The organism is Caballeronia zhejiangensis (assembly GCF_000698575.1).
GTDB classification, from domain to species: domain Bacteria; phylum Pseudomonadota; class Gammaproteobacteria; order Burkholderiales; family Burkholderiaceae; genus Caballeronia; species Caballeronia zhejiangensis.
Genome location: NZ_JFHD01000008.1, coordinates 113,548 through 203,968 on the forward strand (window position 1 = coordinate 113,548; position 90,421 = coordinate 203,968).

Sequence of the window (90,421 nt, forward strand, 5' to 3'; positions counted from 1 at the left end):
TATCTGCAAAAGCTGCGCGATATCTGCACGAAGTACGGCATTCTTCTGATCTTCGACGAAGTCATCACCGGCTTCGGACGTTTGGGTAAAGCGACGGCCAGTGAATACTTCGGCGTAACGCCCGACCTCATCACGATGGCCAAGGCCATCAACAACGCGACCATTCCGATGGGCGCCGTCGCCGCGCATCGCAACGTGCACGACACGGTCGTCAACGCGGGCGCGGCCAACGCCATCGAACTGTTCCATGGCTACACCTATTCGGCGCACCCGGTCGCGGCCGCAGCGGCCATCGCGACGCTCGATCTGTATCAGCGCGACAAGCTGTTCGAGCGCGCGGCATCGAAGGCCGCGAAGTTCGAAAGCGCCGCACACGCGCTGCGCGATGCGCCGTTCGTGAAGGACATTCGCAATCTTGGCCTCGTCGCGGGCATCGAGCTCGATCCGCGCGAAGGCGCACCCGGCGCGCGCGCGTATGAAGTGTTCGTCAAGTGCTTCGAGGCGGGCGTGCTCGTGCGCTACACCGGCGATATCCTCGCGTTCTCGCCGCCGCTCATCATCGAAGACGATCAGATCGATCAGATCTTCGCGACGGTGCGAAAGGCGCTGGAAAGCGTGAAATAAGCGGCTTTTGCGGTTGCTCGCGGCCCGGCTTCCTGCGATGGAAAGCCGGGCTTTTTATCGCTCCATGACAAGCAACGTAGATGTCGCCGATGCGAACAATCTGCCGCTCGCGTCCTTGAGCGTCGCTTCGGCGAACGCGGCGCGCCGTCCGATCGACAGCACGCGTCCTTCCGCGCGCAACACGCCCGAGTCGCGCGTGAGCGCCTTGTGATACGCGACCTTCAGTTCGAGCGTCGTGTACGCCTGCGTCGCGGTCAGGCATGAATGCACCGAGCAGCCGCACGCGGAATCGAGCAGCGTCGCCGCATAGCCGCCGTGCACGGTGCCGATCGGGTTATACGCGTGATCGCCGGGGACGCCCGCGAACACTGCCCTGCCCGCTTCCACTTCGATGAAATCGAAATCCAGCGATACCAGAATGCCCGGCTTGCGCCCGCTTGCGATCAACCTGCGCAATTGCGCGAGACCGTCGAGGCCGGCGGCGGTTTCTTCGATCAAACTCATTTCGGCGTCTCCGTTTTATCGCTGGCGGTCTTGATCGCATCGTCGTCGCCGGTCACGCTCCAACCGCCGCCGACCGAGCGATAAAGCGCCACCGCGGCAAGCGCGTGTTCGCGCTTCGATTGATTCAGCGCATCGGCATCGCGCAGATACGATTGTTGCGCGTCGAGCACATCGAGAAAGCTGGCCGCGCCGCCCTTGTACAACTGCGTCGACAGCGTGAGCGATTGACCGGATGCCGAGAGCGCTTCGGTGAGACGCGCGGTCGATTCGGTCGTGCTGACGAGATCGCTGCGCGTATCCTCGACATCCTTCAGCGCTTCGAGCATCGTCTGACGCAGATGCAGTTCCGACTCGCGCATCCGGCTCTCGTTCTGCTCGATCTCCGCCGTGATGCGTCCGGCGTTGAAGATCGGGCTCGTCGCGTTGAGCGCGGCGGAAAAGAGGTTATCGGTCAGCGTCGGCAAGCCGAGATACGACGAGGCGAGCAAGCCATCCGACAAGCGCAGCGAGAACTTCGGATAACGCTCGGCACGCGCGACGCCCACTTCCGCCGCGCGCTGCTGAACGGTCGCATACGCGACGAGCACATCGGGGCGGCGCAACAAGGCATCGGACGGCAACATCTGCGGCGCGCCGCTGGCGGGAACGGGAATCACGGGCGCGTCGCCCGCATCCGCGAGCATCAGCCTGTCGATGGATTCCGGCGTGCGGCCCGAATACACCGCGATCAGACTCAGCTGATGCTGGATCGTCGATTGCGTGCGCGGGATGCGCGATTGCAGGTCGCTCAACTGATTCTGCGCACGCGCGACATCGAGTTGAGTCGACAGACCGTATTGCAGGCGTCGTTGCGTGAGTTCCAACGCGCGTTCGCGAATCTGCAGATTGTCTTGCAGGATCTTCGATTCCGCCTGCGCCCAGCGAAGGTCGACATACGCAGCGGCCGTGTCCGCGGCGAGCGCGAGCCTGATCTGATCCGCGGCGTGTTCGCGGCCGACGAGCTGCGCCTGCGATGCCAGCAGTTCCAGCCGCTCGCCGCCGAACACGTCCGGCGTCCAGCTCAGCGCGAGGCCGAAGCCCGCCTGCTTCACATAGCCGAGCGGCGGCGGCGTGTTCTGCCGCGTGTACGCGCCGCCCGCGTTCGCATCCAGTTGCGGGAGCAAGGCCGCGCGGCGTTGCGTCGTGAGCGCTTGCGCCTGCTTCACGCGCTCGACGGCGGCTTGAACATCGAGGTTATCGTTCAGCACCGACGCGACGAGTTCATGCATCACCGGATCGTTGAACTGATTCCACCATGCAGCGGGATCGACGGCCTGTCTCGGCACATCGACGCTCCAGTCCGTGGGCGCGGTCGCGTTGACCGTCGCGGGAAGATCGGCGTGCGTGGCGGGCTGCACCGCGCACGCGGCGAGCGTCAGCGCGGTCACGCCGGAAAGTATTGCGACGAGAAGTTTCTTCATGATCGAAGGATCCAGATAAGGCCCGGTTCAATGCGCGTCGGACGAAGGCGGCGCGCTCGTGATCGGCTTGGCGAACATCACCGTCATCAGGCCGAAGAGGAAACACAGCGCGAGCACGTAGAAGCAATCGGCGAAGGTCAGCACGAGCGCCTCGCGCATCACGAGCGCGTGCAGCGATGCCAGCCCCGCTTGCGACGCGTTCAACGCATCGCCGGCGACGGAAGCGAGATGCGCCGAACTGCGCGCGATCATGTCGTCGACGATCGGCCGGCCAATCGTCACACTCTCGTTCAGATGCAGGTAATGCAGATTGAGGCGATCGTTGAGCATCGTCGCGCTCACCGCGATGCCGATTGCGCCGCCGAGATTGCGCATCAGATTGAACAGCCCGCTCGCCGATTTGAGCCGCGATGGCGGAAGCGAACCGAGCGCCATCGTCACGATGGGCGGTACCGCGAATTGCTGGCCGATGCCGCGCAGCGCCTGCGGCAGCAGGAACTGTTGCCAGCCCCAGTCGTGCGTCAGCGGCGTATAGAAGTAACAGCCCGCGCCGAAGCAGATCAGACCGAATGCGAGCAGCACGCGCATGTCGATGAAGCGCGACGCGAACCCGTACACGCCGATGGAAAGCAGTTGAAAACAGCCGACGGAAAGCAGCGCGAGACCCGTATGCAGCGAATCGAAGCCACGCACGCGCGCGAGGAACACGGGCGTCAGAAACACCGACACGAAGATGCCGATGCCCGTCACGAACGAAAGCAGACTGCCGATCGCGAAGTTGCGCACCGCGAGCGCACGCAGATCGACGATCGGATCCTTCGCCGTGAACGCATGCACGAGGAACAGGAAGCCGCAGATCCCCGAAATCCACGCACAGACGATGATGACGTCGTCGCCGAACCAGTTCTTGCGCGGCCCTTCTTCGAGCACGTATTCCAGACAGCCGAGAAAGCCCGACATCAGCACGATGCCGATGTAATCGCCCTTCTTCAGCAGCGAAACATTGGGCTCGTCGACGTGCACGTACTTCGGCACGAGCAACGCGACGACGAGACCCGGCACCACGTTCAGATAGAAGAGCCAGTGCCACGACCATTGATCGGTGATCCATCCGCCGATCACCGGTCCGACTGCGGGCGCGAGCGACGCCAGCGCGCCGATAGTTGTAGATGCAATCAATCGCTGCTTGCCGGGGAACAGCACGAAGGCGGTCGTGAAGACGGTCGGGATCATCGCGGCGCCGAGCGCGCCTTGCAGTCCGCGAAAGAGGATCATCGAATTGATGTCCCACGCCATGCCGCACAACATGCTCGTGAGCGTGAAGCCGATTGCCGATGCGACGAACAGCCAGCGCGTGGAGAACACTTTCGAGAGCCAGCCCGACATCGGAATGACGAGAATTTCGGCAATCAGATACGACGTCTGCACCCACGACAGCTCGTCCTGGCTCGCCGACAATCCGCCGCCGATATCCTTGAGCGACGACGCGACGATCTGAATATCGAGCGTCGCCATGAAGAAGCCGAGGCACATCAGCGCGAAGGCGAACACGCGTTGCCGTATCGGCTGGCTCGCGGGATCGGAAGGAATGGTGTGTGTCATCGCCGCGCTCCTCAGCCGTTCGACTGCTTCGCGAGATGCACCTTCACCGTCGCCGACAAGCCCGGACGCAGCACCGTTTCCATGCCCTTCGGCACATCGAGGCGGATGCGAACCGGCACCCGCTGCACGATCTTCGTGAAGTTGCCCGTCGCGTTCTCGGCGGGCAGCACGCTGAAGGTCGCGCCGGTCGCGGGCGCGAGACTTTCGACGTGACCGGTGAGCGGCACGCTCGATGCGTCGAGTTCGACGTCGGCTTCGTCGCCCGCGCGCATCTTCTTCAACTGATCTTCCTTGAAGTTCGCATCGACCCAAAGGCCCGTCGACGGAACGATGGTCAGCAGCGATGTGCCCACGTTCGCGAGCACGCCCACGCGCGCCGTGCGATTGCCGACATAGCCATCGACCGGCGAACGGATCGTCGTGTATTCGACGTTCAGCTCCGCGACACGACGTGCCGCTTCCGCTGTCGCGACGCGCGCCTGCGCATCGGCGATCTGCGCTTCGATCACGCTTAACTGACGCTTGGCCGCGACGAGCGACGCGCCGCTGCGATCCACCGCCGCCTGCGCCTTCGTGTAGTCCGCGTCCGCGCGCTCGACGATCTGGTTCGACACCGCATCGTCCTTCACGAGTTCGCGATAGCGGGAACGGTCCTGCCCGGTGCGCGTGAGTTCCGCCGACGACGCGCGCACTTCCGCCTGCTGCTGGTTGATGACGGCCGCCTGCAGCGCGTCCTTCGCCTGCAACTCGACCACCGCCGCGCGCGCGCCCGACAATTCGGCGTCGGCTTGAGCGAGGCGCGCATCGTAATCGCGGGCGTCGAGGCGGATCAGCACTTGCCCCGCCTTAACGGGCTGATTGTCCTGCACGAGCACGTCGGTGACGAAACCGTTCACCTTCGGCGCAAGCACGGTGACATCGCCGCCGACGTAGGCATCGTCGGTCGTCTGAATGAAGCGCAGCACGAGCGCCCAGTACGTGGCCGCCGCGATCAGCACGAGCCCGACCAGGCCAAGCGCGAGCAGCATCCAGGGAATCTTGCGCGCGGGCCGCGCGAGCGCCGGCGCCGCTACCGAAGGAATATTCGTCGTAGGAGTCGTCATCTGCGATGAGTGCATATGCACAATTAAGTTTGAAGGAAGGCTTGAATCCATTGCCCGTCATAGCCCGGAAGACTAGTTGTGCATATGCACCAAGTCAACCGTCACGGCGCGCATGAATGAATGACGCAGACGGAAAGAATCGCGCCGAGCCTGTGCTACAAGGCGCGAAGACGGTTTGCCGGCGCGTCGGGACGCAGGCTCCCGTCGGCGCAGAAGCGCACGGCATGCTCGACGAACGCGCGCACCTTGGCCGGCAACAGCGCGCGCGTGCTGTACGCGATCCGGATTTCGATCGCGGAATCGACGCGCTCGTAGGCGTCGAGCAGCGTGACGAGCCGCCCCGACGCGACCTCGTCGGCCACGAGCGCCGTCGGCAACACGCCGATGCCGAAGCCCTGCAAGGCCATCTCGCGATTGAACACCGCACTGTTCGACGTGATGTCGTGACTGAGCGGCACGCGCAGTTCCTCGCCGCCGATGCGGAACGTGAGCGCCGGCTTGCGGATCGACGGCGACATCGGCACGAAAACATGATCGGCGAGTTCGGACGGATGGCGCGGCGCGGGACGTTGCGCGAGATACGCGGGGCTCGCGACGAGCACGAGCGGAATGGTTTCCAGCAGGCGCGTGACGGCGGTATCGGTCGATAGCATGAAAGGCAGCACGATGGCGAGATCGTAGCCTTCGCCGACGAGATCGATGGGTCGCTCCGTCAGCGTCACGTCGAGGCGCACATGCGGATGCGCGCGCCTGAAGCTCGCGACGAGCGGCGCGTAGCGGCTCATCATCACGGTCGTGTGCGAGACGAGCCGCAACAGGCCGGTCGCTTCGCTCGCGCGGTTCGACGCGCGCTCTTCCATCGCCTGCAATTCGTCGAGCAGACGCGAGCAGTCGGCGAAGAAGCGCTCGGCGGTTTCCGTCAGCGAGATCTGCCGCGTCGTGCGATTGAAGAGCCGGCTGCCGAGGCGGTCTTCGAGGCCGGCGATGGCACGCGATACGACGGGCGGCGACAAGCCGAGTATGTCGGCCGCACGCGCGAAGCTCTTCGCTTCGACCACCGTGCAAAACACCTTCAGGCTCGTCAGATAGTCCATGTGCGCGTTCGCGATGCGTGCGGAAGCCCCGATCATGGCACGAAGCCGCCGCATTCGCACGATGAGACGATCGCGCGGTTTTACGAGCCGCGCGAGCATTCACGCGAAAGACGCACGCGCCTAAAGTTCAACCCATGCCATCCACATGGCCAACACCGAACGAAGGAGCACACCATGTCACGTCTTTCCCAAATCAACGTCAACGAAGCAACGGGCGTCACCGCCGATCTTTTCGCCGCGATCAAGAAGGCCGCGGGCAAGGTGCCGAACGCTTACGCGACCATCGGCACGCATAGCCCGGCCGCGCTCGGCGCAGCGCTCAACGGCGATGCGATTCTCGCGAAGAGCAGCCTCGACAAGGCCGATGTCGAAGCGATCAAGCTCGCCGTCAGCGAACTCGCGGGCTGTGATTACTGTGCCGCCGCGCATACGCTCGTCGGCAAGATGGTCGGGCTGTCGCAGAAGGAAACGCAGCAAATTCGCGCGGGCGAAGCGACCGGCAATGCAAAGCGCGATGCGCTCGTGCGCTTCGTGCGGCATGTCGCGGGCACGACCGGCACGATCGACGCGGCGCGTCTTACCGAAGTGCGCGAAGCGGGCTATTCGGAAGCGCAAGTCATCGACACGCTGTTTGCGATGAGCGTCATCAATTTCACGAACCTCGTGAACCGCGTGAACGACACGGTGATCGACTTCCCTGCTCTCGTCTAAGTTTGCGTCGAGCCTTTGGTCAGCCGGTCGATGACGGAACTCACGAGATCGACCGGCACCGGAAAGACGATCGTCGAGTTCTTGTCGCCGGCGATCGACGTGAGCGTTTGCAGATAGCGCAACTGCATCGCCTGCGGCTGCTGCGCGAGCATCTGCGCAGCTTGCAGCAGCTTCTCCGATGCCTGCAACTCGCCTTCCGCATGGATGATCTTCGCGCGCCGCTCGCGCTCCGCTTCGGCCTGGCGGGCGATCGCGCGGATCATCGTTTCGTTGATGTCGACGTCCTTGATCTCGACGTTCGATACCTTGATGCCCCATGCGTCCGTCTGCGAATCGAGCACGCGCTGGATGTCGGTATTGAGGCGCTCGCGCTCGGACAGCAACTCGTCGAGCTCGTGCTTGCCGAGAATCGCGCGCAACGTGGTTTGTGCGAGCTGGCTCGTCGCTTCGAGAAAACGCGCGACCTGAATCACCGCCTTCTCCGGATCGACGACGCGAAAGTACACGACCGCATTCACCTTCACCGACACGTTGTCGCGCGTGATGACGTCCTGCGGCGGCACGTCGAACACGACGGTGCGCAAGTCCATTCGCACGACCTGCTGCACGACCGGAATGATGAGCACGAGCCCCGGCCCTTTCACCTTCCAGAAGCGCCCGAGCATGAACACGACGCCGCGCTCGTACTCGCGAAAAATACGCACCGCCGACGCGACGATGAAGACGACGAACGCAATGACAATGCCGCTGAAACCGAAGGTAAGCCCCATTTTTCAAGCCTCGTTGTCGATGTGTTCAGGAATGGCCCGCCTCGCGTTCGCCTTCGAGCGGCTCGACGGTCAGCGTAAGACCGTGGCGCGACATCACCCGCACGCGCGCGCCTTCTTGCGGCAACGCTCGCGGCGCGTCCGCCTGCACGCGCCAGCGTTCGCCCTGCACGCGCGCCCAGCCGCTGCCGGATTCGTGCGCCAGCATCACGCCGATGGTGCCGAGCATCGCTTCCCCGCCGCTCACGACGGGCCGCTTGCGCGCTTTCAACGCGACGCCCGACACGGTGAACACGAAGAGCGCCGTGAAGAGCGCGAGCCCGGCAACGAGCCCGACGGGAATGCCGAAGCCGGGAACGTCGGTATCGATCAGCATGAGCGCGCCGATCGCGAACGCGATGATTCCGCCGATGCCGAGCGAGCCGAATGTCGGCAGAAACATTTCCGCGACGAGAAAGCCCATGCCGAGCACGATCAATCCGAGTCCGACGAAACTGATCGGCAATAGTTGCAAAGCGAACAATCCGACGAGCAGGCAGATCGCGCCCGCGACGCCCGGCAGCACCATGCCCGGATTCGCGAACTCGAAGAAGAGGCCGTACATGCCGATCATCATCAGGATGAGCGCGACGCTCGGGTCGGTGATCGTCGCGAGAAAGCGGCTGCGCCAGTCGGGTTGCAGCACGACGAGCGGCGCCTGTTTCGTCGCGAGAACGCGATCGCCGCTCGCGGTTTTGACATGACGGCCGTCGAGTTTCGCGAGCAGGTCGGGAACGTCGTTGGCGGTCACGTCGATGACCTTCTGCTCCAGCGCTTCCGTCGCCGATAACGCGACCGCCTCGCGCACCGCGCGCTCGGCCCATTGCACGTTGCGTCCGCGCAATTGCGCGAGGCCGCGGATGTAGGCGGCGGCGTCCTGCATCTGCTTGCGCGTTTCGGTCGATTGCGCGTCTGCGTTCGACGCCGCCTTGCCCTCGCGCTCCGATCCGCCGATGCCAAGCTGCACCGGCGACGCCGCGCCCAGATTCGTGCCGGGCGCCATCGCGGCGATATGGCTCGCGTACGTGATGTACGTGCCCGCGCTCGCAGCGCGCGCCCCGCTCGGCGCGATGAACGCGGCCACCGGCACCGGCGACGCGAGCATCGCCTGAATGATCGAGCGCATCGAGAGATCGAGGCCGCCGGGCGTGTCGAGTTCGAGCACGACGAGTTGCGCGTGCTCGTCTGCGGCGCGGGCGAGCGAGCGCACGACGTAATCCGCGCTCGCCGGCCCGATCGCGCCCTTCAGCGGAATCACGACGACGGGCGCCGCCACGGCGGCTACGGCGCTCATCGGCACGAGGGCGAACGCCATCAGCAGCAGCGCGTGGCGCACGCGTCTGCACAGCCAGTCAGCGAAGTTCGTTTTCATCGGCGAAAGCCGGACGCGCATATGCGCGGCGGTTCCTCGTGTTTGGTCTCTCTTTTAGCTTAGGTCAATTGCGAGATCACGGCCGGCGCGTCGTTCGGTCGATGACCTTTTCGACATCGGCCGTTTCGCCGAGCTCTTTCACGAAGCGCGCCGTGTCGAAGTCGCCCGACACGCAGCCGTCGAGATAGATGAAGCGGCGCTGCAACGTGAGCCACAAACTCGTTTTCTCGCGCCACTGCAGCGAGGCGTTGAGCGAATTCAGGCGCCGCGTCACGCTTTCGGCGATTTCCTTGTCGTAGTCGTAGCTGTTGGCGAGCCGGCAGCGCCCCGCGATCCAGCAGCTATTGCCGCGTTCGATGCGGTAATGCGCTTCGTCGAGCCATTCCTGATGCGTTTCGACCGGGCCGCGCGGAGCGGCGCAATCGGCGATGGCGCTCGAAACGTGCAGAAACGGATCGTTGCCGCGGTTCTCGCGCCTTTCTTCGGAGTGTGTCCCGTACGGGGCCGCGGCGAGCACAGCCGCCAGCGCGAGCGTTCCGTAAGCCGCGTTTCGTGTCATCGTGCGCGCCTTTCGTGGAGCCATCGTCCAGACAGCATAGTTCATCGCGTCGAATCGAACGCCACGCGGGAAGCCGGTAAACTCACGATGTGGCGCACCGCCCATTCCTCGCACCGAGACCGACATGAAACAGGCACTCCACCATCTGACGGTCGCGACAGGCTCGCGCGGCCTGCACGAAGTCACCCGCGACGTCGATCACTGGATCGACCTTCAGGACATCCGCACTGGCTTGCTCACGCTGTTTTGCCGGCATACGTCGGCATCGTTGCTGATTCAGGAGAACGCCGACCCCGACGTGCGCGTGGATCTCGAACGCTATTTCGAGTCGGTCGCGCCGGAAGCGCCCGGCCGCTACGTGCACGACACCGAAGGCCCCGACGACATGCCCGCGCATCTGCGCACCGCGCTGACCACGGTGCAGCTTTCGATTCCCGTCGAGGCTGGCCGGATGGTGCTCGGCACTTGGCAGGGCATCTACGTGTTCGAGCACCGGACGGCGCAGCATCAGCGCGAACTCGTCTTGCATCTGATCGGTGAGTGACCTAATATACGCACCGCGTATATTTCGGGAGCGGTGACGGTGACTCAGGAACTTCAGCAGCAGACGATTCTTCGCGATGCGATGCGGCGTCTGAACATGACGCGCGACGCGTTCGCATCGCGCATCGGCGTGTCGCGGCGTGCGTTGGACACATGGTTGCTGCCGGACGAATCGCCGGAGTCGCGCGCGATGCCGGAGATCGCCGCGCGCTATGTCGGCGAGATTCTCGGCGGTTTGCCGGAAGGTGGCCCATATACGCAAAGCGCACATTTGACCATCGACTTCGAAGGCCGGCCGCAATTGCTTTCGATCGACCAGTTTTCGCGCGACTCGGCTGAAGCGCTGTTCCGCACGGCCGACATGATGCAGCCCATCGCGCGGCGCAAAAAAATCACGCGCGTGCTCGAAGGCGCGGTGCTTGCAAATCTGTTCTTCGAGGCCAGCACGCGCACGCGCGTGAGTTTCGGCGCGGCGTTCGCGCGCCTCGGCGGCTCCGTGTGCGACACGACCGGCTTCACCTTTTCGTCGATGGCGAAAGGCGAGTCGATCTACGACACGAGCCGCGTCATCAGCGGATACGCCGACGCGATTGTCGTGCGGCATCCGGAGCAAGGCTCCGTCGCGGAATTCGCGCGCGCGACGAACATTCCCGTCATCAATGCCGGCGACGGCCCCGGCGAGCATCCGAGTCAGGCGCTGCTCGATCTGTATACGATCCAGCGCGAGTTTTCGCGTCTCGGCAAGATCGTCGATGGCGCGCATATCGCGATGGTCGGCGATCTCAAGTACGGCCGCACCGTGCATTCGCTCGCCAAGCTGCTCTCGCTTTACAAAGGACTGAAATTTACGCTCGTGTCGCCGGGTTCGCTGGAGATGCCGGCGCATATCATCGAGCGCATCGCGCGCGGCGATCATGTGATCGAACAAACGAGCGACTTGCGCGCGGGACTCGCGGGCGCCGACGTGGTCTACGCGACGCGCATCCAGAAAGAGCGTTTCGCCGATGAGTCCATCGAAGGCTATACGCCGGATTTCCAGATCAACCAGGCGCTCGTCGACGATGTATGCGGACGCGACACGCTCATCATGCATCCGCTGCCGCGCGACAGCCGCCCCGGTGCGAACGATCTCGCCACCGACCTGAATCACGACTCGCGCCTCGCGATCTTCCGTCAGACCGACAACGGCATTGCGGTTCGCATGGCGATTTTCGCGGTGCTGCTCGGCGTCGAGCATCAGGTGCGTCACTCGATGCGCGATGCGGCATGGAAGTCGCCTGCTTCCATCGGTCCGGACGATGCGGTCTTTCATGGCTTCGATTGATACGTTTTTTACACGCGGCGCACATGTCTTTGCGTGACGTTGACGCGAGCCGCCGTATCCTTCTACACAAGGGAAACGTGATGGAGCAACGGCCATGGATATGTCGCTTGCGTGGGCGGTCAGCCGTCGAAAATTGCAGGATGATGGGTTAGGTGCATGTCAACGTGTGCGGGTTCTGGCGCTTGCGCATTTCGCGGATAGCGAAGCGTCGCGGGAACGCATACGCGCGTTGTTTCATTCGCCGCTTGGCATCTACGTGAGTCAGGCGCAGCGTGAAGGTTGCGAACTGCGGCTCGAATTCGATACTGCTAGCGAAGACCTTGCGTTCACCTTGCGAACGTTGAAGCGCGTGTTGCCGGAAGCGCGTGTCGAAGGGATTGCGCCGCGTGTGTTTGCGCATCGGATGAACACGCGCGACGCGGGGTGAGGGTCATGCGGCCGGAAGCTCGCCAGACATCGACTGCCGACGATGATAAGCGGCGGATGATTCCAGTCGCTCAAACTCTTCGTAGGACAGATTCCACGTATCCGGATCGAGTTCGATGCCGCGCTGAATCGCCGCCTCTTCCTCGGGCGTAGGAAGGATGAATCCTTTATACGTTTGTTGCATACCGATTTATCTCTCTTCTGTTGGCGCGGCGCAAACTGATGATGCGCCGCGTTTCGCTTCTCTGCGTGAACACTACGCAAAACATGAAGCCTCGAATGGGCGCGAAATTGACTTCGCGTACCTCTCCATAGTCGCGACGACCATCAACCTTCGGCGCGACATCGTCCCACGCAATCTCCCTCGCAAGCTCCAGCGACACACCATGCTGAAGCCGATTGATCGCGTCCTTCAACGGGTCAAACGTGATGTCGAAGTGCATTCATTGTGGTTCCCAGAAGTAGAAGTGACAAGGCGCGAAAGTTCTGATTTGCGGATTGCGATTCATCCGAACTCCGAACGATTTGCGTCACTTCATTCTTCTGAAAACCTCACGGCTTTTCTATAGACCGATTGGCCAACGAGCACGTATGATCCTGCAGCTCTTCGGATGACGCCCAGTTGCCTGGCTGAACGTGATCGTTGAGAAGAAAGAACGCATGCACGCCATCGCCACGCACGGCGCCGACGAGCAGCAGCGTCTGTTCGCCCATGGTCTGGCCGCGGCTTGCGGCATAGGGCGCGACGAGCTTGAAGGGATCCGTATGCGCGAGATCAGCATCATCGATACGCATCGCGCTGTACACATGGCCGCGCAATCTCACCGGCAGCGGCTTCCACGCCGTGCCGATGCCCGGTCCCAGTTCGCGCAGCGTCTGGGCGACATCCGACGCGAGACAGTCGATATGAATGTGCAATTGATTCTGCGTGCGCCCGCTTGCCGAGTTGATCGCGAGCGAAATTTCGTCGCGCGGCAGCGTCCGGCGCAACGCGCGAAAGACATAGCCGCGCGCATTCCATGCGTCGCGAAAGTAATTCGGCGCGTGGGGCTCGAGCAGTTCGGGACTTTCGATGCCGCTCACGCGCGCGGTCGGAATCAGCAGATACTGCGCGGCGCCGACGATATCCTTCAGCACCGCATAGCCGCCCGCCAGATTCACGTCCGCGCATTTCTGCCGGACCTGCGCGCCCTCGGCGGCGGGCTCGCAGTAGTCGTGGACGATTTCCCACAGCGCGTTGGGATTTGCCGCGCACGCGAGCGGCAGACAGAGCAAACCTGGCGCGGCGAGGCGGCGTAGCTTCTTTGTGATTTTCATCGGCATGATCGGGCGGCGCAAAAAATCGATAGCCTGCCGGATTATGCTTGCAGGCGCGTGACCACGCCGCGAAACGTGACAAAACTCCGCGTCGAATGCAACGCGGAGCTTCGTCGACCGATGCGCAAATCAAGCCGATTCAGCGCGATTCACCGGATGCGGTTCCTTCAGCTTGTTGGCGACGCGCGCCGCCTCGAAGTACGACGCGTTCGGCGGACGCTTCAGATACTGTCCCGCGCCGCGTTCCGCGCGCAGATCGCCGCCGGTCCACGCGAGCGCGCCGCGCGTGAGCGTGTGCGTCGCGACGCCCTGCACTTGCATGCCTTCGAAGACGTTGAAATCGACCTTTTGATGATGCGCCTTTACGGAGATCGTGCGGGTCGCGTTCGGATCCCATACGACGAGATCTGCGTCCGCGCCTATCTGCACCGCCCCCTTTCGCGGATAGAGATTGAAGATTTGCGCCGCGTTCGTCGATGTCACGCGCACGAATTCGTTCGGCGTGAGACGTCCCATGTTGACGCCGTGATGCCACAGCACCGACATGCGATCTTCCACGCCGCCGCAACCGTTGGGGATCTTCGTGAAGTCCTCGCGGCCCATCGCCTTCTGCGATGCGCAGAACACGCAATGATCCGTCGCCGTCGTATGAAGCTGTCCCGATTGCAGCCCGCGCCACAATGCTTCGCGGTGCTCGCTCGTGCGAAACGGCGGGCTCATCACGTGCGCGGCGGCGCGCGTCCAGTCGGGATCGCGATACACCGATTCATCGATCACCAGATGGCCCGGCAACACTTCACCGAACACGCGCAGTCCTTCGTTGCGCGCCTTGGCGATGACATCGACTGCATCTTTCGCCGACACATGCACGATATAGAGCGGCACGCCGAGCACTTGCGCGATGCGGATCGCGCGATTGGCCGCCTCGCCTTCCACTTCGGGCGGACGCGACAACGGATGCGCCTCCGGTCCCCTGAAGCCTTTCGCAAGTAGTTGCTTCTGCAACTGAAAGACGAGCTCGCCGTTTTCCGCGTGCACGGTCGGCAGCGCGCCGAGTTCAAGGGAGCGCGTGAAGCTGTTCACGAGCACTTCGTCGTCGGCCATGATTGCGTTTTTGTAGGCCATGAAGTGCTTGAAGCTCGACACACCGTGTTCGTGAACGAGCAGGCCCATGTCGCGATGCACCGACTCGTCCCACCACGTCACCGCGACGTGAAAGCCGTAGTCCGCCGATGCTTTCTCAGCCCAGCCGCGCCATTCTTTGAACGCATCCATGAGTGGTTGCTTCGGGCTCGGAATCACGAAGTCGATGATGCTCGTCGTGCCGCCTGACAATCCCGCTGCGGTGCCGGTATAGAAATCGTCGCTCGCGGTGGTGCCCATGAAGGGCAGTTCCATGTGCGTGTGCGGATCGATGCCGCCCGGCATGACGTACTGACCGCCGGCGTCTACAGTGTGCGTATCGGACGGTGCCTCTATGTCGAGGCCTATCGCCAGGATCGTGCCACCGGCTTGCGGGTCTGCGCAGAGAACATCGGCGCGGTAGGTGCGGTCAGCGTCGATGATGGTGCCGCCGCGGATCAATGTTGGCATTGAAGTGTCCCTCCGGGGGGTTGTCGTTGCGTTGCGTTGCGTTGCGTTGCGTTGCGTTGCGTTGCGTTGCGTTGCGTTGCGTTGCTTGTTCGCTTCCGCTCTCGTGAAATCCTTTGTTCGTGTCGGTCTATTAGCACTGCCCCTGTGCGGGGCGGCACTCACTTTCTTTGCTGCTGCAAAGAAAGTAAGCAAAGAAAGCAGCTCCCGATACGCCCGCGGTCACACGCAATTTGGGTAGTCCTCTCGTCCATCGTGGGCTGCCTAAAGAGTGCCCTCATAGGCCCCATCGGGCTTGGCTCGCGCACGGTCCGTCTCATCGCACCACACACCAAACCGGTTCAGCACCAAATAGCTCCAGCCCGCTTCGCGGCCGAACGGCCAATCGGGTCCGCGAGTGCTTCTTTACTTCCCCTTCCCTCTGACCACGCCGCGTGTTCCTCACGTTGGTTTCCCTTGCAGACCCGGCGGCAGCGCGTAGCGCTGTGCCGAAGCTGTTTCGTGCTGATCCAGCGCCCTTGGAAAACTAGCTTGTCAGACCGTGCGCGATCCAAGCCCGGTTAGTCCTTCGATGGCACTCTTTAGGCGAGTGCCATCTGCGACGAGAGGACTACCCAAATTGCGTGTGACCGCGGGCCTTAACGAGCTGCTTTCTTTGGTTACTTTCTTTGCAGCAGCAAAGAAAGTGACTGCCGCCCCGCACAGGGGCAACGCTCATAGACCACAAAGAAAACGGGATCCGGCGAAGCAAAAGCAAAAGCAAAAGCAAAAGCAAAAGCGAAAGCGAAAGCGAAAGCAAAAAACTCAAGCACTCAAAACCCTGGCCCGCGCGCCACCGCGCAACTTCATCCACGATCCATACACAACGGCAGCCAGCACGAGACCAACGAACCACGCATACGTATAGAGCGTATTGAAAAACGCGGGCACGTTAGGAAAGGAACCCGGAAACGCAGTGTGCAAAAAACCCGGCAGATTCGGCAGCACGCCGACCAAAAGCGCCACCACCGCCGCCACATTCCATCCGCCGCTATACGAATACTCACCGTCTTCATCGAAGAGTTCGCGCTGATCGAGCCGCGTGCCGCGAACCAAAAAGTAATCGACCATCAGAATGCCCGCGACCGGACCGAGCAGCGCCGAATAGCCCACGAGCCACGTGAAGATGTAACCCTGCGTAGTCGCGAGAATCTTCCAAGGCATCATGACGATGGCTATCGTCGCCGTAATCATGCCGCCCGCGCGATACGAAATCCCCTTCGGCCAAAGGCTCGAAAAATCGTAAGCCGGTCCAACAAGATTGGCCGCCAGATTGCAGCACATCGTATCGAGCGTGAGGATGATCAGTGCCACGCCTACACCGATGCCCGTCATGCGGCTCGTGAGATCGATCGGATCCCAGATCGCCTTGCCGTAGATCACGACCGTCGCCGACGTGACGACAACCGAGATCACCGAGAGCAGCGCCATCGGCACAGGCAGGCCGATCGATTGCCCGATCACCTGATCGCGTTGCGTGCGCGCGAAGCGCGTGAAGTCGGGAATGTTCAGCGCGAGCGTCGCCCAGAAGCCGACCATCGCCGTGAGCCCCGGCCAGAACGTGGCCCAGAAAAGCCCCTCCTTCTTGCCGCCCGCGACGAACTGCGACGGCGCCGAAAGCATGGAACCGATGCCGCCCGCCTTGCTCGTCGCCCACCACACGAGCGCGATGCACATCACAACCTTGATCGGCGCAGACCAGCTTTCGAGCCAGCGAATCGAATCGGTGCCGTGCCAGATGAAGTAGAGCTGCAAGGCCCAGAACACGAGAAAGCACGCAAGTTGTCCGAGCGAGATATCGATGAGCGGCAGCGCCGCGCCATGCAATGCGTTTCCCGTCAGGATATTCAAGAGCGTATAGATGGCGCTGCCGCCCAGCCACGTCTGAATGCCGTACCAACCGCACGCGACGATCGCACGCAGCAGCGCCGGCAACTTCGCGCCTTGCGTGCCGAACGACGAGCGCACGAGTACCGCATACGGAATGCCGTGCTTCGCGCCCGCATGGCCGATCAGCAACATCGGCACGAGCACGATCATGTTGCCGAGCAGAACCGTCAACACCGCCTGCCACGGCGACATGCCCTGGTCCGTGAGACCCGCGGCCAGCATGTATGACGCAATGTTCATCACCATGCCGACCCACAACGCCGCGAAGTGATACCACTTCCACGTGCGCTGTGCGGGGCCGGTCGGTGCGAGGTCATCGTTATACAAGCTGCTCGTCTCGACGTCATGCGCTGTCTGATTCATCGGATGCACTCCGGTTGAGTGTGCGGTTGATCATGGGGATTCAACGACGACGAGCGCTACGTTATGTCTATGTTCATGCCGCTTTCGCGGGTTCTTCCGCATCGATGCGCGCGGGATTGTTCGGATGCGTGGTCCAGTTCGCATATTCGCCCGCATCGACGCGTTCCATCGTGATGCACTGCTCGACAGGACAAACGTGCATGCACAGATTGCAGCCGACGCATTCCGAATCGACCACTTCGAAATGACGCTTGCCGTCCTTCTCCTTCAGGATCGCCTGATGCGATGTGTCCTCGCAAGCGATATGACACAGCCCGCACTGGATGCACTTGTCCTGATCGATGCGCGCCTTGATGTCGTACTTGAGATTGAGATGCTTCCAGTCCGTGACGTTCGGCACGGCGCGCCCGCGAATGTCATCGAGCGTTGCGTAGCCTTTCTCGTCCATCCAGTTCGAGAGGCCATCGGCGAGATCGGACACGATGCGAAAGCCGTAGTGCATCGCGGCCGTGCACACCTGCACGCTGCCCGCGCCAAGCACCATGAATTCCGCCGCATCGCGCCACGATGAAATGCCGCCGATGCCGGAGATAGGCAGATTCGGCGTCTGCGGATCGCGCGCGATTTCGGCGACCATGTTCAGCGCGATCGGCTTCACGGCGGGACCACAATAGCCGCCGTGCGTGCCCTTGCCGTCGACGGTCGGCATCGGCGCCATCTGATCGAGATCGACCGCAACGATCGAGTTGATCGTGTTGATGAGCGACACGCCATCGGCGCCGCCTTTGAACGCGGCGCGCGAACCCATGCGAATATCGCTGATGTTCGGCGTGAGCTTCACGAGGCACGGCAGCTTCGTGCCTTCCTTCACCCAGCGCGTCACCATCTCGACGTATTCAGGCACTTGTCCGACGGCCGCGCCCATGCCGCGTTCGCTCATGCCATGCGGACAACCGAAGTTCAGTTCCACCGCATCTGCGCCCGTGTCTTCCACTTGCGTGAGAATCCACTTCCAGTCCTTCTCGTTGCACGGAACCATCAACGAGACGATAAGCGCGCGGTCGGGCCAGTCGCGCTTCACCTGTTCGATCTCGCGCAAGTTCACGTCGAGCGGTCTGTCCGTGATCAGTTCGATGTTATTCAGTCCTGCGATTCTTTGTCCGTTCCATTGCACCGCGCCGTAACGCGAACTCACGTTCACGACGTGCGGATCAAGCCCGAGCGTCTTCCACACGACGCCGCCCCAGCCCGCTTCGAAAGCGCGGTTGACGTTGTAGGCTTTGTCGGTCGGCGGCGCAGACGCGAGCCAGAAAGGATTCGGCGACGTGATGCCGGCGATGTTGCAAGTCAGATCAGCCATGTTCGTGGTTCTCCTTTTGGCTCAGGCGGCTTTGATCGCAGTCAGTTCGAACGACGCGTCGATGGACGCGGCCGCCAGCTTGCCGTCCTGTACGGCCTGCACGGTGAGATCGAGTCCTTCATGGGTCGCGCAATCGCCGCCGGCCCAGACTTTCGCGAGCGTCGTCTGACGGTTCTCGTCGGTGACGATGCGCCCGCCATCGAGCGTCAATAACTCGCGATCGATTCCGACGGGAACAAGCGTTTGCCCGATCGCCTTCAGCACCATGTCCGCTTCGATCACGAAGCGCTCGCCGCCGCGTTCGAACTCGACGCCCGTCACCTGCCCGTTATCGCCGACCAATCGCACCGGATTCGCGTGCGTGACGATGCTCACGCCGTTCGTCTGCGCGAACTCACGTTCGGCCCACGTCGCGCTCATGTTCTCGACGCCCCGTCGATACGCCATCGTCACGTTCGTCGCGCCAAGTTTGCGGCTTTGAACGCACGCATCGACCGCCGTGTTGCCGCCGCCGATCACGACGACGCGCCGCCCGACCGGCACGCTCGCGAGATCATCGGCCTCGCGCACTTGCTCGATGAAATCGACCGCGTTCATCACGCCTTCGAGCGCTTCGCCTTCGAGCGCCAGCTCGCGCACGCCAGCAAGGCCGAACGCGATGAACACTGCGTCGTATTGCTTGCGCAACCCGTCGAGCGTGAAGTCGCGGCCGAGCGACTGACCTATGTTGATCTCGATACCGCCGATCGAATACAGCCATTCGATTTCGCGCTGCGCATAATCCTCGACGGTCTTGTACGCAGCAATGCCGTATTCGTTGAGTCCGCCTGGCTTCTCGCGCGCATCGAAGATCACCGCGCGATGCCCCGCAAGCGCAAGCCGATACGCACACGCGAGTCCCGCCGGTCCCGCACCGACGATCGCAATGCGGCGCCCCGATTCCGGCGCGCGTTCGAATAACGCGACGCCTCTGGCCATCGCCCAATCGGTCGCATGACGCTGCAACGCGCCGATCTTCACCGGCTCGTCGCCCTGATGGTTGCGTACGCAACTACCCTCGCAAAGAATCTCCGTCGGGCACACGCGCGCGCACATTCCGCCGAGCGGATTGGCCGACAGGATATCGACGGCCGCGCCCTTCAGATTGCCGTTGCCGATCTTGCGGATGAAGCCTGGAATGTCGATGCTCGTCGGACATGCCTGGACGCACGGCGCGTCGTAGCAGTAGTGGCAGCGGCTCGCGGCGGCAGCGGCGGCGGTGGCGTCGAGGAGCGGCGCGACATCCGCGAATTCGCATGCGAGCTGTTCCTGCGTGAGGCGATGGCTCGCGATATCGCCGGTCGATTTCATGGTCATGCGCGTTCCTTGTGAGGACGTACGAGTGCCCGCCGTCCGCGTTCGATCGACGCGGACAGTGCTGAACGTAACAACAGAAAACGTCGCTTATGAAGCCGGTTCCGACGCGCGCTCCAGCATTGCGTGCAGCAGCACGTTCGCGCCTGCCTCGATCCATTCCTGCGTCGCGTCTTCGATCTCGTTGTGGCTGATGCCATCGACGCACGGCACGAACACCATCGACGTCGGCGCGACCTGCGCGAGATAGCACGCATCGTGGCCCGCGCCCGACACCATGTCGCGATGCGAATAGCCGAAGCGCTGCGCCGCCGCCCGCACGGAAGCGACGCACGCGGCGTCGAACTTGACGGGCTCGTAGTAGAAGATCTGTTCGAGCGCGGTCTCCAGACCGATCTCGCCCGCGATGCGTGCCACGCCCTCGCGCAACGCGGCATCCATGCGCGCGAGCACGGCATCGTCGGGATGACGGAAATCGACGGTGAAGAACACGCGGCCCGGAATCACGTTGCGCGAGTTCGGATGCACTTGCATCATGCCGACCGTCGCGCACCCGAGCGGCGCGTTGTCGAGGCCGATGCGGTTCACGAGATCGACCACGCGCGATGCGCCGAGGAGCGCATCCTTGCGGCGCGGCATCGGGGTCGGGCCTGCGTGGGCTTCCTGGCCCGTCAGCGTGATCTCGTACCAGCGCTGACCTTGCGCATCGGTGACGACGCCGATCGTCTTGTCTTCGGCCTCGAGTATCGGCCCTTGCTCGATATGCAGCTCGAACGCCGCGTGCAGCTTGCGGCCGCCGCACGGCACATCGCCCGCATAACCGATGCGCTCGAGTTCTTCGCCGATCGTCTTGCCATCGACGTCCTTGCGCGACAGACCGTAATCGAGCGAGAACACGCCCGCGAACACGCCCGACGCAACCATCGCGGGTGCGAAGCGCGAGCCTTCCTCGTTGGTCCAGATGACGACTTCGATCGGATGCTCGGTTTCGATGCCGCGATCGTTGAGCGAGCGGATCACTTCGAGTCCGCCAAGCACGCCGTAGATGCCGTCGAAGCGCCCGCCCGTAGGCTGTGAATCCGCGTGCGAGCCAGTAACCACCGGCAGCGCGTCGAGATTGCGTCCTGCGCGGCGCATGAACACGTTGCCCATCTGATCGACGCTCACCGTGCAGCCCGCTGCCTTCGCCCAGCTCACGATGAGATCGCGCCCTTCGCGATCGAGATCGGTCAGCGCGAGACGGCAGACACCGCCCTTCGGGGTCGCGCCGATTTTGGCCATCGTCATCAGGCTGTCCCATAGACGCTGACCGTTCACCTTGATGGACGTATCGAGACCAGCTTCTCTGATTGCATCCGTTACGACGTTCATTCGCCTCGCTCCTTACGATCGGACTTCGTATGTGAGTGACTTCGTTTCGTGCATGCCGGACGTTTGCGGTGCGATGCTGCACGCGCCCGGTGCACGTTTTTCTTATGCGATGAATGATGCGAACGACACGCCTCTTCGATAAATCGAGCGCTCTTCAAATCCTGTCCAGTTGGACAGGTTGTAGCCGATTAAAATAAGCAAATCAACGTCTTTCGTGTGCGGGCAAACACCGAGCAAATAAAGCGATAAGCGTGCCATTGCGATGCAGCATCGGCAGCTATTGGTTGCAATGGCTTTTTCGACGCGATGCAGCGCCAAACATGCGAATGGCACGAATGACGCGAATCAGGCACGATGCGGCACACGGCCCAAGAATTCGACGATGAAGAACTCGACGATGAGATACGACGACGCGGCGAACGGCATCGCCGGAAACGAAGACACTGCGCCGCCTTCACGGCGTAGCAAGGCGCAAATCCGCGAGAGCAACGAAGCGCAGCTTCTCGCTTGCGCCGAGGAAGTGTTCGCGGAGAAAGGACTCGAAGGCGCGAGCACGGCGATGATCGCCGAACGCGCCGGCTTGCCGAAGGCCAACCTGCATTACTACTTTCCGACAAAGCTCGCGCTCTATCGGCGCGTGCTCGAAGATCTGTTCGAGGACTGGCATCGCGCGGCGGATACCTTCGAATGCAGCGACGATCCCGTGGAAGCGATCGGCGGCTATGTGCGCGCAAAGATGGACCTGTCGCGACGCAGGCCGCTCGGCTCGAAGGTGTGGGCGAGCGAGATCATCCACGGCGCGCATCACATGCAGGACATTCTCAACGAACGCGTGAAGCCCTGGCTCGATACACGCGTCATCGTCATCGAAAGCTGGATCGCGCGCGGCTTGCTCGCGCCGGTCGAGCCGGACACGTTCATGTTCATGATCTGGGCGATCACGCAGCACTATGCCGACTTCGATGCGCAGATACGCGCGTTGAAAGGCAAGCGCGCGCTCACACGCAAGGCCTTCGATGAACAGACGGAAGAAGTCGTGCGACTCGTGATTCGCGCGTGCGGGGCGGTGTCGCCGCGCATGGAAGAGAAAGACGACGCGCAATAAAAAACGCCGGCCGCTCGATGGCGGCCGGCGTTCACTGCTTGCTTCTTGCTTCTTGCTGCTGTACTGCTTTACTACGCACTACTACTGCATTCTCGCAAGTACTGCACTTTCTGATGCTTGCTGCTACTTCAACCGCTACTGCTCACCACATCTACTGCCCTGCTGCATCAACCTTCGATTAGTGACCGAAGTAGACCGAGTTGCGATCCGACATCGACACGTTGGCGCGTGCGGCCGGAGCAGCTACGCCCGATTGCGAAGTGCCAGCGGTCGAAGGACCATAAGCGTTCGCGCCATTTTCAGCGTTCACGCGTGCTTGAGCGGCCTGCAGATTCTGCGGATAGTTCACGCGGTCTTCCGACGGGTTGTAGCCAGCCTTTTCCAGTTGAACCAGTTCAGCGCGGACTTGAGCGCGAGTCACCGGCGCATTGCTTTGTGCCGAAGCGAAAGTCGGGGCAGCCAAAGCAGCAGCGACGACGAGTGCGGGAACGAATGCCTTGATCATGATGAACCTCCAGTAGTCTTGTTTTGAAATCGAAACCGAATCGGAAGCTTTTTAAGCGTTTTCTGATTTCGTTTCGCTTGAAGACAGTGTAGGAGGCCGCGGACTTAGGGGAAACCCCAATTTCAAGGAAACATAATTGTCCGGACCGCAACAATGCGTTTCGCTCCGGTGTTGCGCGGCGTGCGCGGGACGTGTGGCGGACCCTGCTTAAGTTACTGTTTTTCCAGCGTAATTTTCACGTCCGCCGCGCGCACGCGAGATCGCTGCGAATCCGGCCATTGCGCCGACGCCAGCAATTCGTCATCCGGCTGACAGTCAGCAAGCCGCGGTCGCATAGGCAAGCGCGGCCGATACGAGCTCGCGCAACAGCGGTTCGATCGCGTTCGCCTTGGCTTCGTCGTAAGCGAATGGCGGCGCTTCTTCCATGTAGCTGACCTGCGTAAGCTCCAGTTGAACCGCGTGAACGCCCTCTTCGGGCCGCCCGTAACGCCGGGTGATATAGCCGCCCTTGAAGCGCCCGTTGGCCACCGTCGTGTACCGGCCGTCGCGCTCGACGATGCTCGCAAGCCGTTCCGCCAGCCCCGGCGCCGCCGACGCGCCATCCGCCGTGCCGAAGTTGAAATCGGTCAGGCGGCCATCGAAAAAGCGCGGCACGACCGAGCGGATCGAATGCGCTTCCCATAGCAGCACGCGGCCGTGCGTCCGCCGCAGCGCATCGAGCTCGCCGGCGAGCGCATCGTGATACGGCTGCCAGTACATCGCGCGGCGCGCATCGATCTGATCGCGCGACGGCTCGTGGCCCGGCTTGTAGAGCGGCGCCTTGTCGAAGGTATCGACCGGACAGAGCCCCGTCGTGTCGCGGCCGGGATAGAGATTCGCGTCGTCGGGCGGGCGGTTCAGATCGACGACATAGCGCGCGTAGTGCGGCGTCAGGATCGATGCGCCCAGATCGCGCGCAAACGCATAGAGGCGTTCGAGATGCCAATCGCAATCCTCGGTGAGCTTGGCGACGGGCGTCATCTCGTCGGCGAGGGCGCAGGGAATCTGCGTGCCGCGGTGCGGAATCGAAATCAGGAGCGGCGCGTTGCCGCGTTCCAGCGTGAAGATCGAAGAGCCGTTCATGTGAGACCTCAATCCAGCAAGCCGCGCAAGGCGGCGCGATAACGCGCGAGCGCTTCGTCTTCGTCGGCGTGACGGCGCGCGTTGATCACCTTGCGGCCGGAGACGAAGACATCGCGGATCGGCGTCTCGCCATGCTCGCAAAACACCGCGCTCGACATCCACGCGTCGCTCGCATGTCCGCCGATGCCCGGATGCGCGTCGTCGAGCACGAGCCAGTCGGCGCGCAAGCCTTGCGCGAGCGCACCGACAGCGCGTCCCGTCGCGTGCGCGCCGCCATCGAGCGCGGCATCGAAAAGACGATCGGCCGGACGGCTTTGCGTCGGCGACGCCAGCACGTTGCGTTGCTGGCGGCAAAGGCGCTGCCCGTATTCCAGCAGACGCAGCTCCGAGCGCCAGTCGACGCCGACATGACTGTCGGACCCGACGCCGATGCGCCCGCCCGCGTCGAGATAATCGCGCGACGGGAACACGCCGTCGCCGAGATTCGCTTCGGTCGTGAGACACAGACCCGCGACCGCGCCGCTCGCCGCGAGACGCGCGCATTCGTGGGCATCGACGTGCGTCGCGTGCACGAGGCACCAGCGCTCATCGACGTTGAAATGTTCGAGCAGCCAGTCCACCGGACGATGCCCCGTAGCCGCGACGCAGGCGTCCACTTCGGCCATCTGTTCGGCGATATGGATATGCACCGGCGCGCGCTCAAAGCGCGCATCGATTCCCTCGATGAGCGCCGCGAGCGATTCGCCCGACACCGCGCGCAACGAATGCGGCGCGACGCCGTAACGCCGCGCGCCGTTTTCGGGCCGCGAGCGCGCGAGGGCGTCGATGAGCCCGAGCAGCGAATCGGGCGTATTGAGAAAGCGCCGCTGATCGTCGCGCGGCACGCTCTTGCCGAAGCCGCTGTATTCGTAGAGCACCGGCAGCATCGTCATGCCGATGCCCGCGCGCTCCGCCGCATCGACGACGCGCTCCGCGAGTTCCGCGCGATTCGCGTACGGCGCGCCATCGGGCGCGTGATGCACGTAGTGAAACTCGCACACCGACGTGTAGCCCGCCTTCAGCATCTCGATGTAAAGCCAGTGCGCGATATCCGCGATCGATTCCGGGCCGATCCGCGCGGCGAAGCGATACATGAGATCGCGCCAGCTCCAGAACGTATCGGCGACGCTCGCGCGATACTCGGTGAGGCCCGCCATCGCACGCTGGAACGCGTGCGAGTGCAGATTCGGCATGCCGGGCAGGATCGGTCCTTTCGCGCGCTCGACGCCCGCGGGCGCCGCGCTGTCCGGCGTGACGCGCACGAGCGTGCCGGCGTCGTCCCATTCGAGCAGCACGTCGCGACGCCAGCCATCGGCGAGGCGCGCGTGCTCCGCGAAGAATGCGTTCATCGCTTGTCTCCGTTGTTATGTCGATGCGCGTCTACATCATGTCGATGCCGATATGCAGCCACGATGCGCCATCCTGAACCGCGCATTCGAGCGCGCTCGCGCCATCGATGCGCGAGGTGTCGCCTGCTTCGAGCGTATGGCATGTGTCGTCGGCGAACTTGATGTCGAGCCGCCCTTGCACGCAGAACAGAAACGTCACGTCGTGTTCGAACGCGAGCGAGCATGACGCGCGCCCGGCGTTCACCGTTGCGCGCGCGCGATCGCGGCGCACCATCACGTTGAAATCGCGCGTCGGGCCGGCGAGGAGCGTGGCGTGAATCGGCGTCTCGCCGGCAAAGCGCGCGATTGCGAGCGGCGCATCGAGAACATGCACGTCGCCGTGCGCTTCCGTCAGACGCATGCCCGCGCCGTCGAGCAGCACGAGCACGCGATCGACGCCCTCGAACTTCGAGAACGCACCGTCGGATGCGACGTCGGCGAGCGACAGACGCCACGCGAACGCATCGAGCGACACGCCCTGCGGCCCCGCCGCGATCTCGCGCGTGATGCCGCCGCCGTTCTTCCACGGCGTGGGCGTCAGCGAATCGGCACGAATGATCGTCACGTTCAGAAGTGTCCGGTGAATTGGTAGCGGTCGCCGGGATGCCAGAGATTCGCAACCGACGCCACCGCATCGCGCGACCACGTGCGCCGATGCAGCAGCAGACACGGCTCGTGCTCGGCCATCGCGAGCGCGAGCCGAATTTCCGCCGACGGCACCGATGCCTCGATCCGATACTCGACGCGCTGCAGCGGCGCGGCGGTCATCAGATACTGGTTCGGCGTGATCGTCGTGAAATCCTGGCGCGCGTATTCCGGCGCCAGCGCGGGATTCACGTAACGTTCTTCCATCTGTACCGGCTCGTCGTTTTCGAAATGCAGCACGCGCGAATGAAACACCGGGCTGCCGAGCGCGAGATGCATTTCGGCGGCGAGCGCTTCGTCGACGATCGACGCGCCCAAATGCAGCACCTGCGCGCGATACGTGTGACCGCGCGCGACGATTTCATCCGAAATGCTGCGAATCTCGACGAGCGTCGACGCGTATTTCGGCTGCGCGACGAAGGTGCCCGCGCCTTGCACGCGCGTCAGCACCTGTTCGGCGGTCAGTTCGCGCAGCGCGCGGTTCACGGTCATGCGCGCGACCTTGAATTCGCGCGCAAGCTCGTTTTCGGAAGGCACCTGGTCGCCCTCCTTCCACTCGCCGATATGAATGCGCTGGAGAATGTAGTCCTTGATCTCCTGATACGCGGGCGTGCTCATTCAGCTTGTTCCGACGCGAACGAGAACGGGCTGTGCCGCGCGATCGCGCCTTGCTGCACGAGCGTCGCGATCGCGGCGATGTCGGGCGCGAAGTAATGGTCGAGGTCGTAGTGCGGCACGTGCGCGCGCAGCGTCTTCATCACTTCGGCGAGCGGCGCGCTCGTCTGATGCGGCGCGCGCAGATCGACGCCTTGCGCCGCCGCGAGCAGTTCGATCGCGAGGATGTTCGCGGTGTTGCTGGCGATGTCGCCGAGCTTGCGCGCGGCGAACGTCGCCATCGAGACGTGATCTTCCTGATTCGCGGACGTCGGCAGCGAATCGACCGACGCCGGATGCGCGAGCGTCTTGTTCTCCGATGCGAGCGCGGCCGCCGTCACGTGCGCGATCATGAAGCCGGAGTTGACGCCGCCATCGCGCACCAGGAACGGCGGCAGGCCCGAGAGCGTCGCGTCGATCAAAAGCGCGATGCGGCGTTCCGCGAGCGCGCCGATTTCGGCTGCGGCGAGCGCGAGATTGTCGGCCGCGAACGCGACCGGCTCCGCGTGGAAGTTGCCGCCCGAGAGCACTTCGCCCGTATCGGGGAAGATCAGCGGGTTGTCGGAGACGGCGTTCGATTCGATCAGCAGGACATCCGCCGCGTGGCGCATCTGGTCGAGGCACGCGCCCATCACCTGCGGCTGGCAGCGCAGGCTGTACGGGTCCTGCACCTTGTCGCAATCCGCGTGCGACAGATTGATGCCGGAGCCCTTCAGCAGCGTGCGATACGCCGATGCGGCTTCCATCTGCCCGCGATGACCGCGCAGTTCATGGATGCGCGCATCGAACGGAACGACCGAGCCGGCGGCTGCATCGACGGACAGCGCGCCCGCGACGAGCGCGGTGCGGAACAGATCTTCGATCGCGAAAAGGTTGTAAAGCGCGAGCGCCGCCGACGCCTGCGTGCCGTTCAGCAGCGCGAGTCCTTCCTTCGCCTGCAGCGTGAGCGGCTTGAGGCCCGCGACCGCCAGACCGTCGAGCGCACTGGCGCGCTCACCGCGAATCGTGACTTCGCCGATGCCGAGCAGCACCGTCGACATATGCGCGAGCGGCGCGAGGTCGCCCGATGCGCCGACCGAACCCTTGATCGGGATGATCGGCAGGACGTCGGCGTTGAAGAGCGTGATGAGCGCGTCGATGACTTCGCGGCGGATGCCCGAATGGCCGCGCCCGAGACTCGACAGCTTGAGCGCCATCAAAAGCCGCACGACCGGACGCGACATCGGCTCGCCCACGCCCACCGCATGCGACAGCACGAGATTCTTTTGCAGCAGTTCCAGCTGATCGGCCGGAATGTGCGTATTGGCGAGCCGCCCGAAGCCCGTATTGATGCCGTAAGCCGGATCGCCCTTCGCGGCGATCGCGGCGACTGCGCGCGCGCTGGCATCGATCGCGTCGAAGCTGGCCGGATCGAGCAGAAGCGGGTCCGAGCCTCGCGCGATGCGGCGCAGTTGCGGCAGCGTCAGTTTTCCGGGCGTAAGCGTGATCATGGTTCGTCCTGTCTATACAAGTTAGACTCAAGTCTAATCGCGCAGAAAGGACGAAACAAGGGGTTATCCGGGATTTCACTAGGCTCGCCCCGGAAGATCGACGCGTGTTGTCTATACAGATTTCACAGATCCAGCACTTTCTCCATCACGAACTGGACAAAGCGCTGCTGCCGCACGACGACGGCGCGCGCCAGCAGCATCGTGAAACCGCAATATTCGAAGAAAGGCCGCCCCGTGACGCTCGAATAGGTATGCAGCGTCGTCAGGCCGAGCACCTCCGCTTCGGCCTCGATGCGCGCGAGCAGCGACGTCGCCACGCTTTTGCGCTGATGTATCGGATCGACGAACATCATGTCGATGAGACCGTTCTTCTCGAGATCGGCGAAGCCCGCGAGTTCGCCGTCGACAAGTCCGACCCAAGTCGGGCGGCTCAAGCGCGCGAGTTCCCATTCGTCGCGATCGGCTTGCGACCAGGCTGCGATCTGCGCTTCGTTATAGTCGGCCGATGCCGTTTCGCGAACGGCGCGTTGGAACAGATCGATTACACCGTCGAGATCGCTCGCACGATACGGTCTGACTTCGATGAGCGGCAGGCCTGGCATTTCATCACCTTCGTTACTGTCAAAAGAAAAAACCGCTGCCGAAGCAGCGAGGGTCTAGCGTTCAAAACGCGGGAAAAAAACTTTACGGGAATGAGCGGAATCGGCGCGCGCAAACGTTCAAATCGATAAAAAGACGGATGCCGATGCCGCGCCGCCGATCGGGTCCTTCAGGAAGCGACGGCCACCGTCGCGATGCCGAGCGCGGTCATCACGAGCGACGCGCCAACGTGAATCGCGATCTCCCCGAGCGCCCAGCCGAGCCGCCCTTGCTGCAGATGCGCGACCACTTCGGCCGAGAACGTGGAAAACGTGGACAGGCCGCCCATCAATCCGGTGATGATGAACAGGCGCCATTCCACCGAAATATCGGGAAAGCGCGCGAAAAAAGCGACCGCTACGCCGATGATGTAGCCCGCAATGACGTTCGCCGCAAAGGTGCCGAGCGGCAGATTCGGAAAAATCGCATTCAGGCGCAAGCCGAGGACCCATCTGAGCAACGAACCCAGCCCGCCGCCGAGCCCCACGGCGATGATCGACAGATACATGAAATGTGTTAAATCAGTTCGAAGAAAACTGCGTTATGCCCCGCGGGCGAGCCGCTCGATCAGCGCGCCACGGCTCGTCTCGACGATCCAGCCGCCCTTGTGCCGCACATGCGCCGCCCATGTGCCGTCGCGCCGCTCTTCCCAGCAACCGGCATCGTGACCGTCGATGAAGAGCGAGCCGCGCACGACAAGTTGCGGATCGGCGGGATCGAGGACTTCGTCGTCGTTATGTTCAAGCTTCACGGTATGCATGAGCGTCGTCTGCAAGCAAGTCGAAACCATGAGCGGTCTCGCGAAAGACGCCATTCTAACGATACTCGAAGCGCCTGGTTCAACCACTCACCGTATCATGAAAGACATTGCCGAAAGGCAATTGAGTATCCGCACGACATGCTCCATCGAAGGCGCATCGAAAGCGAGCGTCACGGCATCGATGCGTTCGAGCGTCGGCCATTGGCAGAAGAGATCGGCGAATGCGCTCGTTTGCGCGCGCAACTCGCAGCGGTGTTCCGTGATCGCCGGACGGCGGGCATGTCCGGAAGACGTTTCGATCGTTTCGCGCGCGGCGAGCCGGATCGCCTCGCACGCTGCGGCGGGCGTTTCGGTGACACCGCTCGAATAGCCGTGCGCCGTCTTCACGCAGAGAAAGCGCGCGCCTGGGAATGCGGGCAGCGTTTCGGCGCCGAACACGTCGTCGCCGGTCAGCAGCGCGATGCGTGCGCCGCGTTCCTCGGCAAGCCGCCCATAGAGTCCGGCCTCGCCCACTTCCTCGCCGTCGAGCATGACGCGCGCAAAGGCCGCGCTGTTGATCGTATGCGCGAGAATGCCGCGGCTTTGCGCGCGCGCGTGATAGCCGATCATGAACACGATTTCCGGCGATGCTTCCAGTCCCGCCATCATGCCGAGCGTGCGCGGCTTGCCGAGCACGAGCCGCGCGCGTTGATCGATGAGATCGGGCATCAGATTGCGAAAGCCGCCATGCGAATCGTTGATCCAGACTTGCGTCGCGCCGCCATCGAATGCACCTTGTGCGGCCGCATCGGCTTCGCGCGACATCCAGCGGCGCGCCTGTTCGTATTCCGTGTTGCCGGCGCGCGTCTGCTCCGGATGAAACACGCCCGCGATGCCTTCGATATCCACCGAGATCAGCACTTTCATGGTCGTGTTCTCAATGCGTCCTTGAGTGAGATGCGCCGATGACCGTTGCGCCCGGCGACCGTTTCCGCGCTGTAAAGCGCATCGAGGATCGCCTGTTCGGTGGCATCGGCGGCGGCTTGAAACAGCGGATCGAGACGCGCGTCGTTGATGAGCGGCGGCATCGCGATGAAGTCTGCATCGTGCGGCACGGTGTACGCGGTCGTGAAGGCGAGCGAGATGTCGCCGCTGCCGTGTCCGAAGACCGATCCGGTGCGTGCGAGACCGGCGGCGGCGCGCATCGCGAGACGGCGCAACTGACGTGCATCGAGCGGCGCATCGGTGGCGATCAACATGATGATCGATCCTTGCTCGGGCTTCTCATCGATGCTCGATTGAAGTTTGCGACCGAGCGCTTCGCCTTCGACAATCAATTGCTGCAGCTTGCCGAAATTGGCGAGCACGAGCGCGCCCGTCGTATAAGCGTCGCCGCCGATATGCACCACACGCGAAGCCGAACCCATGCCGCCCTTCAGTTCGAAGCACGACATGCCCCGCCCCGCGCCGACCGCGCCGCGCTCGAACTCGACACTGCACGCCTCGAGTGCGCTCGTGTAGTGCGCTTCGTGAATCGCGAGCGCCTGCATGTCGTTGAGATAGCCATCGTTGCATTCGAACACGAGCGGATTCACGCTCGGGTCTTCGCGTCCGATGCGCGGATTCGCAGCAATGGCCGCGCGAATCTGCGCATTGGCGAGCGTGCCGACGCCGAACGTGTTGGTCAGCGCGATCGGCGTTTCGATCACGCCAAGCTCGTCGATCTGAACGAGCCCGACGCTCTTGCCGAACCCGTTGATGACGCACGCCGCAGCGGGCACCTTGTCGCGATACACGTCGCCGTCATGCGGACGAATCACCGTGACGCCGGTCTGCACCGCACCTTGCGCAAGCGTGCAATGACCGACCGTCACACCCGCGACATCCGCGATCGTGCCGCGCGGCCCCGCGACGAGCGAGCCGATGTGCATCATGGCCGGTCGAGCTTCGGATCGAGCGCGTCGCGCAGGCCGTCGCCGAGCAGATTGAACGCGAGCACCGTGAAGAAGATCGCGAGACTCGGGAAGATGGCGACATGCGGCGCCATCGCCATGTCGGCGCGCGCTTCGTTGAGCATCGCGCCCCACTCGGGCGTCGGCGGCTGCGCGCCGAGTCCGAGAAACGACAGGCTCGCGGCCGTGATGATCGACGTGCCGATCCGCATCGTGAAGTACACGACCACCGATGAAATCGTGCCGGGCAGAATGTGCCGCGCGAGTATCGTCCAGTCCGAGGCGCCGATGCTCTTGGCCGCCTCGATATACGTGAGATGCTTCAGCGCGAGCGTATTGCCGCGCACGAGCCGCGCGAACGCGGGAATGCTGAAGATCGCGACCGCGCACACGACATTCACCATGCCGTTACCGAGAATCGCGACGACGCCGATCGCGAGCAGAATGCCGGGAAACGCGAAGAGCACGTCCGCGATACGCATCACGATGCGGTCCCACCATCCTTCGTAGTAGCCCGCGAGCAAGCCGAAGAACGTGCCGATCACCGCGCCGAGCACGACCGAGAGCAATCCCGCCGTCAACGATATGCGGCTGCCGACGAGTATGCGGCTCAGAATGTCGCGGCCCAGAGCATCGACGCCGAACCAGTGCGCAGCCGAAGGACCGGCGTTGAGGGCGTCGTAGTCGAAGTAGTTTTCCGGGTCATACGGCGCGATGTACGGCGCGATGATCGCGATCACGATCAGCAGCAGCACGAACACGGCCGCGATCATCGCGATGTGTTGCCGCCTGAACTTGCGCCAGAACTCGGTCCACGGCGTGCGGATCTCTTGCGGCGCGGTTGTCGCGCTTTCGGCTGTCACGCTCATCGCGTCCTCACTTGAAGCGAATGGTCGGATTGATGATCGCGTACAGCACGTCCACGATCAGATTGATCACGATGAACTCCAGCGAGAACAGCAGCACCTCTGCCTGAATCACGGGATAGTCGCGCATCTCGACGGCATCGACGAGCAGGCGGCCAAGGCCCGGCCAGTTGAACACCTTCTCGACGACGATCGAGCCGCCGAGCAGAAAGCCGAATTGCAGGCCCATCATCGTGACGACGGGAATCATCGCGTTGCGCAGGCAGTGCTTCACGATGACCATCGGCTCATGCACGCCCTTTGCGCGCGCGGTGCGCACGAAGTCCTCGCCGAGCACTTCGACGAACGACGCGCGCGTGAAGCGCGCCATGACGGCGGCCACCGCCGCGCCCAGCGTGATCGATGGCAGCACGTAGCCTTTCCACGTTCCGTCATCGACGATGGGCAGCCAGCCGAGCTTCACCGAGAAGATTTCCATCAGCAGCATGCCGAGCGCGAAGGCCGGAAACGAGATGCCCGACACCGCGAGCGTCATGCCCAGTCGATCGGGCCAGCGATTGCGCCACACCGCCGACACGATGCCGATGGTCATGCCGAAGATCACGGCCCATACCATGCTCGCGAGCGTGAGCCACAAGGTCGGCATGAAGCGCTCGGCGATTTCCGTCGACACGGGCCGCTTGCTGCGCGTGGACATGCCGAAATCGAAATGCACGACCTTGCCGAAGAAGCTCACGAGCTGTTGCGGCAGCGGCTTGTCAAGGCCGAGATCGGCGCGCACGAGCGCGACCGTGGCTTCGTCGGCTTCCGCGCCTGCTGCGAGACGCGCGGGATCGCCCGGCAGCATGTGCACGAAGAAGAACACCAGCACTGCGACGATGAAGAGTGTCGGCAGCAATCCGAACAGGCGTTTGGCGATGAAGTTGAGCATCGTGTTCGTCAGATAAGGCCGGGCGATGAAGCCCGGCCGTCGTCCATCACTTGATTGCGATTTCGTCGAAGTTGAACGAGCCGTCCGGCATCACGTATGCGCCCGACAGACGCTTGCTGCGCGCATACACGACCTTTTCCGTGACGAGGAAGATCCACGGTGCATCGGCCCAGATGCGTTTTTGCGCATCGGCGTAGAGCTTCGCTTTCTCGTTGCGATCGGTCGTCGCGAGCGCTTTTTGCAGATCGTCATCGACTTGATCGTTCTTGTAGTACGCCGTGTTGAAGAGCTTCGGCGGGAACGAGCCGCCGCTCAGGAGCGGCGAGATCGCCCAGTCCGCTTCGCCCGTCGACGACGACCAGCCGATGTAGAGCATGCGTACCGGCGCGGTCTTCGGATCGGGCGCGCTCTCGATGCGCTGCACGCGCTGCCCCGCTTCGAGCGCTTCGACCGATGCCTTCACGCCCACTTGCGCGAGTTGCTGCTGCACGAACTGGATGATCTTCTGCGCGGTCGTATGGTTATAGCCGGACCACAACACGGTTTCGAAGCCGTTCGGATAACCGGCTTCCTTCAACAGCTCGCGCGCCTTCGCGGGATCGTATTTCCACGGTCCGAGCTTCGGCGTCGCGTAGTCGACGCCCGGCGGCACGACGCCTTCGGACGGCACGGCATAACCCGCGAACGCGACCTTGACGAGCGCTTCCTTGTTGATCGCGTAGTTCATCGCCTCGCGCACCTTCGGATTGTCGAAGGGCTTCTGCAGCGTATTCATGCTGACGTAGCGCTGAATGATCGAAGGCGCCGCGATCAGATCGACCTTCGGACTCGACTTGAGCGTCGCGGCCTGCTCGAACGGAATCGAGAACGCGAAGTCCGCTTCGCCCGTTTGCATGAGCGCGGCGCGCGTGTTGTTATCGACCACGGGCTTCCAGTCGATCATGTCGATCTTCGGCAAGCCCTTGCGCCAGTAGCCCGCGAACTTCTTCACTTTCAGGTCGTCGGTCTGCTTCCATTCGACGAACTCGAACGGCCCCGTGCCGACCGGATGGAACGCGATGTCCTTGCCGTATTTCTGCAGCGCGGTCGGCGAGATCATCACCGCCGACGGGTGCGCGAGCACGTTGATGAACGCCGAGAACGGAATCTTCAGCGTGATCTTCACCGTGTACGGATCGACCACTTCGGTCTTCTCGATCTTGTTGAAGAGGTTGTAGCGCTTCAGCTTGTTGTCCGGATTCGTCACGCGGTCGAAGACGGCCTTCACCGCATCGGCGTTGAAGTCGGTGCCGTCCTGGAACTTCACGTCCTTGCGCAGATGGATCGTGTACACCTTCGCGTCGGGGCTCGCCTCGTAGCTCGTCGCGAGCACGTTGCGAATCTTCATGTCCTTGTCGAAACCGAACAAGCCTTCGTAGAACGACTTCGCCACGGCTTGCGAGAGCGTGTCGTTGGCGTCGTACGGATCCATCGTCGTGAAGGTCGAGGCGACGGCCATCACGGCGGTGCTTTGCGCGTGCGCAGCGACCGGCGCGAGAACGGTCAATGTGGCGAACGCGCTTGCTGCGAGCATCGCGCGCAATTTGAAGGACGGCATCGTTGGACTCCTTGTTGAAGTGCTTTTCGAGGTGCTCTTCGAATTGCTTTTAGTAAGCGCCGCCAACGTGATGCTCGGCGACAAAGTGATCAGGTCCGACAGCAACCAGTTTTGCGACGATCGGCTCATCGCCGAGCTTGCGGATCGGGCTTGGAATCTCGTCGGCGGCGAGCATGCGCTTCGCGTGCCGACGCGACGGATCGGCGACCGGCACCGCGCTCATCAGCTTGCGCGTGTACGGATGACGCGGCGCTTCGAACACCGCCGCGCGCGGCCCGATCTCGACGATCTGCCCGAGATACATCACCGCCACGCGATGACTCACGCGCTCCACGACCGCCATGTCGTGCGAAATGAAGAGATACGCGACGCCCAGTTCGCGCTGCAAATCCAGCATCAGATTGACGATCTGCGCGCGCACGGAGACATCGAGCGCGGACACGGATTCATCGGCGATCACGACTTTCGGGTTCAACGCGAGCGCGCGCGCAATCGCGATGCGCTGCCTCTGACCGCCCGAGAATTCATGCGGATAACGTTGCGCGGCTTCGGGCGGCAAGCCCACTTTGTCGAGCAGCCAGTCGACCCGCGCCTGTGCTTGTCTTCCGCTCGCGACGCCATGCACGAGCAGCGGTTCCATCACCGAAAAGCCCACGGTCAGACGCGGATTGAGCGACGCGAACGGGTCCTGAAAAATGAACTGGATATTGCGCCTGAGCGCCTGCAACGCGTGACCTTCGAGCTTGCTGATATCGCGTCCATCGAATTCGATGGACCCGCTCTGGCTCTCGACGAGCCTGAGCAGCGAACGTCCCGTCGTCGATTTGCCGCAACCCGATTCGCCGACGAGCGCAAGCGTTTCGCCAGGCCGCAAGTCGAAGCTCACGCGTTCGACCGCGTGCACTGCCGCCGTCGTTCGGCCAAAGAGGCCGCTCTTCACCGGAAAGCGCGTGACCAGATCGCGCACGCGCAGTATCGGTTCAATGGCTTCATCGACGGCGGGCTGCTTCTCCTTCTCGACCGCTTCCGACGGACGCAACGCGCTCGCATCGTCGGGCGCGATGTCGGCGGACTCGACTTCGAGGATCGGGAATTTCGCGGGACGATCGGTGCCGCGCATCGCGCCGAGCGTCGGCACGGCGGCGAGCAGCGCTTTCGTGTACGGATGCTTCGGCGCATGAAACAGCGCGTCCGATGGCGCCTCTTCCACCTTCTCGCCGCGATACATGACGAGCACGCGATCGGCCACTTCCGCGACCACGCCCATGTCGTGCGTGATGAAGATCACGCCCATGTTCATCTCGTCCTGCAAGCCGCGCACGAGTTGCAGGATCTGCGCCTGAATCGTCACGTCGAGCGCGGTCGTCGGCTCATCGGCGATCAAGAGCGCGGGCTTGCACGAGAGCGCCATCGCGATCATCACGCGCTGGCGCATGCCGCCCGACAACTGATGCGGATAGCGCGCGAACACGCGCCTCGCCTCGGGAATCCGCACGAGATCGAGCAGACGCAATGCCTCGGCGCGCGCATCGGAACGGCTCTTGCCTTGATGCAACGCGATCGCTTCCGCAATCTGGTCGCCGACCGTGAACACGGGATTGAGCGATGTCATCGGCTCCTGGAAGATCATCGCGATGTCCGCGCCGCGTACACCGCGCATCGTCGCCGACGATGCTTTCGCGAGATCGAGCACTTGCCCGTTGCGCCGGCGAAACGCGATGCTGCCCGACACGATCTGTCCGCCGCCATGCTCGACGAGACGCATGAGCGCGAGCGACGTGACCGACTTGCCCGAGCCCGATTCGCCGACGATCGCAAGCGTCTCGCCGCGGTCGACGCTAAACGAGATGTTGCGCACCGCTTCGATGGTGCGCGAGCGCGAGCGGAAATTCACGGACAGGCCGTGTACGTCGATGACGCACGCTTCGGGCAGCGTCATCATCGATAGATCGCCGTGACGGGCGCTTCGCCCACGCGCGCGAATCCGCGATACATGCCTTCCGTGTTGAACGGCAGCACGACGTTGCCTTTCGCATCGACGGCGACGAGTCCGCCGCGTCCTTCGATGCGCGGCAGCTTGTTCATCACGACATCGTTCGATGCTTCTTCCAGCGACACGCCGCGATATTCCATCTGCGCCGACACGTCATACGCCGCGAGCATGCGGATGAACATCTCGCCCGTGCCCGTCGTGGAGACCGCGCACGTCGCGTCGTTCGCATAGCAGCCCGCGCCGATCAGGGGCGCATCGCCGACGCGACCCGCCTGCTTGTTCGTGATGCCGCCCGTCGACGTCGCCGCCGCGAGATGACCGTTCGAATCGAGCGCGACCGCGCCGACCGTGCCGAACTTCTTGTCGGGATCGATAGGATCGTCCGGGCCGTTATCGAAGGCGAATTTCGTCATCGCATCGTGATCGAGCATGGTGCCGGACGTGCCACGCGCCTTCTGCCATTGCTGAAAGCGCGCTTCCGTGTAGAAGTACGACGGATCGACGAATTCGAGACCCTGCGACTGCGCGAAGGCTTCCGCGCCGGCGCCCGTAAACATGACGTGATCGCTCGCGTCGAGCACGCGGCGCGCGGCGAGCACCGGGTTCTTCACGCGCGTCACGCAACTGATCGCGCCCGCTTCGAGCGTCGCGCCGTCCATCACGGAGGCGTCGAGTTCGTGCGTGCCGGCCGCCGTGAACACCGCGCCGTGCCCCGCGTTGAAGAGCGGACAGTCTTCGAGCAGACGCACGGCTTCGGTGACGGCGTCGAGCGCGCTGCCGCCATCGGCGAGCACGCGCTGAGCCGCGCTGAGAATGTCGGTGAGCGCGGCGAGATAGCGCCCTTCCGTTTCGGCGTTCATCGCGCTGCGCAGGAGCGTGCCCGCGCCGCCGTGAATCGCAATGACTGGTGTGACCTTCATGAGTCGCGCGGTTCCCTGTGAGTGTGTCGTTTCGCGGTCGTGCGGCGCGTCGTATGAGCGGCGCGCGCATCTTTGGCGAGCGCCGGGGCGACGAGCCACGGCAACACGAATTCGGTCAATCCCGATGCCGCCTCCACCGAACGCTTCGCCCGATGCGCGACCGCATCGCACAGCGCTTCGATGACGGCGAGCACGGCGGTATCGCAATTCGCCGCGAGCCTGCGCTCGGCGCGGATCGCGAGCACGAGATCGGCGCCCTGCGCGAGCGGCGACGCGGCGCTGTCCGTCAACGCGACCACGCGCAAGCCGTGATCGCGCGCGAGCCGCGCAAGCGTGATGGTGTCGTCGACATAGCGCGGGAACGCGATCGCGACGAGCACATCGCCGCGCGAAGCCGTGAAAAGCCTGCGCGCCGCGTGCGACGGCCCGCCCATCAGCGCGAGCGATTGCACGTTCGCGCAATACGGCGTGAGACCGTGCTCCATCAGGCCGGCGAGAAACGCGCTCGCGCCGTAGCCGATCACGAAGACGCGCGGCGCGGCGAGAATCGTATCGACGATCGCTTCGGCCCTCGCGCCATCGACGGATGTTTGCGCGAGACGCAGATTCGCCGCCGCCTGTGCAAGCGATGCATCGAATACTTCGGCGCCGCTCGCCGGCGATTCGAGCGCGGTGCGCAAGCGCTCGACCGGCGCGATGGTCGCCTCGAAGCCGCGCACGAGCGCCTCGCGAAACGCGGGATAGCCGGAGAATCCGAGCGCACGCGCAAAACGGTTCGCCGTCGCCACCGACGCGCCCACCGCGCCCGCCAGTTCGTCGATACGCATCGTCGCCGAGCGGAACAGATTCGCGAGCACGAACGCCCCCATGCGCCGATGGATCGGCGTGAGCGTCGGCATGGCCGCCGCGATGCGCGCGGAGATCAGATCGTCGGCGCTCGCCGGCGCACGGACCGATAGTGAACGGGACATGAAATGCGCTGCGCCCTCATGGCGATTGAACGCGATGAAAGTATATTTACTCGAAAATCCGGCCAAAAAAAATTCATTTTCATCGAACTCGGGTTTTCGATAAGGCGCGCCACGGCCCGCAACTCGGCCGCATCCGATGCCTCGGACGCGCACGATCATGCACAATACGGAGCGCGTCGCGATGCAAGATCGCGCGTCTTCAGTCCTCCACGATCCCTATGAATTTCGATTTCCTGCCCGATCCGCTGCCGCATCTGCTCGCCATTCATCCGTGGGCGCAAACGGTCGCGGGTCTCGTCGCGCTCGCGCTGATCGCGCTCTTCGTGCAATGGGTCGTGGCCCGCATCGTGCTCCATGTCGCGCATCGCCTGCTCGTGCTCGCGGGGCATCAGAAGTGGGACCGCGCGTTCATCAAGCATCGCGCTTATCACCGGCTTTGGTATGCGGTGCCGTTCGCGACGGTCGCGCTCGGCATCGACGAAGTGCCGCGCATCGGTCACTGGGCGACGATCATCGGCCGCGTCGCGCACGGCGGCGCGTGGATCTGCATGTTCTTCGCCGCGGGCAGCGCCCTGTCCGCGTGGCAGGACGTTTATGCGGAAAGCAAGGAAGCGCAGACACGCTCGATCAAAGGCTACATCCAGATCGGCAAGCTCGGACTCGCGCTCGTATGCGGCGTGCTCGTCCTGTCGATACTGATCGACCGTTCGCCGCTCTGGATGCTCTCCGGTCTCGGCGCGCTCTCGGCCGTGCTGCTGCTCGTGTTCAAGGACACCTTGCTGTCGCTCGTCGCGAGCACGCAACTGACGTCGAACGACATGCTGCGCATCGGCGACTGGATCGAAATGCCGCAAGCCGCCGCCGATGGCTTCGTGAAGGACATCGCGCTGCACACCGTCAAGGTGCAGAACTGGGACAACACCGTGACCACGGTGCCGACCTACAAGCTCTTTTCGGAGAGCTATCGCAACTATCGGCACATGTTTGAATCGGGCGGGCGGCGCATCAAGCGGACGATGCGTATCGACGCGCAATGCGTGCGCTTTCTCACCGAGGAAGAGACTGCGCGCCTGAAACGCTTTCGCCTGCTGCACGATTATCTGGAACAGAAGCAGACCGAGGTGGAGCAAACCAACCGCAATCTCGGCGAACTCGCGAACGAGCCCGCGAACCGGCGGCGGCTCACGAACATCGGCACGTTCCGCGCGTACGGGCTTGCGTTTTTGCAGCGCCATCCGGAGATTCGCCAGGACATGGCGATCATGGTGCGAATGATGGAGCCGCAATCGGACGGCATCCCTGTCGAGGTTTATTGCTTCACCGCGACCACCGCGTGGACGCAATACGAGCGCATTCAGGGCGACGTCTTCGATCATCTGCTCTCGATCCTTCCCGAGATGGGCCTGCGGCTTTATCAGGCGCCGTCGGGCAGCGACTTCTCGGGCGTCGCGGGCCGCCTGCGCGGCGAAATGCCGATGCTGTAACGCGCGCAGGATTCGCCGTCGAAAAGAATCAGGCAAGAATCCGCCATTTTTGTGTATTCACGTTGACGCTTCCCGTCCGTACGATTCAACCATCGCCGATGCGCCTTTTTTCCGCGGTTTCGCAGCCGCGGTGAAGTCGTTTTTTCTCGCGCATCGCCATTCAATCGTCATAAAAGGAAAACTCAACGTGATCGATCGCGTCCATGCCATGCGTGTCTTTACGCGTGTCGTCGATACGAACAGTTTCACGCGCGCCGCCGAGTCGCTCGGCATGCCGCGCGCGAGTGTTTCGACGACCGTGCAACAACTCGAAGCGCTAGTCGGCGTGCAATTGCTCGCACGCACGACGCGGCGCCTGAATCTCACCGTCGACGGCGCCGCTTATTACGAGCGCTGCGCGCAAATTCTCGCCGATATCGACGAGCTCGAATCCGGTTTCGGCGCGGGCGAAGAGCGCCTGCGCGGACGGCTGCGCGTCGAAATGCCGGATACCGTCGCGACGTCGATCGTCGTGCCCGCGCTGCCGGAGTTCCACGCGCGCTATCCGCAGATCGAACTGTCGATCGGCATCGGCAATCGCAATGTGGATCTCGTCGGCGAAGGCGTCGATTGCAGCGTGCAGCTCGGCGAATTGCCCGATTCCGGATTGATCGCGCGCCGGCTCGGCATGCTCGAACAGGTGACGTGCGCGAGTCCCGCGTATCTGGAGAAGCACGGCACGCCGGAAACGCTCGACGAGCTCGCGCAGCACGTCGCGGTGAACTGTCTTGCGGAGAAAAGCGGGCGCCCGGCCGACTTCGATTTCGCTGTCGACGGCGAAGCCGTCACGATGAAGATGCGCGGTTTCGTTCAGGTCGCGGACGAGCACGCGTACCTCGCGTGCGGCGTCGAAGGGCTCGGGCTCATTCAGCCGCTGCGGATCGCGGCGCAGCCTTATCTGCGCTCGGGACAGTTGCGCGAAGTGCTGCCGCAATGGAAATCGCCGCCGCTCAAGGTGTCGGTGGCGTTCCTGAAGAGCCGTCAGGCGACGCCGCGCGTATCCGCGTTCGTCGACTGGCTCGCGACGCTCTTCGAGCGTTCGCAACAGATCGACGATACGTTGACGAGCCTGTATCGCTCGGCGCAGCGGCGCGGTTCCTCGCGGCGGGACCGGCCGGAGGAAGAAACCGCCGACGCGTGATCTTCGCGTCGCGCTATCGCACGGGCGTGGCTGCGTTCGCGCCCACGACCGTGTTCCACTTGCGCACTTCCCAACGCTCCACCAGCCCGTTCGTCACGTAAGGATCGTTCTTCGCGAAATCTTCGGCGGCGGCGGGCGATTCGCTGTGAAACAGCAGCATCGCGCGATCGGTGGGTGCATCGAGCGCCCCGGCGAGCACGATTTCGCCCCGTTCGACCGCCGCCCACGCGAGCGCCAGATGTTCATCGCGAAACTGCGCGCGGCGCTCCAGATAGTCAGACCGAAGTTCGTAAATCAACAGATAGTGCATCGCCATCTCCTTTGGTGCGAACAGTGCCGGATTTATCAAGCTAGTTTGTCCTATTTCCGAAAATAAAACCAAGAGTTCAATCGGAAGGCTCTGATCGCCTTGCGATCCCGTATCGAAGATCATGTGCGGATACTTGTAAAGGACTCTGCCATGAACCGCGATCAACCTCCCTGCAATATGTGCGCGAAGCACGATTGCCGCTCGTGCGCGTGGACGTCGCCGCTCGACGCTTCGTATCGCACGCTCATCCAGTCTCATTCCATGCTGTCGCTCGTCGCGCTTTCCGTGAAAAGCGCGGAAACCGCGCCCGCCGAACCGTCGTGGCTCGGCATCGCCTGCAAGCGGATTCTCAAATTTTTCTCGCAAATGAGCCCGCTTGCACGCTAAAAAAAGCGTAAGGCAAGTCGCATCGAAGCACCGTTTTTGTAAAGAAGTTTGCACGATTCTTTTTAGGATAACTGTGCATATAGAATCCGCTGCGCTTCTGCGCTTGCGTTAAGCGCTCATGTAGAAAGGAAATTCAGTCGATGAGCATCAATCTGGTCCAGGCGGTCAACGCCGCGATCTCGGAAAACGTCGCGGAGCAGTTGTCGCAGCAGTTCGGCATACCTGGGCAAATGGTCCGGCAACTCGCGGCGCGCATCGCGCCCGGACTCGTCGCCTCGCTCATGGACCGGGCGACGCTCGTGCCCGGCTCGCAGTCGGTCTACGCCGTCATCATGCAGCCGGAGACCAACGCCTACATCGCGGAACAGTTCTCAAAGCTGATCGCCACCACCGGCGGGCTCAAGCAGCTCGAAACCACCGGGCACTCGCTTGCCGCGCTCGCGACGGGCCAGCGTGTCGATGCCCTGACCGACGCCGTCTCGGCAGAAACCGGCGTTCCGACGCAAGCGACGTCGGCGCTCGCCGGCATCGTGGCGGCCGTGCTGTTCGGCGTCATGAAACGCCACTTCCTGCTTGCACAGTGGGGACTGCCGCAGGTGCCCAAGCTCCTGCGCGATCAGGTCGGCGAGATCAATTCGTCGATGTCGAACGCGGTCGCGACGGCCATCGGCGTTGGCAACACCGAAGGCTTCACCAGTTGCATCACGCCGCGCCTCGATACCGTCGCATCGAGCCTCGAACCGCGCATCGACGGCGACGTCGCGGTGGCGCTTGCGCCCGAACCCGTCGTGAAAGCCGTCACGCAAAGCGCCCCGGCGCCCAAGCCCGCGCCGTCCTTGCCCCCCTCGCCGCCGCCGATGCGCGCACCGGTTCGCAAGCCGGCGGAGAAGCGTTCGAACAAGTGGATCTGGCTGCTTTTCGCTGTGTTGGCCGTCATCCTCGCGCTCGTCTATTACCGTGGCTTCACGCATGGCGAAAGCGTCGATCTGAGCGCCGCGCCAGCCACGCAGCCGGTCGCCGATGCGTCGACGCAGGCTTCCTCCGCGACGCCATCGGTCTCGCCGGTCAGCGATGAAACGCCGGCCGTGTCATCCATCGATGCGTCGGCCAACACGGCGGCGGCACCGCAATCGGCCTCGGCAATGAAAGCCGCGCCGGCTTCATGGAAAAACGCGCAGTTGCTGTTCAGCGTCAACTCGGCGGGCATCCCGGCGATCGAGGCGACGGTCGGCACTGAAGCAGAGAAGAAGCATCTCATCGACGCATTGACGGCTCGCTTCGGCAAAGCCTACACGGCTGATATTTCCGTCGTTGCCGAAACACGCCCGGCAGCCTGGCTTTCGCGTCTGAGCGACTTCTTCCCGCTCATGGCCGTGCCCGGCGCGGAAGCCAAGATCACCGGCTCGAAGGTGGAACTGAGCGGCGCGGCCGCAAACGCGAAGCTCGGCTGGGTCGATAGGATGAGAAGCTCGCTCGGCGGCATGTTCCAGGTCGCGGCGTTCGACGTGGACGGCGCGGTCGCCACGGCGACACGATCCTTTCGCAGCGCGCTAAAGAGCCTGCTCGCCACGGACACGCCTTGCTCCGGCGACAAGCTGACGCGCGTGCTCGACCTTCAGGTTGTTAATTTCGAGCGTTCGAGTGCGCAGGTGCCGGAAAGCGCCTACGCCACGCTCGGCGAGACGGCGCAACTGCTCAAGAACTGCGCAGCCAAGGGTTCGATGGTGAATCTCGAAATCGCGGGTTATTCGGATGCCCAGGGCGGAGCGGCGGCCAAGCTGGAAGTGTCAAAGGAACGCGCTCAGGCGGTCCGAGGCTTCCTCGTGCGTAACGGCGTGCCGCCGCAATCGCTCACGGCAGCGGGCTACGGCGACGCCAATCCGATCGCCGACAACGATACTGCCAGCGGACGTTTCGCGAATCGCCGAATCGAGTTCGTCGTCAGAAAGGGCTGAGCGCCGCTTCGACTCGCAAGATTTCTTCAAACGCCGTCGCACGAAAGCGCGACGGCGTTTCTATTTGTGCCCGCGCCATGCGCGCTCTGCAGCCGATTCAGTTCGGCTTGGCGAAATCGTTCTCGGCCCAGCGTTCGGCGCTCGCCTTGCTGAGCTTGAACGCCGGCGACACACGCACGAACGCGAGTTGCGCGCCGTACGCATCGAAGGCTTTGAGATTGGCGTAGGGATCGTCTTCATCCGGAACGATCTCCAGCGTGACGGTGATGTCCTCACCCCGCACGTCGATGGTGACGTTCTTGTTCAACATCGCATGACGTTGCTGTTCATGGCGACGCAAGACTTCCGACGCCGTCTTGACGAGCGTGCGGAACGCGCCTGCATCGAGCGGCTTCGGATTTTTCTTGTCGCGGCCCATTGTCCACGGGCCGACGAGCGCGGGTTCCGCCTCGCCCGCCTGAATCATCTCGACGGCCCAGCCGTCGTCGTCCTCGTTCTTGATGACGCGCGCGGTCCAGCCGTCGTCGCGCCAGAGGCGGTCTTCGTGGATGGCTTCGTCGGTGGAGGGGAATTCGGAATCGGTCATATCGTAGCAACGCATGCAGAGGCAATGCGACGAATTTTACCTTGGGGCGGGACGCGGCATCGTTCGTGCTCCACGGGTTAGCCGAACGGCCAGTGTCATACCCAAACGCATTGCGCCGTGCTACTTTGGATGTACCGGATCGTCCGGAATCCTTCCGCAAACGCAATCAAAACGCCGTAAAACTTAGTCAAGGAGCGACCGCATGCTTGCATTTATCGGTACTTTGATCGTCGGACTCGTCGTCGGTCTCATCGCGCGCGCACTGAAGCCGGGCGACGACAGCATGGGCTGGATCATGACCATCGTCCTCGGCATCGCCGGATCGCTGATCGCGGGGTACGTCGGCCGGGCGCTCGGCTGGTATCAGCCGGGACAACCGGCGGGTTGGATCGCCTCGGTGATCGGCGCAATCATCCTGCTCGTCGTCTGGGGAATGATCCGCAAGCGCACGTAACGCCGCGCCTCATCGTTTCTTTTCTTGGTGAAACGCCTCGTTCCGGTTCGGACGAGGCGTTTGTTTCATCGGGCGATGCGCTCGATATCGACCTCCGCACCGCCCCGCACGACGCGGTTCGGGAGCGCGCCGCCGAGCCAGTACGAAAGCTCGGCCGGCCTGCCGATGCGCCAGGCGACGAAATCGGCGGTCTTGCCCGCTTCGAGCGATCCGTGCGTCGCGTGCAAGCCGAGCGCCTTTGCCGCATGCAAGGTCACGCCGGCGAGCGCTTCTTCGGGCGTCAGGCGAAAGAGCGTGCAGGCCATGTTGAGCATCATGCGCAGCGAAAGCGCGGGCGACGTTCCCGGATTCAGATCGCTCGCGAGCGCGATCGGCACACGATGCCGCCGCAGTGCGTCGATGGGCGGCAACTGCGTTTCACGCAACATGTAAAACGCGCCCGGCAAAAGCACGGCGACGGTGCCGGATTGCGCCATCGCGATGGCGTCGTCCTCGGTCATGTATTCGAGATGATCCGCCGACAACGCCCGATACCGCGCCGCCAGCGACGATCCATGCAAGGACGACAACTGCTCCGCGTGCACTTTGACTGGCACGCCGAGATCGCGCGCGCATCGGAACACGCGCTCGACTTGCTCCGTGGAGAACGCGATGTGCTCGCAAAACGCATCGACGGCATCGACCAAGCCTTCTTCGACGAGCGCTGGCAGCATCTCATCGCAGATATGGGCGATATAGTCATCCGCGCGATTCGCGTACTCGGGTGGCAACGCGTGCGCGGCGAGGCAGGTCGCGCGCACGGTCAGCGGCAGCGCTTCGCCGAGACGACGCGCGACGGCGAGCATCTTCCGCTCGTTCGCGAGATCGAGCCCGTAGCCTGACTTCACTTCGAGCGTGGTCACGCCTTCGCGCAGCAGGCCGAGCGCGCGTGTTTTCGCCGCTTTGAACAGCGCGTCTTCGCTGGCTTCGCGCGTCGCGCGCACCGTACTCGCGATGCCGCCGCCGCGCGCCGCGATCTCCGCGTAGCTCACGCCTTCGAGCCGCTCCTCGAATTCGCCGCTGCGATCGCCGCCGAAAACCAGATGCGTGTGACAGTCGATCAGACCCGGCGTCACCCACGCGCCATCGAGTTCGACACGTTCGCATTCGCCGATATCCGGCGCGGCCGCGCGCGGTCCGATCCACTCGATGCGCGCGCCATCGGTCAGGATCGCCGCGTCGTCGATGACCGAATACTTGCCGCCGGCCATCGTCGCGGCGTGGCAGTGTTGCCAGAGCTTTTTCATCGCTTGTCGATCATCGGCAGATCGAGCCCTTGATCGCGCGCGCATTCGACCGCGATGTCGTAACCGGCATCGGCATGGCGCATGACGCCCGTCGCCGGATCGTTGTGCAGCACGCGCGCGATGCGTGCATCGGCTTCACGACTCCCGTCGCAGACGATCACGACGCCCGCGTGCTGCGAAAAGCCCATGCCGACGCCGCCGCCGTGGTGGATCGACACCCACGTCGCGCCGCTCGCCGTGTTCAGCAGCGCGTTGAGCAGCGGCCAGTCGGACACGGCGTCCGAGCCGTCCTGCATCGCTTCGGTTTCGCGATTCGGGCTCGCGACGGAGCCGGAATCGAGATGATCGCGGCCGATCACGACCGGCGCCGACAATTCGCCGTTGCGCACCATCTCGTTGAACGCCAGGCCGAGCTTCGCGCGCAGCCCGAGGCCGACCCAGCAGATGCGCGCCGGCAAGCCCTGAAAACTGATCCGCTCACGCGCCATGTCGAGCCAGCGATGCAGATGCGCGTCATCGGCGATGATCTCCTTCACCTTCGCATCGGTCTTGTAGATGTCCTCGGGATTGCCCGACAGCGCGGCCCAGCGGAACGGCCCGACGCCGCGGCAGAAGAGCGGCCGGATATACGCCGGCACGAAGCCCGGGAAGTCGAACGCGTTCTCGACGCCCTCTTCCTTGGCCATCTGGCGGATGTTGTTGCCGTAGTCGAAGGTCGGCACGCCCTGTTCGCGGAACGCGAGCATCGCGCGGACGTGCTCCGCCATCGATTGCTTCGCGGCCCTCACGGTCGCCGCCGGATCGCTTTGCGCGCGATCGCGATACTGCGCCCACGTCCAGCCTTTCGGCAGATAGCCATTGAGCGGATCGTGCGCGCTGGTCTGATCGGTGACCAAGTCCGGCCGAACGCCGCGACGCACGAGTTCGGGCAGCACGTCCGCCGCGTTCGCGCACAGTGCGATGGAGATCGCGCGGCCTTCGGACGTGTAGCGCCGGATGCGCGCGAGGGCGTCGTCGAGATCGGTCGCCTGTTCGTCGACGTAACGCGTCTTCAGACGGAAATCGATGCGGCTCTGCTGACATTCGATGTTCAGCGAACACGCGAGCGCGAGCGTCGCCGCGAGCGGCTGCGCGCCGCCCATGCCGCCGAGACCGGCGGTAAGCACCCAGCGGCCTTTGAGATCGCCGCCGTAATGCTGGCGCCCGGCCTCGACGAAGGTTTCATACGTGCCCTGCACGATGCCCTGACTGCCGATATAGATCCAGCTTCCCGCGGTCATCTGGCCGTACATCGCGAGACCTTTCGCGTCGAGCTCGTTGAAGTGCTCCCAGTTCGCCCAGTGCGGCACGAGGTTCGAATTCGCGATCAGCACGCGCGGCGCGTTTTCGTGCGTCTTGAACACGCCGACTGGCTTGCCCGACTGGACGAGCAGCGTCTCGTCCGCTTCCAGACGCTTCAGCGTTTCGACTATCTTGTCGTAGCACGCCCAGTCGCGCGCCGCCCGGCCGATGCCGCCGTACACGACCAGTTCCTTCGGATTCTCGGCCACTTCGGGATCGAGATTGTTCATCAACATGCGCAGCGGCGCTTCGGTCAGCCAGCTCTTTGCGCTGAGTTGCGTGCCGCGCGGCGCGCGGATCTCGGTGTCGCGAAAACGGGAAGTCGAAGTCACGGATTGCTCCTGCGCATCAAGAAGTGAGTGTGGACAGACGCGAACGACAACCCGCGTCGAGTTCACTTCATCTTCTTGTATATACAACTTACGTTGTATTAGGGGAATCCCGAGGCTTCCCATTCGAGCGATGTCGCTCCTTGTCTAGACAATCTTCACGGCAGGGGAAGCCCGCTGTCGCGTTTGACTTCACGCAGCGAGAGCATCGATTCCACGGCGGTGACGCCCGGCAAAGTCCGCAGCACGTCGCGCATGAAGATGCCGTATTCGTCGAGATCGCGCGCGATGATCTGAAGCAGATAATCCGCCGTCCCTGAAATGTTGTGGCACGACACGATGCGGGCAATGCCCTGAATTTCGCGCTCGAAGCGATCCGAGAGCGCGCGGTCGTGCACGCTGAAGCGCACCTGCGCGAACGCGACGACGCCCAGTTCCAGCGCCTTGCGCGACAGCACGGCGCGATAGCCGTCGATGAATCCCTCGCTTTCGAGACGCCTGAGACGGCGCGCGCACGGCGTTTCGCTCAGGCCGACGCGCTCGGCCAGTTTCGCGACGGGCATGCGGCCGTCGTGTTGGAGCGCAGCAAGCATCGCGCGATCGATGCGGTCGATTTCGGTCATGGTGCTATCCCCTTTAAACTCTTCTGATCTTAGAGGAAAGCTGCAACCCGACTCGCAAAATCGCCTCAAAAGACCATAAATCGCTCTTTCCGAAGTGGCACGATAAAGCCTTCTGAACAGGAGCGCATCATGGTTTCGGCACACTTGCTTTGGGTTTTCATCGGCGCGCTCGCGGTCGTCTACGCGCTGCCCGGACCGGACATGGCGCTCGTGCTGCAGACGAGCGGCACGCGCGGATTCCGCCACGGACTCGCCGTCGCCGCCGGTCTCGCCACGGCACGCGCGACGCACGTCACGCTGTCGGCGCTCGGCGTTGCAGCGCTTTTGCGCAGCGCGCCGTGGCTTTACGACGGCGTGCGTATCGCGGGTGGCCTATATCTCTCGTACGTGGCGATCCAGATCTTCCGCTCGCCCGCTTTCGGACTCGAAGCCGCATCCGGACACACTGCATCCACGCTGCGCTCTGCCTACGCGAAAGGCATTCTGAGCAGCATCCTCAATCCGAAGGCGCTGCTGTTCTGCTCCGTGCTGCTGCCGCAATTCGTGCGGCCGGAGACGGGGCCGGTCTGGTCGCAAGTGGTGGAATTGGGCGTCGTGCTGGTCGTTGTCGGCGTCGCGTTCGACCTGACGCTCGCGGCGGGCGCGGTGCGTATTTCCGGCTGGCTGCGCCGTCATCCGAAAGCGCAGACGGTGCAGCGCTGGACGTTCTCCGCGGCGCTGCTCGCATTCGCGGCGCGCCTTTCGCTCGAATGATTCAGACGTCGAGCGGCTTCAGAAAGAGCTCGTGCTTCGGCGCGAAGTGCGCGTAAAGCGGCAGGATCGCGCCGCCCATCGCGCGGGCGTCGGGGCCGATCTGCCCTTCGACGAGACGCGGCCGCGTCATGCCTTGCCAGTCGAAGTTGCCGAGCGCCGCATCGGTGCGGCCAATGACTTCGCGCAGCAGATTCCGGTCGATTTCACCGTCGATGACCACGGCTTCGAGATCGAGCAATGCAGCCGACGACGCGATGCCCGTCGCGATCGCGGGACACGTCTCGCGCATCCACGCTTCCGACAGCGCGCGCCACTCCGGCGACCACGCGCGCTCATCGTGCGCCGCGGCGGCCGGCGCGCCCGCCGCGGCGAGCGCCTTTTCCAGCACGTACACCGACGCCGTGTTGAGCAACTGCCCGGCGCGCTTGCCTTTCCCTCCGCCTCCGCCGACGAGCGGCAGCGATCCGATCGCGCCCGCATTCCCGCCCGGTCCCGCGTGCAATCGGCCATCGATGACAAGCCCGCCGCCGATGAACGTCCCGATGAACACATACAGGAAATCGCGCAGCCCGCGCCCCTGGCCCATCACGAGTTCGGCGGCGCACGCGGCGGTCGTGTCCTTCGCGAATTCGACCGGCAGCGCGGTCATCGCTTCGATGCGCGCGCGGATGTCGATGTCGTCCCACGCCGCGAGCGCGTCGGGCGGCGTGTCGAAGAAATCGCGCCAGCCGCCGATCCACAACGGCGCCGCGACACCGATGCCCGCGATCTTGCGCGCGTCGTCGCCGAGCGCGGCGGTGACGCGCGCGAGCCGCTCTTCCAGCGCGGGAAACAGCGTATGCGGATCCGGATACGGATACTCCAGCGTTTCGCGCGTGCGCACGTTGCCGGCGAAGTCCATCGACAGCACGTCGAGGCTGCGCCGCCCCACTTTCACGCCGATGGAAAACGCGCCGTCCGCGCGCAGCGAAATCGGCACCGACGGTTGCCCGATGCGCCCGCGCACGCGCGAACGCGGCTCTTTAGCGAGCAGGCCGTCTTCGATCAGATGATCGACGATCAGCGAAACCGTCTGCATCGACAGGCGCGTCATGCGCGCGACTTCGGCCTTCGGCAGCGCGCCATGCAGGCGGATTGCCTGCAAGACGATGCGCTCGTTGAACTGGCGCATGCCCAGTTGATTCGAGCCGATGGAGTGCATCGAAGCTTTGTGCGCGGGCCGCTCAGACATCGGCGCGTGCCTCGTGGCGCGAGCGTGCGCGCCGTGAGCGATTCATGTGTTTGTCCCCGCTGGATTAATTCGAGTCCTTTTATTTAAACATCCGCGCCGAATTTTTTCCGGATTTTTAGTCGGTTATGTTCGGGAGAGCGTCATCGCCGATCAACCTCGTCTTATCGAAAACATGAGCACCCTGGAAGCCCTTCACGCGATCGTCAACGACGAAAACGCGCCGCAAATCATTCGCGATCACATCGTCGATTCTTTGCAGTTCGCGCTGCGCAACCATCCCGGCTATTTCACGCGCAAGGAGATTCAATGGCTCGCGCAATGGGAAGACACGCGCATTCCCATCGCGGCGGCGAAGATTTTGAACGAGATGAAGACGGCTTGACGCGCGCCGCTCAGTGCGTGCCCGAGGCGCGCGCGTGCCATTCGTAGTCGAAGACGGTCGCCTGCACCGGCTCCGACAGGCTTTCGACGAAACCGATGACTTCCGGATCCTTGACGAAGCTCGCAGCCGAGCTCGCCGCGAGAATCGCCGAGCTGTCCTGCGGGCGCGCGACGAGGAAACCCTGCACATAGTCCACGCCGATCTCCTGCAGCGCGCGCAAGGTATCGATGTCCTCGACCCACTCCGCGACGCTGCGCATGCCGAGATTGCGCGCCAGCGCGACGATCGCCTCGACAATGGCGATATCGGCCGGATGCGCGCACATCGAGCGCACGAATTCGCCGTCGATCTTGAGCGCATCGGCGGACAGCGCCTTCAGATATTTGAACGACGTGTAGCCGGCGCCGAAGTCGTCGAGCGCGATCTTGCCGCCCATGTCGTGCACGCGCGCGATGAAACGCTGCGTGTTCTCCAGATCGTGCAGCGCGACGCTTTCCGTGATTTCGAGGCACAGGTAATGCACGATCGACTGATGCCGCGCGAAGAGCGCGAAGATGTCCTCCATGAACTGCTCGTCGTTCAGCGAACCGCCTGAAAGATTCACGCAAATGAACTGCGTGTTGCCGAGCTGATGCCGATGCGCTTCGATCCAGTCCAGCAGCGTCGAGATGACCCAGCGATCGATCGCCGCAATGTTGCCCGATTCCTCCGCCGCGACGATCACCTTGCCTGCAGGCAGCGTTGCGCCATCGGGCGCGCGCATGCGCAGCAGCACTTCGAAGTTGAGCGATTCGGTCGGCTTGGTGAGCGACATGATCGGCTGCATCACGAGGAAAAGTCCCGGCGGCAGGCGATTGCGCCCGAGCGTCTCGACGAGCTTCAGTTCCTCCGCGCGCTCCTCGAACGCCGCCGCGCCCTTGCGGTACGTGACGAGATGCGTGTGCGCGACCTTTTTCGCTTCCCGGCACGCGCGATCCGCGTGTGAGAGCGCGTCCTGCACGCGCACGCCCTGCGAGCATTCGACGAGACCGATCGACGCCTTCACCTGAAACGCGCGATTGCCGACCTGATACGGCGCATCCGACAAAATGGAGATGAGTTCGCGGCATTGCGCGATGGCGTCTTCGATCGACGTGTCGTGCATCACGCAGACGAACTCGTCGCCGCCGATGCGTCCGACCGGATAACTGCGCGCGAAGTGCGCGCGCGTGCGGGCCGCGACCTGGCGCAGCACTTCGTCGCCGCTGCGATGGCCGAAGAGATCGTTGACGAGCTTGAAGCGGTCGAGATCGACATAGGCCAGTGCCCACGGCAGCGTCTCTTCGCTTTGCGCGGCAATCGCCTTCTCGACGCCGCGCCGGTTGAGCGAGCCCGTCAGCGAATCGTGCTCGGCGAGAAAGCGAAGGCGCTCGACGGCCTTCGACCGTTCGGTCGTGTCCTGCAGCGAGCCTTCGATCCAGCCGTTCGAGCGGATTGCCTTCAACAGATAGCGGCGCTCGGCGGTGCCGCGTTCGGGCGAGCCGCCCATTTCGAGTTCGCCGTCGCTGCCCTTCGACGCGAGCGCCTGCAGCGCGCCCCACGCGCCGGCTTCGAAGTAGTCGTTCCAGTGCCGCACCTTGTAGTCGGCCTTTTGCAGATCGAGCATCGCGCGCAACGCCGGATTGGCGCGCACGAAGTGACCGTCGGAATCGAGCGTGAAGAGGCCGATCGGCGTGACTTCGTAGGTGTTGCGCAGTTCCATCTGCGCCTGGCGGCGAAAATCGCGTTCCGCGCGCATCTGCTCGGCGATCGCGAACGCCGCCATCATGCTCGACGACAGCGCGGCCATCACCGTATTGACGCCGCCGACGAGCACCTTCAGCCCGAAGGCCGCGCCGAGCACTTCGGAGAACGTGGAGAAAAGCACGATCGCGAGCGACGCGACATACCACAGCACGGTGCGCGAACGCGCCATCCACACGAGCCGCGCGAGGAAGAACAACAGCACGCATATGCCGAAACCCGCGATGACCCAGAGCGTCGGAATGAAAAGCTCATACGGCAACGCGATCGCGGCGGCGAGCAGCACAATGCCGACGTACTGAATGACGCGCAGCAGCCAGCGATAACCGACCACGCGCAACTCGCGCCGGAAAAGCTGTTGAAACAGCGCGGCCGTCAACAGGTAATAGGCCGCGAAGGTGATTTGCCGCAATGGCTGAATGTATTCGGTCGGCAATACGCGGCCGAGCCATTGCATGTCCCAGCCCATCGCATTTGCGCAGAGGCGCAGATTGCCGACGAGCCATACCGCGAAAATCACATAGGTCCATTCGTGATTGATGAGCGCCGTCACGAAGACGAATACCGCGAGCGTCAGCAAACCGCCGGCGATCAATCCGGAGCTTTCCTGAAAATCGAGCGCCGAATTACGGAGGCCTTGCCATTCCCATGTAAATGCGTTGATTTGCGCGGGTCCGGAAAATGTGCCCCGGCAGAGAATGTTTTCCGGTTCTTTCAATCGCCCGACGTGAATCGAGAAACCGGCTTTAACCGCGCGCATCTGGCCGCTGACGGATTCGCGGCTCGCCTCGCCGAGCGGCGCAAGCGTGTCCGCGTTCCAGCAGGCAAGCGTTTGCGCGTGACGCGACGGCAATTCGACGACCGTCGATGAATGCGCGCTCATGCTTGGCGTGGTGAAACTGAACCAGACCGGCTTTTCCGAAAGACGCGTGCTGTAGCGCGATACCGGCGTGACGCCTCGAAGCGCCACGAGCGCGTCGCCGGGATTCATGATCGCGGCTTTATCGGCGACGACGCGCAGTTGGAGCGGAACCGCGCCGCGCGTTTCGTATTGACGCGGAAGGAAATAGAGCGTGGCGATCGTACCGAGCAAAATCAGAAAAGGCACAGCGTAAACGGCGACCGCGTACAGCGCGTCGTCGATCCACGAGCCCGTGCGTCTGAATCTCGATAAGGAAGCTGGAATAACCGACGCCATTCTTGGAAAAACCCCCGTTTGCGCCCAGCGCGAAATGCGCCGGCGCAGACAGCGGCGGAGGCCGAAGCCCCGCGCGCCGCCGCTTTTGGCCAACCGGACCGCTCTTGGTCCGGTTATTCGCTATTACCGTCCTAAATACGATCGTCCGTTTCTTTTACCTGCCGTAAGCCATCAACGGAGCGTCTGGGCATCGTACCGGTTCCCAGTCAAAAGATAAATCTACAGAATGCAAATCGATGTCCGGGTGATGCGTGTTCACCATGTAATTGAAGAGCGGATGACGGGCTTCTTCCCAGCGCTGGCGCGCGGCTGCGACGTCCTTCGCGAGCACGCGATGCGGCAGCCCGCCGACATGCGACATCGGCAGGAATTTGTTGACGCCGAAAACATCCTTGAAGAGCATCGCCTCATACTCCCGATCCAGCGGCGTGCGCGCCGTGATCACCATGTAATCGATCCCGTGCAGTTCGCAGAACATCCAGAGCGCCTTGCACAGCGCCACTTTCACCACCCGCCCCACCATGCCGCCCGCGACGCCGAGACGCGTCGCTTCCGCGAGGCGGCTCGTCGCCAGATGATCCGGCAGACGCACCGACTGTTCGACGGCGAGCGGGCCGTACGCATTGGTCTGAATACGCATCGTCCCGAGCGGTGCGCCGTCGAGTTTCGATTCCGCGAGAAGCACCGCCGTGCCGCGATCGCGGTCCGACGGCTCGATCGTCATCTTTTCGGCGAATTCGGGCAGATGCCGCCCGTAGGCCGAACGTCTGATGCTCACGGCTTTCTGAAGTCCGCCATCGTCTTCGACGATACGGATAGTAAACGGCATGCGCTCCGTTTTCTGAAGCGCGGGGACGACCGTGAGAGTCGGGCGTACCGCCGATTCGGTCTGGTTAGCGGCGGCATTGTTGGCAAGGTTCAGACGTTCCATTTGTAAACCCCATTTTTTCTTGGCGATTGGAAAGGTGCCGCGTGTTGAGGACGTTTATTGGAGGGTTCCTTACACGGGCGGGTCGAGCCTCTCACGAAGTCGAAAAAGGGGGTGCGTGCTTGCCGCTGTTTCTCAGCAACTTTTGGGCTAATTCAGTGGAAGAAAGCTTCTAATCGGCGAAAAAGCCAATCGTCGGCCGCAGCCGCAAACCGAAATATGCATATGCCAGGAAGGTATATGCGCGCCCGATGAGGGTGAAAGAACGAGGGTAAGCAGCCACCGGCCGACGCGAGAGGCATTCAGGAGAATAGCGTTCGGCGAACAGTCGCGGAGCATCGCGTAAACGCTGGAAAACATTTAATAAAAGGGGTTCGGTAACGTTTGCTTACATTTTTCTTCGCAGATTCTGCGAAACCAAAAAAATGCAAAGTTTGGGATTGCCGAAAGGCGATCGGGGAGGACGAAAAAAAGCGGGCGTCCTTCCGAAAGGACGCCCGCTCTATCACGACATAATCGTGTCGGCAGTATGAAACGCGCTGAAGCGAATTAAAAAATCAGTCCTCTTCGTCTAGCCAGGGGATATCCACGTCGGTAATGAACGCGACCATCGCGAGCGGACGGCCTTCCTGCCGCCCGATATTGCCGTCGGCGCGTTGCCACTCGCAGCGGAAAATCGTCGCGGGCGTGTCGGCGAGCAGCGTGATGGTGCGGATTTCGTCCGGATCGTTATCCTCGACCGGACCGTCGAGCGACACGAGCAATTGCTGCGGCCAGACGCCGTCGGCCGGATCGTAGATCTTGTCGCCGTCGTGGATGACGACGTGCGCCTCGACGCCGATCGTCGCCGACGCCTCGACGATCATCTTGCCGAGCGCGCGCAGCACCGCGGTGGCGCGGCCCGAGTTGGCCTGGCGGATCGCGAGATCGCCGCGCGTCAGCGCCTGCTCGAGTTTGGGGTTGGTTTTCTGTTGCGCCATCTATCTCTCTCAAGGGGTTCGTTGCGACTTTCGACGGGCACGGCCCGGCTTAAGTTGCACGCGGATCGTAGCATTGCACCAACAAAGATAGGTCGCGCGGGCGTCGGCGGCAAACCGGAGACGACAAAGCCCGCTCGACGCATGGACGGATCGCGCTCAAGTTTGCACGCGACCAGCCGATATTGCGCTCATCCCCACCGAAACGCGTGACTGCCGTGCCGTTCATCGACCTGACTGCTCCTTTGTGCGTTCGTCCGCCGGCGCTCGCTTCCCGCATGCCGTCTCCGGGCACCGCCGTGCGGCCGCCGCGACAGCGTCCCTGAACGTGCTGACCGGACATACGGAGATCGTCGACGGCATCACGCTGCGCACGCATCTGCAACCGATCTACAGCCTGCCGCACCAGCGCGAGGTGGGCTACGAGGCGCTGTTGCGCGGCGAAGCCGAAGACCGCGCGCTAGTCGGACCGTTCGATCTCTTCGCGCGCGCGATCGTCGCGGGCAAGCTGACCGAGCTCGACCGCATGAGCCATCTCACGCACCTGCGCAACGCGGCGCCGATGCTGCCCGCCGCGCACTGGCTCTTCGTCAACATCAATCCGGCGACCTTCACCGATCCCGGCTATGCCGCGCGGCTCGCGGCGGCCACGCGCGCATCCGGTCTCGCGCCCGAGCAACTGGTGATCGAAGTGCTCGAATCCGGCGGCACGGACGTCGCGGAAATCGCGCGCGCGACGCGTTCCTTTCGCGCGCAAGGCTTTCTCGTCGCGGTCGACGATTTCGGTGCGGGGCATTCCAACATCGACCGGCTGCTGACGCTGCGGCCGGACATCGTCAAGCTCGATCGCAGTCTCGTGCGGGCGAAAAGCGCTCACATGCGCGACGCGTTGCTGCCGAAGCTCGTCGATCTGCTGCACGAGTCGGGCATGTTCGTGGTCGCCGAAGGCATCGAGACGCACAAGGATCTGATGCTGGCGGCGCGCTCGAACGTCGATTTCGTCCAGGGCTATCTGCTCGGCATGCCGTCGGTGCGGCTCGCCGAGCGCGGCGCGGTCACGCCGCTTTTCGAAGACGTGTTCGACACGCTCGCGCAGATGCGCCGCACCGAGCGCCTCGCGGGCGATCTGCTTCTGCTGCCCTATCGCGCGGGACTCACGCAGGCGGCGCGGCGTTTCGCGTCGGGCGCGACGGCCGAAGCCTCTTGCGCCGACCTGCTCGCGCAGCCGTGCACGCTGAGTTGCTTTTTCCTCGATCAGGGCGGCCGCGAGTTCATGCCCGGCCTGGCGGGCGCGGCCGCGAGATCGCCGACCGCGCGGTTCGCGCCGATCGCCGATCCGTCGACGGGCCGCTGGGACAATCGTCCGTATTTCGTCGATGCGCACGCGAAGCCGCAGCAGGTCGTCGCGAGCACGCCGTATCTCTCGGTGACGGGCACGTCGCTATGTGTGACGCTGACGATCGCGACGCAGCGCAACGCCAAACCGGTCGTGATTGGCGTCGATCTCGACTGGCGTCGCCTGAGCGAAGCGGCGCCCGCGATTCTCTGACTCTTCAGCGTCTCAGGCGGTCGCGCGCTTCGTCCGCGCGATCGCATCGGCCAGCGCCGCCGCGCCCGCGCGCAGCGCCGCGACATTGCCGGGCTCGAAAGTCCAGTGTCCCGCCGCATTCACGACGGTCAGTTCCGCGCCCGGCCAGTGAGCCGCGAGGTCGAGCGCCTGATCGGCCGGACACACCATGTCGAAGCGGCCATGCACGATCCGGCAAGGCAGATGCGCAATCCGCGCGATGAGCGGCAAGAGCGGGATCGGCGGCAGCTCGTTCGCCATGTAGTGCCGTTCGAGCAACGCCATCGAGATCGCCGCCGCGTTCGCTTCCGCGCTCGGACGTTTCTCTTCCTCGGCCGGTTCCTTCTCGGGCTTGTTGACGACGGAAAGCGTCGTCTCGTACTGCGTCCACGCGCGCGCGAGCCGCGTGCCGGCTTCGTCGAAGCGCGCGAGCGGCGCTTCGGTCATCCGCAAAATGTCCTGCCCGTTCGCGGGACGCTGGCCGCACGCCGCCTCGATGGCATCGAGGAACGCGCGATGCGCTTCCGGAAACACGCGCCGCACGTCCCATAGAAACCAGTCGATGTCCTCGCGCCGCGCGAGAAAGATGCCGCGCAGCAGAAAGCCCGTGCAGCGCTCGGGATGCGCGACGCCATACGCGAGCCCGAGCGTCGTGCCCCACGAGCCGCCGAAAATCGCCCATTGCTCGATCTGTAACGCGACGCGCAGCTTTTCCATATCGCCGACGAGCGCATCGATGCCGTTCGCTTCCAGCTTGCCGAACGGCGTGGACTTGCCGCAGCCGCGCTGATCGAAGAACACGACGCGCCATTTGTCCTGCTCCAGCACCTCGGCCCATTTGACGTTCATCGCGCCGCCGGGGCCGCCGTGCACGACGAGCATCACCGGCGCGTCGCGCGGGCCCTGCGCGCGCCAGTAGATCGAATGACCGTCGCCCACGTCGAGCATGCCTTCGTCGAACTGCACCGGCGTCTGATTTTCCATTGCGCTGTTTCCTTGCTGTGTGTTTCGTCGGGGTCCATTGTTGCATCGCTTCGATGACGCCGCATGACGCGAAACGCCGATCCGGGGCGTTTCACCCGATACGCTATGCTTGCGGATTCCCGCCGTTCATCCCACAGTCATTCACGAATCCCGATGCGACGCACCCTCGTCAAGTGGCTCTTTGCAACCTATCTGCTGGGCAGCGGCATCGTTTGGTCGATTCTGATCCTGCCGCTCTTTCCGTTCGTCGGCCGCAACGGACGTTACCGGCTCGCGAAGCTCTGGTGCCGCGCGATGGTCGTGATGATGCGCGTCATCACCGGCGTGACGTGCTCGATCGAAGGTCTGGAGCATCTGCCCGACGGGCCGTGCATCATCCTGTCGCGTCACGAATCGACGTGGGAAACGCTTTCGTTCATGGCGCTCTTTCCGCGACGCATCAGCTTCGTGTTCAAGCACGAACTCATGAACATTCCGTTTTTCGGCTGGGTGCTGCGCGGGCTCGACATGGTGAGCCTCGACCGCGGCTCGATCCGTCAGGCGCATACGGCCGTGACGCGCGAATGCGCCGCGCGGCTGAAAAAGGGCGATTCCGTCGTGATCTTTCCGGAAGGCACGCGCGTCGCGCACGATGCGCCGCTCAAGCTGGCGTCGGGCGGCGTGCGTCTCGCGTGCGCGACGAAGGTGCCGGTCGTGCCTGTCGTCCACGACGCGGGCAAGGTCTGGCCGGCGAAAGGGTGGCCGGATCGCGGCGGGCATATCCGCGTGATCGTCACGCCCTGCCTGCCGCTCGACTGCCAGATTCCGCAGGAATTGAACCGCCTCGCGCAGTCGCAAATGGACGATGCGCTCGCCGTGTTGCGCTAGACGGCGCTCAATACGGCGGACGTTTCTTTGCGGCGCACAAGCGGTTCACCGCGGCGATCAGCGTCCCCACGTCGACGGGCTTGCGCAAATAGCCGTCGTAGCTGACGAACGCCGGCGGGTTCGGATGCCCCGAAATCATCAGGAAAGGAATGTGCGCGAGCGACGCGTCGTTCTTCATCGTCTGGCAGAGCAGCGCGCCGCCCAAGCCCGGCATCATCCAGTCCGATACGACGATGTCCACGCTCTGTTCGCCGAGTATCGATAACGCCTTGTTGCCGTCGAACGCGCATAAGACATTGCAATCCTCGCCTTGCATAGAGAGGGTCCAGGCTTCGATGGTGGCGGGGTCGTCGTCGACGAGCAGTACAGTCTTCATCTTGCGAACTTGTTCGAGTGCGGCGCGTTTGTGCGGCGGGAGGTGCAGGACAAAGGCTGCCGGCAACATCGGTAGTGACTGCCGCCAAGGCCGATGGTTGCCGTCACCGCTTATCTGCAGCTTTTTGTCATAGTATTTCTTTCGCGCCAAATCTGCGCGGTAAATGCTGCTTCAGCAACTTGCGCGCCGCCCGGCGTCGGCGGTCATTTGCTCCCGGCGCGCGAGCGGCCGGCGTCGCGCAGTGCGTCGACGAGCGCCTCTTCCACCGGCGTGCGCGCGGCGTCGTTGCGGCGGATCAGGCCGATGGGCTCGTCGGTGCCCGCGAAGGGCATCGGCAGCGCGGCGAGCAGTCCGAGGCCGATGTCCTGCTCGACCGCGCCGGCCGGCACGAACCACACGGCGTCGTTGTTCATCGCGAGCGCGCGCCCAAGCGACACCGACAACGTTTCGACGAGCGCCGTCAGCGCGTGCGCGCCGAACGCGGTCAGCACGCTTTCCGCCGATTGACGGATCAGCGTGCCGAAAGGCGGCACGACGATCACGAACCGCGCGAGCAGCGCGGGCGTGAGCGGCGTTTCGAGCGTCAGCGGATGCTCGCGCCGCACGACCACCGCGAGCGGCTCGCGATAAATCTGCTCGAAGGACAGCCCGTGCATCGCTTCCGGCTCGGACAAGCGTCCGACGACGAGATCGACGTCGCCCGCCTTCAGCTTTTCCAGCAAGAGCGCGTTGGAATCGGTCCAGACGGACAGCGACACCGCCGGCCACTGCTGCCGGAACGATGTCAGCGCGGGCGAAAGCAGCACCGGCGCGACCGTCGGCAGAACGCCTATCGAAATGGATCCCGGCACGTCGCCACGTTCCCGCAGAAGCATGTCGACGCCCTCGCGCAGCGACGCCACGCACGCGCTCGCGTGCGGCGCGAAGAGCCGGCCCTCGCGCGTAGGCACCGCGCCGCGCCGCCCACGCTCGAACAGCCGCACGCCTAGAATGGATTCGAGCTCGCCGATCGTTTTGGAAACGGCGGGCTGCGTGATCGACAGACTATCGGCGGCGCGCTGCACGCTGCCGAGTTGCGTGACGGCCAGAAAACACTGGAGATGCCGGAACTTGACGCGGGTGTTGGTGAAATCGGTATCCATGACGATCCGTTATGCAAGATGGCACGAAACATCATTTTCCATAACTTGTGTCGTTCTATAAAGTAGCCGTCAGAAACATCCTATTCAACTTCCACAAATACAGGAGACAGTCGACATGACCTCCCCCATCCTCACACCGCGTGACTGGGAATCCCATCCCGCGTATCTGTCGCCGGGTTACCGGTCGTCGGTCCTGCGCAGCCCCGGTTTGCCGCTCATTCCGCTGAAGGAAAATCTGCGCAACCGCCGCGTGCCGGTCTACGGTGCTGAAGACTTGGGCGTGCTCGACAACGACCTCACCCGTAACGCCGCGAAAAACGGCGAACCGCTCGGCGAGCGGATCATCGTGACGGGCCGTGTGCTCGACGAAGGCGGCCGTCCGGTGCGCAACACGCTCGTGGAAGTGTGGCAGGCGAACGCCGCCGGCCGCTACGTGCACAAGGCGGACCAGCACGATGCGCCGCTCGATCCGAACTTCCTCGGCGCGGGCCGCTGCCTGACCGACGACGAAGGCCGCTATCGCTTCATGACGATCAAGCCGGGCGCGTATCCGTGGGGCAACCACCCGAACGCGTGGCGTCCGCAGCACATCCACTTCTCGCTCTTCGGCGAATATTTCGGCTCGCGCCTCGTCACGCAGATGTATTTCCCCGGCGATCCGCTGCTCGATCTCGATCCGATCTACCAAGGCATTCCCGAGCACGCTCGCAAGCGTCTGGTTTCGGCCTTTTCGATCGACACGACGCAGGAAAACTACGCGCTCGGCTACGAATTCGACATCGTGCTGCGCGGCCCGGACCAAACGCCGACGGAGTAACCGAACATGACCACGCTGAAACAGACCCCTTCGCAGACCGTCGGACCGTACTTCGCTTACGGCCTCGTTCCCGAGCAGTACAACTTCGATCTGAAGAGCCTCTTCACCGCATCGGCGGCGGATCGTGAAGTGCCGGGCGAGCATATCGCCGTCGTCGGCAACGTGTTCGACGCGGAAGGCAAGCCCGTCAACGACGCGCTCATCGAAATCGCCCAGGCCGATGCGAACGGCCGCTACGTGCAGAGCGCGCAGGAAGCGCGCGAGTCTGGCTTTCGCGGTTTCGCGCGCTGCGGCACGGGCACGGATCCGAAGCTGCGCTTCATCTTCGATACGGTGAAGCCGGGCGCAACCGCCGACGATTCCGCGCCGCACCTCGATGTCATCGTGCTGATGCGCGGCATGCTGCTGCACACCTACACGCGCATCTACTTCGAGGACGAAACCGAAGCCAACGCGAAGGACACCGTGCTGCAGAGCGTGCCGGCGGAGCGCCGTCATACGCTGGTCGCGAAGCGCGAAGCGGGCGCGTCGGCCAAGCCGGGTTCGTCGGGCACGATCTATCGCTTCGACATCCATCTGCGCGGCCCGAACGAGACGGTTTTCTTCGATCTGTAAAGTTTCTCGCAGCAGTCGTTCGAAACGAGGGCGTCCGGCACTGCGCTATAGTGTCGGACGCCTTTCGTTTTTCTCCGCACTCTTTCCATGTCCGACGCTCCCACGCCCAGCCCGCTCTACGTCAAGCTTCTCGCCGAAACCGCCCAGATCGGCTGGTCCGAGCTTGAGCGCTTTTTCGCGCAAGGCAAGCTCATCTGGGTGAAGGGCGATCTCGATCTCGTAAGCGTCGCGGAAGCCATCGCCAACGACGACAAGCAGCAGGTCACGCAATGGCTTTCGGCGGGACTCGTCGAACGCATGCAGGCCGAGACCGCCGCCGATGTCGCCGCGCGCGATCCGCAATTGTGGGCGGTGGTGCTGTCGCCGTGGGTATGCGTGCAGGAACGCGGGTGAACGGATGCAGTCGCGCTGCCTCGCGACACCGCAGTAAGCGCTGAAGCGCTAACTGCGGTTGTCGACGTAATCCGTCCACAGCACGACGAGAATCGTCATCAGCGCCGGGCCGATGAAAAGGCCGATCAGCCCGAACGTCTCCGCGCCGCCGAGAATGCCGAACAGCACGAGCAGAAACGGCAGCCGCGCCGATCCGCCGATCAGCACCGGCCGCACGAAGTGCTCCGCCACGAACACCACGATCAGCCCGAACACGGCGACGCACGCCGCCGCGATGGTCGAGCCTTGCGCGAGCAGCCATAGCGCCGAGCCGAGAAAGACGATCGGCGCGCAGAACGGCAGCATCGCCGCGACGGCCGTCAGCATGCCCAGCAGCGTCGCATGCGGCACGCCCGTCACCGCATAGGCGACGCCGAGCAGCGCGCCCTCCCCCAAGCCGACGACCACGAGCCCCACGACCGTGCTGCGCACCGATTCGGCCATCCGGCGAACGATCGCGGCGCCATCCGGGCCGAACGCGCGGCGCGAACCCGCGAGCAGTTGCTCGCCGAGCTTCGAACCCGCGAGAAACACGAAGAAGAGCGTCATCAGCATGAAGCCGAAGATGACGAAACCATGCACGACGCGCCCGCCGAAGTGCCGCGTCATCGCGACGACCGTCGCGCTATGCAGGTTCTTCACTGCGGGCGATGCTTCGAGCGGCGTCGCGAGATTCTCCTGCCACCAGCGCGCGACTTGTTGCGAACCCATCGGCAGATGCTCGATGAACGCGGGCATCGGAAGGCCGGTGCGCAGCACTTCGTGGAACCAGTGGAGCATGTCGCGCGCTTCGCTCACCGTCTGCGCCGCGACGATGAAAAACGGCACGACGAAAAGCAGGCCGATGGCCGCGGTCAGCCCGACAGCAAGCACGTTGTGATGCCGTCTGAACATGGGCCGGCGTTCGAGCCAGCCGAAAGCCGGCCACAGCGCAATCGCGATCACGCTCGCCCAGACGACCGCCGGAATGAAGGTACGCGCCGTATAGAGCGCGACCAGAACGAGCACGGCATAGAGCGCGGCGGAAGCGGTGCGCTGCATCTTTCGCGTGCGCTCGGATGAGTCCGGGGTCGGGTCGTTGCGCGGCTGGATCGGCATGGATGATGAGGCTCTGTTCGAGAGATCGATGACCGGCGAAACATGAAAGCTCGCCAGCATTGTAATCACGCACGAATCATTCCACTCGATGCGCGCAGTCAGGCAACGTTATTTACAGAAGGCACCTTTCGCGCTCCCTATAATCGAGACTCGATTTCGATGCAGGACTATGCAATGAAGGCAATGGCTTCGCGCGCAACGGTGGGCGCATGTGTGTCGCTCGCGCTGCTCGCCGGATGTTCAAGCGGGCTCAATCGGTCGAAGGAAGACCGGTTGAACGCGCAATACGGCATCACGATGTTGCCGGTCAAGGGAGGCGTGGAGATGCGCTTGCCGAACACGCCGCTCTTCGATACCGATGAATCGACGCTTCGCCGCAGCGATTCGCCGATGCTCGATCGCGCGGCGCAAGTGTTGAAGCGCAGCATGCGGCCCGTGCTGATCGAAGGCCATACCGACAACGAAGGCTCGCTCGCCTATAACCGCGCACTGTCGGCGGCGCGCGCCGATGCCGTCGCGCAGGCGTTGATCGCGCGCGGCGTGCCCGCCGAACGGATCACGACGAAGGGCATGGCGTATCTGCGGCCCATCGCGACGAACGACACCCGTGAAGGGCGCGCACTGAATCGCCGCGTGGAAATTCTCGTGCGCGCCGAGAGCGAAGAGACGCTGCTCGGCGCGCCCGCCAAGGTCAAGCGCTAGCGGCCTGCTCGACTTCCAGCACGAGCAATTGCGAGCCGTCGGCGACCTGATCGCCGACCTCGAACAGAATCTCGCCGATCTTGCCCGTCGCCGGAGCCACGATCGTGTGCTCCATCTTCATCGCTTCCATCACCATCAGCGGCGCGCCCTTCGTCACGGATGCGCCCGTTTCCACGAGCACCGCGATCACCTTGCCGGGCATCGGCGCGGTGAGACGGCCTTCGTGCTCGGCATCGCCCGCGTGCGCCATCAGGTTCTGCCATTCGAACTGGAACGCCGCGCCTTCGTGGAAGACGTGGAAGACGTCGCCGTCGGTGAAGACATGGCCTTTGATCAGCGCATCGTCGAGTTGCACCGCGAACGATGTCTCGCCGCTATGCGACCAGTCGAAGCGCGCGCTGGCATCGTCGAGACGCAGGCGCTTCTCGCCGTTCTTCGTGAACACGACCTTGAGCGTTTCGTCGGTATCGAGCGCGCGCCAGTTCAAATCCTGGCTGTAGCCGCCCGCCATGCGCCAGTGCGACAGCGCATCCCACGGCGAATGTCCGTGCGCCTCGCCGCCCTCGCGCGTGAGCAGCGCGGCGCATGCGAGCGCGAGCCCCTTCTTGCGCGAGACGTGCGTCGGCGCGAAGAGCGCATCGTGATGACGCTCGATCAGGCCCGTATCGAGATCAGCCGACGCGAACGGCTCGCTCTTCACGATGCGCTGCAGGAACTCGACGTTCGTCGACAAGCCGACGATCTCGCATTCCGCCAGCGCGCGCGCCATGCGGGCGAGCGCGTCGCGACGGTCGCGCCCATGCACGATCAGCTTCGCGATCATCGGATCGTAGAACGGCGTGATGGCATCGCCCTGACGCACGCCGCTATCGACGCGCACGTCGCCATCGATCGAAAACTCAACCGCGTGCGGCATGCGCACGTGCTTGAGCGTGCCCGTCGACGGCAGAAAGCCGCGCGACGGATTCTCCGCATAGATGCGCGCCTCGATCGCGTGGCCATGCACCTTCAGCTCGTTTTGCTTCAACGGCAGCGGCTCGCCCGCCGCCACGCGCAGTTGCCACTCGACGAGATCGAGGCCCGTAACCATCTCTGTCACCGGATGCTCGACCTGCAGGCGCGTGTTCATCTCCATGAAGTAGAACTGGCCGTCCTGCGTCATGATGAATTCGACCGTGCCCGCGCCGACGTAATTCACGGCGCGCGCCGCCGCGACCGCAGCTTCGCCCATCGCGCGACGGGTTTCGTCGTTGAGGCCGGGCGCGGGCGCTTCTTCCAATACTTTCTGATGGCGCCGCTGCACGGAGCAATCGCGATCGAATAGATAGACCGCGTTGCCGTGCTTGTCCGCGAAAACCTGCACTTCGACGTGACGGGGACGCAGCAGATACTTCTCGATCAACACGCGATCGTTGCCGAAGCTCGACGCCGCCTCGCGCTTGCACGACGCGAGCGCCGCCGCGAAATCCTCGCTTCTCTCGACGACGCGCATGCCCTTGCCGCCGCCGCCCGCGCTCGCTTTCAGCAGCACCGGATAACCGATGCGATCCGCTTCGCGCTGAAGCAGCGACGGATCCTGATCGTCGCCGTGATAGCCGGGCACGAGCGGCACCGATGCGGATTGCATCAGCGCTTTCGCGGCGGCTTTCGAACCCATCGCGCTGATCGCCTCGACGGGCGGTCCGATGAACACGAGTCCGGCTTTTTCGCACGCGTTCGCGAATGCTTCGTTTTCCGAAAGAAATCCGTAGCCCGGATGAATTGCTTGCGCGCCGGTTTTCTTCGCTGCATCGACGATGCGCTCGATGCGCAGATAACTCTCCGACGCCGCCGATCCGCCGACATGCACCGCTTCATCGCAGACATCGACGTGTTTCGCTTTGGCATCGGCGTCCGAATACACCGCGACGCTGCCGACGTTCAGGCGCTTCGCCGTCGCCGCGACGCGGCATGCGATCTCGCCGCGGTTCGCTATGAGTATTTTGTTGAACATGGCGTTACATCCCGAGGTCACATGCGGAACACGCCGAAGCGTGTTTCTTCGATAGGTGCGTTCATCGTCGCGGCCAATCCGAGGCCCAGAACGTCGCGGGTCTGCGCGGGATCGATCACGCCATCGTCCCACAGACGCGCGCTCGCGTAATACGGATGCCCTTGCACTTCGTATTGATCGCGGATCGGCGCCTTGAACGCTTCCTCGTCCTCCTTCGACCACGTGCCGCCCTTCTTCTCGATGCCGTCGCGCCGCACCGTCGCGAGCACGGACGCGGCCTGCTCGCCGCCCATCACCGAGATGCGCGCGTTCGGCCACATCCACAGAAAGCGCGGCGAATACGCGCGGCCGCACATGCCGTAATTGCCCGCGCCGAACGAGCCGCCGATGATCACCGTGAACTTCGGCACCTTGGCGGTCGCGACCGCCGTCACCATCTTGGCGCCGTTGCGCGCGATGCCTTCGTTCTCGTACTTGCGGCCGACCATGAAGCCCGTGATGTTCTGCAGGAACACGAGCGGAATCTTGCGTTGCGCGCACAGTTCGATGAAATGCGCGCCCTTCAAGGCGGATTCGCTGAAGAGAATGCCATTGTTCGCGACGATGCCGACCGGATGCCCCCAGATATGCGCGAAACCGCAGACGAGCGTCGTGCCGTAGCGCGCCTTGAATTCGTCGAAAGCGGAATCGTCGACGATGCGCGCGATCACTTCACGCACGTCGAAAGGCTTGCGCGTATCGACGGGAATCACGCCGTAGACGCTTTGCGGGTCATAGCGCGGCGGCAGCGGTTCTTTCAATGCGAGCGTCGGCGTCTTCACGCGATTCAGATTGCCGACGATGCTGCGCGCGATGCCGAGCGCATGCGCGTCGTTCTGCGCGAGATGATCGGCGACGCCGGACAGACGCGTATGGACATCGCCGCCGCCGAGATCTTCGGCGCTGACTTCTTCGCCCGTCGCGGCTTTCACCAACGGCGGACCGCCGAGAAAGATCGTGCCTTGATTCTTGACGATGATCGATTCATCGCTCATCGCGGGCACGTACGCGCCGCCCGCCGTGCACGAGCCCATCACCACGGCGATCTGCGCGATGCCTTGCGCCGACATGTTCGCCTGGTTGTAGAAGATGCGGCCGAAGTGATCGCGATCGGGAAACACGTCGTCCTGATTCGGCAGATTCGCGCCGCCCGAATCGACGAGATACACGCACGGCAGGCGGTTCTGCTCCGCTATTTCCTGCGCGCGCAAATGCTTCTTCACGGTGACGGGATAGTACGTGCCGCCCTTGACCGTCGCGTCGTTGCACACGACGACGCACTCCTGCCCCGCAATGCGCCCGATGCCGGTGATGATGCCCGCGCCGGGCGCGTCATCGTTGTACATACCGTACGCCGCGAGCTGCGACAGTTCGAGAAACGGCGTGCCCGGATCGAGCAGTTGCGCGATGCGATCGCGCGGCAGCAGCTTGTCGCGCGATACGTGCTTGTCGCGCGCGGCCGCGCCGCCGCCTTCCGCGATCTTGGCGATCTTCTCTTTGAGGTCCGCGACGAGCGCTTCGAGCGCCGCCGCGTTCGTGCGGAATTCCTCGCCGCGCGGATTCAGTTTCGATTCGATGATCGTCATGACGCGCGCCTCAAGCCGTCTCGGCGAACAGTTCGCGGCCGATCAGCATGCGGCGGATTTCGCTCGTGCCCGCGCCGATTTCATAGAGCTTCGCATCGCGCCACAGACGGCCGACCGGATATTCGTTGATGTAGCCGTTGCCCCCGAGCACCTGAATCGCTTCGCCCGCCATCCACGTCGCTTTTTCGGCGGTGTAGAGAATGACGCCCGCGCAGTCCTTGCGCACTTGCCGCACATGGTCCGAGCCGAGCGTATCGAGCTGACGGCCGACGGCGTAAAGATACGCGCGGCACGCTTGCAGCGTCGAGTACATGTCCGCGACCTTCCCCTGAATGAGCTGGAATTCGCCGATCGCCTGACCGAACTGCTTGCGATCGTGGATATACGGCACGACCGCGTCCATGCACGCGAGCATGATGCCGGTCGGCCCGCCCGCGAGCACCGCGCGCTCGTAGTCGAGGCCGCTCATCAGCACTTTCGTGCCGCCGTTCAGTTGACCGAGAATGTTCTCCTTCGGCACTTCGACGTTCTCGAACACGAGTTCGCCGGTATGCGAGCCGCGCATGCCGAGCTTGTCGAGCTTCTGCGCAACCGAAAAGCCTTTCATGCCCTTCTCGACGATGAACGCCGTGATGCCGCGCGGACCGGCTTCGATGTCCGTCTTCGCATACACGACGAGCGTGTCGCAATCCGGCCCGTTGGTGATCCACATCTTGGTGCCGTTGAGCACGTAGTGATCGCCCTTTTCCTCGGCGCGCAGCTTCATGCTGACGACGTCGGAGCCGGCGTTCGGCTCGCTCATCGCAAGTGCGCCGATATGCTCGCCGGACACGAGCTTCGGCAGATACTTGCGCTTTTGCACCTCGGTGCCATTGCGATGAATCTGGTTCACGCACAGATTCGAATGCGCGCCGTACGACAACCCGACCGACGCCGACGCCCGCGAAATCTCTTCCATCGCGATCATGTGCGCCGTATAGCCCATGTTCGCGCCGCCGTATTCCTCGGAGACCGTCATGCCGAGCACGCCGAGATCGCCGAATTTCTTCCAGAGATCCATCGGGAACTGATCGCTGTGATCGATCTCGCCCGCGCGCGGCGCGATTTCCTTCGCTGCGAAATTGGCGAGCGAGTCGCGCAACATGTCGATGTCTTCGCCCAACGCGAAATTCAGGCCGGGTACGTTGCTCATGGGTCGTCTCCTCCAGATGCGATGTTTTCGGTGCGTCCTGAAATATGAGCCTCACTCACACAGGACCACAAACCACGGAATGGGGCAATTTCACGCTCAAATCGCCTAGCCGTCAATAGATTTTTGAGCTACGCTCACATTTATTTCCCCACGTTTCCCGCCAATGTCGACGCAAACCACCGCCACCGGCCGCCGCGCGCCCGCCGGCGTCAAATCGCAGCAGCGCGTGAAGGACATCCTGCAGGCGGGGCGCGACGTCTTCGCCGAGAAAGGCTACGACGCCGCGACGAGCGCCGAGATCGCGCAGCGCGCGGGCATTTCGGAAGCGACGGTGTTCAGCTATTTCAGCGGCAAGCGCGAGTTGTGCGCGCGCGTCATCGCGGATTGGTACGACGAAATCATCGATGCCTTCGAGAGCGGCCTCCCGCGCGACGGCTCCGTGCGGCAGCAGTTCGCGTTCATCGTCAGAACGCACATGCGGCTGATGCTGATGAACGGCACCGGGTTGTGCGCGCTCGTGCTGTCCGAAGGCCGCACGAAGCAGCACGATCTCTCCGACACGCTGACCGAACTGCAGCGCCGCTACACCGCGCCGCTGATGGACGTGCTCGCGCGCGGCCAGGCGCTCGGCCACGTGCGCGCCGACATGCCGTTGCGTCTGTTGCGCTCGCTCGTTTTCGGGCCGATGGAGCACGTCCTGTGGGACGCGACGCTCGCGAAGCGCCGCCTGAGTCAGACTCAGATCGAGACGACGGCGAACGAATTGGTGGAAGTATTGTGGGCGGCGCTGCAGCCGCCGAACGCGCAGCTGGCGGCGCTCGCGCAGTTCCGGCAGGACGTCGAGGAAGCGTCGCGGCGCTTCGAAGCGAGCGCCGCGCGCGAGAAACCTACTTCTTGACGAAGCGCAGCGCGAGCCGCGCGAGTTTCGGCACGGTCGTCGGACGCAGCAGGCGCGCGTCGTAACCGCCCATGCGGCGATCATTTTCGGCGAGACACAGTTCGATCAGCGAGCGAACCGATACATCGCCCGCGACCGAATCGCCGACATTCGCCGGAAAGTTCGCATCCTGCGCCGCGCCGCTCTTGTCGAAGCCGCGCGCGAGCGAGATGCGGTCGCGAATCAGCGAAATCCACACGCTCGCGGTCTTGATCAGGAACCACGGCTTGCGATACCAAGGCAGACTCCGCCGATACCACGCGACCCAGTTCGCGAAAAACAGGATGTGCCGCGCCTCTTCCTGAATCACCGGCTCGAAGGTTTCGACGAGTTCCTCGGGAAAGTAACCCGATTGTCGCGCCGCCTCGAATAGGCCGAACGCGAAAAAACTGTCGATGCACTCGCTGTAACCCGTGAGCATCCACGCGCGCAATGCATCGTCGGGAGCGGGATACGGCGGTTCGGGCGCGAGCTCGATGCCATATGCCTCGACGAGCTTCGACAGCACCAGCTTGTGCCGCGCTTCCTCGCCGCCGTTCATGCGCAAGGCTTCGCGCAATTGCGGATCGCCGACGGTGCCCGCGTAGGTCGCGACGCGGATCGACGCGCGCCCTTCCGTCTGCACCGCGATATCCCAGATCGGCAGCGACGTCACGCGCTTCAACGCCGCGGGATCGAGCTTCGGCCAGTCGATGACGGCCGGCTTGTACGGATTGTGCGTCGTCAGCAACATCTCGCAGAACATGCGCTTGTGCAGGTCCGAACCGATCGGAATCTTCCCCGTCGACCGGTACGTCCAGTTGCGCATCGCATGATCTGCTTCCACCGGGTTGAGCGTGTCGGACATATTCGAATATTGGCCGCCGAATGGGTAGGTCCTGCGGATTTTGGCATACAGGGCGCTGACTCGCAGCATCATGCGCGCATTTTCGCCTATCGCGAGATTTTCTCCAGCGCGAGATCGCGCGTTCGCGGGCCCATGAAACCGATCGCGGCCATCACGATCAGCATCGCCGACGCGATGAACACGAACACGCCCGTCGTCCCGAAACCCTTCAGCACGCCCGCGATGATGAACGACGTGAAAATCGCGGAGAAACGGCTCCACGAATACACGAAACCGACGGCGCGCGCGCGGATGCTCGTCGGAAAGAGTTCGGTCTGATACGCGTGATAGCTGTACGACATGATGTTCGCGGAGAGCGTGAGGCCGACGCCCATCGCGATCAGAAACGCCGGGTTGCCCGACTGGCTGAAGGCCAGCCCGCAGACGATGTTGAGCGCGGCCATCGCGACGATCGCGGTCTTGCGCTCGATCCTGTCGGCAATGGCGAGCCCGATGATCGGTCCGACCGGCGCGGCGATCGCAATGATGCTCGAATACATCAGGCTCGACGTCACCGTGATGCCCTGCTTGACCAGCAGCGTCGGCACCCAGTTGGCGAAGCCGTAAAAACCGACCGTCTGAAATATGTTGAAGATGATCATCATCGCGGCGCGCTTGCCGTAGGGCGGCTTCCACATGTCGGCGAACGCGCCGCGCCGCTCCGCTGTCTCGACGGCGGGTTCGGGCGGCGGCAGCGGCTTGCCGTATTCGCGCGCGACTTTCTCTTCGAGCGCGCGCATCACGCGATCGGCTTCGTCGAGGCGTCCTTTCTGCGCGAGCCAGCGCGGGCTTTCGGGCAGCGTGCGGCGAATCCACCAGACGAAGAGCGCCCCGTGCGCGCCGATGATGACGACCCAGCGCCAGCCGTCGATGCCGAAGGGCGCGCGCGGCACGAGCAGATAGGCGAGAAACGCGACCACCGGCACCGCCATGAAACCGACCGCCTGCTCGCACGCGAACGCGCGCCCGCGGATGTGTTTCGGCGCGAGTTCGGAGATATACGTGCCGATCGTCACCAGTTCCACCCCGATGCCCACACCCGCGACGAAGCGCCAGATGTTCAGGCCGGTCGCCGTGTCCTGGAACGCCATGACGAGGTTGGCGCCGGTGTACCAGAGCAGCGAATACGTGAAGATCGCGCGCCGTCCGAAGCGGTCGGCGAGAAATCCGCAGGCGATCGTGCCGATGAAAAGCCCCGCGAACAGCGACGCGATAAAGCTCGCGACGCCCGTCATGCCGAAAAGTCCGCTGGTCGTCGGCGTGAGAATGCCGCTTTTGACGAGACCCGGCGCGACGTATCCGGAATACAGCAGATCGTAGAGCTCGAAGAAGAAACCGAGGCTCAAAAGGACGATGAGCGTCCAGACGGAGCGCGTGGCGGGCAGGCGATCGAGCCGGGCGGAAATGCTGCCGGCGGTGACGGGAAGCGCCTCTGCGTGTGCGCTGCGGGGTGTTGCCATCGGGGTGTCTCCTCATGAGGCGGGGTGCGCCGCGCGGCATCGCTGGCGCGGCGCGGTCGGACGAGGGACGAATTTTAACCGGGTGGGTAACATGAGCTGGAAGCTGAATCCCGTCGCCTCGTGCGTCACACCGATCGCCATCGGACTGCCGGGCTTCCGGAAGAACCATCCGCTCAGCCCCCGATACGAAGAAAAGCTCTAAAGCCCCGCTATCCGGGCTTTTACTAGCTCCCGAACTATTTTGGCTTGGTAACCTTCTGCCGATTCTGAACGGACACGATCCGCGGAATATCATGCTCTGGCGCCCAACGACGCGCCGGACGTCCGGTACGAGACCTTCCGGGCTGAACTGACCACCTTCTGGAGTTAAAACAGTGAAGAAACTGCTCGCGGCACTGACGATGTCCCTTCTCGCCGCCACGTCGCTCACCGCCGTCACGCCGGCGCTTGCGAAGGACTATTCGACGATCCGTTTCGGCGTCGACGCAAGCTATCCCCCGTTCGAGTCGAAGGGTTCCGACGGCAAGCTGGTCGGTTTCGACATCGATCTCGGCAATGAGATCTGCGCGCGCCTGAAGGCAAAGTGCGTGTGGGTGGAAAACGACTTCGACGGCATGATTCCCGCGCTCAAGGCGAAGAAGTTCGACGGCGTGCTTTCCTCGATGTCGATGACGCCGCAACGCGCCGAGCAGATCGCCTTCTCGAGCAAGCTCTTCAACACGCCGACGCGCCTCGTCGCGAAAAAGGGCAGCAACATCCTGCCGACGGCCGAAAGCCTGAAGGGCAAGAACGTGGGCGTCGAACAGGGCACGATCCAGGAAACCTACGCCAAGACCTACTGGGCGCCGAAGGGCGTGACGGTCACGCCGTACCAGAACCAGGACCAGGTCTATGCCGATCTGATCTCGGGCCGCCTGGACGCCGCGCTGCAAGACGCGGTGCAGGCTGAAATCGGCTTCCTGAAGACGCCGCGCGGCGCGGGCTACGACTTCGCCGGTCAAAACATCGACGATCCGAAGACGCTCGGCAACGGCGCGGGCATCGGTCTGCGCAAGGAAGACACCGATCTGAAGGCGAAGATCGACAAGGCTATCGCCGACATCATCAAGGACGGCACCTACAAGAAGCTCGAAAAGAAGTACTTCGACTTCGACGTGTACGGCAGCTAAGCCGCTCGCCACAAGCCACACCGGCTGACGAACGGGCTCCGCGCTCAAGGGCGCGGAGCCCGTTTGCTTTTCGGACAGCGGTTTCGGCGGCCGATTTCCGCTAAGATCGAACGTTCGAGACAGCGCCGACGGAAGGAGACGCCGCGGCGCGGAGCACTTTTCCGAGGCAAGACCGCGCACTCGCCTGCGCGCGACCAACATGCAAACCAGAACTCATTCCCTGATCTCGCCGACGCTCGGCACTTCCCGCAACATCACGAGTTTTCACTACGGCCCCGGCGGCGGCCAGAAAATCTACGTCCAGTCGTCGCTGCACGCGGACGAACTGCCCGGCATGCTCGTCGCATGGCGTCTGCGCCGCCAGCTCGCCGAATTCGAAGCGGCGGGCAAGCTGCGCGGCGAAGTCGTCATCGTGCCGGTGCCGAATCCGATCGGCCTGTCGCAACATCTGCACGGCACGCTGATGGGCCGCTTCGAGACCAACAGCGGCCACAACTTCAACCGCAATTTCCACGATCTCGCCGCGCTGATCGCGCCGCGCATCGAAGCGCGCCTCGGCAAGGACGCCGGCGCGAACAAGCTCGCCGTGCGCGCCGCGATGAAAGAAGCGCTCGACGAGCAGACGCCGCACACCGAGCTCGAATCGCAACGCCTCGCGCTGCAAAAGCTTTCCTTCGACGCCGATGTCGTGCTCGATCTGCACTGCGATCTCGACGCCGCGCTGCATCTCTACACCAATCCGGACATCTGGGACGAAGTCGAGCCGCTCGCGCGCTATCTCGATGCAAGAGCGTCGTTGCTCGCGCTGAATTCGGTCGGCAATCCGTTCGACGAAATCCACAGCTTCTGCTGGTCGGATTTGCGCCAGCGTTACGGCGAGCGCTTCCCGATTCCGAATGGCGGCATTTCGGTGACGGTCGAACTGCGCAGCCAGCACGACGTGTCCTACGAACTCGCGGATAAAGACGCGCAGGCCATCGTCAAGTATCTGATCCACCGCGGCGTGATCGACGCGCCCGTGCCCGAGCAGCCGCCGCTCGCGTATCCGGCGACGCCGCTCGCGGGCGCGGAGCCGATCGTCGCGCCGGCGTCGGGCGTGCTCGTGTTTCGCGCGCAAGTGGGCGCGTTCATCGAAGCGGGCGAGCCGATCGCCGATATCGTCGATCCCCTCACCGATGTCGTCACCACGCTCAAGTGCACGACCTCCGGCGTGATGTACGCGCGGCATATCACGCGCTTCGCGACGGCCGGGCTGGAAGTGGCGCGCATTGCGGGCGCGAAGGCCTATCGCACGGGCTCGCTGCTGTCGGCGTAAGCGTTTCGCGGCGGATCAGAACGGCGCGAGACAACATTGCGCCGCGACGATCTTCCACGCGCCGCCAATGTCGCCCCACGTTCGCGTGTAGCGCAAGCTGCCCGCGAACGGCGCGCCCGCGAACGTTCCCGAAAGCGTCACGCGCGTGACCGTCACGGCAAACGCGCCGTACACGCGCACGCTCTGATCCTCGACGTCCAGTTTCTCGATGCGCTGCATGCCGTAACGATGCCCGTTGAGATCGTCGGACTTCGTCCAGACCTTGCCGGTCGCATCGACGAAGCTGAGGTCGTCGGCCATTAGCGCATCGAGTGCGTCCACGTCCGATGCCAGCATCGCCTTCTTCAGGCGCTCCTCCAGTTCGCGGATTCCTTGCTCGTCCATGTTTTCGCTCGCGGTGACGGAACCGAGAGCATCGCATCGGACGCGCCGAATACACAAGCGCCGATATTTCGCCATCCCTGTTGCACGCGCGACACACCGCAAGGCGGCTGAAAGCACTGTCACATTTCTTTCTTTAGCGCCCGCTACATTTGCGCCCGTCGAACGCCACGCGCCATCAGAGCGCGACGCACTGCAGACACCGTCAACAACCACACCGCGAACCATCATACGGAGCTTGTTTTGAAGAAGAATCTCTTGGCGACCGCCGCGCTCGCCACCTTTGCCGCCCTCGCCGCCACGTCCGCGCAAGCGCAAAGCAGCGTAACGCTCTACGGCATCATCGACGCCGGCATCAGCTACGTGAACAACAGCACGCAAACCGCGACGCGCGCGGGCGATAAGCTCTTCAAGTACGACGACGGCGTCGCGCAAGGCAGCCGTTGGGGCCTGAAGGGTTCGGAAGACCTGGGTGGCGGCCTGAAGGCGATCTTCACGTTGGAGAACGGCTTCAATAGCGGCACCGGCACGCTCGGCCAGGGCGGCGCGCTGTTCGGCCGTCAGGCATACGTCGGTCTCGCGAAGAACGACGTCGGCTCGCTGACCTTCGGCCGTCAATATTCGTTCTCGACCGATTACCTCGGCAGCAACTATTCGATCGGCGGCCAGACGCTCGCGGGCAACTACGCGTATCACATGAACGACGTCGACCAGCTGACGTCGAGCCGCATCAACAACGCGGTCAAGTTCAGCAGCGCGAGCTTCTACGGCGTGACGTTCGGCGCGATGTACAGCTTCTCGAACCAGGCAGGCGCGTTCGCGGGCACGCCCAACACGACCGTCGGCACGACCACGACGGCGGGTTCGTCGCGCGCGTACAGCTTCGGCCTGAACTACAAGGCGGGTCCGTTCGGCATCGGCGCGGCGTACACCGACATCCGCTATCCGGCGGCATCGACGCCCGCGTTCAGCACGGCCGTCGCGAACATCCAGACGATGGGCACCGCGAACGCCGGCAAGGATCTGCGCACGTTCGGCGTCGGCGCGAACTACGCGTTCGGCGCGGCGACCGTGTTCGGCCTGTGGACCAACACGCTGTTCGAGCCGATCAACGGCGCGAGCTCCAAGCTCAACGCGTTCGATATCGGCGGCAAGTACAGCTTCACGTCGGCGCTGTCGGCCGGCCTCGGCTACTCGTACCTGAACATGACGGGCAACTCGAGCGGCCACTGGAACCAGGTCGACGCGAGCGTCGACTACGCGCTTTCCAAGCGCACCGATGTGTACGTGCTCGGCATCTATCAGAAGGCTTCGGGTTCGAACCGCGGCGTCGAGAATCAGGCGTCGATCGGTTCGTCGTCGTCGAGCTACTTCGGCACGTCGGGTCTGGGCGAAGACGATCAGCTTGCGTTCCGCATCGGCATCCGCCACAAGTTCTGAGCTTGCTTGCTGAGTTGACATGAGATCGGGCCGCCAGACGTATCGGGCGGCCCGATTTGTTTACCTCTTGTCGGACTTCTTGCCGACGGCCTTGTTATAGCGCTCGATGTACTCGTCCATCAGCTTGCGGATCGCGCGGCCGATCTGCATGTAGTCGCTCTCGTTCAGATTCGCGAGCGACACGCGCCCCGACGGATGCTGCGTGCCGAAGCCGCGCCCCGGCAGCAGCACGACACGCGCTTCTTTCGCGAGCCTGAAGAGCATCTCCGAAGGCTCCGTGTTCTTGATGACCCAGTCGACCAGTTCGCGGCCGTGCCTGCGCTCGCCGAGATATTCGATATCGAGGATCGTGTAGTAATCGACTTCGTTCTTGTCCTCTTCTTCGAGCGCGATGCCGATCTCGCGATACAGCGCCTGCTTGCGGCTGCGGATCAGGCGCTTCAACGCGTTCTTGTACGCGTCGGGCGTGTCCATCAGCGAGAAGAGCGAGAACAGCACCATCTGCACCTGCTGCGGCGTCGACAATCCCGCCGTGTGATTCAGCGCGACGGTACGGCTGTCCGCAACCAGCCGGTCGATGAACTTGAGCTTGTCGGGCTCCGTCGTGATCGATTCGTAGCGTTCGTGAAGCTCCGCCCGTTTGTCCTTCGGCAGCGCGGCGAGCTGCTTGTCGAGCACGTTGTCGCGATGCGTCGCGATCGCGCCGAGACGCCAGCCGGTCGCGCCGAAATACTTGGAATACGAATAAACGAGGATCGTGTTCTTCGGGCACAACGCGAACAGCGACACGAAATCGTCGGCGAAGGTGCCGTAGACGTCGTCGGTCAGAAGGATCAGATCGGGCCGCTCCTTCACGATCTCCGCGATGTATTCGAGGCTTTCGTCGTCCATCTTCACCGATGGCGGATTGCTCGGATTCACGAGGAAAAACGCCTTCACTTTCGGATCGCGCAGCTTGTCGAGCTCGGCCTTCGAGTATTGCCAGCCGCGGGCGACGTCCGCCTCCAGATTGACGACCTTCAGCTTGTAATCGTTCAGGCGCGGAATCTCGATGTACGGCGTGAAGATCGGGGTGCCGAGCGCGATCGTGTCGCCGGGCGCGATCAGGAAGTTCTCGCGCATCGTGTTGAAGATGTAGGTCATCGCGGCGGTGCCGCCTTCGACCGCGAAGACATCGAATTCGCCGACGAACGGATGCTTGCCGATCATCTCGCGCCGCAGATATTGCGCGACGATCTGCTCCGACAGCTTCAGCATGCGGTCCGGCACGGGATAGTTCGATCCGAGGATGCCTTCGCACATCTCATAGAGAAAGTCGCCCGCGTTCAGGCCCAGCTGATCGCGTACATACGACACCGCGCCCGCAAGAAACGCGATGCCCGGCACGCCCTTGTTCTCGCGCGCGAAAATCTCGAAGCGCTCTTCGAGCCCTTCGCGCTTCGGAAAACCGCCGACGCCTTCCGGCATGTACGCGAACGAGCGCTCGGACTCGCGCATCGCGAAGAGGCCGAGTTGCCAGAAACCGTGACGCGGTATCGTCGCGAGAAAGTTCGGATTGCCGCGCCCCGCATTGAGCATCGCGAGATTGGCCGGACGCTCGACCGCCCCGCCGCCCGCCGCCTTGATGAGCTCGTCCTTCAGCTCGAACGGGCTGAGCGCCGCCATGCCGGCGCGGTCGTTGGAACCCGATTTATCGGACTTTGCCATCCAACACCTCCAGAATTGATGATGGAAACAATGCGGCAGGAAGACCGCGTCACGTCAGCAGCATCACGATGACCATGCCCCAGATCGTGAGCAGCGTATTGCCGACCGCGTACGTCACCGTGTAGCCGAGGCCCGGCACCTGGCTTTTCGCGGCGTCGCAGATCATGCCGAGCGCGGCGGTGGTCGTGCGCGCGCCGGCGCAGATGCCGAGCAGGATCGCGGGATGAAATTTGAACACGTACTTCGCGATGTACATGCCGATGATGAGCGGCACCGCCGACGCAAAAATGCCCCACAGAAAGAGACTCACGCCGAGCTTCTGCAAGCCCGCGACGAAGCCCGGCCCCGCCGAAATCCCCACGACCGCGATAAAGACGTTCAGGCCGACTGAGTTCATGAACCAGATCGTCGGCGACGGAATGCGGCCGAACGTCGGATGGATCGCGCGCAGCCAGCCGAACACGATGCCCGCGATGAGCGCGCCGCCCGCCGTCGACAGCGTGAGCGGAATCGCGCCGACATGCAGCACGAGCGCGCCGATCAACGCGCCGAGCGTGATCGCGAGGCCGACGAACGCCATGTCGGCGGCGTCGGTCGGACGGTCGAGCACGCCGATCGCCTTCGCCGCCGCCGACGTGTCCTGCGTCCGGCCGACGAGCGTGATCGTGTCGCCGCGATGCAGCTTCGTGCTCGGCAGAATCGGTATCTGCGTTTCGGTCGCGCCGCGCTTGATCTTGCGCAGAAACACGCCGCGCGACGCGGGCATATGCGCGAGCTCCTGCAGCGTCTTGCCGTCGACGGCCTTGCTCGTCACGTAGATATCGACGCCTTCGATCGGCACGGCGAGCAGTTCGGCGTCGTCCACTTCGGTCGCGACGCCGCCGAGCAGATCGACGAGCAGCTCGCGCCGCCCGGAGACCGCGACGACATCGCCCGGTTGCAGCACGTCGTCGATCTTCGCTTCCTGAATGGTTCCGCCCCGCCGAATCCGCTCGATGAAGAGCCGCGCGCCTTCCGGCTCCAGCGCTTCGGCCTGCGCGACCGACATGCCCGCCGCGCGCCCGTGCTCGGCCACGCGATACGCGCGCAGTTCGAACTTGTGCCACGCCTGCCCCGCGCCGCCGAGATCGCCGCCGCCGCCGAGCGTCGCCTCGTATTCCTTGCAGGCCGCGACGAGGTCGATGTTGAGCAGCTTCGGCCCGAGCATCGCGAGAATCAGCGCGGAGCCGATCGTCCCGAAGATATAGGTCACGGCGTAGGCGGTCGGCATCGCGTCGAGCAGCGCCTTCGCCTGATCCGGCGGCAGGCCGAGCCGGTTGATGGCGTCGGTGGCAAGGCCCATCGAAGCGGAAATCGTCTGCGAGCCCGCGAACAGGCCCGCCGCCGAGCCGACGTCATAACCCGCGATCTTCGCCGCCGCGTAAGGCGCCGCGAGGCACAGCACGCACTGGATGACGGAGAAGATCGCCTGCGGCAAGCCGTCTTTCGCGATGCCGCGCACGAACTGCGGACCGACGCCGTAACCGACGGCGAACAGGAACATCAGAAAGAAGACCGATTTGACGTTCGACGAAATGGTGATGCCTAGTTGCCCGATGGCGATGGCCGCGAGCAAGGTCGCCGTCACGGCGCCGAGGCTGAAGCCGCGAAAGCTTTTTCCGCCGACCCAATAGCCGACGCCGAGCGACAGAAAGATGGCGATTTCAGGATAACTGCGCAGTGTTGCCGTAAGCCAGGACATAGGCACTCCTTTGCGGTATGAGCCGCTCGCACATCAGCGATGAAGGGAATGAATGATCCGAACGCCAGCAATACACTATTTGGTGCAGCTTTGAAACCATCAATGAAAACAGCGGCCGGAGCCGCTGTTTTCATCGAGACGCTAACTTCGACGCGTCTTATTCCGCCGTTTCGAGCAACGGGTAATCCGTATAGCCCTTCGCGCCCGGCGCATAGAACGTCGACGTGTCCCAGTTGTTGAGATCGGCATCGACTTCGAAGCGGCGCACCAGATCCGCATTCGCGATGAAGGGCTTGCCCCACGCGACGGCATCGGCGTCGCCGCGGGCGATGATCGCTTCGGCGCTGGCCTTCGTGAAGCCTTCGTTGGCGATATACACGCCGCCGAACGCCTTCTTCAATTGCGGCCCGAGGCTGTCGGCGGCTTCATGCTCGCGTGCCGCGATGAACGCGATCTTGCGGCGGCCCAGTTCACGCGCGACGTAACCGAAGGTCGCGGCGCGATCGCTGTCGCCCATCGTGTGCGAATCCGCGCGCGGTGCAAGATGCACGCCGACGCGATCCGCGCCCCAAACTTCGATAGCCTGATCGACGACTTCGAGCAGCAGGCGCGCACGATTTTCGATCGGGCCGCCGTAGGCGTCGGTACGCTTGTTCGTGCTGTCCTGCAGGAACTGGTCGAGCAGATAGCCGTTCGCGCCGTGCACTTCGACGCCGTCGAAGCCCGCGCGCTTCGCGTTTTCCGCGCCCTTGCGGTACGCCGCGACGACACCGGCGATTTCATCCAGTTCGAGCGCGCGCGGCGTCACGTACGGACGCTGCGGACGCACGAGGCTCACGTGTCCTCCCGCCGCGATCGCGCTCGGCGCGACCGGCAGTTCGCCATTCAAAAAGATCGGATCGGAAATGCGGCCGACGTGCCACAGTTGCAGGAAGATCTTGCCGCCCGCTTCGTGCACGGCCTTCGTGACGAGCTTCCAGCCTTCCACTTGCTCGTCGGACCAGATGCCCGGCGTGTCGGCATAGCCGACGCCTTGCGGCGTCACCGACGTCGCTTCGCTCAGAATCAGCCCCGCCGATGCGCGGTCTGCGTAGTACTGCGCCATCAACGCGTTCGGCACGCGTTCGACGCCCGCGCGCTGACGCGTGAGCGGCGCCATGATGATGCGGTTCTTCAACGTGAGTGCGCCAACTTTAAGCGGATCGAAAAGAGTCGACATGAATTGGATTCCTAATGAAATTGAAAGCAGACTTTCACCGAATGGCAAGCAAGCTCAGAGATTCCCGATGGAATCGCGAAACGCCTGAATGACCGCTTCGTCGCGCTTGAAGAACACCCACTGTCCAACGCGCTTCGTGGTGACGAGTCCGGCTTTGTGCAAGGTCGCGAGATGCGCCGAAACGGTGGACTGCGACATGCCGCAGCGCCCATCGATCTGACCCGCGCAAACGCCGTGCACGTGCGGCAATTCCTGATCAGGGAAATGCAGCTCGGGTTCCTTCAGCCATTCCAGAATCTCGCGGCGAAGGGGGTTGGCGAGGGCCTTGTGAATTGCGTCGATGTCCATTTCGTTGCTCGTGCGTCTGACGGACGGAACGTGCAGCCTGTTCCGAATCGTCTTGCTGCGAAGTATATATCGTAAATTTACGATATGCAAACCCCGCCGAATGCGTCGATGTGCGACATGCCGCCGCGCCGCGCCGTCTGGTACGCTCCCCGGTTTCATCGGCTGCAAGAAGACTGCACAACCCTTATGGATACTCCTTTCAATGAACGTGGCGTGACGCTTTCGCGCGCCGGACTCTCGGCGTCCGGTCAGATGATTCCGCTGCGCGATCTGCGCGCCGCGCGCGTCGTGATGATCCCGCGCCAGAAGCCTTTGCCGATCATCATCGCGCTGATCGGGCTGATCGTGCTCGGCGCGGGCATCTTCACCGGCTCGGGCGCGGCGCTCGTGCTCGGCGTGATGATCGTCGTCGTGGGTTATCTCACCTGGATCACGCAGGACGTGATCTATCAGTTGATGGTCGCGACGCCCGACGGCGAGCGCGAAGTGCTCATCACGAAGGATCAGGAATTCGCGGACAAGGTCGCGGCGCTCGTCGGCGAGGCGGTCGCGAAACATGCGGCGAGCGCAGGCGCGAAGTCATCGCAAGCCTGATCTTGATGCGCCGTTTACACGGCGGCGCGCTTCTTTAGCCCGGCCTTTAGGCGCGCGGCGCTAGAGTGCGGGCATCGCCACAACGAGCCGTCGCCGGACGGCTTCCATCGATGGATATCCGCACATTCGACTCGATCGCTCTTTCGCGCGTGGTCAACGGCGGCTCGCCGCGCCGCCGCGAAGCACGCCACTGCGTCGCGTTCGATCTCACCGTTCCGGGACTGGATTCGTCGGCCGCACGCGACATGCTCGCGTATGCGTTCGGCGCGGGCACGCAGGCTTATATCGTGGAGACGAGCCGCCTCCGCGATTGCACCACGCTCCATGTCGAGACCGATCGCGATGACATCAACGATGTCATCGGCACGCTCACCGCGCATTTTCCCAACGCAACGCTCGGCCGCGTGACGCGCATTACGCGCATCACACGGCGCTGAACGCGTCGTCAGGTGATCTGCAACGGCTCGACGTGCCAGATGTCGCGCGCATACTCCGCGATCGTGCGGTCCGACGAAAAAATGCCCATGCCCGCGACGTTCTCGATCGCGCTCCGCGTCCACGCATCCTTGTCGCGGTACTTGAGATCGACTTCGGTCTGCGTCTTGTCGAAGCTGTCGAAATCGGCGAGCACCATGTAGTGATCGCCCCAGTCCACGAGCGTATGGAAGATGTCGTAGAAACGGTGCGGCTCTTCCGGCGAGAAGTGCCCGAGTCGAATCTGGTCGAGCGCGACTTTGAGCTCCGCGTTTTCCTCGTAAATCTGCCGTGGCCGATAACCCGCCGCGCGCAACGATTCGATCTCGTCGGTCGTGTTGCCGAAGATGAAAATATTCTCGCGCCCCACGGCATCGCAGATCTCGATGTTCGCGCCATCGAGCGTGCCGATTGTCAGTGCGCCGTTCAACGCGAGCTTCATGTTGCCGGTGCCCGATGCTTCGGTGCCCGCCATCGAAATCTGCTCCGACAGATCCGCCGCCGGAATGATGAGCTCGGCCACGGAAACGCCGTAGTTCGGAATAAAGCCGACCTTCAGCCGATCGCCGATGAGCGGGTCCGTGTTGATCTTGCGGGACACATCGTTGATGAGCTTGATGATGTTCTTCGCCATCTTGTACGCGGACGCCGCCTTGCCCGCGAACATCACGACGCGCGGCGTCCAGTCCTGCTCCGGATTTTCGCGGATGCGGTTATAGCGCACGATCACATACAGGATGTTGAGCAATTGCCGCTTGTATTCGTGGATGCGCTTCACCTGCAGATCGAACAGCGCTTCCGGATTGATGATCGCGTTGGCGTCCCGTTTCGCGCGTTCCACGAGCCGCAGCTTGTTGGCGAACTTCGCATCGTGAAAGGCCTTGCAGAACTCCGGATCGTCGCGCCATTCGCGCAGCCTGCCAAGCTCGAAGAGATCGGTGCGCCAGCGCGGCCCGAGCCGCTTGTCGATCAGCGATGACAGCGACGGACTCGCCTGCGCGAGCCATCGGCGCGGCGTGATGCCGTTCGTCACGTTCGTGAAGCGCTCCGGATACATGCGCGCGAAGTCGGAGAAGATGTTCTGCACCATCAGTTGCGAGTGCAGCTTCGATACGCCGTTCACCTTGTGACTCGCGACGATCGCGAGATGCGCCATGCGCACGCGCCGCTGGCCGAATTCATCGACGAGCGAGATGCGCCGAATCAGCTCGACATCGCGCCCGAACTTCTCGGTGACTTGCTTCAGGAACTGCGCGTTGATCTCGAAGATGATCTCCAGATGCCGCGGCAGCAAGCGCGCGAGCATCTCGACGTCCCATGTTTCGAGCGCTTCGGGCATCAGCGTGTGATTCGTGTAGGAGAACATCTGCTGCACGAGCTTCCACGCCTTGTCCCACGGCAGATGATGCCGATCGACGAGCAGGCGCATCAGCTCCGGAATCGCGAGCACCGGATGCGTGTCGTTCAGATGCACGGCGACCTTTTCCGCGAGCCGACCGAAGTGCGTATGCGTGCGCTGATAGCGGCGTATCAGATCCTGCATCGTCGCGGAGACGAAGAAGTATTCCTGACGCAGACGCAACTCGCGTCCGGCCTGAGTCGAGTCGTCGGGATACAAGAGACGCGACACATGTTCCGATGTGTTCTTCGCCTCCACCGCGCGCCGATAGTCGCCCTGATTGAACGCGGAGAGATCGAACTCGTCGGTTGCGCGCGCGGACCACAGGCGCAGCGTGTTGGTGGCCGTTGTCGCGAAGCCGGGAATGACCGTGTCGTAGGCCATCGCGTTGACGTGCTCGGTGTCGATCCAGTCGGTGCGATCGTCATGTTGCACCGTGCGCCCGCCGAAATGCACGGTGTACACGACTTCGGGCCGCGGAAACTCCCACGGATTGCCCGCGCGCAGCCAGTAATCGGGCATCTCGACCTGATTGCCGTCGACGATCGTCTGACGGAACATCCCGTATTCGTAACGGATGCCATAGCCGAAGCCCGGCACGCCGACCGTCGCCATCGAATCGAGGAAACAGGCCGCAAGGCGTCCGAGGCCGCCATTGCCGAGCGCGGCGTCCGGCTCGAGTTCCTCGAGCGCCGCGAGATCGACGCCCAAGCCGGCGAGCGCATCGCGCACTTCGTCGTAGATGCCTAGCGCGAGCAGCGCATTGCTGAAAGTTCTGCCGATGAGAAATTCCATCGACAGATAGTAGACGCGTTTCACGTCCTGTTCGTATTGGAGCCGCGTGGTGCGCATCCAGCGCGCGACGAGACGATCCCGCACGGCCAGTTCAGCGGCGTGAAGCCAGTCCCGCGGCTGCGCGGTGACTGCATCCTTGCCGACGCCGTACATCAGGCGGTTCGAGATGGAGCGCCTGAGCGCATCGACGGTACTGTTGAGCTGGTCGAATTCCAGATCGACGGATGTCATCGAAACCTCCGGTGTTTGCAACATATGCAACGACCGCGAAAGCCTGACGGGAGTTCAATCCGGACGCACCGAATTGGCGCCCTGCCCCGGTCTGGCGGGTGCGGACGTGCCTGAACGTGCAGGTTACGCCAGTTTTATTTTTTTTGGTATGACAAGGCGGAAACGGAGAGCGGCCCGCAAATTGCTAACGAAGAGCTTGCGGGCACATGATGGCATCGATATTTAGTTCGGATTCCGTATGTTTGTCATGCGATGGAGCGGCGTGGCGCGCGTGCGGCGATCAGCAGAAGCGCCGCGAGCGATACGCCCAGCAGAATCAGCGAGAGCGCGGACGCCGGCAGATAGTAACCGCGATTCACCTGCCCGACGACGACGATCGGCACCGTCGCGAATCCGGGCGGATACACGGTGAGCGTCGCGCCAAGTTCGCCGAGCGAGAGCGCGAAACCGAGCGCGAGGCTCGCGCGGATCGCGGGCACGAGTTGCGGCAATACCACGCGCGAGAGCACCATGCGCGGCGGCGCGCCGAGACTCGCGGCGGCTTCGCGCAGCGTCGTGAGCTCGGGGCGCAGCGCCGCGGCGGCGCATCGATAACAGAACGGCAACACGAGCGCGAGTTGCACGAGCACGACGATTGCGGCCGATCCCGACAGATCGAGCGGACGCTTGTGATACGCGATCAACACGGCGAGCCCGAGGACGACGCTCGGCACGCCGCTGCCCATCATCGCGACGGCATCGACGAGTGCGCCGAGACCGCGCCGGTCGCGCCCTTCCAGCGCGAGCGCGAGCCAGAGTCCCAGCGCGGTGCCGAGAAACGCGACGCCCAGGCCGACTTCGAGACTCGTCGCGACCGCATCGAGATCGCTCGATGAAAGACGCGCGAACCAGCGCGTGGAAAAACCATCGGGCAGGATCGTGCCGGACCAGTGCGACGCGACGCTCGACAACGCGACGACGATCACCGGCAGCACGAAGAGCCAGAAGCACAGCAACGCGAAGAGGCCCGTGAACGCATGACGCAGGAGCGCGCGAGGTCTGAACGCAGCAGCGATGAGTTGCATGTCAGCGCTCTCCCGAACGGCGACTCGTTTGCCGATTCACGCGTCGATACAACGCATAGAGCGATAGCGACATCAACAGCATCACGACCGAACCCGCGGCCGCGGTGGCCAGATCGAGGTCGACGGTCGCGGCGCTGTAGATCGCGATCGGCAAGGTGATCAGATGTGCGCTGCCGAGCACGAGCAGAATGCCGAACTCGTTCAACGTCAGCAGAAAGCAGAGGATCGTGCCTGCCGCGATGCCCGGCCACGCGAGCGGCAAGACGACTTTCGTCGCGACCATCCAGCCATCGGCGCCGAGGCTCTTTGCGGCTTCGACGAGCCGCATGTCGAGCGTCGCATACGATGCGAGCGTCGGACGCACGACGAACGGCGCATAGAACACGACCTCCGCGAGAATCACGCCGCCGATGCCGAAAAGGAAATCGAGCGGCGGCGCATCGAGCGAAAAGATCCGCTGCAGACCGATGCTCACCGAACCTTGCGAGCCGTATAGAAAGATCAGCGTGAACGCGACCAGAAACGACGGAAACGCGACGAACAATTCCAGAAAACGCGTGAGCAGGCGCGCGAGCGCGAACGGCCTGAAGAACAGCATCGATGCGAGCGCGACGCCGAGCAACGAAGCGATGCTCGCGCTCGCGAAGAGAATACCGAGCGTCGTGCCGATCATCCCGCGCGTTTCGGGGTTGCTGAAGAACGCGCTGTACGCGTGCAGCGAGAAACCGTGCGGCCCGGTCACACTCGACATGACGAGGCGCGCGAGCGGATACACCACGAGCGGCCCGAGCACGACGACGAGAATGAAGAGCAGATGCCACCGCGCCTTGCGCTCGCGGCGTTGCGCTTCTTTGGCGTGCGCTGCGAATTGCGCGGAGAGATAGGCGTCGCAGATGCCGCGTTCGTCGCGCGCGACGCTGTCAGCGACGAACAAGGACGACATCGTCAGCCTCGAAGCGAAGGGAAACGCGCGCGCCCTTGTCCGGCATGCGCGAATGGCCGCGCTGCGTCGTCACGAGCACGGGCTCGCCGGGCAACGCATCGAGCGCAACGGAAATGGAAAGCGCCGCGCCATACCATTCGACGGACGCGATCGTGCCATGCAGATGGCCTTCTCCCAACGGCGCGATCGCGAATCGTTCGGGACGAATGCACGCGAGACGTTCGCGCTCGTCGTGCCGCGCATCGCCGACGGGATACACCACGCGCGGCGGCAGCAAATTCGCGGCACCGAGATAGCGCGCGACGAACGCATCGTTGGGCGCGTCGTACAGCTCGCGCGGCGCACCGAGTTGCGCGATGCGGCCATCGCGCATCAGCAGCGTGCGGTCGGAGAGCACGAGCGCATCGTCCTGATCGTGCGTCACGCAGACGATCGTCAGATTCGGCAAGCGCTCATGCAACGCCTTCAGCTCGCTGCGCACCGAAGCGCGCAGATTCGCATCGAGCGCCGAGAGCGGCTCGTCGAGCAGCAGCACGTCCGGCTCGATGACGAGTGCGCGCGCCAGCGCCACGCGCTGCTGCATGCCGCCGGAAAGCTGCGCGGGCATGACGTGACCGGCATCGGAAAGCTGCACGAGCTTGAGCGCATCGGCGACGCGTCGCGCGATCTCGCCCGTCTTCAGCTTGCGTGCGCGCAAGCCGAACGCGACGTTGTCGAACACCGAGAAATGCGGGAACAGCGCATAGCTTTGGAACAGCAGCCCGAGATTGCGCTGATGCGGCGGCACGTGCGTGAGATCGCGGCCCGCGACGGCGAGCGTGCCCGCGAGCGCATCGGCCTTCACGAAGCCGGCGATGAAGCGCAGCAGCGTGGTCTTGCCGCATCCGCTCCGGCCGAGCACGGTGAGGAATTCGCCGCGTTGGATCCGAAGCGAGAGATCGTCGAGCACGGTACGCGTGCCGAAGCGCACCGTCAGACGATCGATGTGCACGCCCGGCGTTTGATCGACGCCGAACGCTTCCTTGGGGACGGCGCTCATCAGGACTTCGGCTTGACGACGTCGGTCTGCTTGCCGGTGTTGCCGATCACTTCGGTCTTCCAGCGCTCGGTCCAGCCCGCCTTCTTCTGCATGACTTCGTTCCAGTCGACGGGAATGAGCTTCACGCCGGAGATCGCCTGCTTGACGGCTTCGCCGTTCTTGCCGGCGAGCGGCACGTCGGTGCGGCCGGGGATGCCGTAGATATCGGGCACTTTCGACTGCACATCCGACGACATCAGATAGTCGATGAGCTTCTTGCCCGCCGCCTGATTCGGTCCGCTCTTGATGAGGCCGATTGCATACGGAAGCTGGAATGTGCTCGGCGCTTCGCCTGCCTTGTGCGACAGGAAGAGCGGCTTGATGGAGAGACCGCCGTTCGCGGCATCGTCGAGGTCCATTTGCAGATCGCCGTTCGCGAATGCGATCTCGTTACGCGAGAGCAGCACGTCGAGATAGCCCGTGCCCTTCGTATGGAACTTCGCGTGTTGTTCGAGATCCTTCAGGTAATTGAAAGCCTGGTCTTCGCCCATCAGCGCGGACGTCAGGATGATGACGGCCATGCCGTCGCCTGCCGTGGCTGGATTCGAGTATGCGATCTTGCCGGAGTAGCTCGGATGCAGGAGATCGGCGAAGGTCTTGGGCGCGGTTTTCGTGACTTCGGGATTGATCGCGAACGAGAAATAGTTGTTCACGAAGGTGGCCCATGCGCCGTCTTTTTCCTTCGCGATGGCGGGCACGTTCTTGTAGTTCACGCTCTGATACGGCTGCAGCAGGCCGCCTTGTTGCGCTTGCTGGATGAACGGCGGCAGCGTGACGAGGACGTCTGCTTTCGGCGAATCCTTTTCGACGGTCGCGCGGTTCACCACTTCGCCGCTGCCCGCCGTGACGATGTTGACCTTCACGCCTTCCTTCTTTTCGAATGCGGGAAGCACGTCCTTGTAGAGATTCTCGAGGCCATCGGCGGTGTAGAGGACGACGGCGTCGGCGGCGTGAGCGGGCATCGCGGCAAGCAGAGCAAACGCGGCGGCGAACGCCGGCAGCACAGTGCGCGCGAAGCGGGAATCGCGGGTCATGGTGGTCTCTCGTGTCGGGGATCGATGAAGGTCGGGGGCGACCTTCGACCCGGAATATTGCAGAGATGTGTGACATCGACGTGAAGGCGCCACGGGTCGCCACGTATTTGCATATTTCGCCAAGGGGCTTGTGGTTTGTTTTTAGCTCTCTGCTTTTAGCTCTGTGCTTTTAGCTCTGTGCTTTTTGCCGGATCCCGTTATGGTGTCGGTCTATTAGCGTTGCCCCTGTGCGGGGCGGCACTCACTTTCTTTGCTGCTGCAAAGAAAGTAAGCAAAGAAAGCAGCTCGTCACGGCCCGCGGTCACACGCAATTTGGGTAGTTCTCTCGTCACAGGCGGCACTCGCCTTACGAGTGCCCTCAAACACCCAGTCGGGCTTGGCTCGCGCACGGTCTGCCGCCCGAAAACGTTAAGCGCGCTGGTTCAGCACGAAATAGCTTCGGCACAGCGCTACGCGCTGCCGCCGGGTCCGCAAGGGAAACCGGCGAGCGGCGAGTGCCGTGAGATGGAGACGTTAGTAGAGAAGCACATGCATCCCCGATGGACCGGTCGGCCGCGAAGCGGGCCGGAGCTATTTGGTGCTGAACCCGTTTGTTGTGTGGTGCGATGACACAGACCGTGCGCGAGCCAAGCCCGATTAGGTG

General features: G+C 63.4%; 85 protein-coding genes (1 of these 85 cut by a window edge). 26 read left to right on the plus strand and 59 right to left on the minus strand.

The annotated features are described in order from the left end of the window. Positions 1–624, plus strand: the final stretch of a protein-coding gene (gene aptA / locus BG60_RS13635) for an omega-aminotransferase AptA (protein ID WP_008353690.1). It extends 705 nt beyond the left edge of the window; only the last 624 of its 1,329 coding nucleotides appear in the window; its start codon lies off the left edge, out of view; its stop codon occupies positions 622–624. A 54-nt stretch (positions 625–678) separates the two neighbouring features. Here the strand turns inward: aptA and BG60_RS13640 are convergent, their stop codons facing one another. The 5 genes from BG60_RS13640 to BG60_RS13660 all read right to left on the minus strand — a co-directional run bounded on the left by BG60_RS13640 (position 679) and on the right by BG60_RS13660 (position 6,387). After that, positions 679–1,128, minus strand: a complete 450-nt coding sequence (locus BG60_RS13640; protein WP_008353692.1) for a PaaI family thioesterase — start codon at positions 1,126–1,128, stop codon at positions 679–681. Beyond that, positions 1,125–2,588: an efflux transporter outer membrane subunit gene (locus BG60_RS13645; RefSeq protein WP_034471850.1), complete on the minus strand. Its 1,464-nt coding sequence runs from the start codon at positions 2,586–2,588 to the stop codon at positions 1,125–1,127. Before BG60_RS13645 ends, BG60_RS13640 begins: the two co-directional genes overlap by 4 nt. 27 nt (positions 2,589–2,615) lie before the next feature. Continuing rightward, positions 2,616–4,190, minus strand: coding sequence for a DHA2 family efflux MFS transporter permease subunit (locus tag BG60_RS13650; RefSeq protein ID WP_034471854.1), 1,575 nt, complete (start codon positions 4,188–4,190; stop codon positions 2,616–2,618). A gap of 11 nt (positions 4,191–4,201) precedes the next feature. Then, entirely contained in the window at positions 4,202–5,293 is a 1,092-nt protein-coding gene (locus BG60_RS13655; RefSeq protein ID WP_008353695.1) for an HlyD family secretion protein, read from the minus strand. A 155-nt stretch (positions 5,294–5,448) separates the two neighbouring features. Next, complete coding sequence (locus tag BG60_RS13660; RefSeq protein WP_033537151.1) at positions 5,449–6,387, minus strand: LysR family transcriptional regulator; 939 nt, start codon at positions 6,385–6,387, stop codon at positions 5,449–5,451. A gap of 174 nt (positions 6,388–6,561) precedes the next feature. On the opposite strand from BG60_RS13660, the gene BG60_RS13665 reads away from it, so the two are divergent. Continuing rightward, positions 6,562–7,098 carry a carboxymuconolactone decarboxylase family protein gene (locus tag BG60_RS13665; protein ID WP_008353697.1) on the plus strand — a complete coding sequence of 179 codons (537 nt, stop codon included), beginning with the start codon at positions 6,562–6,564 and terminating at the stop codon, positions 7,096–7,098. Here BG60_RS13665 and BG60_RS13670 read toward each other — a convergent pair. The 3 genes from BG60_RS13670 to BG60_RS13680 form a co-directional block, all read right to left on the minus strand. Next, positions 7,095–7,868 carry a slipin family protein gene (locus tag BG60_RS13670; RefSeq protein WP_008353699.1) on the minus strand — a complete coding sequence of 258 codons (774 nt, stop codon included), beginning with the start codon at positions 7,866–7,868 and terminating at the stop codon, positions 7,095–7,097. The two genes, BG60_RS13665 and BG60_RS13670, sit on opposite strands and share 4 nt — an antisense overlap. A 25-nt stretch (positions 7,869–7,893) precedes the next feature. Beyond that, positions 7,894–9,276, minus strand: coding sequence for an NfeD family protein (locus BG60_RS13675; protein ID WP_372492556.1), 1,383 nt, complete (start codon positions 9,274–9,276; stop codon positions 7,894–7,896). A 76-nt stretch (positions 9,277–9,352) separates the two neighbouring features. Continuing rightward, positions 9,353–9,835 carry a hypothetical protein gene (locus tag BG60_RS13680; protein ID WP_008353704.1) on the minus strand — a complete coding sequence of 161 codons (483 nt, stop codon included), beginning with the start codon at positions 9,833–9,835 and terminating at the stop codon, positions 9,353–9,355. A gap of 124 nt (positions 9,836–9,959) precedes the next feature. On the opposite strand from BG60_RS13680, the gene BG60_RS13685 reads away from it, so the two are divergent. The 4 genes from BG60_RS13685 (at position 9,960) to BG60_RS40135 (ending at position 12,697) form a co-directional block, all read left to right on the plus strand. Beyond that, positions 9,960–10,379, plus strand: coding sequence for a secondary thiamine-phosphate synthase enzyme YjbQ (locus BG60_RS13685; protein WP_008353705.1), 420 nt, complete (start codon positions 9,960–9,962; stop codon positions 10,377–10,379). Positions 10,380–10,418: 39 nt separating this feature from the next. Then, complete coding sequence (locus tag BG60_RS13690; protein ID WP_033537153.1) at positions 10,419–11,702, plus strand: aspartate carbamoyltransferase; 1,284 nt, start codon at positions 10,419–10,421, stop codon at positions 11,700–11,702. A 94-nt stretch (positions 11,703–11,796) separates the two neighbouring features. Further along, on the plus strand, positions 11,797–12,129 hold the full coding sequence (locus tag BG60_RS39330) for a hypothetical protein (protein ID WP_008353709.1): 333 nt from the start codon (positions 11,797–11,799) through the stop codon (positions 12,127–12,129). Between the two features lie 157 nt (positions 12,130–12,286). After that, complete coding sequence (locus BG60_RS40135; RefSeq protein WP_420912052.1) at positions 12,287–12,697, plus strand: hypothetical protein; 411 nt, start codon at positions 12,287–12,289, stop codon at positions 12,695–12,697. Here BG60_RS40135 and BG60_RS13710 read toward each other — a convergent pair. From BG60_RS13710 to BG60_RS13735, 6 genes are all read right to left on the minus strand, one after another. Continuing rightward, the gene (locus BG60_RS13710) at positions 12,681–13,445 is read right to left on the minus strand and encodes a CDP-diacylglycerol diphosphatase (protein WP_235366335.1); all 765 of its coding nucleotides are present in this window, start codon (positions 13,443–13,445) and stop codon (positions 12,681–12,683) included. The genes BG60_RS40135 and BG60_RS13710 overlap by 17 nt on opposite strands. A 129-nt stretch (positions 13,446–13,574) precedes the next feature. Continuing rightward, positions 13,575–15,038: a dihydropyrimidinase gene (hydA, locus tag BG60_RS13715; RefSeq protein ID WP_008353714.1), complete on the minus strand. Its 1,464-nt coding sequence runs from the start codon at positions 15,036–15,038 to the stop codon at positions 13,575–13,577. Between the two features lie 801 nt (positions 15,039–15,839). After that, on the minus strand, positions 15,840–17,327 hold the full coding sequence (locus tag BG60_RS13720) for an NCS1 family nucleobase:cation symporter-1 (protein ID WP_008353715.1): 1,488 nt from the start codon (positions 17,325–17,327) through the stop codon (positions 15,840–15,842). Between the two features lie 73 nt (positions 17,328–17,400). Next, entirely contained in the window at positions 17,401–18,687 is a 1,287-nt protein-coding gene (gene preA / locus BG60_RS13725) for an NAD-dependent dihydropyrimidine dehydrogenase subunit PreA (protein WP_008353716.1), read from the minus strand. 21 nt (positions 18,688–18,708) lie between these two features. Next, the gene (locus tag BG60_RS13730; protein ID WP_008353717.1) at positions 18,709–20,043 is read right to left on the minus strand and encodes an NAD(P)-dependent oxidoreductase; all 1,335 of its coding nucleotides are present in this window, start codon (positions 20,041–20,043) and stop codon (positions 18,709–18,711) included. An 87-nt stretch (positions 20,044–20,130) separates the two neighbouring features. Then, positions 20,131–21,411 (minus strand): Zn-dependent hydrolase, encoded by a 1,281-nt coding sequence (locus tag BG60_RS13735; RefSeq protein ID WP_008353719.1) that lies wholly within the window; start codon positions 21,409–21,411, stop codon positions 20,131–20,133. A gap of 382 nt (positions 21,412–21,793) precedes the next feature. Between BG60_RS13735 and BG60_RS13740 the strand changes: the two genes are divergently transcribed. Beyond that, complete coding sequence (locus BG60_RS13740) at positions 21,794–22,516, plus strand: TetR/AcrR family transcriptional regulator (protein WP_075583504.1); 723 nt, start codon at positions 21,794–21,796, stop codon at positions 22,514–22,516. Positions 22,517–22,694: 178 nt separating this feature from the next. Here the strand turns inward: BG60_RS13740 and BG60_RS13745 are convergent, their stop codons facing one another. From BG60_RS13745 to BG60_RS13825, 17 genes are all read right to left on the minus strand, one after another. Next, positions 22,695–23,018 carry a DUF4148 domain-containing protein gene (locus tag BG60_RS13745; protein ID WP_033536343.1) on the minus strand — a complete coding sequence of 108 codons (324 nt, stop codon included), beginning with the start codon at positions 23,016–23,018 and terminating at the stop codon, positions 22,695–22,697. 318 nt (positions 23,019–23,336) lie between these two features. Further along, positions 23,337–24,143 (minus strand): N-formylglutamate deformylase, encoded by an 807-nt coding sequence (hutG, locus tag BG60_RS13750; RefSeq protein WP_008353722.1) that lies wholly within the window; start codon positions 24,141–24,143, stop codon positions 23,337–23,339. Positions 24,144–24,151: 8 nt separating this feature from the next. Beyond that, positions 24,152–25,531 (minus strand): formimidoylglutamate deiminase, encoded by a 1,380-nt coding sequence (locus BG60_RS13755; RefSeq protein ID WP_008353723.1) that lies wholly within the window; start codon positions 25,529–25,531, stop codon positions 24,152–24,154. Between the two features lie 31 nt (positions 25,532–25,562). Next, positions 25,563–26,135, minus strand: coding sequence for a HutD/Ves family protein (locus tag BG60_RS13760; RefSeq protein ID WP_008353724.1), 573 nt, complete (start codon positions 26,133–26,135; stop codon positions 25,563–25,565). Between the two features lie 2 nt (positions 26,136–26,137). Further along, positions 26,138–26,833, minus strand: coding sequence for a histidine utilization repressor (gene hutC, locus BG60_RS13765; protein ID WP_008353725.1), 696 nt, complete (start codon positions 26,831–26,833; stop codon positions 26,138–26,140). Beyond that, a complete protein-coding gene (hutH, locus tag BG60_RS13770; protein WP_008353726.1) occupies positions 26,830–28,359 on the minus strand; it encodes a histidine ammonia-lyase in 1,530 nt (509 codons plus the stop codon). The genes hutC and hutH overlap by 4 nt, the downstream gene beginning before the upstream one ends. A 122-nt stretch (positions 28,360–28,481) precedes the next feature. Then, positions 28,482–28,961: a GNAT family N-acetyltransferase gene (locus BG60_RS13775; RefSeq protein WP_008353727.1), complete on the minus strand. Its 480-nt coding sequence runs from the start codon at positions 28,959–28,961 to the stop codon at positions 28,482–28,484. Positions 28,962–29,128: 167 nt separating this feature from the next. Continuing rightward, positions 29,129–29,506 (minus strand): fluoride efflux transporter CrcB, encoded by a 378-nt coding sequence (gene crcB / locus BG60_RS13780; protein WP_008353729.1) that lies wholly within the window; start codon positions 29,504–29,506, stop codon positions 29,129–29,131. Between the two features lie 33 nt (positions 29,507–29,539). Beyond that, positions 29,540–29,788 carry a hypothetical protein gene (locus tag BG60_RS13785; RefSeq protein WP_033536342.1) on the minus strand — a complete coding sequence of 83 codons (249 nt, stop codon included), beginning with the start codon at positions 29,786–29,788 and terminating at the stop codon, positions 29,540–29,542. A 57-nt stretch (positions 29,789–29,845) separates the two neighbouring features. Next, positions 29,846–30,664, minus strand: a complete 819-nt coding sequence (locus tag BG60_RS13790; protein ID WP_008353731.1) for a M55 family metallopeptidase — start codon at positions 30,662–30,664, stop codon at positions 29,846–29,848. After that, positions 30,661–31,671: a DmpA family aminopeptidase gene (locus BG60_RS13795; RefSeq protein WP_008353732.1), complete on the minus strand. Its 1,011-nt coding sequence runs from the start codon at positions 31,669–31,671 to the stop codon at positions 30,661–30,663. Before BG60_RS13795 ends, BG60_RS13790 begins: the two co-directional genes overlap by 4 nt. Then, the gene (gene gsiD / locus BG60_RS13800; protein ID WP_008353733.1) at positions 31,668–32,558 is read right to left on the minus strand and encodes a glutathione ABC transporter permease GsiD; all 891 of its coding nucleotides are present in this window, start codon (positions 32,556–32,558) and stop codon (positions 31,668–31,670) included. Before gsiD ends, BG60_RS13795 begins: the two co-directional genes overlap by 4 nt. Positions 32,559–32,565: 7 nt before the next feature. Continuing rightward, positions 32,566–33,486: a glutathione ABC transporter permease GsiC gene (gsiC, locus tag BG60_RS13805; protein ID WP_008353734.1), complete on the minus strand. Its 921-nt coding sequence runs from the start codon at positions 33,484–33,486 to the stop codon at positions 32,566–32,568. 46 nt (positions 33,487–33,532) lie between these two features. Beyond that, the gene (gene gsiB / locus BG60_RS13810; RefSeq protein ID WP_008353735.1) at positions 33,533–35,083 is read right to left on the minus strand and encodes a glutathione ABC transporter substrate-binding protein GsiB; all 1,551 of its coding nucleotides are present in this window, start codon (positions 35,081–35,083) and stop codon (positions 33,533–33,535) included. A 49-nt stretch (positions 35,084–35,132) separates the two neighbouring features. Then, positions 35,133–37,025: a dipeptide ABC transporter ATP-binding protein gene (locus tag BG60_RS13815; RefSeq protein ID WP_008353736.1), complete on the minus strand. Its 1,893-nt coding sequence runs from the start codon at positions 37,023–37,025 to the stop codon at positions 35,133–35,135. Further along, complete coding sequence (locus BG60_RS13820) at positions 37,022–37,996, minus strand: isoaspartyl peptidase/L-asparaginase family protein (RefSeq protein WP_008353738.1); 975 nt, start codon at positions 37,994–37,996, stop codon at positions 37,022–37,024. The genes BG60_RS13815 and BG60_RS13820 overlap by 4 nt, the downstream gene beginning before the upstream one ends. Then, entirely contained in the window at positions 37,993–38,967 is a 975-nt protein-coding gene (locus BG60_RS13825) for a MurR/RpiR family transcriptional regulator (protein ID WP_034471874.1), read from the minus strand. Before BG60_RS13825 ends, BG60_RS13820 begins: the two co-directional genes overlap by 4 nt. Positions 38,968–39,185: 218 nt before the next feature. Here BG60_RS13825 and BG60_RS13830 point away from each other — a divergent pair, with 218 nt between their 5' ends. Next, a complete protein-coding gene (locus BG60_RS13830) occupies positions 39,186–40,451 on the plus strand; it encodes a mechanosensitive ion channel family protein (protein WP_008353740.1) in 1,266 nt (421 codons plus the stop codon). A gap of 187 nt (positions 40,452–40,638) precedes the next feature. After that, positions 40,639–41,631, plus strand: coding sequence for a LysR family transcriptional regulator (locus BG60_RS13835; protein ID WP_033536340.1), 993 nt, complete (start codon positions 40,639–40,641; stop codon positions 41,629–41,631). Between the two features lie 13 nt (positions 41,632–41,644). On the opposite strand, the gene BG60_RS13840 is transcribed toward BG60_RS13835, so the two are convergent. Beyond that, entirely contained in the window at positions 41,645–41,941 is a 297-nt protein-coding gene (locus tag BG60_RS13840; protein ID WP_008353742.1) for a YciI-like protein, read from the minus strand. A 150-nt stretch (positions 41,942–42,091) separates the two neighbouring features. On the opposite strand from BG60_RS13840, the gene BG60_RS13845 reads away from it, so the two are divergent. Then, positions 42,092–42,328, plus strand: coding sequence for a hypothetical protein (locus BG60_RS13845; protein ID WP_008353743.1), 237 nt, complete (start codon positions 42,092–42,094; stop codon positions 42,326–42,328). Between the two features lie 140 nt (positions 42,329–42,468). Further along, complete coding sequence (locus BG60_RS13850; RefSeq protein ID WP_008353744.1) at positions 42,469–44,283, plus strand: OmpA family protein; 1,815 nt, start codon at positions 42,469–42,471, stop codon at positions 44,281–44,283. Between the two features lie 97 nt (positions 44,284–44,380). Here the strand turns inward: BG60_RS13850 and BG60_RS13855 are convergent, their stop codons facing one another. Then, on the minus strand, positions 44,381–44,869 hold the full coding sequence (locus tag BG60_RS13855) for a hypothetical protein (protein WP_008353745.1): 489 nt from the start codon (positions 44,867–44,869) through the stop codon (positions 44,381–44,383). Between the two features lie 202 nt (positions 44,870–45,071). On the opposite strand from BG60_RS13855, the gene BG60_RS13860 reads away from it, so the two are divergent. Further along, complete coding sequence (locus tag BG60_RS13860) at positions 45,072–45,323, plus strand: GlsB/YeaQ/YmgE family stress response membrane protein (protein ID WP_008353746.1); 252 nt, start codon at positions 45,072–45,074, stop codon at positions 45,321–45,323. Positions 45,324–45,388: 65 nt separating this feature from the next. On the opposite strand, the gene hutI is transcribed toward BG60_RS13860, so the two are convergent. The 3 genes from hutI to BG60_RS13875 all read right to left on the minus strand — a co-directional run bounded on the left by hutI (position 45,389) and on the right by BG60_RS13875 (position 48,902). Beyond that, complete coding sequence (gene hutI / locus BG60_RS13865; RefSeq protein ID WP_008353748.1) at positions 45,389–46,609, minus strand: imidazolonepropionase; 1,221 nt, start codon at positions 46,607–46,609, stop codon at positions 45,389–45,391. After that, the gene (gene hutU / locus BG60_RS13870; protein ID WP_008353750.1) at positions 46,606–48,282 is read right to left on the minus strand and encodes a urocanate hydratase; all 1,677 of its coding nucleotides are present in this window, start codon (positions 48,280–48,282) and stop codon (positions 46,606–46,608) included. Before hutU ends, hutI begins: the two co-directional genes overlap by 4 nt. Before the next feature lie 155 nt (positions 48,283–48,437). Beyond that, positions 48,438–48,902 (minus strand): Lrp/AsnC family transcriptional regulator, encoded by a 465-nt coding sequence (locus BG60_RS13875; protein WP_008353751.1) that lies wholly within the window; start codon positions 48,900–48,902, stop codon positions 48,438–48,440. Between the two features lie 129 nt (positions 48,903–49,031). On the opposite strand from BG60_RS13875, the gene BG60_RS13880 reads away from it, so the two are divergent. Further along, complete coding sequence (locus tag BG60_RS13880; RefSeq protein ID WP_008353752.1) at positions 49,032–49,655, plus strand: LysE family translocator; 624 nt, start codon at positions 49,032–49,034, stop codon at positions 49,653–49,655. 1 nt (position 49,656) lies between these two features. On the opposite strand, the gene BG60_RS13885 is transcribed toward BG60_RS13880, so the two are convergent. Beyond that, entirely contained in the window at positions 49,657–50,886 is a 1,230-nt protein-coding gene (locus BG60_RS13885) for an ROK family transcriptional regulator (protein WP_008353753.1), read from the minus strand. Positions 50,887–51,058: 172 nt separating this feature from the next. Between BG60_RS13885 and BG60_RS13890 the strand changes: the two genes are divergently transcribed. Further along, on the plus strand, positions 51,059–51,268 hold the full coding sequence (locus tag BG60_RS13890; protein ID WP_008353754.1) for a hypothetical protein: 210 nt from the start codon (positions 51,059–51,061) through the stop codon (positions 51,266–51,268). A gap of 10 nt (positions 51,269–51,278) precedes the next feature. On the opposite strand, the gene BG60_RS13895 is transcribed toward BG60_RS13890, so the two are convergent. From BG60_RS13895 to BG60_RS13905, 3 genes are all read right to left on the minus strand, one after another. Further along, on the minus strand, positions 51,279–54,248 hold the full coding sequence (locus BG60_RS13895) for a putative bifunctional diguanylate cyclase/phosphodiesterase (RefSeq protein ID WP_008353755.1): 2,970 nt from the start codon (positions 54,246–54,248) through the stop codon (positions 51,279–51,281). A 154-nt stretch (positions 54,249–54,402) separates the two neighbouring features. Further along, positions 54,403–55,179 (minus strand): N-acyl amino acid synthase FeeM domain-containing protein, encoded by a 777-nt coding sequence (locus BG60_RS13900; RefSeq protein WP_008353756.1) that lies wholly within the window; start codon positions 55,177–55,179, stop codon positions 54,403–54,405. 554 nt (positions 55,180–55,733) lie between these two features. Beyond that, on the minus strand, positions 55,734–56,156 hold the full coding sequence (locus tag BG60_RS13905; protein ID WP_008353757.1) for a hypothetical protein: 423 nt from the start codon (positions 56,154–56,156) through the stop codon (positions 55,734–55,736). A gap of 325 nt (positions 56,157–56,481) precedes the next feature. Between BG60_RS13905 and BG60_RS13910 the strand changes: the two genes are divergently transcribed. Beyond that, positions 56,482–57,702, plus strand: coding sequence for an EAL domain-containing protein (locus tag BG60_RS13910; RefSeq protein ID WP_144403698.1), 1,221 nt, complete (start codon positions 56,482–56,484; stop codon positions 57,700–57,702). A 12-nt stretch (positions 57,703–57,714) separates the two neighbouring features. Here the strand turns inward: BG60_RS13910 and pip are convergent, their stop codons facing one another. Then, positions 57,715–58,704 (minus strand): prolyl aminopeptidase, encoded by a 990-nt coding sequence (pip, locus tag BG60_RS13915; RefSeq protein WP_008353760.1) that lies wholly within the window; start codon positions 58,702–58,704, stop codon positions 57,715–57,717. 153 nt (positions 58,705–58,857) lie between these two features. On the opposite strand from pip, the gene BG60_RS13920 reads away from it, so the two are divergent. Further along, positions 58,858–59,571 carry a lysophospholipid acyltransferase family protein gene (locus tag BG60_RS13920; RefSeq protein ID WP_008353761.1) on the plus strand — a complete coding sequence of 238 codons (714 nt, stop codon included), beginning with the start codon at positions 58,858–58,860 and terminating at the stop codon, positions 59,569–59,571. Positions 59,572–59,578: 7 nt separating this feature from the next. On the opposite strand, the gene BG60_RS13925 is transcribed toward BG60_RS13920, so the two are convergent. Both BG60_RS13925 and pcaQ read right to left on the minus strand, forming a co-directional pair. After that, positions 59,579–60,097, minus strand: coding sequence for a response regulator transcription factor (locus tag BG60_RS13925; RefSeq protein ID WP_235366236.1), 519 nt, complete (start codon positions 60,095–60,097; stop codon positions 59,579–59,581). 53 nt (positions 60,098–60,150) lie between these two features. Next, positions 60,151–61,089 carry a pca operon transcription factor PcaQ gene (gene pcaQ / locus BG60_RS13930; protein ID WP_034471860.1) on the minus strand — a complete coding sequence of 313 codons (939 nt, stop codon included), beginning with the start codon at positions 61,087–61,089 and terminating at the stop codon, positions 60,151–60,153. Between the two features lie 115 nt (positions 61,090–61,204). On the opposite strand from pcaQ, the gene pcaH reads away from it, so the two are divergent. The 3 genes from pcaH (at position 61,205) to BG60_RS13945 (ending at position 62,914) form a co-directional block, all read left to right on the plus strand. Next, a complete protein-coding gene (gene pcaH / locus BG60_RS13935; protein WP_033536333.1) occupies positions 61,205–61,906 on the plus strand; it encodes a protocatechuate 3,4-dioxygenase subunit beta in 702 nt (233 codons plus the stop codon). A gap of 6 nt (positions 61,907–61,912) precedes the next feature. Beyond that, a complete protein-coding gene (pcaG, locus tag BG60_RS13940) occupies positions 61,913–62,521 on the plus strand; it encodes a protocatechuate 3,4-dioxygenase subunit alpha (protein WP_008353765.1) in 609 nt (202 codons plus the stop codon). 87 nt (positions 62,522–62,608) lie between these two features. Next, positions 62,609–62,914: a DUF2288 domain-containing protein gene (locus BG60_RS13945; RefSeq protein ID WP_008353766.1), complete on the plus strand. Its 306-nt coding sequence runs from the start codon at positions 62,609–62,611 to the stop codon at positions 62,912–62,914. A 48-nt stretch (positions 62,915–62,962) separates the two neighbouring features. Here the strand turns inward: BG60_RS13945 and BG60_RS13950 are convergent, their stop codons facing one another. Further along, entirely contained in the window at positions 62,963–64,051 is a 1,089-nt protein-coding gene (locus BG60_RS13950; RefSeq protein ID WP_033536337.1) for an AI-2E family transporter, read from the minus strand. A gap of 174 nt (positions 64,052–64,225) precedes the next feature. On the opposite strand from BG60_RS13950, the gene BG60_RS13955 reads away from it, so the two are divergent. Then, positions 64,226–64,753 carry an OmpA family protein gene (locus BG60_RS13955; protein ID WP_167561848.1) on the plus strand — a complete coding sequence of 176 codons (528 nt, stop codon included), beginning with the start codon at positions 64,226–64,228 and terminating at the stop codon, positions 64,751–64,753. Here BG60_RS13955 and BG60_RS13960 read toward each other — a convergent pair. From BG60_RS13960 to BG60_RS13970, 3 genes are read right to left on the minus strand one after another with little or no spacing between them, the layout of a single operon-like run. Further along, positions 64,743–66,746, minus strand: coding sequence for an acetyl/propionyl/methylcrotonyl-CoA carboxylase subunit alpha (locus BG60_RS13960; protein WP_008353769.1), 2,004 nt, complete (start codon positions 66,744–66,746; stop codon positions 64,743–64,745). The genes BG60_RS13955 and BG60_RS13960 overlap by 11 nt on opposite strands. Before the next feature lie 17 nt (positions 66,747–66,763). Further along, positions 66,764–68,371 carry a carboxyl transferase domain-containing protein gene (locus BG60_RS13965; protein WP_008353771.1) on the minus strand — a complete coding sequence of 536 codons (1,608 nt, stop codon included), beginning with the start codon at positions 68,369–68,371 and terminating at the stop codon, positions 66,764–66,766. 10 nt (positions 68,372–68,381) lie between these two features. After that, positions 68,382–69,563 carry an isovaleryl-CoA dehydrogenase gene (locus BG60_RS13970; RefSeq protein WP_008353773.1) on the minus strand — a complete coding sequence of 394 codons (1,182 nt, stop codon included), beginning with the start codon at positions 69,561–69,563 and terminating at the stop codon, positions 68,382–68,384. Between the two features lie 163 nt (positions 69,564–69,726). Here BG60_RS13970 and BG60_RS13975 point away from each other — a divergent pair, with 163 nt between their 5' ends. Further along, positions 69,727–70,461 (plus strand): TetR/AcrR family transcriptional regulator, encoded by a 735-nt coding sequence (locus BG60_RS13975; RefSeq protein WP_008353774.1) that lies wholly within the window; start codon positions 69,727–69,729, stop codon positions 70,459–70,461. Here the strand turns inward: BG60_RS13975 and BG60_RS13980 are convergent. Both BG60_RS13980 and BG60_RS13985 read right to left on the minus strand, forming a co-directional pair. Then, positions 70,451–71,347, minus strand: coding sequence for a ferritin-like domain-containing protein (locus BG60_RS13980; RefSeq protein ID WP_008353775.1), 897 nt, complete (start codon positions 71,345–71,347; stop codon positions 70,451–70,453). The two genes, BG60_RS13975 and BG60_RS13980, sit on opposite strands and share 11 nt — an antisense overlap. A gap of 86 nt (positions 71,348–71,433) precedes the next feature. Further along, on the minus strand, positions 71,434–72,846 hold the full coding sequence (locus BG60_RS13985) for an MFS transporter (protein ID WP_034471865.1): 1,413 nt from the start codon (positions 72,844–72,846) through the stop codon (positions 71,434–71,436). 374 nt (positions 72,847–73,220) lie between these two features. Between BG60_RS13985 and BG60_RS13990 the strand changes: the two genes are divergently transcribed. Both BG60_RS13990 and BG60_RS13995 read left to right on the plus strand, forming a co-directional pair. After that, positions 73,221–74,015, plus strand: coding sequence for an ABC transporter substrate-binding protein (locus tag BG60_RS13990; protein WP_008353777.1), 795 nt, complete (start codon positions 73,221–73,223; stop codon positions 74,013–74,015). 199 nt (positions 74,016–74,214) lie between these two features. After that, a complete protein-coding gene (locus BG60_RS13995) occupies positions 74,215–75,330 on the plus strand; it encodes a succinylglutamate desuccinylase/aspartoacylase family protein (protein ID WP_008353778.1) in 1,116 nt (371 codons plus the stop codon). Between the two features lie 15 nt (positions 75,331–75,345). Here BG60_RS13995 and BG60_RS14000 read toward each other — a convergent pair whose 3' ends face one another. Beyond that, positions 75,346–75,714 (minus strand): nuclear transport factor 2 family protein, encoded by a 369-nt coding sequence (locus BG60_RS14000; protein ID WP_008353779.1) that lies wholly within the window; start codon positions 75,712–75,714, stop codon positions 75,346–75,348. A 240-nt stretch (positions 75,715–75,954) separates the two neighbouring features. Between BG60_RS14000 and BG60_RS14005 the strand changes: the two genes are divergently transcribed. Further along, positions 75,955–77,151 carry a porin gene (locus BG60_RS14005; RefSeq protein WP_008353780.1) on the plus strand — a complete coding sequence of 399 codons (1,197 nt, stop codon included), beginning with the start codon at positions 75,955–75,957 and terminating at the stop codon, positions 77,149–77,151. A 60-nt stretch (positions 77,152–77,211) separates the two neighbouring features. Here BG60_RS14005 and BG60_RS14010 read toward each other — a convergent pair whose 3' ends face one another. The 4 genes from BG60_RS14010 to BG60_RS14025 all read right to left on the minus strand — a co-directional run bounded on the left by BG60_RS14010 (position 77,212) and on the right by BG60_RS14025 (position 82,166). Beyond that, positions 77,212–78,858, minus strand: coding sequence for a bifunctional aspartate transaminase/aspartate 4-decarboxylase (locus BG60_RS14010; protein WP_008353781.1), 1,647 nt, complete (start codon positions 78,856–78,858; stop codon positions 77,212–77,214). A 49-nt stretch (positions 78,859–78,907) separates the two neighbouring features. Next, complete coding sequence (aspT, locus tag BG60_RS14015; RefSeq protein ID WP_008353783.1) at positions 78,908–80,599, minus strand: aspartate-alanine antiporter; 1,692 nt, start codon at positions 80,597–80,599, stop codon at positions 78,908–78,910. A 157-nt stretch (positions 80,600–80,756) separates the two neighbouring features. Further along, positions 80,757–81,818, minus strand: a complete 1,062-nt coding sequence (locus BG60_RS14020) for an alkene reductase (protein ID WP_008353785.1) — start codon at positions 81,816–81,818, stop codon at positions 80,757–80,759. 54 nt (positions 81,819–81,872) lie between these two features. After that, positions 81,873–82,166, minus strand: coding sequence for an ArsR/SmtB family transcription factor (locus BG60_RS14025; RefSeq protein WP_008353786.1), 294 nt, complete (start codon positions 82,164–82,166; stop codon positions 81,873–81,875). A 186-nt stretch (positions 82,167–82,352) separates the two neighbouring features. On the opposite strand from BG60_RS14025, the gene BG60_RS14030 reads away from it, so the two are divergent. Together BG60_RS14030 and BG60_RS14035 are read left to right on the plus strand one after the other, a co-directional pair. Then, complete coding sequence (locus BG60_RS14030) at positions 82,353–82,760, plus strand: DUF6232 family protein (protein ID WP_008353787.1); 408 nt, start codon at positions 82,353–82,355, stop codon at positions 82,758–82,760. A gap of 110 nt (positions 82,761–82,870) precedes the next feature. After that, entirely contained in the window at positions 82,871–83,197 is a 327-nt protein-coding gene (locus BG60_RS14035; protein WP_008353788.1) for a hypothetical protein, read from the plus strand. Between the two features lie 8 nt (positions 83,198–83,205). On the opposite strand, the gene BG60_RS14040 is transcribed toward BG60_RS14035, so the two are convergent. The 5 genes from BG60_RS14040 to phnS form a co-directional block, all read right to left on the minus strand. Continuing rightward, positions 83,206–85,659, minus strand: coding sequence for a glycogen/starch/alpha-glucan phosphorylase (locus BG60_RS14040; RefSeq protein WP_008353789.1), 2,454 nt, complete (start codon positions 85,657–85,659; stop codon positions 83,206–83,208). A 245-nt stretch (positions 85,660–85,904) separates the two neighbouring features. Next, complete coding sequence (phnV, locus tag BG60_RS14045; protein ID WP_008353790.1) at positions 85,905–86,723, minus strand: 2-aminoethylphosphonate ABC transport system, membrane component PhnV; 819 nt, start codon at positions 86,721–86,723, stop codon at positions 85,905–85,907. A 1-nt stretch (position 86,724) separates the two neighbouring features. Beyond that, a complete protein-coding gene (locus BG60_RS14050) occupies positions 86,725–87,666 on the minus strand; it encodes a 2-aminoethylphosphonate ABC transporter permease subunit (RefSeq protein WP_008353791.1) in 942 nt (313 codons plus the stop codon). Continuing rightward, positions 87,644–88,705, minus strand: coding sequence for a 2-aminoethylphosphonate ABC transport system ATP-binding subunit PhnT (gene phnT / locus BG60_RS14055; protein WP_008353792.1), 1,062 nt, complete (start codon positions 88,703–88,705; stop codon positions 87,644–87,646). Before phnT ends, BG60_RS14050 begins: the two co-directional genes overlap by 23 nt. After that, a complete protein-coding gene (gene phnS / locus BG60_RS14060; protein WP_008353793.1) occupies positions 88,705–89,778 on the minus strand; it encodes a 2-aminoethylphosphonate ABC transporter substrate-binding protein in 1,074 nt (357 codons plus the stop codon). Before phnS ends, phnT begins: the two co-directional genes overlap by 1 nt. Positions 89,779–90,421 lie beyond the last annotated feature (643 nt).

What these genes read in the sequence shown, in the direction of transcription:
- BG60_RS13640 (WP_008353692.1), bottom strand. Translation starts at nt 1,128, where the DNA reads ATGAGTTTGATCGAAGAAACCGCCGCCGGCCTCGACGGTCTCGCGCAA.
- BG60_RS14030 (WP_008353787.1), top strand. Translation starts at nt 82,353, where the DNA reads ATGGATACTCCTTTCAATGAACGTGGCGTGACGCTTTCGCGCGCCGGA.
- BG60_RS13955 (WP_167561848.1), top strand. Translation starts at nt 64,226, where the DNA reads ATGAAGGCAATGGCTTCGCGCGCAACGGTGGGCGCATGTGTGTCGCTC.
- aspT (WP_008353783.1), bottom strand. Translation starts at nt 80,599, where the DNA reads ATGTCCTGGCTTACGGCAACACTGCGCAGTTATCCTGAAATCGCCATC.
- gsiB (WP_008353735.1), bottom strand. Translation starts at nt 35,083, where the DNA reads ATGCCGTCCTTCAAATTGCGCGCGATGCTCGCAGCAAGCGCGTTCGCC.
- BG60_RS13920 (WP_008353761.1), top strand. Translation starts at nt 58,858, where the DNA reads ATGCGACGCACCCTCGTCAAGTGGCTCTTTGCAACCTATCTGCTGGGC.
- phnS (WP_008353793.1), bottom strand. Translation starts at nt 89,778, where the DNA reads ATGACCCGCGATTCCCGCTTCGCGCGCACTGTGCTGCCGGCGTTCGCC.
- BG60_RS14025 (WP_008353786.1), bottom strand. Translation starts at nt 82,166, where the DNA reads ATGGACATCGACGCAATTCACAAGGCCCTCGCCAACCCCCTTCGCCGC.
- pip (WP_008353760.1), bottom strand. Translation starts at nt 58,704, where the DNA reads ATGGAAAATCAGACGCCGGTGCAGTTCGACGAAGGCATGCTCGACGTG.
- BG60_RS13850 (WP_008353744.1), top strand. Translation starts at nt 42,469, where the DNA reads ATGAGCATCAATCTGGTCCAGGCGGTCAACGCCGCGATCTCGGAAAAC.
- BG60_RS13830 (WP_008353740.1), top strand. Translation starts at nt 39,186, where the DNA reads ATGAATTTCGATTTCCTGCCCGATCCGCTGCCGCATCTGCTCGCCATT.
- BG60_RS13950 (WP_033536337.1), bottom strand. Translation starts at nt 64,051, where the DNA reads ATGCCGATCCAGCCGCGCAACGACCCGACCCCGGACTCATCCGAGCGC.
- BG60_RS13795 (WP_008353732.1), bottom strand. Translation starts at nt 31,671, where the DNA reads ATGATGCACATCGGCTCGCTCGTCGCGGGGCCGCGCGGCACGATCGCG.
- BG60_RS13815 (WP_008353736.1), bottom strand. Translation starts at nt 37,025, where the DNA reads ATGATGACGCTGCCCGAAGCGTGCGTCATCGACGTACACGGCCTGTCC.
- BG60_RS13965 (WP_008353771.1), bottom strand. Translation starts at nt 68,371, where the DNA reads ATGACGATCATCGAATCGAAACTGAATCCGCGCGGCGAGGAATTCCGC.
- preA (WP_008353716.1), bottom strand. Translation starts at nt 18,687, where the DNA reads ATGGCTGATCTGACTTGCAACATCGCCGGCATCACGTCGCCGAATCCT.
- BG60_RS39330 (WP_008353709.1), top strand. Translation starts at nt 11,797, where the DNA reads ATGGATATGTCGCTTGCGTGGGCGGTCAGCCGTCGAAAATTGCAGGAT.
- pcaG (WP_008353765.1), top strand. Translation starts at nt 61,913, where the DNA reads ATGACCACGCTGAAACAGACCCCTTCGCAGACCGTCGGACCGTACTTC.
- BG60_RS13985 (WP_034471865.1), bottom strand. Translation starts at nt 72,846, where the DNA reads ATGGCAACACCCCGCAGCGCACACGCAGAGGCGCTTCCCGTCACCGCC.
- BG60_RS13740 (WP_075583504.1), top strand. Translation starts at nt 21,794, where the DNA reads ATGAAGAACTCGACGATGAGATACGACGACGCGGCGAACGGCATCGCC.
- BG60_RS13755 (WP_008353723.1), bottom strand. Translation starts at nt 25,531, where the DNA reads ATGAACGCATTCTTCGCGGAGCACGCGCGCCTCGCCGATGGCTGGCGT.
- BG60_RS13880 (WP_008353752.1), top strand. Translation starts at nt 49,032, where the DNA reads ATGGTTTCGGCACACTTGCTTTGGGTTTTCATCGGCGCGCTCGCGGTC.
- pcaQ (WP_034471860.1), bottom strand. Translation starts at nt 61,089, where the DNA reads ATGGATACCGATTTCACCAACACCCGCGTCAAGTTCCGGCATCTCCAG.
- BG60_RS13960 (WP_008353769.1), bottom strand. Translation starts at nt 66,746, where the DNA reads ATGTTCAACAAAATACTCATAGCGAACCGCGGCGAGATCGCATGCCGC.
- BG60_RS13660 (WP_033537151.1), bottom strand. Translation starts at nt 6,387, where the DNA reads ATGGACTATCTGACGAGCCTGAAGGTGTTTTGCACGGTGGTCGAAGCG.
- BG60_RS13790 (WP_008353731.1), bottom strand. Translation starts at nt 30,664, where the DNA reads ATGAAAGTGCTGATCTCGGTGGATATCGAAGGCATCGCGGGCGTGTTT.
- BG60_RS13840 (WP_008353742.1), bottom strand. Translation starts at nt 41,941, where the DNA reads ATGCACTATCTGTTGATTTACGAACTTCGGTCTGACTATCTGGAGCGC.
- BG60_RS13875 (WP_008353751.1), bottom strand. Translation starts at nt 48,902, where the DNA reads ATGACCGAAATCGACCGCATCGATCGCGCGATGCTTGCTGCGCTCCAA.
- BG60_RS13775 (WP_008353727.1), bottom strand. Translation starts at nt 28,961, where the DNA reads ATGCCAGGCCTGCCGCTCATCGAAGTCAGACCGTATCGTGCGAGCGAT.
- BG60_RS14035 (WP_008353788.1), top strand. Translation starts at nt 82,871, where the DNA reads ATGGATATCCGCACATTCGACTCGATCGCTCTTTCGCGCGTGGTCAAC.
- BG60_RS13685 (WP_008353705.1), top strand. Translation starts at nt 9,960, where the DNA reads ATGAAACAGGCACTCCACCATCTGACGGTCGCGACAGGCTCGCGCGGC.
- BG60_RS13785 (WP_033536342.1), bottom strand. Translation starts at nt 29,788, where the DNA reads ATGGTTTCGACTTGCTTGCAGACGACGCTCATGCATACCGTGAAGCTT.
- BG60_RS14020 (WP_008353785.1), bottom strand. Translation starts at nt 81,818, where the DNA reads ATGTCGACTCTTTTCGATCCGCTTAAAGTTGGCGCACTCACGTTGAAG.
- BG60_RS13820 (WP_008353738.1), bottom strand. Translation starts at nt 37,996, where the DNA reads ATGAAGGTCACACCAGTCATTGCGATTCACGGCGGCGCGGGCACGCTC.
- hutI (WP_008353748.1), bottom strand. Translation starts at nt 46,609, where the DNA reads ATGAAAAAGCTCTGGCAACACTGCCACGCCGCGACGATGGCCGGCGGC.
- BG60_RS13675 (WP_372492556.1), bottom strand. Translation starts at nt 9,276, where the DNA reads ATGAAAACGAACTTCGCTGACTGGCTGTGCAGACGCGTGCGCCACGCG.
- BG60_RS13895 (WP_008353755.1), bottom strand. Translation starts at nt 54,248, where the DNA reads ATGGCGTCGGTTATTCCAGCTTCCTTATCGAGATTCAGACGCACGGGC.
- BG60_RS13995 (WP_008353778.1), top strand. Translation starts at nt 74,215, where the DNA reads ATGCAAACCAGAACTCATTCCCTGATCTCGCCGACGCTCGGCACTTCC.
- gsiC (WP_008353734.1), bottom strand. Translation starts at nt 33,486, where the DNA reads ATGCTCAACTTCATCGCCAAACGCCTGTTCGGATTGCTGCCGACACTC.
- BG60_RS13855 (WP_008353745.1), bottom strand. Translation starts at nt 44,869, where the DNA reads ATGACCGATTCCGAATTCCCCTCCACCGACGAAGCCATCCACGAAGAC.
- BG60_RS13980 (WP_008353775.1), bottom strand. Translation starts at nt 71,347, where the DNA reads ATGTCCGACACGCTCAACCCGGTGGAAGCAGATCATGCGATGCGCAAC.
- hydA (WP_008353714.1), bottom strand. Translation starts at nt 15,038, where the DNA reads ATGCCAACATTGATCCGCGGCGGCACCATCATCGACGCTGACCGCACC.
- BG60_RS13890 (WP_008353754.1), top strand. Translation starts at nt 51,059, where the DNA reads ATGAGCACCCTGGAAGCCCTTCACGCGATCGTCAACGACGAAAACGCG.
- BG60_RS13845 (WP_008353743.1), top strand. Translation starts at nt 42,092, where the DNA reads ATGAACCGCGATCAACCTCCCTGCAATATGTGCGCGAAGCACGATTGC.
- BG60_RS13945 (WP_008353766.1), top strand. Translation starts at nt 62,609, where the DNA reads ATGTCCGACGCTCCCACGCCCAGCCCGCTCTACGTCAAGCTTCTCGCC.
- BG60_RS14000 (WP_008353779.1), bottom strand. Translation starts at nt 75,714, where the DNA reads ATGGACGAGCAAGGAATCCGCGAACTGGAGGAGCGCCTGAAGAAGGCG.
- phnV (WP_008353790.1), bottom strand. Translation starts at nt 86,723, where the DNA reads ATGCAACTCATCGCTGCTGCGTTCAGACCTCGCGCGCTCCTGCGTCAT.
- BG60_RS13905 (WP_008353757.1), bottom strand. Translation starts at nt 56,156, where the DNA reads ATGGCGCAACAGAAAACCAACCCCAAACTCGAGCAGGCGCTGACGCGC.
- BG60_RS40135 (WP_420912052.1), top strand. Translation starts at nt 12,287, where the DNA reads ATGAATCCTTTATACGTTTGTTGCATACCGATTTATCTCTCTTCTGTT.
- hutG (WP_008353722.1), bottom strand. Translation starts at nt 24,143, where the DNA reads ATGAACGGCTCTTCGATCTTCACGCTGGAACGCGGCAACGCGCCGCTC.
- BG60_RS13885 (WP_008353753.1), bottom strand. Translation starts at nt 50,886, where the DNA reads ATGTCTGAGCGGCCCGCGCACAAAGCTTCGATGCACTCCATCGGCTCG.
- BG60_RS13735 (WP_008353719.1), bottom strand. Translation starts at nt 21,411, where the DNA reads ATGAACGTCGTAACGGATGCAATCAGAGAAGCTGGTCTCGATACGTCC.
- BG60_RS13665 (WP_008353697.1), top strand. Translation starts at nt 6,562, where the DNA reads ATGTCACGTCTTTCCCAAATCAACGTCAACGAAGCAACGGGCGTCACC.
- BG60_RS13900 (WP_008353756.1), bottom strand. Translation starts at nt 55,179, where the DNA reads ATGGAACGTCTGAACCTTGCCAACAATGCCGCCGCTAACCAGACCGAA.
- gsiD (WP_008353733.1), bottom strand. Translation starts at nt 32,558, where the DNA reads ATGAGCGTGACAGCCGAAAGCGCGACAACCGCGCCGCAAGAGATCCGC.
- BG60_RS14040 (WP_008353789.1), bottom strand. Translation starts at nt 85,659, where the DNA reads ATGACATCCGTCGATCTGGAATTCGACCAGCTCAACAGTACCGTCGAT.
- BG60_RS13710 (WP_235366335.1), bottom strand. Translation starts at nt 13,445, where the DNA reads ATGAAAATCACAAAGAAGCTACGCCGCCTCGCCGCGCCAGGTTTGCTC.
- BG60_RS13720 (WP_008353715.1), bottom strand. Translation starts at nt 17,327, where the DNA reads ATGAATCAGACAGCGCATGACGTCGAGACGAGCAGCTTGTATAACGAT.
- BG60_RS13970 (WP_008353773.1), bottom strand. Translation starts at nt 69,563, where the DNA reads ATGAGCAACGTACCCGGCCTGAATTTCGCGTTGGGCGAAGACATCGAC.
- BG60_RS13670 (WP_008353699.1), bottom strand. Translation starts at nt 7,868, where the DNA reads ATGGGGCTTACCTTCGGTTTCAGCGGCATTGTCATTGCGTTCGTCGTC.
- BG60_RS13860 (WP_008353746.1), top strand. Translation starts at nt 45,072, where the DNA reads ATGCTTGCATTTATCGGTACTTTGATCGTCGGACTCGTCGTCGGTCTC.
- phnT (WP_008353792.1), bottom strand. Translation starts at nt 88,705, where the DNA reads ATGAGCGCCGTCCCCAAGGAAGCGTTCGGCGTCGATCAAACGCCGGGC.
- BG60_RS13655 (WP_008353695.1), bottom strand. Translation starts at nt 5,293, where the DNA reads ATGACGACTCCTACGACGAATATTCCTTCGGTAGCGGCGCCGGCGCTC.
- BG60_RS13680 (WP_008353704.1), bottom strand. Translation starts at nt 9,835, where the DNA reads ATGACACGAAACGCGGCTTACGGAACGCTCGCGCTGGCGGCTGTGCTC.
- pcaH (WP_033536333.1), top strand. Translation starts at nt 61,205, where the DNA reads ATGACCTCCCCCATCCTCACACCGCGTGACTGGGAATCCCATCCCGCG.
- BG60_RS13975 (WP_008353774.1), top strand. Translation starts at nt 69,727, where the DNA reads ATGTCGACGCAAACCACCGCCACCGGCCGCCGCGCGCCCGCCGGCGTC.
- BG60_RS13730 (WP_008353717.1), bottom strand. Translation starts at nt 20,043, where the DNA reads ATGACCATGAAATCGACCGGCGATATCGCGAGCCATCGCCTCACGCAG.
- BG60_RS14050 (WP_008353791.1), bottom strand. Translation starts at nt 87,666, where the DNA reads ATGTCGTCCTTGTTCGTCGCTGACAGCGTCGCGCGCGACGAACGCGGC.
- crcB (WP_008353729.1), bottom strand. Translation starts at nt 29,506, where the DNA reads ATGTATCTGTCGATCATCGCCGTGGGGCTCGGCGGCGGGCTGGGTTCG.
- BG60_RS13650 (WP_034471854.1), bottom strand. Translation starts at nt 4,190, where the DNA reads ATGACACACACCATTCCTTCCGATCCCGCGAGCCAGCCGATACGGCAA.
- hutH (WP_008353726.1), bottom strand. Translation starts at nt 28,359, where the DNA reads ATGATCACGCTTACGCCCGGAAAACTGACGCTGCCGCAACTGCGCCGC.
- BG60_RS13645 (WP_034471850.1), bottom strand. Translation starts at nt 2,588, where the DNA reads ATGAAGAAACTTCTCGTCGCAATACTTTCCGGCGTGACCGCGCTGACG.
- hutC (WP_008353725.1), bottom strand. Translation starts at nt 26,833, where the DNA reads ATGAGCACGCCCGCGTATCAGGAGATCAAGGACTACATTCTCCAGCGC.
- BG60_RS13825 (WP_034471874.1), bottom strand. Translation starts at nt 38,967, where the DNA reads ATGTCCCGTTCACTATCGGTCCGTGCGCCGGCGAGCGCCGACGATCTG.
- BG60_RS14010 (WP_008353781.1), bottom strand. Translation starts at nt 78,858, where the DNA reads ATGGCAAAGTCCGATAAATCGGGTTCCAACGACCGCGCCGGCATGGCG.